The organism is Streptomyces sp. NPDC002911 (assembly GCF_053591835.1).
On record NZ_JBSFUO010000008.1, the window covers coordinates 1 to 114400 of the forward strand.

At 69.6% G+C, this 114400-nt stretch carries 102 protein-coding genes and 7 pseudogenes (1 of these 109 cut by a window edge); 55 read left to right on the plus strand and 54 right to left on the minus strand.

What is annotated here, in order from left to right; genetic code table 11:
• Nucleotides 1-542, plus strand: a 542-nt coding sequence (locus ACWD04_RS14550; protein WP_451131699.1) for an IS3 family transposase, incomplete at its 5' end; no start/stop codon positions are given.
• A gap of 57 nt (nt 543-599) precedes the next feature.
• On the opposite strand, the gene ACWD04_RS14555 is transcribed toward ACWD04_RS14550, so the two are convergent.
• Nucleotides 600-1499, minus strand: a complete 900-nt coding sequence (locus tag ACWD04_RS14555; protein ID WP_451131701.1) for a LysR family transcriptional regulator — start codon at nt 1497-1499, stop codon at nt 600-602.
• Nucleotides 1500-1623: 124 nt separating this feature from the next.
• Between ACWD04_RS14555 and ACWD04_RS14560 the strand changes: the two genes are divergently transcribed.
• On the plus strand, nt 1624-2832 hold the full coding sequence (locus ACWD04_RS14560) for an MFS transporter (protein ID WP_451131703.1): 1209 nt from the start codon (nt 1624-1626) through the stop codon (nt 2830-2832).
• A 120-nt stretch (nt 2833-2952) separates the two neighbouring features.
• Here the strand turns inward: ACWD04_RS14560 and ACWD04_RS14565 are convergent, their stop codons facing one another.
• A complete protein-coding gene (locus ACWD04_RS14565) occupies nt 2953-3768 on the minus strand; it encodes an alpha/beta fold hydrolase (protein WP_451131705.1) in 816 nt (271 codons plus the stop codon).
• Nucleotides 3769-3946: 178 nt separating this feature from the next.
• Here ACWD04_RS14565 and ACWD04_RS14570 point away from each other — a divergent pair.
• The 7 genes and pseudogenes from ACWD04_RS14570 to ACWD04_RS14600 all read left to right on the plus strand — a co-directional run bounded on the left by ACWD04_RS14570 (nt 3947) and on the right by ACWD04_RS14600 (nt 18373).
• Nucleotides 3947-11177: pseudogene (locus ACWD04_RS14570) on the plus strand (amino acid adenylation domain-containing protein).
• 1 nt (nt 11178) lies between these two features.
• The gene (locus ACWD04_RS14575; RefSeq protein ID WP_451131707.1) at nt 11179-12393 is read left to right on the plus strand and encodes an FAD-dependent monooxygenase; all 1215 of its coding nucleotides are present in this window, start codon (nt 11179-11181) and stop codon (nt 12391-12393) included.
• A gap of 20 nt (nt 12394-12413) precedes the next feature.
• Nucleotides 12414-13292 (plus strand): SDR family oxidoreductase, encoded by an 879-nt coding sequence (locus ACWD04_RS14580; RefSeq protein WP_451131709.1) that lies wholly within the window; start codon nt 12414-12416, stop codon nt 13290-13292.
• Nucleotides 13293-13382: 90 nt separating this feature from the next.
• On the plus strand, nt 13383-15119 hold the full coding sequence (gene paaN, locus ACWD04_RS14585) for a phenylacetic acid degradation protein PaaN (protein WP_451131711.1): 1737 nt from the start codon (nt 13383-13385) through the stop codon (nt 15117-15119).
• 99 nt (nt 15120-15218) lie between these two features.
• Nucleotides 15219-16370: a LuxR C-terminal-related transcriptional regulator gene (locus tag ACWD04_RS14590; RefSeq protein WP_451132244.1), complete on the plus strand. Its 1152-nt coding sequence runs from the start codon at nt 15219-15221 to the stop codon at nt 16368-16370.
• Nucleotides 16371-16426: 56 nt separating this feature from the next.
• Nucleotides 16427-17884, plus strand: coding sequence for an NAD(P)/FAD-dependent oxidoreductase (locus tag ACWD04_RS14595; RefSeq protein ID WP_451131713.1), 1458 nt, complete (start codon nt 16427-16429; stop codon nt 17882-17884).
• Between the two features lie 321 nt (nt 17885-18205).
• On the plus strand, nt 18206-18373 hold the full coding sequence (locus ACWD04_RS14600) for a hypothetical protein (protein ID WP_451131715.1): 168 nt from the start codon (nt 18206-18208) through the stop codon (nt 18371-18373).
• Between the two features lie 849 nt (nt 18374-19222).
• Here the strand turns inward: ACWD04_RS14600 and ACWD04_RS14605 are convergent.
• Together ACWD04_RS14605 and ACWD04_RS14610 are read right to left on the minus strand one after the other, a co-directional pair.
• A complete protein-coding gene (locus tag ACWD04_RS14605; RefSeq protein WP_451131717.1) occupies nt 19223-19906 on the minus strand; it encodes a response regulator in 684 nt (227 codons plus the stop codon).
• Complete coding sequence (locus ACWD04_RS14610) at nt 19903-21201, minus strand: sensor histidine kinase (protein ID WP_451131719.1); 1299 nt, start codon at nt 21199-21201, stop codon at nt 19903-19905. Before ACWD04_RS14610 ends, ACWD04_RS14605 begins: the two co-directional genes overlap by 4 nt.
• Before the next feature lie 300 nt (nt 21202-21501).
• On the opposite strand from ACWD04_RS14610, the gene ACWD04_RS14615 reads away from it, so the two are divergent.
• Entirely contained in the window at nt 21502-22683 is a 1182-nt protein-coding gene (locus ACWD04_RS14615; protein WP_451131721.1) for an alpha/beta hydrolase family protein, read from the plus strand.
• An 887-nt stretch (nt 22684-23570) separates the two neighbouring features.
• On the opposite strand, the gene ACWD04_RS14620 is transcribed toward ACWD04_RS14615, so the two are convergent.
• Nucleotides 23571-24047, minus strand: coding sequence for a peroxiredoxin (locus ACWD04_RS14620; RefSeq protein ID WP_451131723.1), 477 nt, complete (start codon nt 24045-24047; stop codon nt 23571-23573).
• Between the two features lie 55 nt (nt 24048-24102).
• Nucleotides 24103-24978: an alpha/beta fold hydrolase gene (locus ACWD04_RS14625; RefSeq protein ID WP_451131725.1), complete on the minus strand. Its 876-nt coding sequence runs from the start codon at nt 24976-24978 to the stop codon at nt 24103-24105.
• 241 nt (nt 24979-25219) lie between these two features.
• Between ACWD04_RS14625 and ACWD04_RS14630 the strand changes: the two genes are divergently transcribed.
• From ACWD04_RS14630 to ACWD04_RS14690, 13 genes are all read left to right on the plus strand, one after another.
• On the plus strand, nt 25220-25813 hold the full coding sequence (locus ACWD04_RS14630; protein WP_451131727.1) for a TetR/AcrR family transcriptional regulator: 594 nt from the start codon (nt 25220-25222) through the stop codon (nt 25811-25813).
• A gap of 68 nt (nt 25814-25881) precedes the next feature.
• Nucleotides 25882-26721 carry a helix-turn-helix transcriptional regulator gene (locus tag ACWD04_RS14635; RefSeq protein ID WP_451131729.1) on the plus strand — a complete coding sequence of 280 codons (840 nt, stop codon included), beginning with the start codon at nt 25882-25884 and terminating at the stop codon, nt 26719-26721.
• Between the two features lie 86 nt (nt 26722-26807).
• Nucleotides 26808-27788: a helix-turn-helix transcriptional regulator gene (locus tag ACWD04_RS14640; protein WP_451131731.1), complete on the plus strand. Its 981-nt coding sequence runs from the start codon at nt 26808-26810 to the stop codon at nt 27786-27788.
• A 175-nt stretch (nt 27789-27963) separates the two neighbouring features.
• Nucleotides 27964-28992, plus strand: a complete 1029-nt coding sequence (locus ACWD04_RS14645; RefSeq protein WP_451131733.1) for a saccharopine dehydrogenase family protein — start codon at nt 27964-27966, stop codon at nt 28990-28992.
• Nucleotides 28993-29150: 158 nt separating this feature from the next.
• Nucleotides 29151-29612 carry a nuclear transport factor 2 family protein gene (locus tag ACWD04_RS14650; RefSeq protein WP_451131735.1) on the plus strand — a complete coding sequence of 154 codons (462 nt, stop codon included), beginning with the start codon at nt 29151-29153 and terminating at the stop codon, nt 29610-29612.
• 74 nt (nt 29613-29686) lie between these two features.
• The gene (locus ACWD04_RS14655; RefSeq protein WP_451131737.1) at nt 29687-30577 is read left to right on the plus strand and encodes a helix-turn-helix transcriptional regulator; all 891 of its coding nucleotides are present in this window, start codon (nt 29687-29689) and stop codon (nt 30575-30577) included.
• Nucleotides 30578-30632: 55 nt separating this feature from the next.
• Complete coding sequence (gene gndA / locus ACWD04_RS14660) at nt 30633-32072, plus strand: NADP-dependent phosphogluconate dehydrogenase (RefSeq protein WP_451131739.1); 1440 nt, start codon at nt 30633-30635, stop codon at nt 32070-32072.
• A gap of 169 nt (nt 32073-32241) precedes the next feature.
• Nucleotides 32242-33297: an aldo/keto reductase gene (locus ACWD04_RS14665; protein WP_451131741.1), complete on the plus strand. Its 1056-nt coding sequence runs from the start codon at nt 32242-32244 to the stop codon at nt 33295-33297.
• Nucleotides 33298-33335: 38 nt separating this feature from the next.
• Nucleotides 33336-33638 carry a hypothetical protein gene (locus ACWD04_RS14670; protein WP_451131743.1) on the plus strand — a complete coding sequence of 101 codons (303 nt, stop codon included), beginning with the start codon at nt 33336-33338 and terminating at the stop codon, nt 33636-33638.
• 13 nt (nt 33639-33651) lie between these two features.
• The gene (locus ACWD04_RS14675; RefSeq protein WP_451131745.1) at nt 33652-34767 is read left to right on the plus strand and encodes a DNA alkylation repair protein; all 1116 of its coding nucleotides are present in this window, start codon (nt 33652-33654) and stop codon (nt 34765-34767) included.
• Between the two features lie 198 nt (nt 34768-34965).
• Entirely contained in the window at nt 34966-35334 is a 369-nt protein-coding gene (locus ACWD04_RS14680; protein WP_451131747.1) for a hypothetical protein, read from the plus strand.
• A 229-nt stretch (nt 35335-35563) separates the two neighbouring features.
• Complete coding sequence (locus tag ACWD04_RS14685; protein ID WP_451131749.1) at nt 35564-35971, plus strand: cupin domain-containing protein; 408 nt, start codon at nt 35564-35566, stop codon at nt 35969-35971.
• A gap of 200 nt (nt 35972-36171) precedes the next feature.
• Nucleotides 36172-36552: a VOC family protein gene (locus ACWD04_RS14690; RefSeq protein WP_451131751.1), complete on the plus strand. Its 381-nt coding sequence runs from the start codon at nt 36172-36174 to the stop codon at nt 36550-36552.
• A gap of 89 nt (nt 36553-36641) precedes the next feature.
• Here the strand turns inward: ACWD04_RS14690 and ACWD04_RS14695 are convergent, their stop codons facing one another.
• The 3 genes from ACWD04_RS14695 to ACWD04_RS14705 form a co-directional block, all read right to left on the minus strand.
• On the minus strand, nt 36642-37016 hold the full coding sequence (locus tag ACWD04_RS14695; RefSeq protein ID WP_451131753.1) for a nuclear transport factor 2 family protein: 375 nt from the start codon (nt 37014-37016) through the stop codon (nt 36642-36644).
• 174 nt (nt 37017-37190) lie between these two features.
• Nucleotides 37191-37655, minus strand: a complete 465-nt coding sequence (locus tag ACWD04_RS14700; protein ID WP_451131755.1) for a cupin domain-containing protein — start codon at nt 37653-37655, stop codon at nt 37191-37193.
• 209 nt (nt 37656-37864) lie between these two features.
• Nucleotides 37865-38476 (minus strand): hypothetical protein, encoded by a 612-nt coding sequence (locus tag ACWD04_RS14705; protein WP_451131757.1) that lies wholly within the window; start codon nt 38474-38476, stop codon nt 37865-37867.
• 338 nt (nt 38477-38814) lie between these two features.
• Here ACWD04_RS14705 and ACWD04_RS14710 point away from each other — a divergent pair, with 338 nt between their 5' ends.
• From ACWD04_RS14710 to ACWD04_RS14735, 6 genes are all read left to right on the plus strand, one after another.
• Nucleotides 38815-39291, plus strand: coding sequence for a nuclear transport factor 2 family protein (locus tag ACWD04_RS14710; RefSeq protein WP_451131759.1), 477 nt, complete (start codon nt 38815-38817; stop codon nt 39289-39291).
• Nucleotides 39292-39511: 220 nt separating this feature from the next.
• Nucleotides 39512-39976, plus strand: coding sequence for a nuclear transport factor 2 family protein (locus ACWD04_RS14715; RefSeq protein ID WP_451131761.1), 465 nt, complete (start codon nt 39512-39514; stop codon nt 39974-39976).
• A 236-nt stretch (nt 39977-40212) separates the two neighbouring features.
• On the plus strand, nt 40213-41202 hold the full coding sequence (locus ACWD04_RS14720) for an aldo/keto reductase (protein ID WP_451131763.1): 990 nt from the start codon (nt 40213-40215) through the stop codon (nt 41200-41202).
• A gap of 213 nt (nt 41203-41415) precedes the next feature.
• The gene (locus ACWD04_RS14725) at nt 41416-42549 is read left to right on the plus strand and encodes an alkene reductase (RefSeq protein ID WP_451131765.1); all 1134 of its coding nucleotides are present in this window, start codon (nt 41416-41418) and stop codon (nt 42547-42549) included.
• Between the two features lie 353 nt (nt 42550-42902).
• Nucleotides 42903-43799, plus strand: a complete 897-nt coding sequence (locus tag ACWD04_RS14730; RefSeq protein WP_451131767.1) for a helix-turn-helix transcriptional regulator — start codon at nt 42903-42905, stop codon at nt 43797-43799.
• Complete coding sequence (locus tag ACWD04_RS14735) at nt 43796-44593, plus strand: SDR family NAD(P)-dependent oxidoreductase (RefSeq protein WP_451131769.1); 798 nt, start codon at nt 43796-43798, stop codon at nt 44591-44593. Before ACWD04_RS14730 ends, ACWD04_RS14735 begins: the two co-directional genes overlap by 4 nt.
• 83 nt (nt 44594-44676) lie before the next feature.
• Here ACWD04_RS14735 and ACWD04_RS14740 read toward each other — a convergent pair whose 3' ends face one another.
• The gene (locus ACWD04_RS14740; protein WP_451131771.1) at nt 44677-44853 is read right to left on the minus strand and encodes a hypothetical protein; all 177 of its coding nucleotides are present in this window, start codon (nt 44851-44853) and stop codon (nt 44677-44679) included.
• Between the two features lie 1556 nt (nt 44854-46409).
• Here ACWD04_RS14740 and ACWD04_RS14745 point away from each other — a divergent pair.
• Nucleotides 46410-47807 (plus strand): MFS transporter, encoded by a 1398-nt coding sequence (locus ACWD04_RS14745; RefSeq protein ID WP_451131773.1) that lies wholly within the window; start codon nt 46410-46412, stop codon nt 47805-47807.
• A complete protein-coding gene (locus tag ACWD04_RS14750) occupies nt 47804-49069 on the plus strand; it encodes an FAD-dependent monooxygenase (RefSeq protein ID WP_451131775.1) in 1266 nt (421 codons plus the stop codon). The genes ACWD04_RS14745 and ACWD04_RS14750 overlap by 4 nt, the downstream gene beginning before the upstream one ends.
• On the opposite strand, the pseudogene ACWD04_RS14755 reads toward ACWD04_RS14750, so the two are convergent.
• Nucleotides 49041-49127 (minus strand): annotated as a pseudogene (locus ACWD04_RS14755) (IS5/IS1182 family transposase); the annotation flags it as partial. The gene ACWD04_RS14750 and the pseudogene ACWD04_RS14755 sit on opposite strands and share 29 nt — an antisense overlap.
• Here ACWD04_RS14755 and ACWD04_RS14760 point away from each other — a divergent pair.
• Complete coding sequence (locus tag ACWD04_RS14760) at nt 49128-49268, plus strand: hypothetical protein (protein WP_451132276.1); 141 nt, start codon at nt 49128-49130, stop codon at nt 49266-49268.
• 311 nt (nt 49269-49579) lie between these two features.
• On the opposite strand, the gene ACWD04_RS14765 is transcribed toward ACWD04_RS14760, so the two are convergent.
• From ACWD04_RS14765 to ACWD04_RS14795, 7 genes are all read right to left on the minus strand, one after another.
• Nucleotides 49580-49726, minus strand: a complete 147-nt coding sequence (locus ACWD04_RS14765) for a hypothetical protein (protein ID WP_451131777.1) — start codon at nt 49724-49726, stop codon at nt 49580-49582.
• Nucleotides 49727-49795: 69 nt separating this feature from the next.
• Complete coding sequence (locus tag ACWD04_RS14770) at nt 49796-50938, minus strand: FAD-dependent oxidoreductase (RefSeq protein WP_451131779.1); 1143 nt, start codon at nt 50936-50938, stop codon at nt 49796-49798.
• A gap of 5 nt (nt 50939-50943) precedes the next feature.
• Nucleotides 50944-52347 carry a peptide MFS transporter gene (locus ACWD04_RS14775; RefSeq protein WP_451131781.1) on the minus strand — a complete coding sequence of 468 codons (1404 nt, stop codon included), beginning with the start codon at nt 52345-52347 and terminating at the stop codon, nt 50944-50946.
• A 338-nt stretch (nt 52348-52685) separates the two neighbouring features.
• Complete coding sequence (locus tag ACWD04_RS14780) at nt 52686-53255, minus strand: helix-turn-helix domain-containing protein (RefSeq protein ID WP_451131783.1); 570 nt, start codon at nt 53253-53255, stop codon at nt 52686-52688.
• Nucleotides 53256-53628: 373 nt separating this feature from the next.
• Nucleotides 53629-54231: a DUF742 domain-containing protein gene (locus tag ACWD04_RS14785; RefSeq protein WP_451131785.1), complete on the minus strand. Its 603-nt coding sequence runs from the start codon at nt 54229-54231 to the stop codon at nt 53629-53631.
• Between the two features lie 15 nt (nt 54232-54246).
• The gene (locus ACWD04_RS14790; protein ID WP_451131787.1) at nt 54247-54681 is read right to left on the minus strand and encodes a roadblock/LC7 domain-containing protein; all 435 of its coding nucleotides are present in this window, start codon (nt 54679-54681) and stop codon (nt 54247-54249) included.
• On the minus strand, nt 54678-57203 hold the full coding sequence (locus ACWD04_RS14795) for a nitrate- and nitrite sensing domain-containing protein (protein WP_451131789.1): 2526 nt from the start codon (nt 57201-57203) through the stop codon (nt 54678-54680). The genes ACWD04_RS14790 and ACWD04_RS14795 overlap by 4 nt, the downstream gene beginning before the upstream one ends.
• Nucleotides 57204-58004: 801 nt before the next feature.
• Between ACWD04_RS14795 and ACWD04_RS14800 the strand changes: the two genes are divergently transcribed.
• The 8 genes and pseudogenes from ACWD04_RS14800 to ACWD04_RS14835 all read left to right on the plus strand — a co-directional run bounded on the left by ACWD04_RS14800 (nt 58005) and on the right by ACWD04_RS14835 (nt 65368).
• A complete protein-coding gene (locus ACWD04_RS14800) occupies nt 58005-58397 on the plus strand; it encodes a DUF485 domain-containing protein (protein WP_451131791.1) in 393 nt (130 codons plus the stop codon).
• Nucleotides 58394-59989: a solute symporter family protein gene (locus ACWD04_RS14805; protein ID WP_451131793.1), complete on the plus strand. Its 1596-nt coding sequence runs from the start codon at nt 58394-58396 to the stop codon at nt 59987-59989. The genes ACWD04_RS14800 and ACWD04_RS14805 overlap by 4 nt, the downstream gene beginning before the upstream one ends.
• Before the next feature lie 1238 nt (nt 59990-61227).
• On the plus strand, nt 61228-61563 hold the full coding sequence (locus tag ACWD04_RS14810) for a MerR family transcriptional regulator (RefSeq protein WP_451131795.1): 336 nt from the start codon (nt 61228-61230) through the stop codon (nt 61561-61563).
• A 115-nt stretch (nt 61564-61678) separates the two neighbouring features.
• Nucleotides 61679-62077, plus strand: a pseudogene (locus tag ACWD04_RS14815) (hemolysin III family protein); the annotation flags it as partial.
• A 420-nt stretch (nt 62078-62497) separates the two neighbouring features.
• Entirely contained in the window at nt 62498-62701 is a 204-nt protein-coding gene (locus ACWD04_RS14820; RefSeq protein ID WP_451131797.1) for a cold-shock protein, read from the plus strand.
• Between the two features lie 341 nt (nt 62702-63042).
• A complete protein-coding gene (locus tag ACWD04_RS14825) occupies nt 63043-64554 on the plus strand; it encodes a DEAD/DEAH box helicase (protein ID WP_451131799.1) in 1512 nt (503 codons plus the stop codon).
• A 46-nt stretch (nt 64555-64600) separates the two neighbouring features.
• Nucleotides 64601-65005: a CBS domain-containing protein gene (locus ACWD04_RS14830; protein WP_451131801.1), complete on the plus strand. Its 405-nt coding sequence runs from the start codon at nt 64601-64603 to the stop codon at nt 65003-65005.
• Between the two features lie 51 nt (nt 65006-65056).
• Complete coding sequence (locus tag ACWD04_RS14835; RefSeq protein ID WP_451131803.1) at nt 65057-65368, plus strand: SCO5918 family protein; 312 nt, start codon at nt 65057-65059, stop codon at nt 65366-65368.
• Nucleotides 65369-65395: 27 nt separating this feature from the next.
• On the opposite strand, the gene ACWD04_RS14840 is transcribed toward ACWD04_RS14835, so the two are convergent.
• Nucleotides 65396-66925 (minus strand): PQQ-dependent sugar dehydrogenase, encoded by a 1530-nt coding sequence (locus ACWD04_RS14840; RefSeq protein ID WP_451131805.1) that lies wholly within the window; start codon nt 66923-66925, stop codon nt 65396-65398.
• A 249-nt stretch (nt 66926-67174) separates the two neighbouring features.
• Between ACWD04_RS14840 and ACWD04_RS14845 the strand changes: the two genes are divergently transcribed.
• Nucleotides 67175-68476 (plus strand): MFS transporter, encoded by a 1302-nt coding sequence (locus tag ACWD04_RS14845; RefSeq protein WP_451131807.1) that lies wholly within the window; start codon nt 67175-67177, stop codon nt 68474-68476.
• Nucleotides 68477-68501: 25 nt separating this feature from the next.
• On the opposite strand, the gene ACWD04_RS14850 is transcribed toward ACWD04_RS14845, so the two are convergent.
• The 4 genes and pseudogenes from ACWD04_RS14850 to ACWD04_RS14865 all read right to left on the minus strand — a co-directional run.
• Nucleotides 68502-69299, minus strand: a complete 798-nt coding sequence (locus ACWD04_RS14850; RefSeq protein WP_451131809.1) for a VOC family protein — start codon at nt 69297-69299, stop codon at nt 68502-68504.
• 81 nt (nt 69300-69380) lie between these two features.
• The gene (locus ACWD04_RS14855; RefSeq protein WP_451132246.1) at nt 69381-70724 is read right to left on the minus strand and encodes a carboxyl transferase domain-containing protein; all 1344 of its coding nucleotides are present in this window, start codon (nt 70722-70724) and stop codon (nt 69381-69383) included.
• Between the two features lie 16 nt (nt 70725-70740).
• Entirely contained in the window at nt 70741-72204 is a 1464-nt protein-coding gene (locus ACWD04_RS14860; protein WP_451131811.1) for an acyl-CoA synthetase, read from the minus strand.
• A 57-nt stretch (nt 72205-72261) separates the two neighbouring features.
• Nucleotides 72262-72507, minus strand: a pseudogene (locus ACWD04_RS14865) (MFS transporter); the annotation flags it as partial.
• Nucleotides 72508-72644: 137 nt separating this feature from the next.
• Between ACWD04_RS14865 and ACWD04_RS14870 the strand changes: the two are divergent.
• Nucleotides 72645-73076: an Lrp/AsnC family transcriptional regulator gene (locus ACWD04_RS14870; RefSeq protein WP_451131813.1), complete on the plus strand. Its 432-nt coding sequence runs from the start codon at nt 72645-72647 to the stop codon at nt 73074-73076.
• Here the strand turns inward: ACWD04_RS14870 and ACWD04_RS14875 are convergent.
• From ACWD04_RS14875 to ACWD04_RS14885, 3 genes and pseudogenes are all read right to left on the minus strand, one after another.
• Nucleotides 73054-73523 (minus strand): annotated as a pseudogene (locus tag ACWD04_RS14875) (histidine kinase); the annotation flags it as partial. The gene ACWD04_RS14870 and the pseudogene ACWD04_RS14875 overlap by 23 nt on opposite strands.
• A 121-nt stretch (nt 73524-73644) precedes the next feature.
• On the minus strand, nt 73645-74682 hold the full coding sequence (locus ACWD04_RS14880; protein WP_451131815.1) for a rod shape-determining protein: 1038 nt from the start codon (nt 74680-74682) through the stop codon (nt 73645-73647).
• 132 nt (nt 74683-74814) lie between these two features.
• Entirely contained in the window at nt 74815-75387 is a 573-nt protein-coding gene (locus ACWD04_RS14885; protein WP_451131817.1) for a hypothetical protein, read from the minus strand.
• A gap of 99 nt (nt 75388-75486) precedes the next feature.
• Here ACWD04_RS14885 and ACWD04_RS14890 point away from each other — a divergent pair, with 99 nt between their 5' ends.
• A complete protein-coding gene (locus ACWD04_RS14890) occupies nt 75487-76239 on the plus strand; it encodes an SCO2400 family protein (protein ID WP_451131819.1) in 753 nt (250 codons plus the stop codon).
• A 65-nt stretch (nt 76240-76304) separates the two neighbouring features.
• Here ACWD04_RS14890 and ACWD04_RS14895 read toward each other — a convergent pair whose 3' ends face one another.
• Entirely contained in the window at nt 76305-76649 is a 345-nt protein-coding gene (locus tag ACWD04_RS14895; RefSeq protein ID WP_451131821.1) for a hypothetical protein, read from the minus strand.
• Nucleotides 76650-76658: 9 nt separating this feature from the next.
• Nucleotides 76659-77144: a MarR family winged helix-turn-helix transcriptional regulator gene (locus tag ACWD04_RS14900; RefSeq protein ID WP_451131823.1), complete on the minus strand. Its 486-nt coding sequence runs from the start codon at nt 77142-77144 to the stop codon at nt 76659-76661.
• Between the two features lie 112 nt (nt 77145-77256).
• Between ACWD04_RS14900 and ACWD04_RS14905 the strand changes: the two genes are divergently transcribed.
• The gene (locus ACWD04_RS14905; protein WP_451131824.1) at nt 77257-78276 is read left to right on the plus strand and encodes an NADP-dependent oxidoreductase; all 1020 of its coding nucleotides are present in this window, start codon (nt 77257-77259) and stop codon (nt 78274-78276) included.
• Between the two features lie 53 nt (nt 78277-78329).
• Here ACWD04_RS14905 and ACWD04_RS14910 read toward each other — a convergent pair whose 3' ends face one another.
• Entirely contained in the window at nt 78330-78800 is a 471-nt protein-coding gene (locus tag ACWD04_RS14910) for an MSMEG_6728 family protein (RefSeq protein ID WP_451131826.1), read from the minus strand.
• Nucleotides 78801-78932: 132 nt separating this feature from the next.
• On the opposite strand from ACWD04_RS14910, the pseudogene ACWD04_RS14915 reads away from it, so the two are divergent.
• Nucleotides 78933-79298, plus strand: a pseudogene (locus ACWD04_RS14915) (Ohr family peroxiredoxin); the annotation flags it as partial.
• 186 nt (nt 79299-79484) lie between these two features.
• Nucleotides 79485-81002 (plus strand): arabinosylfuranosidase ArfA, encoded by a 1518-nt coding sequence (gene arfA, locus ACWD04_RS14920; RefSeq protein ID WP_451132248.1) that lies wholly within the window; start codon nt 79485-79487, stop codon nt 81000-81002.
• 106 nt (nt 81003-81108) lie between these two features.
• Here arfA and mmsB read toward each other — a convergent pair whose 3' ends face one another.
• The 6 genes from mmsB to ACWD04_RS14950 all read right to left on the minus strand — a co-directional run bounded on the left by mmsB (nt 81109) and on the right by ACWD04_RS14950 (nt 88438).
• The gene (gene mmsB / locus ACWD04_RS14925; RefSeq protein WP_451131828.1) at nt 81109-82353 is read right to left on the minus strand and encodes a multiple monosaccharide ABC transporter permease; all 1245 of its coding nucleotides are present in this window, start codon (nt 82351-82353) and stop codon (nt 81109-81111) included.
• A complete protein-coding gene (gene mmsA, locus ACWD04_RS14930; RefSeq protein ID WP_451131830.1) occupies nt 82350-83900 on the minus strand; it encodes a multiple monosaccharide ABC transporter ATP-binding protein in 1551 nt (516 codons plus the stop codon). Before mmsA ends, mmsB begins: the two co-directional genes overlap by 4 nt.
• A 32-nt stretch (nt 83901-83932) precedes the next feature.
• Nucleotides 83933-85042, minus strand: a complete 1110-nt coding sequence (gene chvE, locus ACWD04_RS14935; protein ID WP_451131832.1) for a multiple monosaccharide ABC transporter substrate-binding protein — start codon at nt 85040-85042, stop codon at nt 83933-83935.
• Nucleotides 85043-85172: 130 nt separating this feature from the next.
• Nucleotides 85173-86156 carry a hypothetical protein gene (locus tag ACWD04_RS14940; RefSeq protein WP_451131834.1) on the minus strand — a complete coding sequence of 328 codons (984 nt, stop codon included), beginning with the start codon at nt 86154-86156 and terminating at the stop codon, nt 85173-85175.
• Between the two features lie 111 nt (nt 86157-86267).
• Nucleotides 86268-87287, minus strand: coding sequence for a zinc-dependent alcohol dehydrogenase (locus tag ACWD04_RS14945; RefSeq protein ID WP_451131836.1), 1020 nt, complete (start codon nt 87285-87287; stop codon nt 86268-86270).
• The gene (locus tag ACWD04_RS14950; protein WP_451131838.1) at nt 87284-88438 is read right to left on the minus strand and encodes a mandelate racemase/muconate lactonizing enzyme family protein; all 1155 of its coding nucleotides are present in this window, start codon (nt 88436-88438) and stop codon (nt 87284-87286) included. The genes ACWD04_RS14945 and ACWD04_RS14950 overlap by 4 nt, the downstream gene beginning before the upstream one ends.
• A 111-nt stretch (nt 88439-88549) precedes the next feature.
• On the opposite strand from ACWD04_RS14950, the gene ACWD04_RS14955 reads away from it, so the two are divergent.
• Nucleotides 88550-89344, plus strand: a complete 795-nt coding sequence (locus ACWD04_RS14955) for an EI24 domain-containing protein (protein ID WP_451131840.1) — start codon at nt 88550-88552, stop codon at nt 89342-89344.
• A 34-nt stretch (nt 89345-89378) separates the two neighbouring features.
• On the opposite strand, the gene ACWD04_RS14960 is transcribed toward ACWD04_RS14955, so the two are convergent.
• The 3 genes from ACWD04_RS14960 to ACWD04_RS14970 all read right to left on the minus strand — a co-directional run bounded on the left by ACWD04_RS14960 (nt 89379) and on the right by ACWD04_RS14970 (nt 93311).
• Complete coding sequence (locus ACWD04_RS14960; protein ID WP_451131842.1) at nt 89379-91301, minus strand: flavin monoamine oxidase family protein; 1923 nt, start codon at nt 91299-91301, stop codon at nt 89379-89381.
• A gap of 109 nt (nt 91302-91410) precedes the next feature.
• Nucleotides 91411-92403, minus strand: coding sequence for an aldose epimerase family protein (locus ACWD04_RS14965; RefSeq protein ID WP_451131844.1), 993 nt, complete (start codon nt 92401-92403; stop codon nt 91411-91413).
• Nucleotides 92404-92414: 11 nt separating this feature from the next.
• Nucleotides 92415-93311, minus strand: coding sequence for an SGNH/GDSL hydrolase family protein (locus ACWD04_RS14970; RefSeq protein ID WP_451131846.1), 897 nt, complete (start codon nt 93309-93311; stop codon nt 92415-92417).
• A 361-nt stretch (nt 93312-93672) separates the two neighbouring features.
• Here ACWD04_RS14970 and ACWD04_RS14975 point away from each other — a divergent pair, with 361 nt between their 5' ends.
• Complete coding sequence (locus ACWD04_RS14975; protein WP_451131848.1) at nt 93673-94167, plus strand: DUF3145 domain-containing protein; 495 nt, start codon at nt 93673-93675, stop codon at nt 94165-94167.
• 102 nt (nt 94168-94269) lie between these two features.
• On the opposite strand, the gene ACWD04_RS14980 is transcribed toward ACWD04_RS14975, so the two are convergent.
• The 6 genes from ACWD04_RS14980 to ACWD04_RS15005 all read right to left on the minus strand — a co-directional run bounded on the left by ACWD04_RS14980 (nt 94270) and on the right by ACWD04_RS15005 (nt 99893).
• A complete protein-coding gene (locus ACWD04_RS14980; RefSeq protein WP_451131850.1) occupies nt 94270-94881 on the minus strand; it encodes a hypothetical protein in 612 nt (203 codons plus the stop codon).
• A gap of 111 nt (nt 94882-94992) precedes the next feature.
• On the minus strand, nt 94993-96255 hold the full coding sequence (gene fabF, locus ACWD04_RS14985) for a beta-ketoacyl-ACP synthase II (protein ID WP_451131852.1): 1263 nt from the start codon (nt 96253-96255) through the stop codon (nt 94993-94995).
• A 79-nt stretch (nt 96256-96334) separates the two neighbouring features.
• The gene (locus ACWD04_RS14990; RefSeq protein ID WP_451131854.1) at nt 96335-96583 is read right to left on the minus strand and encodes an acyl carrier protein; all 249 of its coding nucleotides are present in this window, start codon (nt 96581-96583) and stop codon (nt 96335-96337) included.
• A gap of 61 nt (nt 96584-96644) precedes the next feature.
• Entirely contained in the window at nt 96645-97676 is a 1032-nt protein-coding gene (locus tag ACWD04_RS14995; protein WP_451131856.1) for a beta-ketoacyl-ACP synthase 3, read from the minus strand.
• A 13-nt stretch (nt 97677-97689) separates the two neighbouring features.
• A complete protein-coding gene (locus ACWD04_RS15000) occupies nt 97690-98604 on the minus strand; it encodes an ACP S-malonyltransferase (protein ID WP_451132250.1) in 915 nt (304 codons plus the stop codon).
• Between the two features lie 89 nt (nt 98605-98693).
• The gene (locus ACWD04_RS15005; protein WP_451131858.1) at nt 98694-99893 is read right to left on the minus strand and encodes a PucR family transcriptional regulator; all 1200 of its coding nucleotides are present in this window, start codon (nt 99891-99893) and stop codon (nt 98694-98696) included.
• Nucleotides 99894-99971: 78 nt separating this feature from the next.
• Here ACWD04_RS15005 and ACWD04_RS15010 point away from each other — a divergent pair, with 78 nt between their 5' ends.
• The gene (locus ACWD04_RS15010) at nt 99972-100643 is read left to right on the plus strand and encodes a pirin family protein (RefSeq protein WP_451131860.1); all 672 of its coding nucleotides are present in this window, start codon (nt 99972-99974) and stop codon (nt 100641-100643) included.
• A gap of 4 nt (nt 100644-100647) precedes the next feature.
• Here the strand turns inward: ACWD04_RS15010 and ACWD04_RS15015 are convergent.
• A pseudogene (locus tag ACWD04_RS15015) lies at nt 100648-101232 on the minus strand (response regulator); the annotation flags it as partial.
• 118 nt (nt 101233-101350) lie between these two features.
• Entirely contained in the window at nt 101351-101824 is a 474-nt protein-coding gene (locus tag ACWD04_RS15020; RefSeq protein ID WP_451131862.1) for a hypothetical protein, read from the minus strand.
• An 87-nt stretch (nt 101825-101911) separates the two neighbouring features.
• On the opposite strand from ACWD04_RS15020, the gene ACWD04_RS15025 reads away from it, so the two are divergent.
• Nucleotides 101912-102253: a PadR family transcriptional regulator gene (locus tag ACWD04_RS15025; protein WP_451131864.1), complete on the plus strand. Its 342-nt coding sequence runs from the start codon at nt 101912-101914 to the stop codon at nt 102251-102253.
• On the plus strand, nt 102250-102924 hold the full coding sequence (locus ACWD04_RS15030) for a permease prefix domain 1-containing protein (protein ID WP_451131866.1): 675 nt from the start codon (nt 102250-102252) through the stop codon (nt 102922-102924). Before ACWD04_RS15025 ends, ACWD04_RS15030 begins: the two co-directional genes overlap by 4 nt.
• 144 nt (nt 102925-103068) lie before the next feature.
• Here the strand turns inward: ACWD04_RS15030 and ACWD04_RS15035 are convergent, their stop codons facing one another.
• The 3 genes from ACWD04_RS15035 to ACWD04_RS15045 form a co-directional block, all read right to left on the minus strand.
• Nucleotides 103069-103734 carry a DedA family protein gene (locus tag ACWD04_RS15035; protein ID WP_451131868.1) on the minus strand — a complete coding sequence of 222 codons (666 nt, stop codon included), beginning with the start codon at nt 103732-103734 and terminating at the stop codon, nt 103069-103071.
• 159 nt (nt 103735-103893) lie between these two features.
• Complete coding sequence (locus ACWD04_RS15040) at nt 103894-104298, minus strand: hypothetical protein (RefSeq protein ID WP_451131870.1); 405 nt, start codon at nt 104296-104298, stop codon at nt 103894-103896.
• Between the two features lie 369 nt (nt 104299-104667).
• A complete protein-coding gene (locus ACWD04_RS15045) occupies nt 104668-105489 on the minus strand; it encodes a serine hydrolase domain-containing protein (protein WP_451131872.1) in 822 nt (273 codons plus the stop codon).
• Nucleotides 105490-105576: 87 nt separating this feature from the next.
• Between ACWD04_RS15045 and ACWD04_RS15050 the strand changes: the two genes are divergently transcribed.
• Together ACWD04_RS15050 and ACWD04_RS15055 are read left to right on the plus strand one after the other, a co-directional pair.
• On the plus strand, nt 105577-106038 hold the full coding sequence (locus tag ACWD04_RS15050; protein ID WP_451131874.1) for a MerR family transcriptional regulator: 462 nt from the start codon (nt 105577-105579) through the stop codon (nt 106036-106038).
• 4 nt (nt 106039-106042) lie between these two features.
• Nucleotides 106043-107059, plus strand: coding sequence for an aldo/keto reductase (locus ACWD04_RS15055; protein WP_451131876.1), 1017 nt, complete (start codon nt 106043-106045; stop codon nt 107057-107059).
• Nucleotides 107060-107129: 70 nt separating this feature from the next.
• Here ACWD04_RS15055 and ACWD04_RS15060 read toward each other — a convergent pair whose 3' ends face one another.
• Together ACWD04_RS15060 and ACWD04_RS15065 are read right to left on the minus strand one after the other, a co-directional pair.
• Nucleotides 107130-108152 (minus strand): ABC transporter permease, encoded by a 1023-nt coding sequence (locus tag ACWD04_RS15060; RefSeq protein ID WP_451131878.1) that lies wholly within the window; start codon nt 108150-108152, stop codon nt 107130-107132.
• Complete coding sequence (locus ACWD04_RS15065; RefSeq protein ID WP_451131880.1) at nt 108149-109135, minus strand: ABC transporter ATP-binding protein; 987 nt, start codon at nt 109133-109135, stop codon at nt 108149-108151. Before ACWD04_RS15065 ends, ACWD04_RS15060 begins: the two co-directional genes overlap by 4 nt.
• Nucleotides 109136-109415: 280 nt before the next feature.
• On the opposite strand from ACWD04_RS15065, the gene ACWD04_RS15070 reads away from it, so the two are divergent.
• Together ACWD04_RS15070 and ACWD04_RS15075 are read left to right on the plus strand one after the other, a co-directional pair.
• Nucleotides 109416-110630, plus strand: a complete 1215-nt coding sequence (locus ACWD04_RS15070) for a histidine kinase (RefSeq protein ID WP_451131882.1) — start codon at nt 109416-109418, stop codon at nt 110628-110630.
• Complete coding sequence (locus ACWD04_RS15075) at nt 110627-111283, plus strand: response regulator (RefSeq protein ID WP_451131884.1); 657 nt, start codon at nt 110627-110629, stop codon at nt 111281-111283. The genes ACWD04_RS15070 and ACWD04_RS15075 overlap by 4 nt, the downstream gene beginning before the upstream one ends.
• Before the next feature lie 23 nt (nt 111284-111306).
• Here the strand turns inward: ACWD04_RS15075 and ACWD04_RS15080 are convergent, their stop codons facing one another.
• From ACWD04_RS15080 to ACWD04_RS15090, 3 genes are all read right to left on the minus strand, one after another.
• Nucleotides 111307-112518 (minus strand): acyltransferase family protein, encoded by a 1212-nt coding sequence (locus ACWD04_RS15080; protein ID WP_451131886.1) that lies wholly within the window; start codon nt 112516-112518, stop codon nt 111307-111309.
• Nucleotides 112515-113558: an alpha/beta hydrolase gene (locus tag ACWD04_RS15085; protein ID WP_451131888.1), complete on the minus strand. Its 1044-nt coding sequence runs from the start codon at nt 113556-113558 to the stop codon at nt 112515-112517. The genes ACWD04_RS15080 and ACWD04_RS15085 overlap by 4 nt, the downstream gene beginning before the upstream one ends.
• A 166-nt stretch (nt 113559-113724) precedes the next feature.
• Nucleotides 113725-114400, minus strand: partial view of a response regulator gene (locus ACWD04_RS15090; protein WP_451131890.1) — the 3' portion only. The gene runs 5 nt beyond the window's last position; only the last 676 of its 681 coding nucleotides appear in the window; its start codon lies beyond the right edge, outside the window; its stop codon occupies nt 113725-113727.

Below are 114400 nucleotides of genomic sequence, written 5' to 3' on the forward strand. Positions count from 1 at the left end.
ACCTCGTCCAGCGCGACTTCTCCGCCGGGCATTTGGACGAGAAGTGGTGCGGCGACATCACATACGTGCAGGTCGGCGGCGCGTGGATGTATCTCGCCTGTGTCCTGGACATCTACTCACGCCGGGTGCTCGGCTACTCGATGGCCTCACACATGCGGGCCGAGCTGGTCATCGACGCGCTGAAAATGGCAGTCACGGCCCGCGGCGGCAACGTCGGCGGAGTGATTTTCCACGCGGACAGGGGCGCCCAGTACACATCGGCCGCGTTCGCGCAGGTCTGCGAGGGTTTCGGGATCCGCCGGAGCATGGGTCGGGTCGGCTCGAGCTATGACAACGCCCTCGCCGAGTCGTTCTGGCAGGGGTTCAAGAGGGAGACGATGCACCGGAGGTTGTTCTCCACGATGCTTCAGGCGAGGCTGGAAATCTTCCAGTGGCTCACCTACTACAACGCCCGCAGGCGCCACAGTGCTCTCAACTACCTCTCACCCGTGGAGTTCGAACAGCAGCATCTGCGAGCAGTTAAACTCTCAATCGCGGCATGAGCCCCTGTGTCCACACTCCGGGGGACGCCTCAGTGTGCCGGGTCCCCGCCGGGCCGCTCACCCGGCAGCGTTGGCGACGGCCGCGAGGGCCTGGGAGAAGGCGCGGGTGCGGGCGGTCTCGTAGTTGCGGTGCCACACGAGGCCGAGAAAGGAGTCCTGGAGGCCGGTGAGGGGAACGAAGGTGACCGCGCGGCGGCCGTAGTAGTTGGCGGTGGGGTGACACAGCAGCATCGAGCCTCGGTCCGCCTGTACCAGCGCCAGGCCCTCCTGAAGGGTGCCTACCGAGGGGCCGGCGGGGATGGGGCGGCCCCCGGGAGTGACGGCCGGGGCCTGGGCGCGGCGCCAGTACTCCGGGGCCGCGCCGTGGACGGCGATGAGTGAACAGGCTGCAAGGTCCTCGGCGCCGAGGGCGTCGCGCTTCGCGAAGGGGTGCCGGGTGGACACGGCGAGCGACTGCGGCTGCTTGGAGAAGACCTGGCCCAGCACCAACTCGCTCTCGCGGACCGGCATCAGCACCACGGCCGTGTCGACCTCCCGTCGGTGCACCGGGCCGAAGGGATCGGAGAAGGGTATCTCCACGATCTCTGTGGCGCAGTCCGGATACCGACTCTGGAAGAGTGCGATGGCGTTCATGACCTGGTCGTTGGCCGTGCCCTGGAAGCCGATGCGGAGCAGCCCCCCGACCCCCCGCGCCACGTCCCGGACCTCGTCGATCGTCTTCACGATGGCGTCGAAGGCCGGGCGCAGTCCCGCGAGGAGCTGCTCGCCGAGCGGCGTGAGCCTGACCCGGCGGCTGGTGCGCTCGACGAGTCGGGCGCCGATCTTGCTCTCCAGGGACCGCAGCAGTTGGCTGATGCGGCTCTGCGAGAGGTACAGGCGTTCCCCTGCTCGCCCGAAGTGGAGTTCTTCGGCCAGCGCGAGAAAGGCCTCCAGCTCGCGGGCGTCCAGACTGCTCACAGCGGTTTCTCCCCTCACCGCGGCACCGGTGCTCGCGGACGGCCAATCTATCGATGAGCCCAGCTCATAGAAGGATGAGCGGTTGACCGTTGTTCCCTGGCCCCGCCGTCTGTTGGCTGGAGGCATGACGCAGGTTGAGGAATCCACAGGCACTCCACCCACCCGGCAGAGGTCGCCGCTCAGCGGCTGGCTGGGCGTGGTGGCCCTGGCGCTGGGCACGTTCACGGTGGTCACGTCCGAAATGCTGCCCGTCGGGCTGCTGACGCCGATGGGCGAGTCGCTCAGGGTCTCCGAAGGGGTAGCCGGCCTCACGCTGACGATCACCGGACTGGTCGCGGCGGTCTCGTCCCCGGTGCTCGTCTCGATGCTGGGCAGGACCGACCGCCGGATGGCGCTCTGTGCGCTGGTCGCCGTGCTGGTGATCGGCAACCTGGGCGCGGCCTGGGCTCCGAACTTCGGGGTCATGATCGTGGCCCGCGTCCTGGTCGGCATCGGCATGGGTGGCGTCTGGGCCATCGCAGCCGGCCTCGCCGTGCGGCTGGTGCCGGCGAAATCGGTCGGCCCCGCCACCTCGCTGGTCTTCAGCGGCATCGCTGTGGCGTCCGTGCTGGGCGTTCCGGCCGGAACATACCTGGGAGCGGCGGCAGGCTGGCGGTCCGCGTTCCTCGCGGCCGCCGGGCTCGGACTGGTGGTCCTGGTCGCGGCGGCGGTCCTGCTGCCCCGGCTGCCCGCGGAGCGTGCGATTCCGCTCAGCGGGGTGATGGGACTGTTCGGCAATGCCCAGGTGCGTACGGGCCTCATCGTCGTCGGCTTCGTGGTGACCGGTCACTTCGCCGCGTACACCTACATCAGGCCGGTACTGGAGGAGGTCTCCGGCGTCGGCGCGGGAATGATCGGCACGCTGCTCCTGGTGTACGGGGTCGCCGGTGTGGCCGGGAACTTCCTGGCCGGGGCCGGAGCGGCCCGCTCGCCGCGCAAAACACTGCTGGTGATCAGCGCGGTCATGGCGGCCACCGTGATCGCCCTGCCGTGGCTGGGCGGGTCGGTGGCTCTCGCCGCCGTGCTGATGGTGGTCTGGGGCCTGAGCTACGGAGGTGTCTCGGTCAGCACGCAGACCTGGATCCTGCTCGCCTCCCCTGACGCCCGCGAGGCGGCATCCTCGCTGTTCGTCGGGGTGTTCAACGGAGCCATCGCGCTTGGCGCGCTGATCGGCGGGCTCGCGGCGGACGGCGTCGGCATCACGGCGGTGATGTGGGTGGGCGGAGCGCTCGCGGTGGGCGCGTTGGTGACCACGGCGGTCGGCCGGTCCCCCGCGTCGGCCGTCGGAGCCTGACCGCCCGGGTGCACGGGAGCAACCGAGCCTCTGTACGCGACCGGTGCCCGGGGGAGCGTCCCCCGGGCACCGGCGTGGACGTGTCCGGCCCGGTGGCGGGGCGCGGGTGTCCGATCCGGGTTACGGCCCCTCGCCCGGCCCCCCGGCGAGGGGCAGGGCGGCGAGGAACTTCGTCATCGCGTCGGCCCACGCCTCCGGGCGTTCCGAGGCGATGGCGTGGCCGCAGTCCAGCGTGACCAGCTCGGCGTGCGGGATGCCGTCGGCGAGTTCCCGTGAGTGAAGAGGAGTGGTGATCAGGTCGGCCAGGGGGGAGATCACGAGGGTGGGAACGGTGATCGAGCGGAGATCCTCCCGCACGTCGATGTGGTCGAACATCGCCAGCTGCGCGTCCGCTCCGGCCGGCATTCCGGCGGAGAACAGGGCCACCTGCTCCTCGACTTCTTCCGGGGTGCGCTCGTCGAGCCACTGGGGTCCGCCCACGACGAGTGAGAGATAGGAAGCGAGGGTCCTGGGATTCCCGGTGTCCCGGGCGAGCGCACGCCAGGTGTCGATGACGAGGCGGAGCCGGGAATTCGGATAGGCGAGACCGGAGGACAGAATGAGTCCGGTCACCCGCTCGGGATGGCGGGTGGCTGCTCGCACGGCCACGGCCGTCCCCATGGAAAATCCGGATATCGCGAAGGATTCGATGCCTGCGCGCACTGCGCTCGCCACAAGGTAATCCGCTGTTCCGTCCAGTGTGAGCGGGCCCTGAGGCAAGGGGCAGTTTCCGGACCCGGGGAAATCGGGGCCGACCACGGTGCTGACTGCGGCAAGCCGCTCGATCACTGGTCCATAACTGTCTTGAATGTCACTCCCCGCGCCATGTGCAAGGAGAAGACCTGGCCCTTTGCCGAGTTTCAGGGGGTCAGGTATCGAGGATGCGTGAATGTCCATGTCGAGATCCTAAGTGATGCCCCGTACATATTGCTGCCTCTAGATGAAAACTGTGCGAGTTTTAAATAAACTACTCGAACGAGTAGCCGTATTGACCAGATCGGTCAGTAGAGTGCTCGGCGGAGCACGGACGGTTCCGAGCTTCGGTAGCGGCCGAAAATAGTTGGCTAGAATTCCTATGGAAGGTGTTGCGGTGACGCCCGATCATGGCTTTGCGCTTACTTCTTACCAACGGGACATCTGGGTGTCCGATTCCGCCGAATATCTGGATCCCCAGTTCAACGTCGTTTTCGAGGAGGAGATCGGGTCCGACGTGGACACCGAAATCCTGAGAGGGTGCATGGAGCGGGTCCTCCAGAGTAACGACGCCTTCTCCCTGCGCTTCGACGAACTGGACGGCATACCCGTCCAGTGGTTCCACGACGGCACCGACGACGAGGAGGGCGGCACCTCCCCGGTGGCGGTCGTCGACTTCTCCGGCGCGAGCGACCCGGCCGCGGCGCGCGCCGCCTGGCAGGCCCGCTCGCTGACCCGGCCCTTCGTCCTGCACCGCTCACGGATGTTCGCGGTCGCGATATTAACGACCGGTCAGGGGCCCGCGCTGCTGCACCTCAAGGCCCATCACCTCATAGCCGACGCCTGGGCGCTCAACCAGGTCAGCCTCCAGCTGTGGGCGGAGTACGACCGCGTCCAGGCCGCCGGAGACAATCCCGGCGCCTCCACCGACGGTTCATTGCGACCGCCGTCCTTCCACCGTCTCGCCGAGGCGGACGCCGCCTACCGCAGGTCCATTGCCTACGAACGCGACCGCTCCTTCCACCGCACAGCGCTGGAGGGTGTCGCCCCCGCCCTGTTCACGCGGAACCTCCTGAGGCCGGCCGACGCCGAACGGCCCCGGGTCCGCCACTCCTTCACTGTGGGCGCCGAGCTGGCCACTCGCATCCGTCGGCAGGGCAGCTCCCCCTTCGCCTTCCTCTCCGCAGCCCTCGGGACGTATCTGGCGCGGATCCACCGCACCGAGGAGGTCGTCCTCGGTGTCCCCTTCCGTAACCGGTCCACCGACGCCGAGCTCACCGCCGTCGGACAGCGCGCGAACAGCCTGCCGGTACGGGTCGCTCCGCGCCCCGGCGCCACCTTGCACCATCTCGCGCAGCAGGTCCGGGTCAGCGCCGCCGCTCTGCGAGGCCACGAGCGGCTCGCCCTCGGCGACGTACTGCGCGATCTCCCGGCTGCCGCGGACGGTTCCCGCAGGCTCTTCGACGTCACGCTCTCGTACATGCGCCATCCCCGCCCGGACGGCCGGCCCCGTGCTGCCGTACTCGCCCCGGTCCATGTCCAGGACGCGCTGTCCGTCATGGTCAACGTGTCCCATGACGACGGGGACCTGCACATCGACCTCGACGGCGCTCCCGACGTCTTCGACGACGACTTCCCCCTCGACGCCGTCGCCGGGCACCTGCTCACCCTGCTGGAGAACGGCGTCGCCGACCCGGAGCGCCCGGCGGAGGCGCTGCCCCTGACGCCCGTGGACGAGCGGCTCAGGCTCCTGGAGCAGAGCGGGGGCCCCGTCGTCCCCTACGCCCGGGACCGCACGCTGCACGACCTGATCGCCGAGCAGGCCGCACGGACACCGGACCGGATCGCCGTCCGGCCCACGGACGGCTCCGCCCCGCTCACCTACCGCGCCCTGGACACCCTCGCGAACCGGATGGCGCAGGGACTGCGGGCCCGGGGCATCGGCGCCGAGGACCGGATCGCCGTGATGATGGAGCGCAGCCCTCAGCTTCTGGCCGTCCTGCTGGGGGTGCTCAAGGCTGGCGGCGCGTACGTGCCGGTGGACCCCGGCTACCCCGCCGAACGCATCGCCCTGCTGCTTCGCGACAGCCGCGCCCGCGCGGTGCTCGTGGACGCGGGCTCCCCGACCCCGCCTGCCGAGGAGGGTGTGCTGGTGATCGGCGCCGACGAACTGGCCGACGGCCCGGACACGCCGCTCGAACCTGCCACGGACGCGCGTGGCCTCGCCTACGTCATCTACACCTCGGGCTCCACCGGCAGGCCCAAAGGCGTCATGGTCGAGCACCACTCGGTTATCAACCGGCTGGCCTGGATGCAGAGCCGCTACCCGATCGGCGACGACGACGTCCTGCTGCAGAAGACGCCGATCTCGTTCGACGTCTCGGTGTGGGAGCTGTTCTGGTGGGCCGTCGAGGGTGCGAGCCTGTCGCTGCTGCCGCCGGACGGCCAGAAGGACCCGCGCACCATTCTTGACACCTTGGCCCGGCACGGTCACCACGGCGCACTTCGTCCCCTCCATGCTCGGGCCGTTCCTGGACCTCCTGGAGGTCCGCCCCGACCTGCGCCAGGAAACGGCTTCGCTGCGCCGGGTCTTCTGCAGCGGAGAGGCCCTGCCTGCCGCACTTGTCGAGCAGTTCAACCGGGTCTTCGACGGGCCGGGGGAGCCGCCGCAGCTGGTGAATCTGTACGGGCCGACCGAAGCCACCGTCGACGTGTCCTACTACGACTGCCCCACCGGTCCCGCGGCCGCTGCGACCCGGGTACCCATCGGCCGGCCCGTCGACAACACCCAGCTGTACGTGCTGGACACGCACGGAAACCTCCAGCCCGGTGGCATACCCGGCGAACTGTGCATCGGCGGCGTCCAGGTGGCCCGGGGCTACCTGGACCACCCCGAACTGACCGCGGAGAAGTTCACCGACGATCCGTTCACGCCCGGAGGCCGCATCTACCGCACCGGCGACCTGGCCCGGTGGTTGGCGGACGGCACCGTCGAGTACCTCGGCCGGATGGACGGGCAGGTGAAGATCCGCGGCAACCGGGTGGAGCTGGGCGAAGTGCAGCACCAGCTCGCCCAGGTGGCCGGCGTGCGCACCGCCCTGGTCGTGGACCACCATTCCGCCGCACGGGGCACCTACCTCGTCGCCTACTACGTCTCCGACGCGGAGCTGGACGCGCGACGGCTGGACGCCGAACTCCGCGCCCTGCTGCCCGCCTTCATGGTTCCCGCCCACTTCGTCCGGATCGACCGGGTACCGCTGACGCCCAACGGCAAGGCCGACCGGCGTGCCCTGCCCGCACCGGTGACCGCACCCGCGCCCGAGAGCGCCCCGGCCGCCGCGCGCAACGCCACCGAGGAGGCGATCGCCGCGATCTGGGCCGACGTACTCGACCGGGACGTCGTCGGCGTCCACGACGACTACTTCGCGCTCGGCGGCGACTCCATTACCGTGCTCCGGGTCCGCGCGCTGGCCGAGAAGCAGGGCATCCACTTCACGCTCGACGACGTGGTGCGCCACCCCACGGTGGCGGGGCTGGCCGAACGGGCCACCACCGGAGCGCCCGGCGGGTCCCCGCGGCTGGAGCCGTTCGAGCTGGTCTCCGGGGTGGACCGGGCCCGCCTGGCGGGCCGGGAGGACGCCTATCCGCTCACCCGCCTCCAGCTCGGCCTGATCTACCACAGCCGGGCCCAGGAGAACTCCGCCGTCTATCACGACGTCTTCCGGTACAGCTTCACCTTCGGATGGGACACGGAAAGGTTTGAGCAGGCGTTCGCGCGACTGATCGCCCGGCACCCCGTCCTGCGCTCCGCCTTCGACCTCGGCGGCTTCTCCGAACCGCTGCAGATCGTGGACCGCACAGCCCCCGGCGGGCTGCGGATCGTCGACCTCCGCGACCACGACGAGGCGGAGGCGGAGGCGCAGATCGGCGCCCATATCGACGAACGCCGCTACTGGCATTACGACATGGAGCAGGCTCCCCTCTACCACTTCCGGGTACACGTGCGACCGGAGACCGTGGAGCTGGTGCTGAGCTTCCACCACGCGATCCTCGACGGCGGCAGCGTCGCCAACCTGGTGCGGGAGCTGCTCCAGGACTACCTCCACAGCCTGGGCCTGGACATCCCGGCCGTCCCCGTACGGGAGCTGCCCTCGCCGGCCCACCACGTGCTCGCCGAGCGCAACGCGCTGGAGTCCGCTCTCAACAAGGAGTTCTGGACCCGCTACCTCAAGGACGCCGAACTGCTCCGCCTGGAATCCTTCCGGCAGCACGAGGCTCCCGGCCCGTACGACCTGATCACCCGGGTCGTTGACTTGCCGGACGAACTCACCGCCGAGGTCCGCGCTTTCGCCCGCGACCGCCAACTGCCTATGAAGTCAGTGCTGTTCGCGGTGCACGTCCTGGCACTGCGCCTGTACTCCGGCACCGAGGACGTCACCACCGGCCTGGTCACCCACGGACGCCCCGAGTACGAGGACGCCGAGCGCATCACCGGCCTGTTCCTCAACACACTCCCGGTCCGCGTCGACACCGCCCGGCCCACCTGGTCCGACGTGGTCGAGGAAGCGCTGCGCCAGGAACGGGCCACCTACCCACACCGCCGCTACCCGCTCAGCGCCGTCCAGGAGGACCTGGGCGTCACGGTCCTGGAGACGGCCTTCAACTACATCCACTTCCGGCAACTGACCGAGGTGTTCACGCTGCCCGGCGTCGCCATGCACTCCTTCCGGGCCTGGGAGGAAACCAACTTCCAGCTCCTGGTCAATGCCATGACCGACCCGGTCGACGGCCGGATCCGGCTGCGAATCGACTGCCACGGACTCACCTTCACTCCGGCCCAGGCCGACCTGTACGCCGAGGGCTTCACCGCGGTCCTGACGCACCTGGTCCGCCACCCCGACGAACCGGCCGACCCCGGACTGCTGGAGCTTCCGGCTGCCGCTCCCGCACCTGTCCGCGCCGCCGCCGAGCCCTTCACGGACGTGGTCGGCGCCGTACGGGAGCAGACGCTGCGCACCCCCGGCGCAAGGGCCGTGGTCTTCGGCCGGGAGAGCCGTACCTACGCCGAACTCGGCGAGGCCTCCGACCGGGTGGCGCGCCGACTGGTCGCCCTCGGCGCCCGCCCCGGCGACCGGATCGGCATCGCCATGGACCGCTCACCGGACACCGTCACCGTGATCCTCGGGGTGATGAAGGCGGGCGCCGCGACCGTACCGTTGGACCTCGCCTATCCGGTCGAGCGGCTCCTGGACATGGTGGAACAGGCCCGCCCCTTCCGGATCATCACCGGGGCCGAGCAGCCGGACGGCCTGGGGAGCGTCTCGCCCCTGGTCCCGGCCGCCGAACTGCTCGCCGCCGGACCCGCCGACGGCGACGGCACCTCCGCGGAACCGCGCCGGATCGCCCCGGAGGACACCGCGTACATCCTCTTCACCTCCGGATCCACGGGGCGGCCCAAGGGCGTCATCCAGTCCCACCGGACCCTCGGCCGTCTGATCGCCTGGCAGAACAGCATCCCCAGCGGCGTCATGGGAGGCGTCACCGCGCAGTACGCGCCGATGAGCTTCGATGTCTCCTTCCAGGAGATCTTCTCCACGCTCTGCGGCGGCGGCACCCTGCTCGTCCTGGCCGAGGAGCAGCGCCGCGACATGCCGGCCCTCCTGCGGTTGCTCGACGAGGAGAGAGTCCAACGAGTGTGCCTGCCCTACGTGACGCTCCAGCAGCTCGCCGAGACCTCCCAGGGACTGGGTCTGGTGCCTCGCCACCTCAAGGCACTGCTCTCCTCCGGGGAGCAGCTGCGGGTCACCGAGGAGATCCGCCGGCTGTGCGCCGAAGTGCCCGGGATCATCCTGGAGAACCAGTACGGGCCGACCGAGTCGCACGTCGTCACCAGCCACACCATGACGGGCGATCCCGCCGCTTTCCCGGCGATGCCTCCCATCGGCACCGCGATCGACGGGAGCCGGGCCCACGTCCTGGACGCCAGGCTGCGACCGGTGCCCGCCGGGGTGAAGGGCGAGATCCACCTTGCCGGATCGTGCCTGGCCGACGGCTATGTGGGGCTGCCCGAACTGACCGAGGAACGCTTCCTGCCGCATCCCTTCGGTGCCCCTGGAGAGCGGCTCTACCGGACGGGCGACCTCGGCTTCACCCTCCCGGGCGGCGAGATCGTGTGCCTGGGCCGGGCGGACTCCCAGGTCAAGGTACGCGGCTACCGGGTCGAGCCCTCAGAAGTGGAGCTCGCGATCACCGGCTTCCTCGGCGACCACCCGGGCCTGACCGAAGCGGCCGTCGTCGCCCGTCGGCGCGGGGACAACGAGTCGTTCCTGGCCGCCTTCCTGGTCGGGCGGCTCTCCGACACCGGGAGGGACCTGCTCGACAAGCAACTGCGCAACGTGCTACCCGAGTACATGGTGCCCTCGACCTACCAGGTCCTGGACACCCTGCCCCTCACCCCGAGCGGGAAGCGGGACGACTCGGCGCTGCGGCAGGTTCCGCTCGCCACGAGCACCGCGCACGACGTCACACCGCCGCGCGACGCCTACGAACGCACACTCGGCGAGATCGTCCGCGACCACCTCCAGCTGTCCGAACTCGGAGTCCACCAGAACTTTTTCGACCTGGGCGGAACCTCGCTCACCGCCATGCGCCTGGTGGTCGTGATCGAGCAGCGCTACGGCATCAACGTCCCCATGTCGGAGTTCGTCGCCGCGCCGACCGTCGCGGCCCTCGCCGCCACGCTGCGCTCCGGCGGGGCCAAGAGCGCTTTCGACCCGCTCGTCCCGATCCGCGCGAAGGGCGCCAATCGGCCGATGTTCTTCGTCCACCCCATGGGCGGCAACGTGCTCTGCTATCTCCGGTACGCCGCTCATCTCCCCGACGACCAGCCGTTCTACGCGCTCCAGGCGGCCGGTGTCGACGCCGGCACCGAACCGCTCCGTACGGTCGAGGAGATCGCCGCCCGCTACATCGAGTCGATCCGGCGCGTCCAGCCCACCGGCCCCTACACCATCGGCGGCTGGTCCTTCGGCGGGTTCGTCGCCTTCGAGATCGCCCGTCAGCTGCGGGCGGCGGGGGAGCGGCTCCAGCGCCTGGTCCTGCTGGACACGACGGCGCTCAATCCGGGCCGCCGACTCACCACCGACGACGACGCGCTGCTCGGCTGGTTCTTCTGGGAGCTGCTGTGGCTCCAGCGGGGAGGGAACTCGCCCCTGGAGCTTATACCCGCCGAACTCACCACGCTGGAAGCGAAGTTCGACTTCATCGCTCAGCTCGCCATCGACGAAGGCGTGCTTCCTGCCGACAGTTCGGGCACGATCGTGCGGCGGCTGTTCCACGTGTACGAGGCGAACTGGAGGGCGGCGTTCGACTACCGCCCCGACCCGGTCGAGCAGGACATGGTGCTCATCCGGGCCACCGAGCCGCTGCCTGCGGTCCTCGACTCCATGCACACCGCGATCGACAGCATGCACAGGGACCCGTCCAACGGGTGGCGGGAGCGCACGAGCGGCAAGCTCTCCGTCGTCCTCGTCCCCGGCGACCACCTGACCATCATGGAGGAGCCGTACATCGGCCACATGGTCAGGACCGTCAACGAGCTGATCGGGCACTGAGATGACAACACTGCGAACCGACCATGGGGCAACGCGCGGATCCGGCCGGGGCCCGCGGCGCAAGGCCCTCGTCATCGGCGCGGGGATCGGCGGACTCACCGCCGCCGTCGCGCTGCGCGCGGCGGGCCTCGACGTCGAGGTCTACGAGCGGGCGGGCGAACTGCGGGCCGCCGGATCAGGGCTCTCCGTGATGAGCAACGCCATCGCCGCCCTGGACTCGCTCGGCCTCGGCATCGACCTGGCCAAGCGCGGCAGCGTGCTGGAGTCGTACCACGTCCGCACCGCCACGGGCCGCCTCATCCGCGAGTTCCCCTTCCCGGAGATCATCGGCAGGCTGGGCGTACCCAGTGTGCTGATCACCCGCTCAGACCTCCAGCAGACCCTGCTCGACGCCGCGTCGGGTGTCCCGATCACCCTCGGCGCCCAGGCCACCGGATACGAGAGCGAGGCCGACGGAGGCGTACGGGTCCGCTTCGCGGACGGTACCGAAGCGCGCGGGGACGTCCTCATCGGCGCGGACGGCTTCAACTCGGTGGTCCGCCGCCAGCTGACCGGCCCCGAGGAGTCCATGGACAGTGGATACATCTGCTGGCTGGCCGTCGTCCCCTTCTCCCACCCCCACTTCGCACCCGGGTCCGTCACCCACTACTGGGGCAGCGGCAGTCGCTTCGGCCTCGTCGACATGGGAGGCGGGCGCCTGTACTGGTGGGGCACCAAGAACATGCCCACCGAGGAGTCCCACGACTGGAAGGGCGGCAAGGCCGACGTACAACGGGCCTACGCGGGTTGGGCCGACGTCGTCCAGGAAGCCGTCCGGGCCACCCCCGAGGAGGACATCCTCGCCGTGCCCTCCCGGGACCGGGTCTTCCTGGAGAGCTGGGGCGAGGGTCCCGTCACACTCCTCGGCGACGCCGCGCACCCGATGCTCACCAGCCTGGGCCAGGGCTCGTGCATGGCAATCGAGGACGCCGTCGTGCTCGGCCGAAGGCTGGCGGAGGCCACCGACCTGCCGACGGCGCTGCGCCGCTACGAGGACGAGCGCCGTGAGCGCACCCGCGCCCTGGTCGCCGCCTCCCGCGCCATCAGCACCTTCGAACAGTCCGAGAACCCCGTCCGCAGGCCGGTCCGGGACGCCTACTTCAAGTTCCTGCCGAAGCGACGGCTGGTCCGCACCCTGGAGAGCGCCCTCACCTACCCCGCCGTCCCGTCCGGCTGATCCGAACCGAAGGAGCGACCATGACCTACCGCTCAGCGAAGTTTCTCCCTCCCGGGGACAAGCACGTTCTGGTGACGGGTGCTTCCTCGGGCCTCGGGCACACCTGCGCACTGCAGCTGGCCCGGGTCGGCTTCCAGGTCTTCGCCGGCGTCCGCAGGACGCGCGACGGCGAAGACCTGGCGGCCCTGTCCCCGTCCGGACGCATCCGGCCCGTCCGCATCGACGTCACGGACGAGGAGTCGGTGGCCGCAGCCGTCAAGGAAGTCACCGCGGACACCGGCGGCTCCGGGCTCTGGGGCCTCGTCAACAACGCGGGCATCGCGGTGTCCGCCCCGCTGGAGTGCGTCACCCCGCAGCGGATGCGGCAGCAGCTCGATACCAACGTCATCGGTCAACTGGCCGTGACCCAGGGTTTCCTGCCGCAGCTGCGCCGCTCCCGGGGCCGTATCGTCAACGTGACCTCCGGTCTGGGCAGCGTCGCGCTGCCCTTCCTCGGTGCCTACGCGGCGGCCCAGTTCGCCAAGGAGGCGATGTCGGACGTGCTGCGGCGGGAACTGCACCGGACCGGTGTCGGCGTCTGCGTCGTCCAGCCCGGGGCGATCATGACACCGATCTGGGACAAGCTCACGGTCGGCGCCCGGAGGGACTTCGACGATCTCCCCCCGGCGGTCACCGAGCCCTACCGCACCGCGTTCGGACACTTCCTCGACGCGAACGAGCAGCAGACCGGTACGGGCACCAGCCCCGAGGACTTCGCCCGCACGGTCTATGGGGCACTGACGGCCTCCAAGCCCCGTACCCGGTATCAGGTGGGTAAGGATGCCCGTTCCTTCCACGTCCTCAAGCGAGTGCTCCCAGACCGGGCGCTGGACCGGCGTTACCGGATCCGCGCCGACTGACCGCCCCCGATGCCGGGCCGGCGGGACCACCGCGTCCCGCCGGCCCGGCGCACCGACGTCCCAGCCGTTCCGGCCCCAGGAGGCAACCGCATGACCATCGCCCGGTCCCAGACAGCAGCCGCCGAACCGGCACAGGGCCTGCTGGAGCGTCACCGAATACCACTTGAACGCGCCGTCACGGCGATCCGCACCAGGGAGTACTGGTCCCCCTACCCGGACGAGGCCGCCGCCTACGGGGAGCTCGCCCGGACGGCGGGGAGCGATACCTTCCAACGGTTACTGGGCCAGGAGTTCACCTCGGACCAGCCGGGCCGGGACGGTTCGGTCGGGCCCGGCCTCGAGGACGGCGGCGAGCGCTCTCCGTACGGATTCGGGCTGGGCATCACCTACGCTCACGCCGACCCCGACGTCCTGCTGCCGGCCATGGAGGCCGCGATGACGGGGTGGCGGGAGGCCGGCCCGTGGGGACGCGCCGCAGTGTGCGCCGAAATCCTCGAACGGATCAATGCCCACTCCTTCGAGCTCGCCCACGCGGCCGTGCACACCAGCGGCCACAACTTCCTGATGGCCTTCCACGCTGGAGCCGTGCACGCCCAGGACCGGGGGCTGGAAGCGGTCGCCTACGCACTCTTCGAGCAAACCCGGATGCCCACCGAGGTGACCTGGAACAAACCTATGCCGGACGGCCGGATGTTCTCCCTGGCCAAGACCTTCACCGTGGTGCCGCGCGGGGTGAGCCTGGTGATCGCCAACCGGGTCTTCCCCACCTGGAACGGCTACCCAGGCCTCTTCGCCTCGCTGGCCACCGGCAACGCCGTGCTCGTCAAGCCGCACCCAGGGGCCGTCCTCCCGCTCGCGCTGACCGTCCGCATCGCCCGCGAGGTGTTGGGGGAGTCCGGCTTCGACCCGAATCTCGTCGCGCTGGCCCCCGAGCGTCCGGGCGAACGGCTGGCCGCTACCCTGGCGCTCCGTCCCGAGGTGCGCATCGTCGACTACGCCGGAACATCGGAGTTCGGCGACTGGTTGGAAACCAACGCCCGGCAGGCCCGGGTCTTCACCGCCAAGTCCGCGGTCAACTCCCTCCTCGTCGAGTCCACCGCCGACTACCGGGGCATGCTGCACAACCTCGCCTTCTCGCTCGCCCTGTACAGCGGCCAGCTGTGCACCAGCCCGCAGAACCTGCTCGTGCCCCGCGACGGGATCACGACGGACGAAGGCCACCGGACGTACGCCGAGGTGGTAGGGGACCTCGCGGCCACCGTCACCGCCCTGCTCGCCGACGACCTGTCCGCGATCGCGGTGCTCGGGGCGCTGGTGGGCCTCGACGTCCTGGAGGACGTCGAGCACGCGGCCTCCGGCGCCATCGGGCCGGTAGCTCTGGCGCCGCGTGCCGTGGCGCACCCCGGTCACCCGGGGGCGACCCTGCGCACCCCGGTCCTGGTCACGCTGGATGCCTCCCGGGACGAGGACCGCAAGACCCTCGGGCGGGAGTGGTTCGGGCCGGTCGGCTTCGTGGTGGCCGTGGACTCGGCCGCGCACGGGGCCGAGCTGCTGGGCGCCGTGACCCGGCGGGCCGGTGCGCTGTCCGTCGGCGTCCACACCACGTCTCCGGAGGTGGAGGCCCTTGTCGCCGAGGTGTGCGAACGCGCCGGAGTGATGCTGTCGGTGAATCTGATGGGCGACTGGTTCATCACTCAGTCCGCCGTCTACTCCGACCTGCACAGCACCGGCCTCAACCCCTCCGGCAACTCCGTCTACTGCGACGGCGCCTACGTGGCCGAACGCTTCCGCACCGTAGGGGTCCGCCGCTACGGCGACTCCCGCTGACCGCCGCCCCGGAGGGGCTTTGACCCCGACCGCACGGACCGCGCCGGCACCACCCGGCCCCGACGAGGAGAGAGCCCCCTGTCCAGCACTCTGCCCGCTCTGCCCCAGCGCGGAAGGGAATCCGAGACCCGTCGTGTGTACGAAGCGCTCGACTGCGCCTGCACAGGCGGCAACGCCCTGATGTACGTGGTCGGCCCCCGGGGAATGGGTAAGACCAGGATGCTCCAGGAAGCGGCGGAGACCGCGCGCAGGCGGGGATTCCGCCTGCTGCGCGGGGAGATTCCGGCAGCCACGTCCGGTGACTCCGTGCCCACTCTCGTCGTTGTCGACGAACCCTTCCGCCCCGGCAGCGGGCTGGGCCGGGAAGGTCCCGGCCCCCGCCCGTCCAGCCACACGGTGTGGATGACGGCCTCCCCGGCGGGCACGCCTCCGCGCCGGGCCGACGGCATCGACGTGTCGCCCTTCCTCTGCACGACGCGCCTGGTGCTGGGCCCGCTGTCCCGGGGCGCCGCCCGCGACCTGGCGTCCGACCTCCTCGACGCGCGGCTCGACGGACCGCTGCTGCGGCTGCTGGAACAGGTCGGCGGGCACCCCGGACTGCTGATCGAATTTGTGCGCGGGCTGCAGGAGGAGGGCAGCGTGCGGACCGTGTCCGGGGTGGCCGAACTGGTCACCTCCCGCGTTTCGGAACAGGCCGGCTTCTACGTCCGGGACACCCTCGCCGTTTCCTCCGGCCTCTGCCGTCAGTTGCTGTGCCTGATGGCAGTGCTGGACGACGGGTGCGGCCCCAAGACGCTGGGCCGACTCCTGGGCACCTCCACCGCCGCCCTCATCCCGGTACTGGAGGAGGCGTACGCGACCGGCCTGCTCCATGACCAGGGCGGTGCCCCCGCCTTCGTCAGCCTGCTCGCGCGCTGCCTGGTTGCGGAAACGGTCCCCCAGGTGCTGCGGACCGCGTTGCGCCGCGAGCGGGCTGCCCTGGGCGAGCCGACGGCGCCCCCGCCGCCCCTCGACGAATGGGCGGGCCCCGAGCTCGATGAGCGGCAGCGCCTGCTACTGCGGCTGGTGGCCGAGGGGCTGACCAACCAGGAGATGGCCGGACGCCTCCAGCTGTCCCCCCACACGGTCAACTACCACCTCCGCAAACTGTTCCGGACGTTCGGCGTGGGCTCCAGGATCGACCTGCTCAACGCCGCCGTGCGGGCAGGCGTCCCCGTCGCTCCGGACCTGCGGGACCCGGACCCGCGCTGATCGCATCGCACCCGCCCGATTCCGTAGCCCGTATCCCTGCCCGACGGAGAGACGCTGTGACCGATCTGGTTCTGCCCCGTACCTGGCCGCACTACGACGCCCCCGCCCCCCAACACCGGTCCGGATGGCTGCACGAAGCCCTGGCGCACGAGCCGGACGACGGCCGTTCACCGATGCTGGAGGATGAACTGCGCTGCGACGTCTGCATCGTGGGCGGCGGTTTCACCGGCCTCTGGACGGCTCTGGAGATCGCCCGCAGGGCTCCCGGCACCGACGTGGTGCTGATCGATGCGGACCTTTGCGGCAGCGGCGCGAGCGGCGCCAACGCCGGCTTCCTGATGCCGATGTGGGCACGGTTCAGCAGCCTCGTCGCCCTCAGCGGCCCGGAGGAGGCCCGCTGGATAGCGGAGGCCTCGGCCCGGGCGGTCGACGAGATCATCGACTTCGCCGACGAGCACGCCATCGACATCGGGCACCGGCGCGGACCGTGGCTGCTCGCGGCGTCGTCCCCGGCGCAGCGCGGCTCATGGCGGCAGACCCTGGAGGACCTGTACCGCGCCGGCGTCGAGCCACTGCACCAGGTCTCCGCGACCGAGGCACGCGAAGCCGTCGGCGTCGAGAGCCACTACGGCGGATTGATCGACCCGGGCTGCGCCACACTGCAGCCCGCCGAGCTCGCCCGCGGGCTGCGCCGGGTCGCCCTGGACGCCGGGGTGCGCATCCACGAGCGCACCCCCCTGCTCGCCCTGCGCCCGGGCCCGCGGACCCGGGCGGTCACCCCGTACGGGAGCGTCCTCGCCGACAAGGTGGTGCTGGCCATCAACGCCTGGGCGTCCTCCCTGGAAGACCTGGGCCGCACCATGGTGACCATAGCCAGCGACACCCTGCTGACCGCGCCGATCGCCGACGAGCTGGACGCCCTGGGATGGGACGACGGAACCTCGGTCTGCGACGCCCGGCGGCGGCTGAACTATTACCGCAGGACACCGGACGGCCGACTGCTGTTCGGCAAGGGCGGTGCCGGGATGGCCTACGGTGGCTCCGCGCCGAGTACCCAGTGGGGGCCGCCCCTGCGGATGGCCGAGATGCGCCGCCACCTCGTTCGGCTCTTCCCCTCCCTCGCCGACGCGCCCGTGGCCTCGTCATGGACCGCCCCCGTCGAGTACTCCGTCACCTCACTGCCCTTCGCGGGCTGGCTTCGCTCCGTCCCGAACGCCTGCTACGCGACCGGCTACTCCGGCGACGGGGTGGGGCCCTCGCGGCTGATGGCCCGAATCCTCGCCTCGTTCGCCCTCGGCGTTACCGACGAGTGGAGCCGCTCGGCCCTGGCCCGCACCCCGGGGGGCTGGATACCGCCGGACCCGCTGCGGTCCGCCGGAGCGGGCATCCTGCTGCCCGCGCTCCGCGCCGTAGAGAACCATGAGGATCGAGGCGGGCGGACTCCCGCCCTGCTCAAGCGGCTCGTCTCGACCGATCCCTCCGCCTTCCGTACCGGCCGGGGCGGCAAGCGCTGACCGGGGCCGCCGATCGGCAGCACACCCCTCAGCGCGGCAGCGTCGCCGGGGAGCCGCCGTTCGTCTGGTACCGCGCGACCGCCAGCGCCTGGTAGACCGGTCTCGACCGCCCGGTCCCACCACTCCCCGCCTCATCTGATCGCCTCTAGCTTGACTCTGTCGGGGATCTTGGAGTTTCCCGGTGCGGCAGCTCGATCGACGGGCATGCTCGGGTAGTTCCGCCGACCGATGCAGCTGTCGAGGTGCCCATTGTCCCTTGGCCCCGTTCCGGTGAGCACGTTCCGCCTGTGACCGCGCGGATCGCGCGGGTGAGCAACCCGGGTGGCACGACAGCACATCCTGACAGCCATCGCCGTCAACATCGAGCGCCTCAGCAAACTGCCACCGGACGAGGAAATCCCCGCACCCCGCCGACCGACCACCTTCCAGGACTACCTCGACCAGCGCGAAATTCCCCGGCTGAAGTCCTGGCGAACCCTGGGCAGCTGACCTCGGCGATTCCAAGATCCCCGACAGAGTCAAGCTAGTAGCGGTTCGACACGACCACGCAGCAGTCTCCGCCGGGCTCCCTCATTCTCACAGCTCCGGTGCTGTGGAGAGCACCGTCAAAAAGATCAAGGTCATCAGCGCCGACGCCCGAGTAAGCTCCTGTACCGCTGCAGAAAGTGACTGCCCACCGGGGCAGTGAGAGGTCGGAGGGGAGAAGTCCCCAGGGGCGATCTGGTGATACGCGAGAGGAACCCGAATCCTCCGCTCCTCGGGAGCGGCGGTGCGGGCACTGGGGGAGGATGCGGTGCAGCGAACGCTGCACCGCATCCGCTGGAGCCGGATCGAGCGGGATGCAGCCGGACGGAAACGGGCCGTTATGTCCCGCTCTCCGAGAAAACCGCAGGTGAGGCGCGTCACCGGTTTGGGTTCGAGTCCCACCCGCCCCACCCAGCATCCCCAGGCAGAATCGTTCTGACCTGAGGAAACGCGTTTTTCGGGGGCGTTTTCCGTGCAGCGGACGCGGCACGGAGGTGCAGCGAACGTGGCGCTCGGGGGCAGGTACGACGATCCTTGCGATGTTGTGACCTGGCCTTTTCTGGTGCCGTGCTCGTGGGAGGTTATGAGAGACGCCAGCACTCCACCTAACCGCACCGCATCGACGCGGCATAGCCCCTCTGCACGTCGCCTTCCCGAGTGGCGGGCGAACCGGCCATGGAGGCCCCAGGTCTTGGCCGACTGATCACCGGCCGACAATCCACCGGCAGGAAAGTCGGAACGGTGCAAACAGCCATGCTGATCTACAGGGACAGGCGCGGGTCCTGGCTGCTGATCCCAGGGCTCGGCCTAGGGCTACGTCTGCTCGGCGGCCGCGCCGGCGCTGACCAGCCCTGTCTCGTAAGCGACGATGACGGCTTGGACACGGTCGCGGAGTCCGAGCTTGGCGAGGATGCGGGCCACATGGGTCTTGACGGTCGTCTCGGCCAGGTGGAGGCGAGTGGCGAGTTCGGCGTTGCTCAGTCCTCGGGCCAGCAGGCCGAGCACCTCCAGTTCGCGCGGGGTGAGCGAGGCGAGGTCGCGGTGGAGGGAGGCGGTATCGCTGCCACGCTGGGCGAACCGCTGCACGAGACGGCGGGTGATGGCCGGCGCCAGGAGGACGTCGCCGGTACGGACGGCGCGGACGGCCGCGACCAGGTACTCGGGGGTGACGTCCTTGAGGAGGAAGCCGCTGGCCCCGGCAGAGAGCGCCGCGTAGACGTACCGGTCCAGGTCGAAAGTGGTCAGGATGATCACACGGGGTCCACCGGCCTGGGGAGCGGTGAGAATACGGCGGGTGGCTTCCAGGCCGTCCATCTCGGGCATTCGGATGTCCAGCAGGACCACGTCGGGCCGGGTGCGGCGGGCCGCTTCGACGGCTTCGGCCCCGTTCGTCGCCTCGGCGACGACGTCGATGCCGTCGGCGCCGAGGATCATGCGGAATCCGGTACGGACCAGTGTCTGGTCATCGGCGAGAAGCACACGCGGCGGCTCGGTCACTGTGCCTCCAGGGGCATCAACGCTTCCACACGGTAGCCGCCGGTCAGGCGTCGGCCGGTGTCCAGGGTCCCGTCGTAGACGGCGAGGCGCTCGCGCAGCCCGATCAGGCCCCGGCCGTTCCCGTCGGCTGCGCCCGCACCCGCGTGCCCTCCGGTATCGGTGACCTCTACCCGGAGCCGGTCCGAACCGTATTCGACGGTCACGGCGGCGGTGGCACCAGCGGCGTGCTTCACCGTGTTGGTCAGAGCTTCCTGTACTACGCGGTAGGCGGCGAGTTCGACGCCGGGCGGGAGGGGGAATGGCGGGCCGGCCACGGTCAGTTCGACCAGCAGCCCGGTGTCCCGGACCCGCCCGACCAGCGTTTCCAGCTGGTCCAGGCCGGGTTGCGGGGCCGGCACCGCGGTCGGGCCGTCCACGCCTGTCACCCCGCCCTCGTCAGCCATGGTGAGCAGTCCCATGACGTGGCGCAGTTCAGTCATGGCCGCTCGCCCGCCTGCCTCGACGGCGAGCAGTGCCTCCCCGGCCTGCTCGGGGGAGGTTTTCATGATCTTGCGGGCGGCGCCCGCCTGGATGATCATCACGCTGACGTTGTGCGTGACGACGTCGTGCAGTTCGCGGGCGATCCTGGCCCGCTCGTGCTCGACGGCCCGGCGCAGCGCCTCGGCCTGTTCACGTTCCAGAGCGGAGAGCCGGGTGCGCCCCTCGTCGGTGCGGAGTTTCCAGGTACGCAGGCCGACGGAGGCCACGGCCATCGGGACCAGGATCAGCAGCGCGATGTATTCGTTGGGGACGATTGGGGTAACCGAGTTCCCCGAGGTGCTGACCAGGAGGACCGACACCGGCAGTGCCGCCAGGGTCGCCACCCGGTACGGGCTGTACACGGCGGCGCTGTAGACGGCGATGACGTACGCGTAGAAGGTCAGCCGCAGGACGCTCTGCGGTGTCGCCAGTGTCGCGGCCGTCACGACGCACAGCACGGCGAGCGGATAGCGGCGCCGCAGCACCAGGGCAACCGAGGCGATGAACGCGAGGGTCACCATGAAGGCCATGCCGCCGGGCCCGTTCGGGCGCGTGATGACGCGCTCCACGCCGGGCGCGATCTCCCGCACCACGACGTTGCTGGCGTTGTCGATGCCGTAGTAGACGGTGGCGATACCGATCGTCAGTGCCACCAACACGTCGAACTGCCAGGCGCGCCTGGTGGGCCGCAAAGGTGGACCACTGGCGAGCCAGACCTCGCGGACCGTCTGACGCGCGGCTTCCTGAAGCCGCTTCAGCCCCGTACGTACGTTCATCACCGGTTCATTGTTGCTGCCGCGCGGACCCGCGGAGTCCGCCTTGGCGGTCATCTCCGTCGCACCGGCTACATCACCCGTCTACATCCCAGGGATGACGCTTCCGGGGCTCATCCCAGCGCGGTACCGCAATGGGTTCGGGCGGCTGACGCGTGACAGCCGGTCTCGCTCCTAACGTTCAGGCATCCAACTGCCGTACCCGAGGAGCCGTTTCATGACCATGCCGGTGATCGAACTGCGTGAGGTGAGCCGCCCGTACGACGACGGCCCGCCCGCCCCGAGTGGAGAACGGACGAACCTGTGAACCCTGCGCTCTTCCGCCGTGGCCTCACCGTCGCCACCGCACTGCTCACGCTCGCCGTCGGCCTTGGCGGACCTCCCGCCGCGGCCGCCGACGGCCCGGGCAGCGCACCGTATCTGCCCAGGCCGACCGGGCCCCGTGCGGTCGGTACCACTTCCCTGCACCTCACGGACGACTCCCGCCCCGATCCCTGGGCTTCCGGGGTCGACGCCCGCGAACTCATGGTCTCCCTGTGGTATCCGACGGCCTCGCCGAACGGGCGTCGGGCGCAGTACATGACCCCGACGGAGTCCGAACTGCTCCTCGAGGAAGGGGGTATCACCGGTGTGCCGTCGGACGTGCTGAGCACGACACGGACCAACGCCTTCGCCGACGCCCGACCGGCAGGGCACACGCGAAGTCTGCCACTGGTCGTGCTCTCTCCCGGCTTCACCAAGCCGCGCACCACGCTGACCACTCTCGCCGAGGACCTCGCGAGCCACGGCTATGTAGTGGCCGCGATCGACCACACCTACGAAAGTGTTGCCACTACCTTCCCGGACGGCCGGGTCGCCACCTGCACCGCCTGCGAGGTACCGCATGACGAAGCGTTCTGGAACCGGCTGGTCACGAACCGGGCCGCCGATGTCTCCTTCGTACTGGATGAACTGACCGAGGCGCACGCGGAATGGGACGGCTCCCGGCTCATCGACCCATCACGGATCGCGATGGCGGGCCACTCCGTCGGCGGTGCGAGCGCCGTCACGTCCATGCTGGCCGACCCCCGGGTACGCGCGGGCATCGACATCGACGGCACGACCCAGGTCCCGATCCCGGACAGCGGTCTGTCCCGGCCGTTTCTCTTCCTCGGCAGGGAGGCCCAGTACAGCCCGGGCAGCGGTGACGGCGCCGTCGCCACCTGGGAACGCGACTGGCAACGCCTGACCGGGTGGAAGCGATGGCTCGTGGTGGCCGGAGCCGAACACGCCTCCTTCACCGACATCGGACTGCTGGCCGAGCAGCTGGGGATCGACATCGGCGCCGAATTGCCGGCTGCCCGCGCCTCGGAGATCGTCCGCAAGTACTCCCGCGCGTTCCTCGACTCGCACCTTCGCAACCGGCCGCAGCCCCTACTGGACAAGCCGTCCATGCGCTACCCGCAGGTCCATTTCTGCACTCCGGAGACGAGCACCTGCGTCTGAGATCTGTCGGCGGTTCATGTGTCAAGCGAGAGTCAGGCCGCCGCGACAGCGACAGTACCGAGGAGAGGTGGTACAGACGCTCTCAGCCGACAACGTGGCAGACGTGCAGCGTCTGAAAAGGCTCGGACGGTCAAGACGGGCATCAACACAGGCTCTATACCCTCCTCGGCGGTGCGGCTGCACGAGTTCATCTATGCGCCGGCCTGGGAGAGGAGACACCTTTGCAGATCGGCACCGTGACTGAAGGTGACGATCCTCCTGTTCCGCGCGGGCGGTCGTAGGCCGGATGTGCGCTCAGCGTTCGTCGAAGCAGGAGTGTTCTCTCCGTGCCGACTGAGCGAGACGTGGACCGTGCAGGGTCCGGCTGATCGGTCTTGCGTCCCAGCGGATGCGGTGCAGCGAACGCTGCACCGCATCCGCTGGAGCCGGATCGAGCGGGATGCAGCCGGATGGAAACAGGGTGATATGCCTGCTTCTCCAAGAAACCGCAGGTGAGACGCGTCACCGGTTTGGGTTCGAGTCCCCACCCGCCCCACCCAGCATCCCCAGGCAGAATCGTTCTGACCTGGGGAAACGCGTTTTCTGGGGGCCTGCGGGCTCCGCAGTGGTGCAGCGAACGTGCAGCGTTCTGCGCCCTCGTGACCTTCCGGGCATCCGTGACCTGGGGTTTTGACACCTTCTCGGTGAGATGAGTGGTCTACGGTGCCACGCGTCCAGCCGCGAGAGTTCGGCGGAGACTCGCACCCGCGCCAGGCGGAGGACGCCGCTGAATTCGATGCGAGGCTCTTTCCGCCGGCAACTGGAGGGAAGGCTCCGCAGCGCTGCTGCTGCGGCGGTGGCGCTGTCGGATGCCCAGGCGGCGAGTGCCTGGGCATCGGCCCCGAGGCTCAGAGCAGGGCGAGTTCCGTCGTGAGTTTCTCAACAGGTTGCCAGGTCAGGCCGACGAGCGCCGTGTGCTTCCACGCGATCCGTCCTCCGGGGGCGATGAGGAGCACCGAGCGCCGCAGACCGACGCCGGGGGCGGCGATGCCGAAGAGCTTGGCCACGGTGCGGTCCGGATCGCTGAGCAGAGGCATGCGGAGGTTGTTCTTGCGGGCGAACTCCTCGTGGCTGTCGATGTCCTGCGGGCTGATGGCCCAGACCTCGGCACCCAGCTCCGTGAACTGCTCCAGACCGTTCGAGTAGGAGCACAACTGCTTGGTGCAGACGCTTGAGTTGTCCTGTGGGTAGAAGGCGAGGACCAGGGGGCGCACGCGTTCGGTGTCGAGCCTGTAGGTCCCCCGGGTGAAGTCACCGTCTCGCAGCACGCCTCCGGGGAGGACGAACTCCGGCGCCGTGCTTCCTGTTTCTATCGGGCCTGCCATTGCGTCTCCTTGTATGCCGTCTGTGCTGGGTGGACCGGTTCGAACGTCGTGCCGTTCATCGGGTGACCGTCGCTGCCTGCCGGATCAGACCGGTCACGGTGTCCGGACGGGTCAGCATGACGGCGTGGGGCGCGTTGACCTCGGTGGTGTGCGCGTGTGCGCGCTCGGCCATGAAGCGCTGGGTGGCCGGGGGCAGAGCCTGGTCCCGGCGCGTGACCAGGTACCAGGAGGGAATGCCTCGCCAAGCGGCGTTCGTCGCGGTCTCCTCGAGGGCCGTGGCGCTGATCGGCCGCTGTACGGCGGCGAGGCCGTCGGCCTTGCGTGCGGACAGGGACGCGGCGAACACGTCACGGTACTTGTCGGGCTTGATGGAGAGGTCCACGCCGCTCACGCCGTTACCCATGTCGAAGGGGGCGGGGTTCAGGGCGTCCGGTGTGGCGTGCGAGCCGGGATTCTTGGCGACCAGTGCGCTGAGTGACTCGCCCTTGTCCGGCGCAAAGGCCGCGACGTAGACGAGAGCCTTCACGTTGGGCTCCTCCGTGGCAGCCTCCCCGATGACCGCGCCGCCGTAGGAGTGCCCGACCAGGACGACCGGACCCCCGATGCTCTCGATCCGGCTCTTCACGTAGGCCGCGTCCGAGGCGAGCCCGCGCAGGGGGTTGGCGATCGCCTGTACGGGATATCCCTGGGCCTGCAACCGGTCGATCACCGGGCTCCAGCTGGAGGAGTCGGCCCAGGCGCCGTGCACGAGCAGGACGGTCGGCTTCTGCGCCGAGTGCGAGGTGGCAGCTGCGGCCGCGATGGTCTTCCCGTCGCCGGAAGGGCTGCTGGCGAGGGCGGGGACTGCGACGGCGGCCAGAGCTGCCGCGCCGGCGACCGCGAGTACGGCGCGACGGGTACGGCGTGCGGGCTGGGTGTGATGTCGGGACATGGTGTGCCTTCTCTGCTGGTGGCATGAGGAGACCCGGAGGGCTCCATGGGTAGATGGAACGTTCTATCTACGTCGCTGACCGTACTGCTCGCTCTCGTGATCGTCAATCGACGACTGAATCGCTGAAAGTTGGGATAAGTGCAAGGAGTTAGCTGGCGGTGAGTCATCTGACCCCGTGGGGTCGGGGGTGCGGCCGCCTCGCCGTTCTGCTGAAGAACGGTCGTTCCGGTAGAGTGGTGCAATGACTCCGCCGCCCCAAGCCCCCGCGACAGCGTCTCCGGCCCGAGCCCGGCTCCTGGAGACGGCCTCCGCCATTTTCTACGCCGACGGCATCCGTCACGTCGGCGTGGACCGCATCATCGCTGAGGCTCAGGTCACCCGGGTCACCTTCTACCGCCATTTCCCCAGCAAGGAAGACCTCGTGCTCGCCCATGTCGAGCAACGCGACCAGCAGATCAGGTCGGTGGTGACGGAGGCGTTCCGGACGAGTACCGATCCCGAGGCCCTGCTGCTCATGATGATGGCGGGCATCGGTGCGGAGATCTGCGGGCCGGGCTTCCGTGGCTGTCCGTTCATCAACGCCGCCGCCGAGTACCCGGGCCCCGAGCATCCTGTCCGGCAGGCGGTCCAGGCCCACCGGACCTGGTTCCGGCAGACGGTCCTGAACCTCGTGACCGCTGCGGGCTGCACCGACAGCGAGCACACCACCGCGGTGCTGATCCTCCTGCGGGACGGTGCGATGACTGGGGGAGATCTGGACGATCCGCAATCGGTGCGTGAGCACTTGATGCGGACTGTCTCCGCCGTTCTTGAGGACGGGCGGAAAGCCCGGTAGAGAGGGCCGTGTCCGCCCGGCCGATCCCTGCATCATGCTCCCGTTCACCCCAACCGACAGGTCGGAAAGTGCAGCAGCCACAGAACGAACTCGGCGCCTTCCTGCGCGCGAACCGCGCCCGCACCGAGCCCACCGACGTGGGTCTGCCCGCCGGTGGGGGCAGCCGGAGAGTCAAGGGTCTGCGGCGGGAAGAGGTGGCTGTGCTCGCCGGCGTGAGCGTCGACTACTACGCGCGCCTGGAACAGGGGCGCGAGCGTCACCCCTCGCCGCAGGTGGTCGATGCGGTGGGGCGGGCGATGCGCCTGACACCGGACGCGCGGACCCATCTCTTCCGGCTGGCGGGCCTTCACCCCGCGCTCACCTCGGCCGCGGGCCGTGACCTGGTTCACCCCTCCCTGCTGCACCTCCTGGACGCCTTTCCCGCGGCTGCCGCCTACGTGCTGAGCCCCGCCTTCGACGTCCTCGCGAAGAACGCGATCGCCACCGCGCTCCTCGCACCCTTCGAGGGCACCTCGAACATGGTCCGGGTGCTGTTCCAGCACCCGCGTGCGCGAGAGGTCTTCGTCGAGTGGCCCGTCGTGACGCGCGCCACGGTGCACGCGCTGCGGCTGCACGCGGGACGGTTCCCCGACGACCCCGGCATCAGCGGGCTCGTGGCCGAGATGTCGCAGGAATCACGGGACTTCCGAGGGCTGTGGCAGGAGAACGAGGTCGAGAGCATGACCCGCGCGTACAAGGTCTTCGTGCTGCCCGGCCCCGGTCGTATCGAGCTGACGTACCAGACCTTCGACGTCCACGACGCTCCAGGACAGCAGCTTCTGGTCGGTGTGCCCGAGCCCGGCAGTGCGAGCGCCGCTGCGATCGCGTCCCTCCTGGCACCGGCCGAGCGCGGCGTGACCACAGCGTGATGCCGTGCCGGCGCACGTGGCAGTTTCTGTGCCGCCCCGATCCAGCCGGGACCACGCCCGCCGTGGGACCCGGATAGGTTCGGTCCGTGATCGCTACCTCTGCCCGGCTGCTTCGGTTGGTGTCCTTGCTGTCGAGCAGGCCCACCTGGTCCAACGCGGAACTCGCACAGCAACTGGACGTCACCGAGCGCACGGTGCGCCGGGACGTCGACAAGCTGCGTGAGCTCGGCTACGGCGTGGAGTCCGTACCGGGGCCGGGTGGCGGCTACCGCTTCGGTGCGGGCAACCGCATGCCGCCGCTGAGCCTGGACGACGACGAGGTGTTCGCCGTAGCAGTGGCGCTCCGGGAAGCCGCACACGGTGCGGCACTCGGCGCCGACCCGGCAGCACTGTCGGCCCTGCTGAAGCTCCGGCAGATCCTTCCGGCTCGGATGGCGAGGCGCCTGGCGGGCCTGGACGCCACCGTAGAACACACCCCGCGCTGCGAGACCCCGAGGGCGTCCGCCGACGTGCTGTTGCTGCTGGCCTCCGTCTGCCGGGCATCCGAGCGCACCACACTCACCTACCGCGACATGCACGGCACTACCACGGTCCGGTGCGTCGATCCGCACCGCCTCGTGTACACCGGCGCCCACTGGTACTTCGTGGCCCGCGACGTCGAACGATCGGCCTGGCGGACGTTCCGGGCCGACCGGGTGGTGGGGGTCGAGTCCACCGGGGAAGTGATCGAGGTCCCGGACGCCCCGGACGCCGCGCAACTGGTCGCCGACACCATCACTCGCACCGGATACCCCTTCTTCGCCCGAGTCCGGATCCCGCTGCCCTACGACGATGCCCGACGCCTGGTAGCACCCATCGTCGCCACCCACGAACCCGACGGGCCGGACGCGACGGTCATCAGCATCGGCGGGTCCGACCCCGACCAGCTCGCCGGTTACCTCCTCAGCCTGCGCACACCGCTGGAAATTCTGTCCCCCGACTCCGTTCGCGAGGCACTGCTCGCCCGGCTCGACGCCCTGTACCAAGGCAACGAAACGGGCCGGCAGGGAACCGGTCGGCAGCAGTGACGATCTGCTCGTGGCGACCGGGCGGGCCCCCAAGCAGACCGGTGAGAGATCAGGACCGGAGGTGTCCGGATCTGCTCCTAGCCTGGATGCAACGCACACAGCGCCGAGCGTGTCACCGCGCTCAGGACCGGCCTTTCCGCAGTCCCCACCTCTTACCGATTCATGGGAGCGCAGCATGTCAGCCACCCCCCGCCTGCTGGTCTACGGAGCCACCGGTTACACCGGGCGTCTCGTCGCGGAGCACGCCAAGGAGTCCGGCCTCGACATCGTCGTGGCCGGACGCAACCAGGAGCGTGTCAAGGCACTCGGTGAGGAACTCGGTGTGGAGAGCCGCGCCTTCCCGGTCGACGACCCCGCACTCCTGCGCGACGCGCTCGACGGCATCACCGTCGTCCTGAACGTCGCCGGCCCCTTCCACCGCACCGCGGGCCCGCTGATGGACGCCTGCATCGACAAGGGTGTGCACTACCTCGACACCACCGCCGAATACGACGTGTTCGCCGCCGCGCGCTCCCGGCACGCCGAGGCCGCGGCCGCCGGCGTGATGGTCATGTCCGGCGCCGGCTGGGACGTCGTGCCCAGCGACTGCGTTGCCGCTCACGCCGTGGCGCGTGTCGCCGAGCCCGTCGGTCTGCGCCTGGCGCTCAAGCTCCTCAGCGCAACCCCCGAGGAGTCGGAGGGGCTAAACCTTTTCTCGCGCGGGTCCATCGTCAGCGCCACAGAGGGCATCGGTGACCTGGGCGTGCTGGTCCGCCAGGACGGGGACATCGTCGCGCTGCCGGAGCCCAAGGCTGCCGCGTTCGACTTCGGTGACGACGGGCTCGAAGAGTGCGTCTCCGTGTCCATGGGCGACCTGATCACCAGTCACTACGCCACCGGCGTCCCCTCGATCGAGGTCTATGTGCAGCTCGGCCAGCCGCTCCCCATCGACCTGGACCTCTCGACGCTGCCCGACGGTCCTACCGCCCAGGAGCGGGAGGTGGGGCGCAGCAAGGTCGTAGCCGAGGTCACCGGCCGGGACGGCAGCGTGGTCCGTTCCCTGATCGACACACCGACCGGTTACCGGTTCACCCAGCTGTCGTCCGTGGAGATCGCCCGCCGCGTGTTGGCCGGTGCCTTCACGCCCGGCTTCCAGTCGCCTTCCTCCGCCTACGGCCCCGAACTGGCGCTCGCCGTAGGCGACTCGCAGATCAAGGACCTGTAGGGAGCACCGCGGATGGGCAGGCCCACCCGCGGAGCCGAGTGGAACATGGGTGTGTGGCACCCAGGAAGACAGGTCCTTCCTGGCCGGTCGCCGCGCGAACAGACTGAGGGTGTTCGCCCGCCGGGGCGAGCGAATACCCCTGTCGAAAGGCCACTGCCATGCCTGCTTCCACCCCTTCGATCTCCAGCGCCCGACAGATCGAGAACCTCATCGCCCGCTACTCGCACCTCGTCGACGAGGGCGACTTCGCGGAGTTCGGCGCACTCTTCGAGACTGCGGAGTTCGTGTCGGGTGAGGTGAGCCTCCGCGGCGGGAAGGCCATCGAGGACCTGATCAGCTCGATGCTGGTCGTGCACGACGACGGGACCCTGCGTACCCGGCACATCACGACGAACATCCTCATTGAGGTGAACGAGGACGACGACAGCGCCGAAGCGCGGTCGTACTACAACATCCTCCAGGCAGTGCCCGGCCTCCTGCCGCTGCAGATGGTGGCGGGCGGGCGCTACCGCGACCGCTTCGAGCGGCGTGAGGGTACGTGGACCTTCGCCCGGCGGGAGGTCACCATCGACTTCACCGGCGATACCCGCTACCACCTCAAGACGCAACAGGACGCCTGAAGTGCGCCGATGGGCTCGCTCGCGTGTCGCATTCCCACTCCAGGTGCGCCGGCAGGGAAGGAGTGCGGATGCGGATGAGCATCCACGTGCCGTCCATGGGCCCTTCGGGCTCGGCACGAAGCGGGAGCGCCGAGGAGCCACGGGACAACTCCCTGGGAGAGTTCCTCCGGGCCTGCAGGTCCCGGCTGTCTCCCGCGGACGTCGGCCTGGGCGCCGGTGGTTGTCGCCGTCGGGTGGATGGACTGCGCCGGCAGGAGGTGGCGGTCCTCGCACATGTCAGCGTCGACCACTACAGCCGACTGGAGCAAGGCCGGGAGCGACACCCTTCGCCCCGGATCGCCGAATCCCTCACCCAGGCCCTTCGTCTGAGCCCGGATGCGCGAAGCCACCTTTTCCGTCTCGCCGGACTCAACCCGAACCTGCGTCCCGACACCGCCCGCGGACAGGTGCACCCGGAACTGCTGCACATCCTGGACGCTTCTGACCAGGCCGCGGCCTACGGGCTGAGCCCCTGCTTCGACATCCTGGCGGCCAACGCACACGCCCAGGCACTGCTGTCCCCCTTCGTCGGTAGCGAGCAGAACCTGATCCGGATCCTCTTCACGCACCCCAGGGCACGGAGCTACTTCCCCGAATGGCCTGTGGCCGCCGCCGGCTCGCTGCACACGCTGCGTCTCAACGCCGCCCGGCTGCCTCGGGACGCCGACATCATGGACCTCGTCACCGGCCTGTCCGCCGGGTCGGCCGACTTCGCAAGAAGGTGGGAGGACGGTGCGGCAATCGGACTCGACCGCGCGTACAGAAGCGTGGTGCACCCGGCAGCCGGACAAATCGAGCTCTCGTACCGCGTCCATGACGTGGCGGCCGTCCCGGGACAGCACCTGCTGGTCGGAGCTCCCGCCCCGGGAAGTCGCAGCGCCGAGGCCTTCACCTACCTCGCGGCCATGGGCGGACAGCAGCCATGACAACCACGACCACCTACTCGTACTCCCCGTACAGGTGGCAGAGAAAGAGATCATCATGAACACACGTGCGCACATCGGAGTCACCGGGCTCGCGGTGATGGGCCGCAATCTGGCCCGCAACTTCGCCCGCCACGGCTACACGGTCGCCGTCCACAACCGGACCGCGTCGCGTACCAGGGCCCTCATGGAAGAGTTCGGTCACGAGGGCACCTTCGTGCCGGCCGAAACCGCCCGGGATCTCGTCGATGCCCTGCAGCGTCCCCGCCGCCTCATGATCATGGTGCAGGCTGGGGCGGCCACGGACGCGGTCATCGATGAGTTCGCCCCGCTCCTGGAGTCCGGGGACATGATCATCGACGGTGGGAACGCCCACTTCGCCGACACCCGGCGTCGTGAGACGGCTCTGCGGGCACGCGGTATCCACTTCGTCGGAGCAGGCGTCTCCGGCGGTGAGGAGGGTGCCCTGAACGGGCCGTCCATCATGGTGGGCGGTTCGAAAGAGGCCTACGCCGTCCTGGGTCCCATGTTCGAGAGCATCAGTGCTCATGTCCACGGGGAGGCCTGCAGCACGCACATCGGGTCCGACGGTGCCGGTCATTTCGTGAAGATGGTCCACAACGGCATCGAGTACGCCGACATGCAGCTCATCGCCGAAGCCTACGACCTGCTCCGTCAGGTGGCCCACTACAGTCCGGCCGAGATCGCCGAGATCTTCCGCACCTGGGACAAGGGCCGACTGAACTCCTATCTGATCGAGATCACCGCCGAGGTGCTCTCGCACACGGATGCCGACACCGGCAGGCCCTTCGTCGACGTGGTCGCCGATGCCGCCGGACAGAAAGGCACCGGCCGCTGGACCGTACAGACCGCTCTCGACCTCGCCTCCCCGGTCACCAGCATTGCTCAGGCGACCTTCGCACGCGCAGCGTCCGGACAGTCCGCCCTGCGTACTGCCTACCGTCCGCTGCCCGGCGGCATGCACATACCGAAGAGCCGCTCCGAGGCAGAACGCTTCACGTCACAGGTTGAGCAGGCGCTGTACGCCTCCAAGGTCATCGCATACGACCAGGGCTTCACGATGATCCAGGACGCCGCGCTCGCATACGGGTGGGACATCGACTTCGGAGCGGTGGCCGGCATCTGGCGAGGTGGCTGCATCATCCGCGCCGCCTTCCTCGATCGCATCCGCACTGCGCACAAGGCCGCCCCCGACCTCGTCAGCCTGCTTGCTGAGCCCGGGTTCGCCGAGGAGATCACCGCAGCCCAGGTCCCCTGGCGCGAGGTCGTCGCCACCGCTGCCCGACGTGGTGTCCCCGCTCCCGTGTTCGCCGCGGCACTGTCGTACTACGACACGCTGCGGGCCGACCGGCTGCCCGCCGCGCTGCTGCAGGGCCAGCGGGACTATTTCGGCGCTCACACCTACCGGCGTATCGACCGGCAGGGCGCCTTCCACACGCACTGGGCGCACCCCGACCGCCCTGAGACAGACGTCTGATCCGGACCGTCACGTCCACGGTCACCGGCGGTCTGCCTGGGTGTGGCACACCCACCCTCGTGCAACCTCCCTCTTCGGGGCCCTGTCGGCGAGTGTGGAGTCCACACCCCACCGCGGACCATGTCCGCATCCGCAGTTCTGAGACTCCGAGAACCCAGAAGGAAACACCATGTCGCTCACCTCGTACCGCACCCTCGGCCGCTCCGGGCTCCGCGTGAGCCCTCTCGCCTTCGGCGCGATGAACTTCGACGACGGCAGCTGGGGCTCCGGCCCCGGAACCTCGTTCGGGCTGCTGGACCACTACCTCGACGCCGGTGGCAACTTCGTGGACACCGCGAACATGTACAACGGCGGCGCCTCCGAAGAAACTTTGGGCCGCTACTTCGCCCAGCGTCCCGGCCGCCGTGACCGCGTCGTCCTGGCGACGAAGTTCGGCGGCAGCATGGCGGCCGACGATCCCAACTCCGGCGGTGCCGGCCGCAAGGCGATCCGCGCCCAACTGGACGCATCTCTGCGGCGGCTGAACACCGACTACGTCGACCTCTACTGGATGCATCAGTGGGACCGGCACACTCCCTTCGAGGAGACCCTGTCCACCCTCACCGATCTGGTCCGCGCGGGGAAGATCAACGCCATCGGCCTGTCCAACGTGCCCGCATGGTGGGTCGCCGAAGCCGCCACCACCGCCCGGCTGCGGGAGTGGGAGCCCGTCGCCGCACTCCAGGTCGAGTACTCCCTGCTCGCCCGCAGCGTCGAGGGCGAGACCTTCGGAGCCGCCCGCCGCTTCGGACTCGGCATCACACCGTGGAGTCCGCTGGCCAGCGGCGTCCTGTCAGGCAAGTACTCGCGCACCACCACCGAGGTGGCCGGTTCCGGGCGCACCGCGTACGCCGCCTCCTACCTGAGCGAACCGACCTACGTCCTCCTCGACGCCCTGCGGGAGATCGCCGACAGCCTCGGTACGACCGTGGCAGCGGTGGCGCTGGCCTGGGTGCGGCAGCGCTCCGAGGTTACGTCCACCCTGGTCGGCGCCCGGACGCAGGAGCAGCTGGCCGCCAATCTCGCCTCGCTCGACGTCACGCTCACCGACACGCAGATCACCGAACTGAACAGCCTCACGGCGCCCACCCTCGACTACCCGCACAGCATGATCGGGTCCATGGTCGGCTTCCAGCAGGGTGACACCACGGTCAACGGCCTGTCCTCCAAGGCGTTCGTCCGCTGACCGCATCAACAGCGCTACGGACGAGAACGGAACACACCATGGTCGAGACACTTGAGATCACCACCTTGCGCCCGGCCCCGGGCCTCTCAGCCGACGACTTCGTGCAGGCGAACGCGGACATCGACGCCTATCTGAAGCGACAGCCCGGCTTCCTGTGGCGACGCATCGTCGAGACCGACGACGGACGTGTCATCGACATCGTCGCCTACGACAGCCTGCCGCACGCCCGCGCCGGTGCCGCCGGAATCACCGGCGAAATGGCGGACTCTCCCGTCCACTCCACGATCGACCACGACAGCGTGGACTGGCAGCTCACCACTGCACTGCACCACGTCACATGACGGAGAGACCAGCATGCCGTTCGCCGACGAACTCATCAGCCGCCACACCGTGCGAAGCCTCACGCACGCCATTCGGGCCGCCGCTCCGGACACCACCCTCACGGCACTGCACGCGGCAGCACGGCAGATCGGCCCGCTGCCTCTCAGGCAGCGCGTCGACCTGCTGCGCGACGCACTGCTGACCGACCTGCCGGGCGATTACGCCACACTCGCCCGGACCGTACGCACCGCCCGCGACACCGCGCCGCAGTTCACCGGATGGCTGATCTGGCCGGTCACCAGCGCGGTCGCCACCCGCGCAGTCCAGGAAGGCGAGGCCGCCGCCTTCGACGACGCGATGACGCTCCTCGCCGAGCTCACCGGGCGGCTCTCCTCAGAGTTCGCGCTCAGGACGCTGCTGCGACACGATCTCGACCGGGCGCTCGGCCCCATCGTGGGCGACTGGACCGGATCGGCGGACCCCGACGTGCGCAGGCTCGCTTCCGAAGGCACCCGTCCCTACCTGCCCTGGGCGGTACGGGTCCCGCAGATCCTGGCCCGTCCCGGCGTGACCGTCCCCATCCTGGAAGCCCTCTACCGGGACGAGAGCGCATACGTACGCCGCTCGGTCGCCAACCACCTCAACGACCTCAGCCGCGACCACCCCGAGGTCGTCGTCGACACGGCACGCCGCTGGCTGGACAGTCCTGACGCCACCACGGAACGCCTGGTACGGCACGGGCTGCGCACCCTTCTCAAGCGCGGCCACCCCGGTGCGCTGGAACTGCTCGGCTTCGCTCCCGCGGTCCTGGACGTGGTCGGGCCCCGACTGGACCGGGACGTCGTCCCTCTTGGCGCGAGCGTCCAGCTCACCGCCTCGATCCGCAACGTCGGTGCTTCCGTGGCGCGGCTGACGATCGACTACATCGTGCATCACCGCAAGGCCAACGGAACCCGGACTGGCAAGACCTTCAAACTCACCACCCGAACCCTCGCACCGGGCGAACAGACGGAGGTGATGCGGGAGCACTCGTTCCGGCCGATCACGACACGCCGCTACTACCCCGGGCGGCATGCGATCTCCCTCCAGATCAACGGAGTCGAGTCCGACCGCACCGAATTCGAACTGGTCCCCACGGACGCACCGTGACGCGCGGCCAGGGAGGAAGCAGGGCGGTCTCAGGAACCCGGCATGCGATCACCCCCACGTCCGCCAGCGCATCGGTCGCAGGCATCACCCGTATGCCGAAAGACCGAATCACCCGACCCGGCAACCTGCACCAGAACCATTGATATCTGCGTCCAGCGTCGCCAATGACACCGGCCAGCTCTCCGGAAGGACACCCAGATGAACGAGACACCGCACGACGAGAAGGCCGGCCTCGTCGAGGCCGACGACAGGGCGCTGAAGGTCCGGGCCCGGTACGAGGAGATCGAGCAGCGCGTACTGGGCCGGACATGGACTCTGCCGGAGCTCGCGCTCGGCTTCACCAACGATGCCGCCTACGTCGGGCGCCTGGTGCTCGCCGCCGAGCGCACCTGGGGCATCGACGGCGACGTGGACGCCGAACTGCGGCACAAGCTGGCCGAGTGCCTGTGGTGGGTCTTCGTGCTCGCCGACCGACTCGACGTCGACATGCCGGAAGCCTACGAGGCCACTATGGACCGCATCAGCGACGGCCTGCGGCGGACCCTGGAAAGCATGCCCAAGGGCTGACATACCACGGTCGTCAGCGTCGTAGCCGCCGATTTCCACGAGGGTGCCGTCGGGCCCGTCCGGGCGGTGGACGCCCATCGTGGTGGGGATGAGCCGCACTGCTCGGTCCTGGGGCAGAGGCACGCGAACCGTCGTGTCGCAACAGACGGGCAGAGGTACTGATCACAGGCGGAGGTCTTCCCCATGACCAGGACTGAAGCTGTCCTGATCTCGCCGTAGCGTCTTCTCCATGACCACAGAACACACCACCGCACGCGAACTCGGCCGCCCGCAGCACCGGATCTGGAGTGAGATCGAGCCGACGCCTCTGGGGGACTTCGGCAACCGGATCATGATCAAAGCGCTGACCGCCGACAAGGCACAGGTACTGCACGTGGCGATCGCGGCGGACACGGTAATCCCCAATCCCGCGGATCCGAGCGAGCAGGAAGTCCACCCGATGGAGCAGATCGACGTCATCCTGACCGGTCGCATGGCGTACGTGGTCGACGGAAAGGAGCGTGTCCTGGGGCCGGGCGAGGCACTTGGCATCCCGGGTGGAGTGCCCCACTCCGCGGTCGCGCTCGAGGACACCACCATGATCGAGGTCTTCACACCGATCCCGGACTTCCCGACCGGTGAAGTGCGCACACCGTGAGCGCGGTGTCGCGCAGATTCACATGCGACGGCGCCTCAGCGCGGGCGCGCCGGCGCTTCGTCAGGTCCGGCACGCGCTGAAACGGAACACGTGTACAACCGCACAGGAACGTGAACGTTCGGCGGTGCCGGGCATAGCCCGGCACCGCCGAACGACAGTCAGCACCGTGCGGGGCCGGCCCCGCCAGCAAGGAGCCTCTGATGAGCGCCCATACCGATACCGATCCTGCGATCCGCTACCTGGCCGTCACCTTCGACTGTCCCGACCCCGCCGAGCTGGCCCGCTTCTACGGTGAGGCACTCGCCCTGCCTGTCACTCTTTCCACCGACGGTTTCGTGCTGCTGGGCCGTGACGGGTCACCCGGGCTGGGCTTCTACCGCGTCGAGGACTACCAGCCCCCCAGCTGGCCGGACTCCTCCGTACCGAAGCAGGCTCACCTCGAACTGGGCGTGGATGACCTGGACACCGCCCAGGCCAGGCTCATCGCGCTGGGAGCCGTCGAAGCGGAGGTGCAACCGCTTCCCGAGCGGCGGCGAATACTGTTGGACCCCGCGGGGCACCCTTTCTGCATCATCCTGTGAGGCCACGCTCACGTTTCTGCGGACGCAGGCCGCGGGCTTCGGGGTCCGAGTGTTGTCGTTCGCCGGTGCGGTGAGCACGCGCCGGCGCCTCAGCTGTGCTGACTGACGGGGATGTAGTTGGCGTACGCCTCGATGCGGGTGATCAGGCCGGCGCCGTCGAAGCCGAAGTGGACCGCGGCGTGCACCTCACCACGGCTGCCGTCGTTCGTTGTCACGCGCACGACGTGCTGCTGGAGGACCTCGCCCGGCTGGGAGAGCTGGCGGAGAATTTCGTAGCGGATCGATTCGTAGGAGCCGATCTGCCGTCTCAACCCCTCAAAGTACTCGTCGAGCGTCTCATCACCCTTGCCGTCGTTGTGCCAGACGGTGGCCTCCTCGGAGCACAGCGCACGCGCGGTCTCCCAGTCGGACTTCTCCAGTGAGCGAAGGTAGGTGATGACCTTGTCTTTGAGGTTTTGGCTCATGGAAGTCCCTTTTCTGATGGAAGCTGCGGGGCGCCGGCAGGGCAGGGGGCGTTCCGGTCGGACCGGACGCTCGGTGCGGCCGACGTGAGGAGCGGCGACCGGAGTCGGTGGCCGATTCCCTCGTTTCTCGGGGCGCTGGTCTCTCGGTGACGATGACCGGGCGCCGCCCGGGGTTCATGCGGGCGGCGGGCCGTCGTGGTTCACGATCCCGTACTCCGACGCGAGGTCGGTGTGCTCGGAGTCCGCACGCGCGTCGGCGGCTCCGACCGTGTGGAAGAGCCCCTCGACGGCTCCGGGGTTGTTGATGACGAGGACCTCCGCGGTCGGTGTGATCGTCTGAAAAGTGTGCGGGACCAGCCGGGACACGTAGATGTAGGCCCCTGCTTCGGCGTCGTGCACCTCGCACTCGTCCAGCGAGGTCGACCCGACCCAGAACCGGACGCGGCCGGACAGGACCACCCAGCTCTCGTCCTCCCGGCTGTGAGTGTGCAAGGGCGGCGCATCCTCGCGGCCGACGGTGAGACGCATGACGCTGACCGCCCCGCTCGTCTCGGCGTTGGTCGCCACCTGCTCGATGACGTTGTCGTAGTAGGGGAAGTCCTGGCCGTCGCCTGGGTTTCGTACGAGGGCGATGCTCATGCTGCTGTCTCCTTCCGACGAGCGGCGGCAATGAGGCGGCCGGTTCGTCGAAGCCGATGTGGTTGGCGCTGCGGCGCACGGGCGGAATTCGGCGGTGCGGTCCGTACGGCGGGTATGCCCGCGCGCCATGGTGATGAGGGCACACCGGCGCCAGAGCGCACGGTGATGCTTTGAGGCTGCTCGGTGTCACGGCCGGCCGAGCCGTCGGCTCAGGTCGTCGGCGACTGCGGTGGCTGACGGATCCAGTCGGGGAGGAGGGCGTACAGACGGACAGCGATCTCTTCCGGGTCGCAGTCGGTGTTGCCACCGACGGCGGCAGAGAAGACTCCGTGCACGCCGGAGGCGGTGAATACGTCCTCGACCGAGTTGTGCGGGCCGGATTCCCGCTCGTCGACACCGAGGTCGCGCCGAAGAGCGCGGAGCTGCTCCAGGAGAAGGTCGCCGATCCCCATCAGGCCGCTCGACGATCGCCAGGTCGAAGCCAGCAGGAAAAGGCTCCTGCGCTGCCTGAGGGAGTCGAGCATGGCGTTCAGCGTCGCCACTGCCACGGCGGTCGGGTCCGCGCCCATCTGTCGATCGCCGATGTTCAGGACGTGGAGGGCGCGGAAATCGTCTGCGATCACGTACACCGCTGCCTCTTCGACGGAGTCGAAGTGGTTGTAGAAGGTGGCGCGGTGGATGCCGGCGGCTTCCGAGAGGGCGGAGACCGACGGGCACGACTGCGTCTGCTGCATGAGGTCGGCAAGTGCATCGGCGATCGCCCGTCGCGAGCGCGTGAAGCGCGGGTCCGCGTCGTTTGCCGGGGGCTGATCACTCACCATGGACGCACTTTACTTCGCGGGTGATCGCAGCGCTTCACCCCCCTGAGCCCCGAGGGCAGCCGTCGCGGACCGGCCATCGGCAGGTACGCCAAGGGCGCCTCGCAGGCGCCGACGAAAAGACTCAGGTGTCGCCTCCGTGCGGCGCGCGGCCGGCAGGGCGGCACGGGAAGGTCCAATCCTCTGCCGCCTCCGGTGACGGCCGTCATTCGAATACTGGGATTCATGTCGGACATGACGCTCCTTCTGTCGGGGTCGCTCTCGAAGCTACCACTATTCGACACCTGTCGCTTAGTGGTCTACGGTGGATCGTGTACCGACCCGCCGAGTAAGGAAGCACCATGTCGACAACAGGTAGCAGCACCTCCACCACGGCAATCGCGGACAAGTTCGCAGTGGTGGAGACCATCTACCGATATGCAGCCGGCCTCGATCTGCGTGACAAGGACCTTCTCGTGTCCGCTTTCACAGAGGACGCGGTAGCCGATTTCGGTCCGGCCACGAAGAAGGCGGGCCAGGAGTACCCCCCGGTGGAAGGCCGCGAGACCATCGCCGCAGCCCTGTTGGCCTCGCTCAGTTACTTGGACACCACGCACTCCGTGAGTAACCCGCGCGTGAGCCTGGACGGCGACAGGGCGAACCTCGAAGCGATCGTGGCGTGCCAGCATCTGCCCCGAGAGGACCACTCCCGCAACGTCCTCATGACCAACCGCTACGACGTCGAACTTGTCAGGAGCGGCGACGTCTGGCTCATCCAGCACGTCACCGTCGACAACGCCTGGACCCAAGGGGACCCCACCGTTCTCGCTGGAATCTAGGAAGCTGCCTGGCGGCAGGCCGTCTCCGCATCGTTTCGGTCCCAGAGGGTCAAAGCCTGCGCGCTTCAGCCGACACGTTGCGGCAGTAGGCCCGGCCCCGACGCACTCCATGCCTGCGGCGCATGCCCTGATCATTTCGTCGTCGACAGGCGGCAGCGGCCGAGAGGCGCCGCAGGCAGCCGGGACTCCCTGTCACTCTCCCCACCACGATCGGAATCCCATGAGCGAAACCCCCGGTCCGGACGGCTCGGACCGCAGCGCGATCCTCGGCCTGCTCACGGCCTACGTCTTCGGCCTCGACCACCGCGACTTCACTCGCGTTGCCTCTGTCTTCACCGAGGACGCTCAGGTGGAGAACGTCTTCGACGCCTACCTTGCGGAGGGGACGCAGTTCAGCGGCCTGACCACCGGTGGCAGCGCGGTCGCGGACGGCGCCCGCCAATTGTTCAGGAGCCTCGACGCGACGCAGCACTTGCTGGGTGCCCAGACCGTCGAGATCACGGATGCGGGAGCGCACGCGTCCACGCAGATCGTTGCCCATCACCACCGGGGCAAGGCCCACTACCACACCGGCGGCACCTACGAGGACGACCTCGTGCGAACCGCCGATGGCTGGCGCATCTCACGCCGTTCTCTGCGCATCCACTGGACAACCGGCAGCCCTGACGTATTTCTCACGTCATGAAGCCCAGGAGTGGCCCCAACCACTCCGGCGGCCGGTGAGCCCAGCACACAGCTGCCGGCGCCGGTCCGCGCCGCAGACCGCGCGTGGCGCTTCATCTGTGGTGTTCACACCCCACGACACCCCCGGCCTCGACGACCGGCACCACAAGCCCGGAGCCGACAGCCTGTCCCGGCGAGCATCCGGGAAGCGTGGCCGGGGACCGAACCCAACCGGCTCATTCGACCAGAGGAGACGTCATGCAGCGCAGGACACTCGGCAGCCAAGGCCTTGAGGTCTCGGCGATCGGCTACGGAACGATGGGCCTGACGATGTCCTACGGCCCCGGGGACACCGAGCAGGGCATCGCCGCCATCCAGCGCGCCCATGACCTGGGTGTCACCTTCTTCGATACCGCCGAGTTCTACGGTTGGGGCACCGGCTCCAACGAGAAGCTGCTCGGTCAGGCCGTCAAGAACTTCCGCGAGGAGGTCGTCCTGGCCACGAAATTCGGCTTCGACATGTCGCTGCCCCCCGAAGAGATCGGGGTCGCCCTCGACAGCCGCCCGGAAAACATTTGCAAGGTCGCCGACAACAGCCTGCGCTACCTCGGCGTGGACCACATCGATGTCTTCTATCAGCATCGCGTCGACCCGGAGGTGCCCATCGAGGACGTCGCCGGCACAGTGAAGGAGCTCATCGACGCGGGCAAGGTGAAGTACTTCGGCCTGAGCGAGGCCGGTCCCGAGACCGTCCGTAGGGCGCACGCCGTGCAGCCGGTCTCCGTCCTGCAGACCGAATACTCCCTGTTCGAGCGGGACATCGAGCAGGTCTTCCCCACGCTCGACGAATTGGGCATCGGCTTCGTCGCCTACGCCCCGCTGGGACGCGGCTTCATCACCGGGGGTGCCAAACCGGCCGGGCAGTACGACGCCACCGACATGCGCAACGTCGATGCCCGCTGGCAGCCGGGCAACTTCGAGAAGAACGTCGAGGCCGTGCGGCGACTCGCCGACCTCGCAGCCGCCAAGGGGGCCTCGGTCTCCCAGCTGGCCCTGGCCTGGCTCCTTGCGCAGGGTGGGCACAAGGTGCCCATCCCCGGCACCCGCAGCCCGAAGCGTGTCGAGGAGAACACACGTGCCGCCAATCTCACGCTGAGCGACGCCGATTTGGCAGCGATCAACGAAATCCTGCCGCACGGCGGTTACGGCGCCCGCTACGGCGAGGACTACACGCCCACCTGGGTCTGACCCCGTTCCGCGAGCACACCGCGCCCCCTGAACGCTGCGGCGCCCTCGCCAGGAGAGCGCCGCAGCGCAGCACACCCGCGCCTCCCGCACTGTACGGACCGGCGAGCGCCGCCGTTTCGGTGAGCACTCGTTCGCAGTTCGGTACTGCCGCAGCGCTTCAGCAGGCGGGCCCCACGCCGCTTCTCGCACCCACCTCAGAACGGAGTCAGATCAGTGACGTCAGCATCGACATCCGAGGGAAGATCTCTCTTCACGCCTGTTTCTCTCGGCGACATCCTGCTTGCGAACCGCGTCGTCATGGCCCCCCTGACTCGGATGCGCTCGGGTCCCTCCGGTGCACCAGGTGACCTGGTGGTCGAGCACTACAGGCAGCGAGCGAGCCTCGGACTGATTGTCACCGAGGGCGTCTACCCCAGCCACGAGTCACAGGCCTTCGTGGGGCAGCCGGGCATCGTCACTGATGAGCAGGTGGCCGGCTGGCGGCGGGTGGCCGAGACAGTGCACGCTCAAGGCGGCCGTATCGTGGTGCAGATCGTGCACGCCGGCCGCGTCACCCACCCTGACGTCAACGGCGGCCGGCGCATCCTGGCTCCCAGCGCGATCGCGGTCAGCGGCGAGGGACACACAGAGAGGGGCAAGCAGCCCTACCCGGTGCCGCAAGCACTGACCGTCGCTGAGGCCCGAACAGCCCTTGAGGACTTCGTCGCCGCCTCCCGCCGCGCGATCGAGGCCGGTATGGACGGCGTGGAGATCCACGCCGCCAACGGATACCTGCTGCACGAGTTCCTAGCCTCGGCGTCCAACCGGCGCACCGACAGGTACGGGGGCACGCCGGCGAACCGGGCCCGCTTCGCCCTCGAAGTGGTGACGGCGGTCGCGGCGGCCATCGGCGCCGGACGAGTCGGGCTCCGGATCTCACCTGAACGCAACATCAATGACGTCCTGGAACCTGACAGGGACGAGGTCCTGGCTACGTATGGCCATCTGCTGGACCACCTGCGCCCGCTGGGTCTGGCGTACCTCTCCGTCCTGCACGAGGAGTTGCAGGGAGGCCTGGTCCAGGAGTTGCGCCGACGCTTCGGTGGCAGGTTGATGGCCAACAGCGGCTCCCTCTCGATCACTTCGCGCGAGGAAGCAGTGGGGCTGATCGACTCCGCCCACGCCGATGCCGTGGCCGTGGGCCGAGCGGCTCTTGCCAATCCCGACCTGGTGGAGCGTTGGCGGGGCCGGCACCCGGAGAACGATCTGCGTCCGAAACTCTTCTACACATCCGGCGCGGAGGGATACACCGACTACCCGTTCCTCCCGTTGCTGTCGGACACCACCTGCCACAGTTCGGCAGGGTGAGCTGCTGTGGTCTGGGGAGCGACCGGTGCCTTGACATCGCCGCCGCACTCGACGAGCACGTCCTGCTGGACGAGGCCCGCCTGACCGGCAGCTTCCTGGGTATGACCGACTCCGCCCGATGCCTTCGCCGTGCGGTCTGGAGTGTCTCCGTAGGTGGCACAGCACCACGGGCGACGTGGGGCCGCCGGTCTGTGGTTCGCGTGGTGCCGGGGTGCTGTCTCCAGCAGATCACCGCAGGCAGGGCTCCCGGAGGCCGATGCCTGGGCCGGGCTTTCCCCGGTCGCGGCTTCCTGGGACGCGGCGACCCACCTTCCGCGCCGCACGGTCCGCCCGGGGCGGGCAACATGGAAGACATGGCCAGTAACGTCGACCTCAGCGAGTTCCTCCGCCGGTGCCGCGCCCGGATCACCCCCGAGTCCGTAGGGCTGCCGCAGCACGGGGCCTACCGGCGAGTGCCGGGGCTGCGCCGCGAGGAAGTCGCACAGCTCGCCGGGGTGAGCACGGACTACTACACGCGGCTGGAGCAGGGACGTAACATCACCCCGTCCGACAGCGTGCTGGACGCGGTCGGACAGGCGCTGCGGCTGGACGAAGCCGAGCGCACCCATTTGTTCGACCTCGTGAAACCCCAGCCCGCCCGGCAGCGCCGCCGCGCTCCGGGTGTGCAGAGGGCCCGCCCCGGGATGCGCCGGTTCCTGGACTCGTTCGAGGACCACGCCGGGTTCATCATCGGGCGGCGCGGGGACGTGCTGGCCACCAACCACCTGTGCCGGGTCCTGCTCACCGATTTCGACGCCATGCCCTACCGGGAGCGCAACCTCACCCGCTGGATCGTCCTGGCGCCCGAGGCCCGTGAGCTGTACGCGGACTGGGAAAAGGTCGCAGCCGAGATGACCGCGATCCTGCGGCTGGACGCGGGCCGGCACCCCGACGACACCCGCACCGCCGAGCTGGTGGGCGAGCTGACCATGAACAGCGAGCACTTTTGCCGCTGGTGGGACGACCACAAGGTCCTCAACCGCACCTTCGGCCAGAAGCGCTTCCGCCATCCCCTGGTCGGTCCCCTGACCATCGACTACGAGGCCTTTCCTCTGCCCGGCGACGACGACCAGACCCTCTTCCTCTACCTGCCCGCCCTTGACCAGACCTCGCAGGAGGCCTGGCGACTGCTGGCGAGCTGGAACGCAGGGGAACCCGCCGCACGCCCCCAGGCCACCACGTCCTCCCCGACCGAACGGAGCACCTCGTGAGCAACCCCGCCTCGTCCCGTCCGCTGGCCCTGGTGACCGGAGCCTCCTCCGGCATCGGTCACGAGCTGGCCTTGCTGTTCGCCATCAACGGGTTCGACCTGATCGCGAGCGGCCGCAGCGAGAAGACCGGCCAGGCCGCCGCCGACCTCGGCCGCCACGGCACCGACGTCATCCCGGTCCGCGCCGATCTCGCGACGCGCGAGGGCGTGAAAACCGTGTGGAACGCGGTGGAGAGGACCGGCCGGCCGCTGGAGGTGGCGGTCCTGAACGCCGGGCGGAGCATCGGCGGGGGCTTCCTGGACACCGACCTGGACGACGAGCTCAGTCTGATCGACCTGAACGTGACCTCCGTCGTCCACCTCGCCAAGCACGTGGCCCGCCACATGGCCGCGAACGGCAAGGGCCGCATCCTGATCACCTCGTCGCTGTCCGCGACGCTGCCCACCCCGTACGAGACCGTCTACGGTCCCTCGCGCGCCTTCACCCGCATGTTCGCCCTCGGCCTGCGCGAAGAACTCAAGGAACACGGCGTCAGCGTCACCACGCTCATGCCAGGCGCCACCGACAGCGACTTCCACGCCCGCGCAGGCATGAACAACACCGCCTTCGGCCCCGGCATGAAGAAGAACAGCCGCAAGGACGTCGCCCGCCAAGGCTTCCTCGCCCTGATGAACGGACAGGCAGAAGTTGTCGGCGGCGACGCCGCCACCCGCCGCACCGCATGGAAGAACCGCTTCCTGCCCGAAACCCTCAAGGCCGCCCGCCACGCCCGCAGCGCCAAACCGCGCGACTGAACCCGGCCCATCAGCGTCCCGCTCCGGAGAACTCGATGGGAGGCCCACCCGTCGGAAGGTGTGGGCCGCCCATCGTCGTGAGGTCAGGCACCGATGAAGTGCTCGGCCTGCTCGCGGTCGGTGTGCAGCCGCCATGAGCCCAGCGCGATCTCGGCGGGCGCCCGTAAGGGGACGCCCTCCGGCGCCGCGGTGCCGGTCATGAGGTTGAAGGCCACGTTCACCGCGTAGATCCCCTTTGTGACCAGGACGTCGATGCTCATGAACCGTACGGCCAGCGGTCTTCAGCGCCGAGGTGAGCTTCGCGGCATCGCCGACCTCGGCGGCGAAGCCCTCGGTCGTGATCCCGGCTCCGACGAGTCATGACATCCCAGGACGGATGGGTGTCCGGCTCGTTGGCGAACCACGGAATCAGTGTGTCTTCGCTTGCGGGCGCAGGTCGCCGTCGTTACCGAGGGTGACAAGTCGATATCTCGGTTAAGCCGCTGCCTTCCGTCCTTGTCGGCGCGCAGCATGTCGGCGCCCGCCTCCAGGGACACCTGGTTGCCGCCGCCCTGGTGCGAGCCATCGGCGAGGGAGCGGTAGCGGTCCAGGGTGAAGGCGAGGTGGTCGTTGTCGAGCGGCCGGAAGTCCCCGGCGTTCAGGGTCTCGTCGTCTACGATGCCGCCCGCAAGCGCCAGTTCCCTCGCGCTTCTGACGGCGTCGAAGGTGTTACCGACGGTGACCTGGCTACGGAAACGCATCCCCAGCCTCGCGGCCTACCGCTGAAGGGACAGGAGGTGCTGGTGGATGTAGGTACGTCAGCGGCCGGTGGAAGTCGCGACGGACGCGCTCGCCGGCTTCCTGCGGCAGGTCGAAGTCGGGACGCGGCAGCGGGTCGGGTATCCGGTAGCCGTCCCTGCGCTGGACGAACACCAGCGGTAGGTACGGCACGAGGTCGTAACCGCGACGCGTCCGTGACGTCGGTGAGCCCCCTCTTACGCTGGCGATAGCCAGGCCAAACCACCCCTACAAGGCCCGGGCGCGACCTGCTCCCATTCCGCCGCAGCCTGATCTGCAGACCGCGGGCCCCGAGCGATGGTGCTCGGCCCCAGGGCCGCCCTCCCTCCACCCCCTACCGCGGTAGTACATCCACATTGGCTCCCCGGTATGACGCCCTGTCCGCTGCCGAGCACGCACCCTCGCTTGTCGGCAGGAGACGACCGTGAAGGGGCAGGAGTTGTGACTACGCAACGGCAAGCGGCAGAGGGCGGGCCTCCGGCCGGAGGCTCCGGCTGTCACACCCGGTGTCGCCGACGAGCCCACCGCTGCCCTGGACACCGGCACCGCCGCCGAGGTCCTCGGCCTGCTCCGGCCACGCCGTATGTCCCCCTTCTGTACGGCGCTTCGCGGGCGCCGTCGGCAGCCTGGCGCTGCTCGCGATCATGCTGCCTGCTCGGGGGTCGCTGCGTCGCCGACCGTAGCCCGTACGCACAGCGCGACAGTCGGCATGACGTCGGCTTCCCTCGCACCGCCCGCAGAGAGCTGGACAACCCCGGCGGCGGGGCGCGGCCGTCTCGTTCATCAGCGTCGGAGTGCTCAGCGGTGCAGCGCTGTGCCAGGCACCCGAAGGTCTCGCGGGGGCGGTGGCGGCGTCCGCCGTTCCGGCTCCGGCCGGCCTCGGCCACCCATGGGATGACCAGACAGCGGCGGCCACGATCCGATCGTTCACGTCCCCGGTGAGCGGCTCCGCGATCGCGCCACCGACGGCCCACGCGGGGGCGGCGTGACGCGACTGAACGACCTCAACCAGCTCTGCAATGACGGAAAAAGGATAGGCATGACCACATCCCAGGCCCCTCCGGCCCCTGTCAGGAAGGTCGCTGTCGGAGCCCTCGGCATGCTGGCAGTGGCCACCGGCGCCTTGGAGTCGGTGGTGACACCGACACTCCCGCTCCTGCAACGCGAGCTGAACATGAGTCCCGCCGAAGGAGCGCTGCTCAGCATCGTGCTCCTGATCACCGGCGCACTCATCACCCCGGTGGCGGGCAAGTTCGGCGACCGCTACGGCGGGAAACGGGTCCTGATCCGGCTGATGGCGGTGGTCTCGGCCGGCGGCCTGGTGTCCGCCGTGGCACCGAACCTGCCCGTATTGCTGGTCGGCCAGATCCTCCAGGGGGCGATGGTCGGCGCGCTGCCCCTCTCGTTCATCCTGGTGCGCGAACACCTCCCCGAGGGAGAGTCCAAGGTCGCCATCGGCGTGGTCAGCGGCCTGTTCGTCGGCGGCGGGATGGCGGGCACGCTGGCCGCCGGGCCCGTGGCCGAAGGGCTGTCCCGACACTGGATGTTCGCGCTGCCCACGCTCGTCGTGATCGCGGCCACCATCCTGGTGAACAGGTTCATGCCGCAGGGCCAACCGGGCCGGCCCGATGACGCCGGGACCGACTGGTCAGGCCTGGCCCTCCTGAGCGGGATTTTGGTCACGCTGATGCTCGTCCTGTCGATGGCGCCCGACCTCGGCTCGCAGCCCCTCGTGCTCGCAGTCCTTCTCGTGCTCCTGGTCGCCCTCGTGACCGGGTGGACGGCCGTGGAGCGCCGAGTGGCGTCGCCGATGGTCGATCTGCGGATGCTGTCCCGGCCTGCGGTGTGGAAGCCGTGCGTGCTGACGTTCACGATCTGCGTCGGTACCTCGGCGGCGGTCTATCTCGTTCCGCAACTGTTCGCGGTGTCCGACGACGCATACGGCTTCGGGGCCAGCGCAACCACGATCGGCTTCTTCCTGCTGCCCGGCGCGGTCGCCGCGTCTCTGGCCGGACCGATCGGTGGGATCGGAGCGCGGCGTTTCGGCTCGCGTGCAGTAGTCGTCGCCGGGATCGTCATCCTGACTGCCTCCCTGATCGCCCTGGCGGCCGTGCACACCGAGGTCTGGCACCTCGTCATCGGCAAGATGCTGGTCGCGCTGGCCAACGGGCTGTGCGTGACAGCGCTGGTGACCGGCACCGCCACTTCCGTCGATCAGGGTGACACCGGCATCGCCACCAGCCTGGTCCTGGTGACCCGCGTCATCGGCTTCGCCGTGGGCGTGCAGGCCAGTGGCGCGCTCCTCACCGCTGCAACCCCGTCCGGATCCGACGTCCCGGACGAATCCGCCTTCGTCACCGGCTTCGTCATCGCCGCCACCGTCACGGCCCTGTCCCTGTTTGTCGCCCGCACCATGCGCAAAGGAAGCAAGGAATGACACTCCCGCACCAGTTGAGGAAAAGCCGTGCTGTGCCACAGCGCAAGGCCCTGATCTCTGGGGCCAGCATCGCCGGGCCTGCCCTCGCATTCTGGCTGAACCGCCTCGGATTCGAGGTCACGGTGATCGAGAAGGCCCCCACACTCCGCGGCGGCGGCTACCCTATCGACGTGCGTGGCACGGCACTCGAAGTCGTCCGGCGGATGGGAATCCTGCCCCGGCTGTGGGACGTACACATCGACCTGCGCCGACTCACCTTCCTCGCCGCGGACGGCGGTGAGGTGGCCTCGGTCCATCCCCACTCCGTCACCGGCGGCGTTGCGGGGCATGACCTGGAGGTGCGGCGCGGGGATCTGTCCGATGCCCTTTACGCGGCGACCCGTGACGACGTGGAGTTCTTGCTCAGCGACTCCATCGAGACCCTCGACGAGCACCAGCACGGCATCGACGTCACCTTCCGCAGAGGCAGCACGCGTACATTCGACATGGTGTTCGGCGCGGACGGTCTGCACTCGCACACCCGTCGGATGCTGTTCGGTCCCGAAGAACAGTTCCACCGGTACCTCGGTTACTGCTTCGCTGTGTTCACCATGCCCAATACGTTCGGACTCTCCCAAGAGACTGTGATGTGGAACGCGCCGGGCAAGGCTGCGGCACTCTACGCCGTGGGGGACCACGACGACGTGCACGCCTTCCTGAACTTCGCCCACCCGCAACCGCCATTCGACGCGTTCCCCGACCCGCAAGCCCAACGCGGCTTGGTGAACACGGTCTTCACCGACGCGGGGTGGGAGGTCCCGGGTATGCTGGCCGCGATGCGGGATGCGGATGATCTGTTCTTCGACGCGGTCAGCCAGATCCGCGTGCCCCGCTGGTCCGACGGCAGGGTCGCCCTGGTGGGCGACGCCGCGTGGGCGCCCTCGTTCCTCACCGGACAGGGCACCAGCCTTGCACTCGTCGGCGCGTACATGCTCGCTGCTTCCCTGGCCGACCGGGAACACCCCTCCGGCTTCGCCGCCTACGAACACAACACCCGTGGGTTCGTGACCATGAACCAGGCGCTGGTCGGCAAGGGCGGTGCCACACTTTTCCCGACCACTGCACAAGGGCTTGAACAACGCAACACCAGACTGCGCAAACTCGCCGCCATTCCCCGCGCGGAGGAGCGACCGGCTCATTCGGCCCTCACCCTGCCCGACTTCATGAGTACGCTGGGCCCACCGGCATCGACTTCGCGAGAGCGTCCCGGACGATCGCGGTGATGCGGTTGGTGCCGCAGCGGAGCTTCCGTAGGAGGCGCCACCCCTTCAGTGTGCTGTTGTGCCGACGCTGCCACCGCTCGACCTTCCGGACGGCGTCAACGTCTTCCAGGCTCTGGGGGAGCTGCTCCGGCACCAGCCCCAGGTGACCATAGTCAAGCTTGCCGGGATGGCGCGCGGCGGAGGATCACCGGTGTCCTGAAGAAAGCGACCACGTGCGGCTCGCCCACCTCATCGGACGCCAATGTGGCCGACCGTCACGTCACGTGGTGGGTACCGATGAGGTGGTGCGTGAACAGCATCCTTCAACATGAGCATCCCGATGCTGCCCTGGCAGGAGCCCAGCGGTGCCGGAACAACTATCCGCCCGGCTGTCGACGCTCAACCGGCAGATCTACAAGGTGCAAGGGCTTGACGGTCCCACCGACACGGTGTGGGCGCCCGCGCGCGCAGCCGAGCTCGAAGCTCACGGTGGTGGTCGCGCCTGCGGGGACCGCTACTCGCTCGAAGCCCTTAGTGGCTGCGCAGGCCGCCGCGGTCGTCGGCGAGGACCGGCCGCAGGCCGACGCACCGGGCCTCGGCCTGGTCGGCGATCCGGCGGACCGCGGCGTTGAGCTCGCGCACCTTCGCAGCCTTGCGCGGGCGGCGGGGAGAAGCCATGCCGCCTGAAAACGCAGAAACCGGCCGCTACGAAACTCAGGGCAGCTCAGTAACTCCTTACCGGGATGGTCAGGCGGATACTGGGCGGGAGGGGTGCTCGGCGTTGAGGATGAATGCCGTGCTGTCGTTCTTCGGTGGCAGGCCGAGGATCGCTCGGGCGGCGAGCTCGCCGAAGGCCGGTGCGTTCTTGAAGCCCTTGCCGGAGAAACCGGCACAGACGAAGACCGAGGGCATGCTCGGGTGTTCGCGCATGAACTCGATGCGTGAATGCGTGTAGGCCTCGAAGTACGCCTGGGCTCGCATCGGGTAGTCCTCCAGCATCGGGAAGAGGTCCCGCGCGACGGCGCGGATGGGCTCAAGGTCCCTGTCGGCGATGCGCAGGGGCGCGGTGTCCGGGGACTCGATGGGCAGGTGGTCGCGGAATCCGACGCCGAGCTTCATGGCCACCCCGTCCGCGGTCGGCAGCCCGTACGAGTAATCGGGTTCCGTGCGCAGATAGGGGAGCGTTCCGTCGAGCGTGCTTCCAGCTTTGGGCGGGTGCCACGAGGAGATGAGGCGCCGCGTCGCGAGGTACGGGGCCACGTCCGGCAAGAGGGTGGCGGTCCACGCGCCTGCCGCGACGACGACTCGGTCGTAGCGTTCCGTACCGTTGCCGGCCACGATGTCGACCTGGCTGCCGACTTGGTTGATGGCCGTGACACGGCATTCGCGCAGGACCCGTGCGCCGCGTGCGACGGCCGCGTCCGCGACGGCACGTACGGTGTGTTCGGGGAAGATGATGCCGGCGCCCTTGTCGAGGATCGCGATCTCGTCCTCGTGCAGCCGGTATTGCGGGAAACGCAGCTGCGCTTCCTCGCGAGTGAGCACCTCGGCGCGGCTGCCGAGAAGGGCTGCGCTCTCGAGTGCGGTGTGCGTTGCGGGGCTGGCGGTGCTGCCGATAGCGAGGGCACCGGTCAGGTTGCGCAGCGTGCGTCCGGACTCGCGTTCGAGCTCGTGCCAGATGAGGTCCGCCCGGTCGGTGATGGGCAGGTACCCCAGGTGTTCTACGTCGATGTGGCGGAACAGCCTGGTTTCGCCGCCGGCCGCTCCATGTGAGTGCCCCGGGCTGAAGAGTTCGTAGCCGGTTGCGTCGGCGCCTTGCTTGGCAAGCTGCCAGAGCGTCTGTGCTCCGATGGTTCCCGTTCCGATCACGGCGATGCGAGGAGTGGGCATGTGGATCAGATCTCGATTCCGGCGTACAGGCTGCGGTGGATGGGCCTGCGAAATGCGTACAGGGACAGGCCCGCGGCGACTGCTCCGAGCGCGACGGTCAGGAAGTAGGTGTTGTTCGAGACGACGGTGAAGTACTGCCCCAGCAGGCCCGAGAGAGAGGAACCGAGAGCCAGCGTGAGGAAGTTGATGGCGACCATCTGCGCGGTGAAGGCCTTCGGCGCGATCTGCGTGGCCAGGGAGAGGCCGATGGGCCCGACAAAGATCTCGGAGCTGCCCATGATGAACATGAACACGACGATGTAGGCGAACGGAATGGTGGTGCCTTCGAACAGCGCGGAGATCACCAGAATGAACGCGAAGCCCAGGCCTATCTGCACGAGACCGATGGCGAACTTGGTACCGGCTTTCGGCTGACGTGCACCCATCTTCTTCCAGATGGCGGCGCCGACCGGGAGCATGGCCACGCCGGACGCGGACGAGATCATGGTGATCCAGCCGACGGGGAACGACCAGTCGCCGATGCTGAGATCCACGCGGCTCTTGACCAGGAGGGAGATTGCGGTGAACTTCGCGAAGAGCAGCCCGAAGTACAGGGCGGCGCTGAGAAACAGTGGGATGTAGGAGCTCACGCGACGGCGCTCGAAGGAGGTCACGTTCTCTGAGCGCAGGATGAGCGTGAAATAGGCGGCGGCAGTGAAGAGGGTCCCCACCGTGACGATCATGGAGAGCCGCTCGGCCTTGAGGAGGCCGGACAGGGCCGCCAGGGTGATGACCGCGATCGCGGCGACAGTAATGCAGAGGACTTTGGGCAGTGCTGCCGCGGGCAGCGGGTTGATGACCTGGCTGGCACGCGAAGGCAGGAAGCGTGCCGATCGTACGTACTGGACGAGGGCGATGACCATGCCGACCGCGGCGAGCCCGAACCCTACGTGGAAGCCCCACTGATTCTGGGCCAGGCCCGTGGTCAACGGGCCGAGGACGGCGCCCATGTTGATCGCCATGTAGAAGTACGAGAAGCCGGCGTCCTTCTTGGCGGCGCTCTCGCTCGCGAGGATGAAGCCCACGATGGAGGTGATGTTGGTCTTCAACGCGCCCGTGCCGAGGACGATCAGGACGAGACCTGTGCCGAGCCCGAGCAGCCCCGGCGCGACGGCGAGCACGATGTGGCCCAGGGCGATGACGATGCCGCCACCGAGGACGAGCGTATGGGGGCTGACCAGGCGCTCGCCGGCCCAGGCGCCCAGCAGCTGGGCCAGGTAGACGGCACCGCCATAGGCGCCCGTGATGCCGACCGCTGCGGCGGCGGGAAGGGCGAGCCCTCCTTGGCTCAACGCGTCAAGAAGGTAGAACGCGAGGATGCTCTGCAGGCCATAGAAGGAGAAGCGTTCCCAGAGTTCCGTGAACGCCATTCCTCCGACGCCCCGGAGTTCGGACTTCGCATTCTGGGCGCTCCGTGGGGACGTAACAGACAAAACAACTCCTAGGCGTCTCGTCAGATGATCGCGGGCTGGTGCCGAGGGGTACGTCGCCATGAGGTGCCGGTGCCGGAACGGGAGTTCGTCCGCCCGGCGTCGTGTGGTCGCAGGCGGTTGGACGATCCGGCAGTCCTGAGCGGGATCGTGTGGATGGGCAGGCTCATGCGGCCCCGTGGGGCGCGCGTGAACGGGCGGCTCCTGGGCCACGCCGTACAGGCGGCTCCGGTTCGCGATGGGGCGTGGCCACGCCGGAGTGATATGAGGCGTGCTGGTCAGTACGTGGGGGGCGCCATGGCCCACATGACCTTGGCGGGGTGTGTACCCGTGCGTTCGGTGACCTTGTGGGGGTGACCACTGTTGTAGCTCACGGAATCGAGCGGGCCGAGGGTGTGGGTTGTGGTGCCGACCTGTAATTCAACCTGGCCTTCCAACACCACGAGGAGCTCTTCGGAAGCGCCGTGCGTGTACTGGTCCGTGCCGGTGTCGCCGCCGGGCTCAAAGGTGCCGAGGAGCACTTCGAGGTGGTCGAAGTGCGCCGGGGTCAGCTTGAACTTGGACGCCTTGTTGCCGAACTGTCGACTGGTGGCGTCCGCGAAACGCAGAACCGGCCGTGTCGGCGTATTGCTGGACGCGAAGAGATCGCCGACGTTGAGCTTCAGCGCACCGCAGATCTTCTGCAAGGTGCTGACGCTCCCGTTGGCGCGCCCGCGCTCAAGCTGCGACAGGTAACCGACAGTGATGCCGGTGGCTTCCGAAACCTGTTGCAGCGTCAGGTGGAGAGCTTTCCGACGACGACGAAGGCGGTCTCCGAGCGTGGCATCAGGCTCTGCAGTCTCGGACATGCCGGCGACGCTACACGAGACTTTGATTTTTGTCTCAAAAAATTATTCTCTCAGTGTGCTTGATCATGACTGTTCACCAAGGTGAGTTGTGGACCGCATTGGCCGGCCCCGGTTGTGCGCCGCAGTGGAAGCGGTCCACCGAGGGGCCCCTCCGGGTCCAGGCCTTGCCGGGCTGTGTCTCTGGGACCGGCGCGCCTGGAGAGTGTCCGTTCTCGGCCGGAAGTGCCCCAAGTGCTGGTGACGTCCCTCGGCGGGCGCGGTCCGCGATGAAACGGGCCCGCGCGGCCTGGATGCGCTCGTGGGCGCGGTGCGCGTCTTGCCGGACCGCCGGCTCCGAGCGTTCTACCGCGAGGTGGGAGGTACACGGCGTCCGTCACAGCCGACGCAGTCCGGTCAGCACCCTCTCCATCAGCGCCTGGGTCGGGGCATCACCGGCGTCGGTCGCCGCCTCGTGGACGACGATCATGCCGCGATCCGCCATGTCACCGAGGAGAACCTTGACCACACCCAGGGGCACCGCGACGAGCGCCGCCACCTCGGCCACCGACCTCGGTTCCCGGCACAGATCGAGCACCGTGCGGTCCCACTGCGCGGCAGCGCCGGGGACGCCGCTCGAATCGGCGGCAGTGACCAGTGTCTCGACCTCGAAGTGGTGGCGCGAACTGGTGCGGCCGCCCGTCCACGCGTAGGCACGGACGAATGAGGCTGGTGCTCCTGGCTCCACGTTCCCGTCTTCCCAGGTGGACGGCTGGTAGTCCACCTGCGAAGACGGCCCGTACGACTCGGGGGCAGGCGGCCGCGAGGCTTCGTTGCTCCCGTCGTACGCCCTGTCCTGCGGCGTGTCACGAGTGCCGGAGGTTTTTCGCCTACGTCGTCCGGTGCCGAAACTGAACGCGTTGAGCACGTCGGCGAAGGTCTGTTCGTTCTCCGCTTCCTGATCTCTTCGAGGGCCGGACGGGCCTCCACCGGTGCTCATGTTCTCCCCGTCCGGCTATCGGGCAGCAGTCTGCTGGAACTGCTGCAACTCGGTCCGGAGTTCCGGAGTCAGCAGCTCGCCGACCTGGTCGACGAGCACGGCCATCGCATAGGCGATCTGGCCGATTTCGCAGTCCGGAGCCGCCAGGGCAACCAGACACGAGCCGTCTCGGATCGACATCATCAGCATGGTGCCGTGCTCCATCTGGATCACCGTGCGCAGCGCGTTCCCGGTGTCCATGCAGCGGGCGGCAGCCTGGATCAGGCTGATGGCACCTGCCGCGATGGTGGAGAGCTGCTCGGCGCGATCGACTGCCAGTTGGTCCGACGCGGTGAGCAGCAGTCCGTCGGCCGAGATCACGACGGCGTGCGCCACATGGGGCACTCGCTCCGTGAAGTTGGTGACCAGCCAGCCGAACTGGCTCACCTCCGGGGAGTGGGGTGATGTCATGGGTTCTTCCTGCCCGTCGCCGATGGATTGTGCGTCTGATCGGGCTGAGCCCGACTGATGCCCGACTGGTAGCTGCTGAGGAAGCTGTGGGCGCGGCTGGCGTACTGGCTCGCAGCTGCCCCGCCCCCGGTGGCGGACCGCTCGGTTCGGGCCGGAGCGGATCGCGTGCGCGGAACCCTTTTGGGCAACCCGGCCTGTGTGAGGGCGGCCGACCGGTCAGGCTCCTGTGCACCGCGCCCGGCCGGGCGTCGGACAGCAGGTGCGGGCGCCGGGCGGCCTGTCGGCTCCGGGGTGCCGGGCGCCTCCGTCGAGGACGAGGGGGCAGGTGCGGGCTCCTCCGCGTCGTCGCGCGGCACCGGTGCGTCCACGCTGTTCCCGGCGCTGCGGGCTGCCGTTGCCGAGGCGGCGAGGGAGAACCACGACGTGCCGGCGGACTCTTGAGGCGCGTCCTTGTCGGCCGGGACGGGCCTTGTCCTAACGGCAGCGACGGCGAAGGGCCGCTGCGGCGGGCGCGACGCTGCGCTACCACCGTCCGTCCGGCTGCCGCGCGTCCGCGTCGGAAGCGCGGCAGCAGGGCGTTCGGCCATGGTGCCCGGCTGGTCCGTGCGGGCCGGCGCCTGTGCGGTGACCAGCTTGGCCGGTACCAGAACACGGGCCCGCAGTCCCCTGACGCCCGGCTGCGAGCTCAGGTTGACGGCGATGCCGTGCCGACCGGCCAAGCGACCGACCACGAACAGTCCCAACTGCCGGGACGCGGGCGTATCCGTGGCGGCGTCCGTCGCCACGCGCCGGTTGGCCCTGGCCAGGTCGCTCTCGCTCATCCCGATGCCCCCGTCCTGGATCTCGATCAGCAGTGAGCCGTCGGGCTGTCGGGTACCGCCGATGACCACCTGGGTGTGCGGCGGGGAGAAGACGGTGGCGTTGTCGAGCAGTTCGGCGACAAGCCTCCCCAGGTCACCGGCTACGTACCCGATCACGTCGACGGGAGGACCGGACTGAACGAGCACGCGCTGGTAGTGCTCGATCTCGGAGACAGCACCCCTCAGCACGGTGTCCAGCGCCGCACCATGGGAAGAGCGCACCAGAGTGCTGCCGCACAGGACCATCATGTTCTCGTTGTTGCGCCGCATACGCGTCGCCAGGTGATCAAGCGTGAAGAGACTGGCCAGTTGCTCCGAGTCCTCTTCGTGCCGCTCGAGCTGTTCCATCATCAGCAGCAGACGGTCCACCAGGCTCTGGCTGCGTCGGGAGAGGTTGACCAGGGTGTTCCTGAGGTCACCGCGCAGTGCGGCCTGCTCCGCCGCCAGGCGCACGGCCTGAGAGTGCACCGTGTCGAAGGCCCTGGCGAGCTGACCGAACTCCTCTGTGGTGTGGACCGGCACGACGTCGACCACGGCGTCCGTCTTCTGCCCCTCGCGCATGCTCTCGACCGAGGCGGGCAGCTGGCGTTCCGCCACATCGAGTGCCGTCGAGCGCAGGACGGCCAGCGACCGCAGCAGATGCCTGCCGATCCCGAGACCGATGGCCAGGGCGAGCAGGAGCACGGCGAAGAGGATGACGGACGCCGTGCCCGCGCGGTTGCTCGTCCGGTCCTGCAGCTCGGCCGACGATGTCCGCAGCTTGTCGAGGAAGTCGTCTGACACCTTGTCGACGAGCGCCCCGGTGGCCTCCGAGTCGCGGTTCCAGCTGTCGACCGAGACAGGCAGCGACGTGGTGGCGTTCTGTTGAGCGTCCGACGCGAAGGGCTCAGCCAGCACGGCACTCACCACGTGCGCACGCCGGCTGACGGCGGGGCCGGTGACCGTCCGCTGGTATGTGCTCAGCTCCGTGGGGGTGGCCAGGGCCCGGAAGTCACCGAGCCTGTCCTGCAGGCGTACGTCGGCCTCCTGCAGCGCCTCGATGAGTGCCGGGGTCATCGGATGGCTTCGGTCGGCTGCCTGCAGCAGAATCGCGTGCTCGACGTGGATCTGCTCCTCGACAGCCTCCAGGTCGTACAACGCGGTCGCTGACCTGGTGAGTTGGGGGCTGGCGAATCCGAGGACGAGTGCGTGGTCCAGATTGAGCAGCCCCGTGATGACCGTGCCGTAGTCATTGAGCGTGGTCCAGGAACCGATGCTGCCGGACGCCACCTGCGCGCGTAGGGCGGGGAGGCGGTCCAGAAGGCCGACGGCGTCCTGATAGCGATTCGCCGTGACGCCCGTGAGGGAGACTTCCTGCTTCCTGCTGTTGGTGACGGCGGTCCGGGCGCTGTCGACACTTCGCTTCTGCCGTCGCAGACCGGCGGCGTCGTCGGCAGCGTCGGCACTCAGCCGTTCGACGGACATCGTGCGTTCCATCTGCAGGGCTTTCAGCAAAGTCCGCAGCTCACCACGCATTGCGACCAGGCGTTGCATGTCCGCGAACGAGTTGGCGCGTCTGACGTCGTCATGGATCTGCACGACACCCAGACCGACAGCGAGCAGGGCGGGTACGACCAGCACCGCCGCCAGCTTCACCAGCAGCCGCCAGTTCCGCCACTGCACGAGTGAAGCCCACCACGACGGCCGTACCGGACGCGTGGCCGCATGCCTGGCCGCGGTCACGGTATGAGTTCCGTACTCGGAACAGCTTGCTCGCAGGTACCTGTCACGATGCTGTTTTCTCCCGGGTTTTCACCTGAGCAGGACGGGGGCGCCCGGCAGCACAGGGTAGTGCCGGAGGGATGGCGCGACTGCCTGCGGTCACGCCACGGTGTGCGAACCCAGGAACGGGCGTATGTCCCGGGCAGTGGAGGATCGCGTTTCAAGAACTAAGGGTGGGTTCGGCCAAGGGCCCTCAAACGACCCGGCGGCGTCGGGGGTGCGCCCAAGGAAATCCATTGTTCCGTCTCCCAGTTCTCGGATGCGAACCGATCTCCGCACGCTGTGTGCCGGCCTGTCAAGCGCCGGGGAACCCAGGCGAGTTTAGGTCAGCCGGACGAACGGCAACAATGCGGCTCCCACCTTGGGCACCCGCGACCAAACCGTTACGCACATGTTCTCCACATTCGGTGGGGCCGGTCGGCGGCACGGTACGGGTTCGGTAAATGCTCGGCAAAAATAAGATCAAGCCGCCTTCAGTTTGCGACCACTGAGGGCATTGAATGGTCGGACGGTTCCCAGGGGTGCGTCAGGATGCCCATGCAAGGTTCGGTACTCACCGCGTGGGTCGTGGAGTGTCGGTTGACGGTGTGTGGCGTCTCACCGCACTCTCCACCGCGCAGGGGGCTGCGGGCCTGCTCCTTCCCGTCGCTCGCCGCAGGAGCACCCATGCGTCCTCCTGCCCGAATCCACAGAAAGAAGAACGTGACCAGACCGGCAGGGTCGCCCACCGTCGAAGTGCCCGAGCGGCCTGCCGGACGGGGGAGCAGCGACCCCCGTCATGAAGGTGAGCCCAACTACCCCGCGATTCAGCAGAGTGAGGAATTCATTCAGCTGCGCAGACGGCTTCGGCTGTTCGTCTTCCCGATGAGCGCGCTCTTCCTCTGCTGGTACATGACGTTCGCTCTGCTTTCCGCCTATGCCCACGACTTCATGAGCCACAAGGTCGCAGGCGAAATCAACACAGGCACCATCCTCGGTCTGATGCAGTTCGTGTCCACGATCATGATCGTCCTGGCGTACCGGCGCTTCGCGCGGAAGAAGCTTGATCCGGAAGTGGACAGGATCCGCGAACTGGCAGGAGTCGACAAGGAATGAAACGGCAGATCGCTGCCGGTGCGACCGGTAGCCCCATGCTCAATCTGAGCGTGTTCCTGATATTTGTCGTCATCACTCTGCTCATCGTCTACAAGGTCACCAACAGAAACCAGACGGCATCCGACTACTACACCGCGGGCAGCGCCTTTACCGGTGCGCAGAACGGCATCGCCATGTCCGGCGACTTCCTCTCCGCGGCTTCCTTCCTGGGGATTTCCGGAGCGATCGCCGTCCATGGTTACGACGGATTCCTCTACTCCGTCGGATGGCTCGTCGCCTGGCTGGTCGCCCTCCTGCTCATCGGTGAGAGACTACGCAACACCGGGCGATTCACCGTGGGTGACGTGATGGCCTTCCGTATGAGGCAGCGCCCGGTGCGGGCCGCGGCGGCCAACGCCACCCTGGTGATCACGTTCTTCTACATGCTCGCCCAGATGGCCGGCGCCGGTGGACTGATCGCCCTGCTGCTGGATGTGCACACCAGGGGCGGGCGGGCGCTGCTCATCAGCGGCGTGGGCGTCGTCATGCTCCTCTATGTGCTGGTGGGCGGGATGAAGGGCACGACCTGGGTGCAGATCATCAAAGCCGGCCTGCTCCTGGTGTGCGTCACCTTCATCAGCGTGTTCATCATCGGCAAGTTCGGATTCAGCTTCTCTGCGCTCCTGCAACAGGCCACGGCTAACAGCCCGTTGGGCGAGCGACTGCTCGAACCGGGCAGCTTGTACGGCCGGGACGCGACGAGCAAACTCGAGCTCGTCTCGCTGGCCCTGTCGTTGGTCCTCGGAATCTCCAGCCTGCCGCATGTGCTGATGCGCTTCTACACCGTGCCAAATGCCAAGGAGGCACGCAGGTCGGTGGTGTGGTGCACCTGGTCGATGTTCACGTTCTACCTGAGCATCCTGGTCGTCGGTTACGGTGCCACCGCGCTGGTCGGCTCCGACGCGATTGTTCACGCCCCAGGCGGGGAGAACTCCGCAGCGCCTCTGCTCGCCTTCCATATCGGTGGAGTTGTGCTCCTGGGAGTCGTCTCGGCGGTGGCCTTCGCGACGATCCTGGCGGTTGTGGCCGGTCTGACCCTGGCCGCTTCGGCTTCGTTCGCCCATGACGTCTACGCCAACGTGATACGGCGCGGTAAGGCCGATCCCCGCTCCGAGATACGGGTGGCGCGACTGACAGCGATCGTGATCGGTTTCCTGGCCATCATCGGAGGCATCGTGGCCGACGGTCAGAACGTCGCCTTCCTCGTGTCGCTGGCCCTGGCGCTCGCCGCCTCCGCCAACCTGCCGACGATGCTCTACACGCTGTACTGGAAACGCTTCAACACCTCAGGGACGCTGTGGAGCATTTACGGCGGTCTGGTGTCCTGCCTGGTGCTCATCGTCTTCTCACCGGCGGTCTCGGGCACCTCCACGTCGATCATCAAGAGCGTCGACTTCCACTACTTCCCGCTCACGAATCCCGGCATCGTGTCGATTCCGCTCTCGTTCCTGTGTGGATACCTCGGCACCGTGTTCAGCCGGCGCCCCGCAGATCCGGACAAGCATGCGGAGATGGAGGTCCGGGCGCTGACCGGAATCGGTGCCCAGCTGTAGGCAGTCGTTCGCGGTAGGGCCGGCAGGGCTGGGCCCGGATGGCTTTCGGGTCCCGACACGACGAGAACACGTGCCTCCTGTGACGAGGCACGCTCGTCAGGGTGGGCAGCCATGGAAGCTGGTGATTGGTCGGACCCGCGGCAGGTGCTTGGTGCCGCGATTTCCGTACTCGAAGTTCCACCGGAAGACACCTCGGAGCAGCTGTCCGCGGTTCTGTCCACGTCCGCAACGTCCTGGAGAACCTGAAAGCCGGCTCGCGCGGCGAGGCCGCCGCCCTCGCCCGCGGGGCGCAGTGCCCCCTGGTGCGACCCGGTGCGAGGGCGAGGGCCGAGCGGGTCCGCTCTCCATGCGTGTCCGGCCGACGGTCCGCGTAGTCGGATGGGGAAGCTGCGGTGTTCGCGGCATCGAGTCCGCGTATCGGCGCCGTCCGGAGCGGGTGTCCTCGGCTCGAGAGGAGCGCCACGCACCTCTGGTGCGACCAGGGCCGGCCATCTCTCTCCTGGGCCACCAAAAATCTATGTCGGAGGGAGTAGACATTGGATGGTGGTGTGGTTATGGTTTCTCTCGTAGCCGAGATCGAGCAGGGCCCGGCAGAGATGAACTGCCGGGCAGCAGTACAGGCGGTAAAGGCAGTTCGCACGACGGTGCGGTGGTGGAGTCTCGAAGCCGGAGCGGTTGCAGGAAGGCGACGGGGCTGACGGCCGGACCGGGCGGCCCGCAGTGATCAGGGGCCGCCGTGAGTGGTACAGCAAGTGCAGTTCGCGGGACCAGCAGTGCGTTTTCCAGTAGCACCTCGGTAAAGGCGTCGGCTGCGGGCGCGCGTATCGGGAAGTTCGGCAGTGGGGTTCTGAGCCAGGGCAGATGCAGGACGGGCGACGGGGCTGGCTGCCGGAGGGTGGCGCTGTTCGAGGTCACCAGCAGTTCGCAGTATCAGAAGTAGGCGGTACCAGCAGTACGCAGTTCCTGTTCAGCAAGATCAGAGGGAAAGAACGGAGGAGCCAGGCGCCATCAGGATCGCCCGGGCGGAAGTCTGAGCCCGGGTACCGCAGGACATCGATAGCGAGGTGGTCTCCGGTCAAGCAACCGCGATCCCCGTACCCCCGACAGCATCTCGGTCGGGTCAGCGGAAACAGAAGGCCGACGCAGTAATAGGGTCGGCAGATGGTGTAGCAGTTCCTTCGGGGCCCTGGTGCCACATAGCACCAGGGCCCCTCCATGCGTTCCACAGAGAGGTGCAAGTGACAGCAGACGACTCGTTCGGGCGTCTCGATGACGACGACTACCCCGCGTACACCATGGGCCGGGCCGCCGAGATGATCGGCGCCACCCAGGGCTTCCTCCGTGCCATCGGCGAAGCCCGCCTGATCACCCCGCTGCGCTCCGAGGGCGGCCACCGACGCTACTCCCGCTACCAGCTGCGCATCGCCGCACGCGCCCGCGAACTTGTCGACCAGGGCACCCCCATCGAAGCCGCCTGCCGCATCGTCATCCTCGAGGACCAGCTCGAAGAAGCCCAGCGCATCCACACCGAATACCGGCGCGCCGCCGAAGCGGCGGGGCCGGTCGTGGCCTGAGGCAGTAGGCCCGCCGGGTACGGAGGGCCCCGCACCTACGTGTCGGGTGTGACGCAAAGTCCTCGCTCATAGTGACAGGGTGTGCGGAGGTGCACTGCTCGGGCCGGCTGCATAGTTGATCATTGCCGGCCCCTGCACCGCCCTGGCCGTGTTTCTCCTGTTGCCGGAGCGGAGGTCCGTACTGCTGTGGATCGTGTGGGTGGGCGCGTCGGCCGGTATCGCGTTTCGGGTCCTGCGGGTCGGAGCCCCGCGCTGGTGGTCCACCCCGTGCTGCCTGGCGCCGGGGTGGGCACCGGTGTGCTACCTGCCCGACCTGGTGCACACCGGCGGAGCGGTCGTCCTCAATTTGATCGTCCTCGGCGGTCTCCTCTGCAGCGTGGGCGACGCATCGTCCACGCACTGAAGCACCCCTGGCCCCTCGCCCCGCTCGTTCGCCTTCCACGAGGTGTTTCACGCGCTGACTGTGGCAGTCTTCACCGCGCATCACACCGCCATCCTCCTGGCCACCTGCTGACCGCGTCCCACATCTGTGTCCCGAGCGGCTCCAGGCCGATGGGGCCGACGCAGCGCGGGACGGTGCCAACGCAATAGGTGCGCCGTCCGAGTCGGAAAGAGCGACCGCTTTTTTTGAAACGCTCCGCTCCGGGTGAGGCAATATCTATGACCGCGAGATGAGGGTTTGGCGCGCAGCGCTGGGAGCGTTTTTATGGCACCCAGCGGTGCGAGGTTATTTACCGCGCACGGGTCGTTACCTCATGCTACTGTCGATCTCAGTTGCAGTTGTGGTTCCCAAAACTTCAAGCTCCTTCGCCGGAATTCACCGGCCGCTGGAAGCTTTTATGGATTGCCGGTATTTTCCGGACGGGGCATCATCGCGGCGACCCGGTAGCTGTGCATCGCGGCTTCCGGCGTACTGCCCCAAAGGAGATGTGACGTGGCATCAGGCACTGTGAAGTGGTTCAACGCGGCCAAGGGTTTCGGTTTCATCGAGCAGGACGGCGGGGGTGAGGACGTGTTCGCCCACTTCTCGAACATCGCTGCCCAGGGCTTCCGTGAGCTGCTCGAAGGCCAGAAGGTCACCTTCGACATCGCGGCGGGCCAGAAGGGCCCGACGGCAGAGAACATCGTTCTCGCCTGACGCTGACGCGTACTTCGTAGCTGGGGCCCGCATCCCTCGGGGTGTGGGCCCCAGCTACGGACATTTCCCACAGTGGTGTCACCTGTGGGGTAGCACCGCCCCGTAGCGCCGCCCCGTAGCACCGTCCTCGGGGGCGTGTGCCTTTTTTCGGGGCTGTACCGGTCGACGTCCGGGATTTACGTCCGCGTGACGCCATCTATTTCATGGCTTGCATTCCGCACCGGATCCACTGTAAGTCACATCCGTTTTCTCATTCCATTCGGTTCGTTCTTGTGATTCCCCGCGCTGTCCTTTCTGCTGCGGGAATTCCTTGATGCGTGCCGTATCAAGGAAGGTTCTCGATGAACCCCACACGTACGAACGGCCGTTCCTCCAGCCCTCGCCGGACCGAGAACCCCGATCTCGGGTCCGGCGCCGGTCCGAGGCGAGGCGCCCGCTTCGGCTCGCCTGCCCCGAGCCGTTCCGGCGGTCCGGGCCGTTCGAGCGGCCACGGTCGGCGGCCCGCAGTGGTTCAGGGCGAGTTCGCCCTGCCGAAGACGATCACTCCCGCGCTGCCCGCGGTCGAGGCGTTCGCCGACCTCGAGATGCCCGCGCAGCTGCTGGCCGCGCTGACCGCGCAAGGTGTGAGCGTCCCGTTCCCGATCCAGGGTGCGACCCTGCCCAACACCCTTGCGGGACGCGATGCCCTGGGACGCGGGCGCACCGGCTCCGGCAAGACCCTCGCCTTCGGCCTGGCCCTGCTGGCCCGCACCGCCGGACAGCGCGCCGAGCCCCGCCAGCCGCTTGCGCTGGTCCTCGTACCGACGCGTGAGCTGGCCCAGCAGGTGACCGACGCGCTCACCCCCTATGCCCGCTCGGTGAAGCTGCGCCTGGCCACCGTCGTCGGCGGGATGTCGATCGGCAGGCAGGCCAACGCGCTGCGGGGTGGTGCCGAGGTCGTCGTCGCGACCCCGGGCCGGCTCAAGGACCTCATCGACCGAGGTGAGTGTCGCCTAAACCAGGTCGCGATCACCGTGCTGGACGAGGCCGATCAGATGGCCGACATGGGATTCATGCCCCAGGTCACCGCGCTCCTGGACCAGGTCCGCCCCGAGGGCCAGCGGATGCTGTTCTCCGCCACTCTCGACCGTAACGTCGACCGCCTGGTCCGCCGCTACCTCACCGACCCGGTCGTCCACTCCGTCGACCCCTCCGCCGGTGCCGTCACCACGATGGAGCACCACGTACTGCACGTCCACGGCGCTGACAAGCACCGCACGACGACGCAGATCGCGGCACGCGAGGGCCGGGTGATCATGTTCCTGGACACCAAGCACGCCGTCGACCGATTGACGCAGGACCTGTTGAACAGTGGTGTCCGGGCCGCCGGCCTGCACGGCGGCAAGTCACAGCCGCAGCGCACCCGGACTCTGACCCAGTTCAAAACCGGGCACGTCACCGTGCTCGTGGCCACGAATGTCGCCGCTCGCGGTATCCACGTCGACAACCTCGACCTGGTCGTGAACGTCGACCCGCCCACCGATCACAAGGACTACCTGCACCGCGGCGGCCGTACCGCGCGGGCCGGCGAGTCCGGCAGTGTCGTCACCCTCGTCACTCCCCACCAGCGCCGCGACATGACCCGCCTCATGACCGCCGCCGGCATCGTGCCCCGGACCACCCAAGTCCGCTCCGGCGAGGAGGCACTCAGCCGGATCACCGGTGCCCGGACCCCCTCGGGTGTCCCTGTGACGATCACCGCGCCGGCAGCCGAGCGACGCAAGCGCAGTGCGTCCTCACGTGGCCGGCGCAGCCCCGCTTCGGCGGCCCGGCGCGTGACCGCGCATCAGTCCTCCTTCGACGCGGCGGCCTAGGAACTTCGTGATCAGGAAGCTGACCCACCACTGCAGGAGGCACCTTTTGACGCTGGTTCAGATGCAGCCCCGCTCGGCACATGCCACCCCCGTACACAGGACGGTGGCCGATGCCACGGACACCGGCGGACCTCAGGTCTGCGAGGACATGACCGTCGAGGTCGCCCTGTCCGTCATGTTCAGCGCCCGCACCGGGCACCTGCTCGTCTGCGACAACGACGGCCTGTGCACCGGCCTGGTCACCCAGGCCCAGCTCACCGCAGCCCGTTGCAGCTCCGCGTACACGGACCGGGTCCAGCTGCGCGACATCCTCGGTGACCGAGGAGCGTTGACCTCGCCCGTGACCAGCATGGCCGAAGCCCAGTGCGCGACGCCTCACAGCCGCCTCGATGCCCTGCCCGTGGTCGGCGAACACGGCAGCGCTCCGGGCGTACTCGCCCTTGCCCGCTGAAACTGCCGCAACCGCGGCAGGACCCCTTCGGACTTCTCCTTGTGAGGCATCATGCGCTGTGTCATCGCCCGCTTCCCGTTCGACCTCACCAGGAGCGGCGTCCTGGAGTCGATGAAGGGTGTCAAGCCCGAGCAGGTCCGCGGCGAGTCCGTGATCATCGGCCGCCGCACCTACCCCGTCAAGCAGGTCGGACAGGTCCTGACAGGTCAGGACCGTCGCGACTTCAGCGCCGGCGAAGTCCAGCGGGCCATGAGCCAGCTCGGCTTCACCTGCCGCGGCCTTCCCTCGGCCGCCGCACCGGTGCGCGTGCTCAACCCGGTGCAACAGGCTTCCGCGATGCTCGGCGCCCCTTCGGCAGCCTGACCGACGGGCAGGGGCGCCGCTGCGCCCTCAGCCGACGGCGCAGGCGTCCCCGTTGAGCATGAAACGCGGAGGCGACGACGCGTCACCGGTGTGGTCGGCGAGATAGCCGAGGGTGATGCTGGCGCCCGGAGCGATCATGGCGTTGTGCGAGGCGTCGACCGCTTTGATCGTGTTGCTTCCCTGGGTCAGGTCCGTGTTCCAGTCGGAGACGACGGTCTGCCCGAGGGGCAGCGGGAATTCGAGCGTCCAGCCGTTCACGGGGGTGCTGCCCGTGTTGGTGACGGTGAGGTCGACCGTCGTGCCCGTACCCCAGGCCTTCACGGTGCGGTCCACCCGGCACGTGGGCTCCTCCCGCGCGAACGACACGCGGTGCAGGCCACCAGGCAGATCGTTGACCACGTAGAACTCCCCGTCGGCGGTCGCTCCGATCGACGTCACCTGGGTGGGCATCTCCCCGATCTCGGCCTGCTCGTAGCCGCCCTCGCCGTCAGGGCGCAGCGCCCAGACCGTGGACGAGCAGTAGTCGGTCGCGATGTACGTGCCGCCGACCAGGTCGGCGTATTTCCGGCCCCGGTAGACGTGCCCGCCGATGACCGAGCAGCCGCCGGTGTACGGGGAGTACGTGAAGACCGGTTCGGTGTACGTCTCGCCGGGCACGCAGTCGCCGCCGTCGAACTTCTCCATGCCCTCGTAGCAGGACCAGCCGAGGTTCATCCCTCCCTGCCCGGGGGCGAGGTGGTCGACCTCCTCCCAACGGCCCTGCCCCACGTCGCCGATCCACATCGAGCCGTCGGCGCTGTCGAAGGAGAAGCGCCACGGGTTGCGCAGCCCGTACAGCCAGATCTCCTCGCGGGCGCCGGGGGAGCCCACGAAGGGGTTGTCGCCGGGAACGCAGTAGGCGAGCTCTCCGCAGCTTCGGGTTACGTCGATGCGCATGATCTTGCCGAGCAGGGTGTCCAGTCGCTGCGCGGAGCGGAAGGGGTCCGCGGAGCCGCCACCGTCGCCGATGCTCCAGTACAGATGGCCGTCCGGGCCGAACGCGAGCTGGCCGCCGTTGTGATTGCTGTACTCGGCGTGCTCCTGCGAGAGCAGGACCTCCAGGCGGGACTCGTCGAGCCGGTAGCGGGCGAGAGTGACCGCGCCGTCGGGCAGCGCGGTGTACGCCAGGTACAGGTCCTGGCTCTCGGCGAAGTCGGGCGGGAGGGCGATGCCGAGCAGGCCGCGCTCGTTGCCCGATTCGTCAACGGCCGAGGTGATGTCGACGATCGGGGCCGGGGCCAGGCCGGTGTCCGGATGATAGACGCGGACGGTGCCGGACTTCTGGGTGATGAACAGCCGGTCCGTGCCGTCGTCGGCGGCGGCGATCGCGGTGGGCCGTCTCAGCCCGGAGGCGACCTGGGTGGTGGTCGCGCTGAGCGAAGGCAGCGGCACGAGTGAGGTGTCCTCCACCGCTTCCGCCCGGGGCGGCTCGGTGTCCGCTGCGGTGGCGGGTAACGACAGGGGCGCGGTGAACAGGAGGGCCAGCAGAAGGGGCCCGGCCCAGCGGCGTCTCGGCATATCGGCTCCAGGGAAGAGGACGCTTGCACGGCGGTACTTGCACGCGGTGGCGCGGTTCCATGGAAAACAGGCGAGGCCAGGCCGCGGTAGGGCATGGGAGCGCTCCCGTGCTCCAGGCTGCGCGTCGCGGAACGAGGCGGCAACGTGTGATTGCGTCACGTTCGCATCGTGTGGCGCAAACGTTGCGGTGGCCGGGCCGCGGCGGCCACCGCCCTTCGGTACGGGCCCGGCCAGGCCCAAGGCGTGGTCATGCCAGGCGGGGCGGGGTCGTTATCATCCCGTGTGACCGAAACAGCCAAACAAGGTGTACGCCGCACACGCATACTCGCCGACCTGACCCCGCTGCGCTCCTCCCCGGACTACCGGCGGCTCTGGTTCGGGAACACCGTTTCCTGGATCGGGCAGGGCATGACGGCGCTGGCCGTCTCCCTCCAGGTCTACGACATCACCGGGTCCGCGTTCTCCGTCGGGCTGATCGGTCTCTGTTCGCTCGTGCCGCTGGTGCTCCTCGGGCTGTACAGCGGGGCCGTCGCCGACACCCTCGACCGGCGCAAGCTGGGGCTCTTCAGTGCGGCCGGGTCGTTCCTGCTGTCCGTCGTGCTGGCCGTGGTGACCTTCGCCGGAGTCGAGCACGTGGGGCTGCTCTACGCGGTCGTCGCCCTCCAGGCCGTGTGCTTCGCGCTCAACTCCCCGGCCCGCACCTCGATGATCGCCCGGCTGCTCCCGGCCGGACAACTGCCCGCCGCGAACGCGCTCAACGCCATGACGTCCACCACCGGAGGGCTGGTCGGGCCGATGCTCGGTGGCCTCATCGTCGGCTGGTGGGGCTACCGGGCGGCGTACACCGTCGACGCCATCACCTTCACCGCCTCGCTGTACGCGATGTGGCGCCTGCCCTCGATGCTGCCCGACCGGGCGGAGGGGGCGAAGGGTGCCGAGCGGGCGTCCGTCCTGGACGGGCTGCGTTTCCTCGGCACCCGGCCCAACCTGCGGATGACTTTCTTCACCGACCTGTGCGCCATGGTGCTGGCCCACCCGCGCGCCCTGTTCCCCGTGGTCGCCGTGGTCTGGTTCGGCGGCGACGCCGGAACCACCGGACTGCTGGTCGCCGCCCCGGCGCTGGGGTCCCTGCTCGGCAGCGTGTTCTCCGGATGGCTGGCCCGCGTCCGGCGGCAGGGACTCGCGGTGCTGATCGCCGTCGCCTGCTGGGGCGGGGCCATCGCCGTGTTCGGGCTCACCCGGCAGCTCTGGCTCGGGCTGATCCTGCTCGCGATCGCCGGGTGCGCGGACTCCATCTCGATGGTCTTCCGCAACACCATGCTCCAGGCGGCGGTACCGGACGACATGCGCGGCCGGCTGCAGGGCGTGTTCATCGTCGTCGTGGCGGGCGGCCCACGGCTCGGCGATCTCGTGGCCGGCTCGGTCGCCGACCTGACGTCCCCGGCCGTGGCGGTGACCGGCGGAGGCCTCGTCTGCGTGCTGTCGGTGTGCCTGCTGGGCCTGCGCCGGCGCGGCTTCGCCCGGTACGACGCGCACGATCCGCAGCCCTAGCGGGGAGGACGGGGTCCGGGACCCGTCAGGAGGCGTCCGTGACGCTCGGCATGTCGCCCCCGGTCGTCGTGGGGTCGATCAGAGAGAACACCGCGCCCTGCGGGTCCGTCAGGGACGCGAACCGGCCGAACGGAATGGTCATCGGGCCGAACCGCAGTTCCGCCCCCAGCGACTTCGCCTTCTCCACCGCCGCGTCGCAGTCCCCGACGGTGAAGTACACGTCCAGATGGGCCGGTACCTCGGCGGGGACCTCCTCCCCCATCTTCATCCGGCCGAGCACCGGGTCCGCGCCCAGGTCATAGAGCGAGAAGTCGATCGCGTCGTCGTCCAGGTGCTTCACCCCGTACCCGAAGACGGCTGCGAAGAAGGCGTCCGCCTTCGCCGGCTCCCGGGTGCAGACCTCGGCCCAGGTGTAAGCGCCGGGCACCGCCTGTGCCTGGAACCCCTTGTGGCTGCCCGCCTGCCACACCCCGAAAGGCGTCCCGCCGGGGTCGGCGGCCAGCACCATCGTCCCGAAGTCACCGACCCGCATCGGCTCCACCAGCACCTCGCCCCCGTGCTCGCGGACCTTCGCGGTGGTGGCGGCTGCGTCCGGCGACGCGAGGTAGAGACGCCAGACGGCCGGAGCCTCCTGGCCGGGCATGGGAGGCGACAGCGCGGCGACCGCCTTGCCGTTCACATGAGCCTGCGTGTAGTTGCCGTACTCCGGCATCGATTCGTCGTACGTCCAGCCCAGGAGCTCACCGTAGAAGCGCTTCGCCCCCTCGAGGTCGCCGAACGTACCGTCGGCCCAGCACGGAGTGCCCTCGGATTCTGTGGCCATGACTCCGACCTTTCTCCACTCTTCGGATGGTCCTCTCGTCACGCTAGCCAATCCCCGCCCGAGCGGCGCGCCGAGCGCGTCTCAGCGCGTCGGCGCCGACGGCCCGGCGGGGCCGACGACCGAGCGCGCCACTCCCAGCTCCACCAGGTCCTGGGGGCGCAGCCGGAGCTGGTCGGCGGTGGACCGTACCTCGTCCGGACCGCGCTTCAGGATGGCCGCCGCCAGTTCCGGCGCGATCACCGAGAAGTAACTGTCCGCTGTGACATGGGTGTTGTCCGGTGCGGCCAGCGCCAGCGCACCGCCGGAGCCGCCCTCGCCGATCACGAGCGTCGTCACGGGGACCCGGGCGGAGGCGACCGCCGCGAAGGCGTCGGCGATGGCGGCGCCCGCGCCCGCCCGTTCCGCCGCCGCGTCGTTGGCCGCGCCGGGGGTGTCGATCAGGGTGAGCACGGGGAGGCCGAGCCGGTCCGCGAGCCGGATCACCCGGGCCGCCGTGCGGTAGCCCGCCGGGCGGGTCGCGGTGCCGCACTGGGCGGCGTACGCCACGGGCCGCCCGGCGTGCAGGCCCACTCCGCAGAGCAGCCCCGGGTCCCTGCCGCCGCAGCGGTCGCCGTTCAGCGGCAGCCGGTGCTCGAAGTACGCGTCCAGATAGGCCTCGGCGCGTGGCCGCGCCGCCGCCCGGGCCTGCTCCACGGCGTCCCAGCCCGTCGCCGGCAGCCCCGTGTCCGACAGCGCGCCCGGCACCGGGGCGGACTGTGCCGGGCCCGTGACCGTCAGCGCCGTCAGCCAGCGGCCCAGCGCGCCGGGCAGTTCGTCCGGCGTGAGGACCGCGTCGATCTGGCCGGCCGCCAGCTGTCCTTCGGCCGTGTACGCGTACGGATCCGCGTCGGCGGGCCGCACCCGGGAACCCGCGAACCCGATCTGCGCCCCGGGGAGCGCCAGCACCACGTCGGCGCCCGCCCCCACGGTGGCCCAGCCGCCCCCGGCCGCCGGATCCCGCAGGACCGAGATCTGTGCCTGCCCCGCGGCCCTCAGCCGTGCGGACGCGCGGGCCACCCGCTGGAGCTGTATCAGCGCGATCATGCCCTCCTGCATCCGGCTGCCCCCGGTGGCGACGAGGGAGACGAGCGGCAGCCGGCGCTCTCCCGCCAGCGCGTAGGCGGCTTCCAGGCGGTCCCCGGTGTGTCCGCCCAGAGAGCCGCCCAGGAAGCCGAATTCGAAGGCGACCAGGACGCACTCGCTGTCGCCGACGACGGCGGCCCCGTACACGACGGACTCCTCCTCGCCGGTCCTCTCCGAGGCGCGCGCCCTGGATTCCGCGTAACCGCTCCAGCCGAGCGGGCCGTCCGGGAGGACGGGGCGCGCGGCCGGACGGTGTTCGGTGAAGCTCGTGGTGACGGCGGCGATCGCCTCCCGCGCCGACATGCGGTCGCGCCGGATGTCAGACACCGAGCGACCTCTTCATGATCTTGCCCAGCTCGTTGCGGGGCAGCGCGTCGAGGTAACGGACGACCCGCGGGCGCTTGTGCGGTGCCAGGAGGTCCGCCACATGGTCCGCCAACTCCCTCTCGCCGGGCGGCGATCCGGGGTCGGCCGGCACCACCCAGGCGACGATCCGTTCGCCGAGGTCCGCGTCGGGCTCGCCGGTGACGGCCGCCTCGCGCACGGCCGGATGGTCCAGCAGGGCGTTCTCGATCTCGCCCGCGCCGATCTTGTAGCCGCCGCTCTTGATGAGGTCGGTGGCCTTGCGCCCGACGATACGCACATAGCCGTCGGGGTCGATGGTGGCCATGTCGCCCGTACGGAAGAAGCCGTCCTCGGTGAAGGCGGCGGCCGTGGCGTCCGGCCGGTTCAGGTAGCCGGTGAAGAGGTTCGCTCCACGCACCTGGATCTCGCCGATCGACGCGTTGTCCTGGAGCACGGTGCCGTCCTCCTCGACGAGCCTGAGCTCCACGCCCGACAGCGGCGGGCCGACCGTCCCGGCGCGCGGAACGCCGTCGGCCCGTACGCCGGTGTTCATCAGGGTCTCCGTCATCCCGTACCGCTCGATGACCCGGCGGCCGGTGGCCGCGGCGATCCGCTCGTGGTCATGGACCGGCAGCGCCGCCGAGCCGGAGACCAGCAGCCGGGCGCCCGCCAGCGCCTCGGTGAGGCTGTCGGAGGCGGCCGGACCGGCCAGCGCGCCGGCCAGCCGGTGGTACATCGTGGGCACCCCGAAGAGCATGGTGGCCCCGGAGAGCAGTTCCCGGGCCACGCCCTGTGGGGAGAACCGGCCGAGGTGACGCACGGAACCGCCCCGGCGCAGCGGGCCCAGGATGCCCAGGATCAGCCCGTGCACATGGAACAGCGGCAGGGCGTGTACGAGAACGTCCGCACCGGTCCACTGCCAGGCGTCCTCCAGCGCGTCCAGCGACGCGGCGATCGCCCGGCGGGGGAGAACCGCACCCTTGGGCGGGCCCGTCGTGCCGGAGGTGTAGACGACGAGGGCGGGGGACCGGTCGGAGGGCTCGGGGAAGTCCGTCTCCGGGGGCCGGCCGGTGGTGCCGGTGTGGACGTCCAGCCGCTCCAGGCCGTCGAGGGCGGGCGGAAGCGTGTCCTGCGCCCCGGCCAGCACCATCGAGGGCTCGCTGTCGGCGACGATGTGCGCGAGTTCACGCCCGCCGGTCTTCGGGTTGAGCGGTACGGCGGGCACCCCCGCCCGCAGTGCCGCGACGACGGCGACCACCGTCTCGGGGGTGGACGTCGCCCAGACGGCGACACGTCCCGCCCCCGCGATCCGGGCGGCGAGGGAGGCGGATGCCTCGTCCAACTGGGCATAGGTCAGCACGTGTTCGCCGAACCGGACGGCCTCCGGGGAGTCCGTCCGGCGCGACGCTCCGCTCAGCGCGGGCAGAAGAGAGGTCACCCGATGAACCCTAGTGCCGTGACAGGCCCTGCCCCCAGGGCCCCACCCGGCGGACGGTCAGCCGTCGCGCAGGACGTTCCGCATCCGGCCGTACGCGTACACAGACCCCGTCGGCGCCAGGTCGGAGAGCGGCGTGAAGCCGATCCGGTACGACTCCCTCGCGCTGTGGGTCGGGCCCCTCACCAGTGGCGGTACGAGGCCGCCCATGGCGCCGACGATGCCGGTCACGCTGCCCACCTCGGCCTGCGGTGTCACGTGCGACACCCGGGCTGGGACCCTGCCGCTCGCGGTGCCGAGCCCGGCCGGTCCGGGCACGGCGGGCTGAGCCATCCGGGTGAGGCCCTCGCGCGGTAGACGCCCCTTGGGCAGGGGCGTCTCCAGGGCCCCTGGAGACGCCGCTCGCCCGCCCTTTCCGGCCCCGGGCTGCGACAATCGCCGGTATGGACCGGCTGGACAGAGAGATCCTGGGCATCCTCCAGGAGGACGCCCGGATCTCGTACCGCGATCTGGGCGTACGCGTGGGGCTCAGCGCCAACGCGGCGGGTGACCGTGTACGCCGCATGCGCCGCGACGGGGTGATCCGCGGCTTCACGGTCATCGTCGACCCGGCCGCCGACACCCGGTCGGGCCTCGTCGTCTTCATCGATGTGTCGCTGCGTCTCGACACGACGAACGAGGAGTTCGAACGCTCGGTGCTCACCCTGCCGGGCATCACCGAGGTGGTGCATGTGACGGGCAGCCATGACTACCTCGTACGCGCCACGGCGGCCGACCCCGGCTCCCTGGACGCGCTGCTGCGCCGGCTGAAGAAGGACGCGGGCGTCGCCCACTCCAACACCCGCATCGCGCTCAGAGCGGCGCCTGCCAGATGACCGTCGGCGACCGGGCGCCGTCCTCGGCGCGCCCGTCGTCCGCGACCGCCCAGCCGCCCAGCCGCACCGCCGTACGGCGGCCAGGGCGCCGCGCAGCACGTCGGGCAGCGCGCCGTCCACCGGGTCCGTCACCAGGGCGTCCACCGCACCGGTGAACTGCACCGACGGCTGGAAGCCGAGCGCCGCCGCCGCGCCGCCCGTCTCGCGCAGGACCCGGCCGCGGAACGTCGTGGGGGCGTCGGCGGGCGGCTGCTGCAGGGCGAAGATCGCGGTCCTGTCCTCCTGGATGGTGGAGTCCAGCTCGTCGACCGCCTGGCCGAGCAGTTCGGCGGTTGCGGTGTCACCCGCCAGGCCCCTGCGGCGGGTCGATTCCAGCATCATCGCCGTCGCGAACAGCCGCTGTACGACGAGGTCGTGCAGGTCGCGGGCGATGCGGTCGCGGTCCTCGGGGCTGGAGGGCCAGGGTGCCGTAGCGCGCCCCGGCCAGCGCCGTGGCGGTGTCCACGACGTGCTGGAGGGTGGTCCTCGGGTCGAGATCCGTAGCGGCCACCGGTGAGCCCGACGGCTCTCAGCCGGCGAGCGGGGCGAGGACCAGCGGCTGGACCGTGCCGTCCAGCATCGCGCCGAGCCCCAGCACCGAGCACACGTCGGGCCGCTCGGCGATCTGTACCGGCACGCCCGTGGCGTCGCGCAGCATCTGGTCGAGACCCGGCAGCAGGGCACTGCCGCCGACCATCATGATCCCGGACTCCGCGATGTCGGCCACCAGGTCGGGCGGGCATTCGCGCAGCACCTTGCCCAGCCCGTCGAGCACCGCGGTGAGCGGGGTGTGGATCGCCTGGCGTACGGCGGCGGTGTCGACCTGCACCGAGCGGGCCAGGCCGGTGGCCACGTCACGGCCGTGGATCTCCGTCACCGCCGGTCCGTTGAGCGTGATGCCGTTGCCCCGGAGCGCGAGCTGCAGGGGGCGCACGGACTGGCTCGGCAGCATCAGTTCGTGGTGCTGGCGCAGATGCTGGATGACCGCGTGGTCGATGGCCTCGCCGCCGATCGGGATGCGTACGGCCGTCACGATCGACCCGAGCGAGAGCACGGCGATCTGGGTGGTGGCGGCCCCGCACACCATGATCATGGTGGCGGTCGGCTGCTCGACCGGGAGCCCGCAGCCGACGGCTGCGGCGATCAGGGTGTCGACCAGCTCCACCCGCCGGGCGCCGAGCCCCACGAGGGTCTCGACGGTCGCCCGCTGGGCCAGCGGATCGGCGTCGTGCGGGGTGCAGGCGGCGGCCCGCAGCCGGGGCTTGCGGCGCAGTTGGCGGCGCAGCTTCTCACCGAGCAGATGGCGCAGCATGCGCTGCGCCATGTCGATGTCGACGACGCTTCCGCCGGAGACCGGGCGGGCCACCCGGATGTACGCGGGCGTACGGCCCGTCATCTGTTCGGCGAGCGCGCCGACGGCGATGAGCGAGCCGGTGCGCATGTTCACGGCGGCGACACTGGGCTCGTCGACGACGAGCCCCACTCCCTTGATGTAGACACGGGTCCTCGCGGCCCCGAGATCGACGGCGACATGGCAACGGCGCAACTGATCGAGACTGACGGTCACGGCAGGTTCTCCCGAGAGCGCTGGCGGGGGGTACCGGCGGCAGCCGGCTCTCCTGGCATCGTCGCGCCGCTGCGGGGGTGGCGCGCGCTGGGTGAGCCGTAAGGGGGAACCGGAACTGACGGCCTGACAGTCTCAGTCGCTGCCGGGGAGCAGCCGCTGGAACAGTCCCCAGGTGAATTCGGCGACCTGCGGCCGGCCGTCGGCCGGGTCGGTGAAGGCCAGGGCCCAGCGGCTCGGCGCGCTGCCCTCCATGGGGCGCGCCGGGTCGAACGCCCTGGCCACCTCGTCCACGGTGCAGGACCACGGGCGCAGGTCGGCGGCCGTACGCAGCTCGGGACCCTGCGCACCCGGGGCGCGGACCAGCCATTCGTTCCATACGGCTCCGCCGGGGCCCGCCATCACCTCGAACCGCAGGTCCGGCCAGAGCGGCAGCGGCCACAGCAGCGCGTCGCACTCCAGGTCGCCGACCGTGCGGCGTACGGACGACTCGGGCTCGCCCAGGACCGAGCAGTAGCGGCGCAGCGGGCCCCGGCCGCGCGGGGCGCGCAGCATCGCCTGCCAGCGGCGGTTCGCCTCGCGCATCCCGGCCAGGGAGGCGCTCAGTTCATGACGCGCGTCCTCGACGAGGTCCGGCTGGTGGTCGGCCATCCGGCGCAGCAGGACGAGCTGGAACTCGAGTGGACCGAACGGGGCGGGAGGGGTCATGAGGCCCATCCTGCCGCTTATCGCACGTATCGGGCGACGTACCCCGGAGTCCCGGATTCCACACAGGATCCTCACCCGTGCGGCTTCCAGTGTCGTTCGGTGCGCGTTTACTCTTCGGGCGCCATGGATTACTGCCACCCGTGCCAACGGCACCTCAACGGGGCGCTGGCGTGCGCCGGTTGCGGGACCCCCGCTGACGCACTGGCCCTCTATGCCGTCGCGGACCGCCCGGGCCGTCACGCCGAGTCGGCCGATGAGATCCCGCAGGCCTCCGGGGCCGCCGGTCACCGTCGTCGTGCTCGCGGCGCCACCGAGCGGCGCGGCCGTCGTGCGCACCGGCGGCGCGGCCGTGCGCTGCTGCTGACGGTGGCGGGTGTGGTGCTGGCGCTGGGCGCGCTGAGCCTGGCGGAGCTGGCGATGGAGCCCGAGGGTGACAGCGGCGCATCGGACTACGTGAGTGAGGCGACGTCCTCCGCCGCCGGAGCCGTCCGGTCCGCCTCGTCGAGCGGGGAGCCCGACGGCCCCGGACCGGTGGACGCGTCCACCGTCGTACCGGTCACCGATTCCCACTCCGCGACGGCCACGGACGGACCCGCCGCGACCACCGCGGCGCCGGAGGTGGCCCCGTCGGCTTCCGCTTCCGCCTCTGCCTCCGCCCCCGCCGACGCCGACGCCTCACCGTCCGCCTCCGGGCCCACGGACCCGGACGGCACCGCTGCGCCGGCCGAGCCCTCGGGCTCCGGTGGACCCACCGCGGACCCGACGTCGCCGGAGCCCTCGGGCGATCCCGTTCCCGACCCCGCCCCGTCGCGGACGGAGACCTGCGAGTGGTGGCAGTTCTTCTGCGGCTGACGCGGAGATGACCGCTGTCCGCGCAGGCGCCGGAGCGAGCACGTCGTCCCGGAGCCGAGGCCGGATCAGCCCTCTGTCAAGGCGTCGGCCCGCTTCATCAGGCCGACTGCGATCTCGTCCCGGTCCGGACCGTGCATCCACAGGTTCCGGGCAGCCTCCCGCATCAGTGCCGGCTCCTCCGGCCGCTGCAGAAGCACCAGCCGACAGGCCAGGTTCCGGACCCAGACCGGCAGGTGACCGTCAACGGTGTGCGGGCAGAGCTCACGCAGCATGGCGAGGATCGAATCAGCGTCAGCGAACGTCAGGTCCTCGACGAAGTAGTGCTCCCGATGTTCGAGGCTGCATTCCGGCGTGGGTCTGTACTCGTCTCCGTGGAGACACCGGGCGTGCTCCGTCAGAGTGCTGTGCATGGACAGAGGCTACGACGCCACGATCCCGCCGGACGGAACCTGGCCCTGCCCCCCGTCCTCGTCCGCGTCCTCGCCGAGCATCCTGCGCAGCAGGTCGCGCAGCACCGTCCGCTCCGCGACGGACAGCTCGGCGAGCGGCTCGCGGGCGAAGTCCAGGGCGTCACGCAGCTGCCGGGCCGTCCGCATGCCCTCCTCGGTCGGGGCGGCCAGCTTCACCCGCCGGTCGGCCGGGTCCGGGCGGCGTTCCACCAGGCCCCGGAGCTCCAGCCGGTCGACTATGCCGGTGATGTTGGACGGTTCGCATTTCAGTTTTCGGGCTACCTTGCGCATGGGCATGGGCTCCAGGGAGAGCAGCCCCAGCACCCTGGCCTGCGCGCCGGTCAGCGTGTGGGTGGCCGCGGCCCGGTCGTACTCCTCGTGGTAGCGCGCCACGACTCCGCCGATGAGCTGGATGACGTCGAGGGTGAGCGGGTCGGTGCGCGAGTGGGTGGCCATGACACCCAGGGTACCGAATTACTTGACAAGGTGAAATATCTGGACGCATGGTTGTTTCATGTCCTGAAGCTTTGCGCTTCCCTCCGTACGACATCGAGGAGAACCCGAGCCCATGTCTGCACTTCCCACGTCCAGCCGCGAATGGCACCTCGTCGCCCGCCCGCACGGCTGGCCCGAGGCCTCGGATTTCGCGCTGCGCGAGGCGCCGGTGACCGCCCCCGGTGAGGGCCGCGTCCTCGTCCGCAACCTCCACTTCTCGGTCGACCCCTACATGCGCGGCCGGATGAACGACGTGAAGTCGTACACCCCGCCCTTCAAGCTCGACCACCCCATGGACGGTGGCGCGGTCGGCGAGGTCATCGCGTCGAACGCCGAGGGCTTCGCCGTGGGCGACCACGTCCTGCACGGCCTCGGCTGGCGAGAGTACGCCGACGTCCCCGCCAAGCACGCGGTCAAGGTCGACGGTTCGATCGCCCCGCTCTCCGCCTACCTCGGCGTGCTCGGCATGCCCGGGCTCACGGCCTACGCCGGCCTCTTCGAGGTCGCCTCCTTCAAGGAGGGCGACGCCGTCTTCGTCTCCGGCGCGGCCGGTGCCGTCGGCAGCCAGGTCGGCCAGATGGCCAGGATCAAGGGCGCCTCCCGCGTCATCGGCTCGGCCGGCTCCGACGAGAAGGTCAAGCTCCTCGTCGAGGAGTACGGCTTCGACGCGGCCTTCAACTACAAGAACGGCCCCGTCCGGGACCAACTCTCCGAGGCCGCCCCCGACGGCATCGACGTCTACTTCGACAACGTCGGCGGTGAGCACCTGGAGGCCGCGATCTCCTCGCTCAAGGTCCACGGCCGCGCCACCATCTGCGGGATGATCGCCCAGTACAACGCCACGGAGCCCACGCCCGGCCCGCGCAACCTGGCGCTCGTCATCGGCAAGCGGCTGCGCCTGCAGGGCATCCTGGTCGGCGATCACGCCGCGCTCCAGCCGCAGTTCGTCCAGGAAGTGGCCGGCTGGCTGGCCTCCGGTGAGCTCAAGTACCGCGAGACGGCGGTCCAGGGCATCGAGAACGGCTACGACGCCTTCGTCGGCCTGCTGCGCGGCGAGAACACCGGCAAGATGATCGTCTCGCTGGACGCCTGACCGGCCGCGGCCGTCGGTGAAGCCGCCCGTGAATCCGTCCGTGCAGCCGCACCTCACCGCCCTTCGCGGTCCGAGGGAGGCCACACGTACGGCAGATCGGGCGGCACATCCGGAAAAAGCGGGCGATAGTAGGTCGGGTCCTTGCGTACGAGCGCGGAACGGTGGCTCTCGTGCAGCGGCTCGTCACCCAGCCACGGTGGCAGCTCGCCCGCCGCCGAGAGTTCCGGGTCCGTCCGGACGACGGAGAGCCCGAGCGACGCGGCGAGGTCCTTGCGCAGGGTCGCCGCGCAGGTGTCGGCTCTGCCCTCGGCGGTCCACGCGGCGCACATGTCCAGGCCGTAGCGCACCAGTGCCTCCTCGTACCCGGTCCACATGCGGACCGCGGGGTGGTGGCGCCAGCCGTAGCCGGGGACAGTGAGCCCGCGCAGGACCTGGATCGCCTCGACCCGCTGTTTGCCCAGCCGTCGCGGGTCCAGCGCGAGGGCGCTCCGGCGGAAATCGGCGTACGGCAGGAAAGTCTGCATGGTTCATGCCTATCGCATGGGGCCCCACGGGAGTCCCGCCCACGCGCCGTCACCCGCTGGGCTCCGCTCAGGCCGCCGCCGCCGCGGCCGCAGGCGCGAGTCGCGGCGTATCAGCGGGACGGAATCACCGTTATGACCATCCAGCACACAGACGTGGCCTACACCGTCGTGAACGGCCGTGACGGCCGTTGCTTTCCGGCGACGGTCAGCTCGATGTCGTCGTCAACCCGCCGAAGGCGATGCGCGGCACCCCGAACAGCTCTTCGCGGCCGGCTGCAGCGCTCGCTTCCAGGGCGCGCTCGGCGTGGTCGTCCGTCAGGAGGAGGCGGACATCCCCGGTTCGACGGTGACCGCTTCGGTCTCCATCGGCAGGACCGAGGCGGGCGGCTTCGGCCCGGAGGTCGCGACAGAGCCTCCGTCCCGAACGTCGGCACGGCCACCGCCCAGGCGCTCATCGAGAAGGCGCAGGTGTGTCCGTACTCGAACGCCCCCCGGGGCACCACCGCGTATGTCCGAGGGTCGCATCCCGTCTTGGCGGTTTCCAGGGGCGCGGCCCTCGGGCGTGTGTCACCGCCCGTATCCCGAGAAGCGCGCGCAGAGGCATTGACGGCCACCGAGGTTGAACTCTACGGTCCCGTTCGAGGTCACGAGCAGCATTCGATATATCGAACGAGTAAGGAAGCCATGACCCGCACCGCGCGCTTCACCCTCGACCCGGCCTTCACCGTCGGCGACGTCGACCCCCGTCTCTTCGGCTCCTTCGTCGAGCACCTCGGCCGCTGCGTCTACGACGGCATCTTCGAGCCCGGTCACCCCTCGGCGGACGAGGCCGGACTGCGCACCGACGTCCTGGATCTCGTCCGTGAACTCGGTGTCACCGCCATTCGCTACCCCGGTGGCAACTTCGTCTCCGGCTACCGCTGGGAGGACAGCGTCGGCCCCGCCGACGAGCGCCCCCGCCGTCTCGACCTCGCCTGGCGCTCCACCGAGACGAATCGTTTCGGCCTCTCCGAGTACATCGACTTCCTCAGGAAGATAGGCCCGCAGGCCGAACCGATGCTCGCGGTCAACCTCGGCACCCGAGGCGTCCAGGAAGCCATCCAGCTCCAGGAGTACGCCAACCACCCGTCCGGCACCGAACTCTCCGACCGCCGTGCCGGCCACGGCGACAAGGACCCCTTCGGGATCAAGCTGTGGTGTCTGGGCAACGAGATGGACGGCCCCTGGCAGACCGGCCACAAGACCGCCGAGGAGTACGGGCGGCTCGCGGCCGAGACCGCGCGTGCGATGCGCCAGATCGACCCGTCCGTCCAGCTCGTCGCGTGCGGGTCCTCCAGTCGTGCCATGCCGACCTTCGCGGCCTGGGAGGCGACGGTCCTCGCCGAGACCTACGACCTCGTCGACTACGTCTCACTGCACGCCTACTACGAGGAGACCGACGGCGACCGTGACTCCTTCCTCGCCTCGGCCGTGGACATGGAGTCCTTCATCGAGAGCGTCGTCGCGACCTGCGACCACGTGGGGGCGCGCCTGAAGTCCACGAAGAAGATCAATCTTTCCTTCGACGAGTGGAACGTCTGGTACCTGAGCCGCTACCAGAAGGAGGCGGAGGAGAACCCCCTCGACTGGCCCGAGGCGCCGCGGCTGCTGGAGGACAACTACAGCGTCACCGACGCCGTCGTCTTCGGCAGCCTGCTCATCGCGCTGCTGCGCCACGCGGACCGGGTGACCGTGGCCTGTCTCGCCCAGCTGGTCAATGTGATCGCGCCGATCATGACCGAGCCGGGCGGGCCCGCCTGGCGGCAGACCACCTTCTTCCCCTTCGCCCAGGCGGCGCGGTACGGGCAGGGCCAGGTCCTGGACGTACGGGTGGACTCGCCCACGTACGGGACGGCGAAGTACGGCGAGACGGACCTGCTGCACGCCACCGCCGTACGGGACCCGGAGACGGGTGCCGTCACGGTCTTCGCCGTCAACCGCAGCCAGGACGCCGTGCTGCCGCTCGAAGTCGCCCTGGCGGGGCTGGACCTGCAGCGGGTCGCCGAGCACCAGGTCATCGCGGACGCCGACCCGGAGGCCCGTAACACCCTCGCCGAGCCCGAGCGGGTCGTCCCGCACGCCGCCGAAGGCACCGTGCTCGCCGACGGCACGCTGAAGGCCGTGCTGGTTCCGTTGTCCTGGAACATGATCCGTCTCGTGTGAAGAAAGCGGACGGCGCCCTTCCCCGCGGGGGGAAGGGCGCCGTCCGTTGCGGCTGTTCAGCGTGCCGAGAAGGCGTGCACCGTCGTCGGCCCGACATCACCGAGTGTCACGAGCCGACCTTGCGCTTGTTCCAGACGTCGAATCCGACCGCGGCCAACAGGACGAAGCCCTTGATGACCTGCTGGTAGTCGGTGCCGATGCCGACGAGGTTCATACCGTTGTTCAGCACGCCCAGGACCAGACCACCGATGATCGCGCCGAGGACCGTGCCGACGCCGCCGCTCATCGACGCGCCGCCGATGAACGAGGCGGCGATGGCCTCCAGCTCGAAGTTGAGCCCCGCCTTGGGTGAGGCCGCGTTGAAGCGGGCGGCGAAGACCAGACCCGCCAGGGCCGCGAGCATGCCCATGTTCAGGAAGACCAGGAAGGTGACCTTCTTGTCCTTCACACCCGACAGCTTGGCCGCGGGCAGGTTGCCGCCGATGGCGTAGATGTGGCGGCCGATGATCGCGTTGCGCATCAGGTAGCCGAACCCGACGACCAGCACGCCGAGGATGAGCAGCACGACCGGGGCGCCCTTGTAGCTGGCGAGCAGCAGCGTGACGACGAGGACGGCCGAGACCAGAGCGACCAGCTTCAGCAGGAACATCTTGGCCGGCAGCACCTCGAGGGCGAACTCCTGCTGCCGCTTGCGGTCGCGGACCTCCTGGATCACCACGAAAGCGATCAGTGCGAAGCCCAGCAGCAGCGTGAGGTTGTGGTAATTGGTGTCCGGGCCGACCTCGGGCAGGAAGCCGTTGGCTATCTTCTGCAGGTCCTTCGGGAAGGGGCCGAGGGTCTGGCCCTTCAGGAAGATCTCCGTCAGACCGCGGAAGAGCAGCATGCCCGCGAGGGTCACGATGAACGACGGTATGCCGAGATAGGCGATGAAGAAGCCCTGTACCGCGCCCGCGACGGCGCCGATGGCCAGGCACAGCACCACCGCGAGCGGCCACGGGAGGTCGTGTTCGACCATCAGCACGGCGGCCATCGCGCCGATGAACGCGGTCAGTGAGCCGACCGAGAGGTCGATGTGGCCCGCGATGATGACGAGCATCATGCCGATCGCGAGGATCAGGATGTAGCTGTTCTGCAGCACCAGGTTGGAGACGTTGCGCGGCAGCAGCAGGTCGCCTTCCGACCAGACCGCGAACAGCACCACGATCAGGCCGAGGGCCATCAGCATGCCGTACTGGCGCATGTTGCGGCGCATGCCGCCGAGCATCAGCTGCAGCATGCTGTCGCCGGAGGCCGATCCGCCTTTGCCGGATGGCGTGGGGGCCGGGGTCTTGGCGGTCACATCCGTGCTCATCGTGTTACCTCTTTGTCCTTCGTCATCTGACGCATCAGCGCTTCCTGCGAGGCCTCGGCCCGCGAGAACTCACCCGTCAGCCGTCCCGCGGCCATCGTGTAGATGCGGTCGCACATGCCGAGCAGCTCCGGCAGTTCGGAGGAAATGAAGACGACCGCCTTGCCCTGGGCGGCCAGCTGGTCGATGACCGTGTAGATCTCGTACTTGGCGCCCACGTCGATGCCGCGTGTGGGCTCGTCCAGGATCAGCACCTCGGGACCCGCGAAGATCCACTTGCTGAGGACGACCTTCTGCTGGTTGCCGCCGGACAGCTTGCCCACCGGCTCGAAGACGGTCGGCGCCTTGATGTTCATGGACTTCCGGAAGTCCTCGGCGACCTGCCGTTCCCCGTGCTCGTCGACCACACCCCGCTTGGCGACCTTGCCCAGCGCGGTCAGCGAGATGTTCCGGTTGATGGTGTCGATCAGGTTGAGGCCGTAGTGCTTGCGGTCCTCCGTGGCGTACGCGATGCCGTGCTTGATCGCCTCAGGGACGGACTTCGTACGGATCTCGGTGCCGTCCCTGAGGACGGTGCCGCCCGCGTACCGGCCGTAGGAGCGGCCGAAGACGCTCATCGCCAGCTCGGTGCGGCCCGCGCCCATGAGCCCGGCGATACCGACGATCTCGCCGCGCCGCACCTCGACGGAGACGTCATCGACGACCTTGCGCTGCTGGTCGATGGGGTGGTGCACGGTCCAGTTGCGGATCTCCAGAGCAGGCGCGGCCCCCTCCTCCGGGTGGTGCGGGGTCCGCTCCGGGAAGCGGTGTTCCAGGTCGCGGCCGACCATCCCGCTGATGATCCGGTCCTCGGTCGTCTCCGCCGCCTTCACGTCGAGCGTCTCGATGGAGTGCCCGTCGCGGATGATCGTGACCGAGTCGGCGACCCGGCGGATCTCGTTCAGCTTGTGCGAGATGATGATCGAGGTCATGCCCTGTTCCTTCAACGAGAGGATCAGGTCGAGGAGCTTGCCGCTGTCCTCGTCGTTGAGCGCCGCCGTCGGCTCGTCGAGGATGAGCAGCTTCACCTTCTTCGACAGCGCCTTGGCGATCTCCACCAACTGCTGCTTGCCCACGCCGATGTCGGCGACGCGGGTCTCCGGGTGCTCGTCGAGACCGACCCGGCGCAGCAGTTCACCGGCGTGCCTGAGGGTGTCGTTCCAGTTGATCAGTCCGCGCTTGGCGTGTTCGTTGCCGAGGAAGATGTTCTCCGCGATGGAGAGGTACGGCACCAGCGCAAGCTCCTGGTGGATGATCACGATGCCGTGCTGTTCGCTCGCCCGGATGTCCTTGAACCGGCAGGTCTCGCTCTCGAAGAGGACGTCCCCGCCGTAGCTGCCGTGCGGATGGACGCCGGAGAGCACCTTCATCAGGGTCGACTTGCCGGCGCCGTTCTCTCCGCAGATGGCGTGGACCTCGCCCTGACGGACGGTCAGTGTGACGTCCGAAAGCGCTTTGACACCGGGAAAGGTCTTGACGATCGAGCGCATTTCCAGGACGGGTCCCGCCATGGTCTTGCCTTCCAATCCTTGAGGGAGCCCGGTTACTTGAGGTCGTTCTCGGTGTAGTAGCCCCCGTCGACGAGGACTTCCTTGTAGTTGGCCTTGTCGACGCTGACCGGCTGCAGCAGGAAGGCGGGGACGACCTTGGCGCCGTTGTCGTAGGACTTGCTGTCGTTGATCTCGGGCTTCTTGTCGTTCAGGACCGCTTCGACCATGTTCGAGGCGGTCTTGGCGAGCTGGCGCAGGTCCTTGTAGACGGTCTGCGTCTGCTCGCCCGTGACGATCGACTTCACCGATGCGACCTCGGCGTCCTGGCCCGTGACGATCGGCATCGGCTTGGCCTCGGAGCCGTAGCCGTCCGACTTCAGGGCGGAGAGGATGCCGATGGAGATGCCGTCGTACGGCGAGAGCACGGCGTCGACCCGGGTGCTGCGGTAGCTGGACGTCAGCAGGTCGTCCATGCGCTTCTGGGCGGTGCCGCCGTCCCAGCGCAGGGTGGTGACCTGGTTGAGGTCGGTCTGCTTGGACCTGACGACCAGCTCGCCCTTGTCCACGTACGGCTTGAGGACGTTCATCGCGCCCTGGAAGAAGTACTTGGTGTTGTTGTCGTCGTTGGAACCGGCGAACAGCTCGATGCTGAAGGGGCCCTTCTTGCCGTCCTCCAGGCCGAGCTTGTTGACGATGTACGTGCCCTGCAGCTCGCCGACCTTCTCGTTGTCGAACGAGGCGTAGTAGTCGACGTTCTCCGTGCCGAGGATCAGCCGGTCGTAGGAGATCACCGGAATGTCGGCGTCCTTGGCCTGCTGCAGCACGTTGTCGAGGGACTTGTTGTCGATCGCGGCGACGATCAGGGCGTCCACGCCCTGCGTGATCATGTTCTCGATCTGCGAGACCTGCTGGTCCGGGTCGTCCTCGCCGTAGGCGAGCTTGGTCTCGTAGCCCTTGGCCTTCAGTTCCTTCACGACGTTGGCGCCGTCGGAGATCCAGCGCTCGGAGGACTTGGTCGGCATCGCGATGCCGATGGTGGCGCCGTCGGTGCCACCCTTGTCCTCCTCGCTGCCGCCCTCGGCGCTCTGGCCGCAGGCGGTCAGAGTGAGAGCGAGGGAGGCGGCGGAGGCTATGGCGGCGAGTGCGGCTCTGCGGTTGCGCATAGTCATCATCCTTGATGTGGGGCAGGGCTCGGTCCGGTCGTGCCGGAACGCTGTGGGCGGATCGATCGACAACAGGTGTGTTGGATTGTGCGCGTCTGTGTCTTCTTTTGCGGACTGCGTTTCCGGAACGTTATGACGAGATTCCGAACCGGTTGAGCGGGCCCGGCAGCCGGCTGCCGAGCTGAGCCATGCCCCCGTCCGCCCCGTGCCGTGCGAGCAGGTCCAGCGCGAGCCGGCCGCGCCGCACCCGCTCCTTGGCGGTGGCCAGCGCCAGGTCGCGCATGTGCCGGCCGTACGGATAGATCCCGGGCGACTTGGAGAGACCGAACTTCAGGTACAGCGGGGCGCCACGCCGGATCAGTTCGGTGACCTCGTACATCCGCACATACCCGCCGAGGTCGTCCGGGGCCTCGATGTAGAGGTCCATCGGGGCGCGGGAGACCCGGCGTATCTCAGTGAACTGGGCGAGCGTCAGGTCGGACGGGACATTGATCGAGTCGGCGCCGAGCTGCTCGAACACGGCGTACGAGGCCGGGTTCACCGGCCCGATGAGCGCCGACACCTTGAAGGTGGTGTCCGCGGGCAGCGCACCCTGCTCACGTAGCCGGTGCAGGGTCCACAGCACGCCCTCGTCTGCCACGAGCAGGCACTTCACGCCCAGCCCGGTGGCGCGCAGGGCGTCCTCGACGCAGCCGGCCAGGGCGTCGTGGCCACGGGAGCGCAGCCCGGCCCCGCCGGAGTCCGTACGGACCGACGCGCCGGTGTCCCAGGTGCCGCGCGGCCCGGTGAACAGGCAGAGCTCGATGTCGCGTTCGGCACAGCCCTCCACCATCTCGGTGATCTCCGCGTCGGTCAGCATCCATATGCCGCTGCCCTGGCTGATGCGGTGGACCGGAACGTCGAGCCTCGCGGACTCCTCGAGTACGACGCCGAGAACCTCCGGGCCCTCCACGGACGGCACCTCGGTGCGCCAGCTCCCGCCGTCGGGGAAGGAGTGCGGGGAGGCGTCAGCCGGGGACAGGGGCGCCGGGCCGAGGCCCAGCGCCGTGAGTTCGGCGTCACCGGGGCGTCGGGCGCCGGCGGCACCGGGGGGACAGACAGGGGCGTCGTTCACGACTGGTCCTTCATGTTCGGTATTTCGGACGGCATTCGGATCTTTGGGGGTGCGCCGGTACGGAGGCGGTCAGAACGCCGCCGTACCGGCGCACGGCTCAGGGCGGGCCCGTCACGGCCGCAGCAGCACCTTCCCGGTCCCCGGGTCCCCGGACCCCACCAGCGCCACGGCCTCGGCGAACCGTTCCAGCGGGAACTCGTGGGTGATCAGGGGTGCCGGGTCGAGCAGGCCGGCCGTGAACGCCCGCACCGCGTAGGACCAGGCCGACGACGGCGCCCCGAAGACGCTGCGCACGGTGAGCTGGCTCAACGACAGGTGCACCGGGTCGATGCCCACGGCGCCCGGGGTGAACATCCCGGTCAGCACGACCCGCCCGCCGCGCCGCGCCAGCAGACACGCGTCGGCCGCGGTGGACGGCGCTCCGGCCGTCTCCACGACCAGGTCGTACCGGCCTCGCACCTCCTCGGCCTCCTTGGGCACCCGTGCCTCGCTCGCCCCGAAGTCCAGGGCCTGGGCGGCCCGTGCCTCCCTCGGGTCGATCACGGTGAGCTCCGCCGGCGACACCGCCGCCAGCAGCTGCACCGCGAGCAGGCCGAGCGTGCCCGCGCCCAGCACGGCGATCCGCTCACCCGGCTCGGGCGCCCCGGCCCGCACCGCCGCCGCGATCACCGCGGCCGGCTCCAGCAGGGCCGCGGCCCTGAGATCGGCGTCGTCGGCCAGCGGGTGCAGCAGACGCGCCGGGACCACCAGGTGGTCGGCGAACGCGCCGGGGCGGGTGAAGCCCGTCTCGTCGTAACCCGCCGTGCACAGGGAGGTCTCTCCGTGCCGGCACCGCTCGCAGCGCCCGCACGCCCGGAAGCCCTCGGCGACCGTACGCCGTCCGGTCAGCGCGGGGTCGACACCTTCGCCCACCGCGTCCACGGTCCCCGACCATTCATGACCCGGCACCACGGGATAGCGCACGTAGGCCGGGTCGCGGTGGCCGTCGTACACCTCGCGGTCGCTCATGCAGATCCCGGCCGCGGCGACCCGCACCCTGACCTCACCGGGGCCCGGCTCCGGGAGCGGCCCCTCGGCCAGCCGGTGGCTGCCGGGCCGCTCCACGGTCAACGAGCGGGATGCGGCGGTCACTTGGGCTGCCTCTTCTCCCAGCCGTCCGCCCACAGGTCGAACCGCGCCTGCTGCTGCGGGAATTCGGCCGCCGCGTCCACGTCCAGCTCCACGCCGAGCCCGGGCGCGTCGGAGAGCTCGAAGCAGCCGGTGGCGGGGTCGACGGCCGGGGCACCCTTGACGACCTTCTTGATGTCCGCGTCCGCGAAGTCGTTGAAGTGCTCGAGGATCTTGAAGTTGGGCGTGCAGCCGGCGACCTGGAGGCTGGCCGCCGTGAGCACCGAACCACCCACGTTGTGCGGGGCGATCAGCGTGTAGTGGGTCTCCGCGGTCGCCGCGAGCTTGCGGGTCTCCAGGATGCCGCCGATGTGGCCGACGTCCGGCTGGATGATGTCAACTGCCTGCGACTCGAAGAGCTCACGGAACTCGATCCGGTCGTGGATACGTTCACCCGTCGCGATCGGTACGTCGACCTTCTCCGCGACCTTGCTCAGCGCCTTCAGGTTCTCCGGCGGCACCGGCTCCTCCAGCCAGGCCGGCGTGAACGGCGCCATTTCGCGGGCGATCCGCACCGCCGTCGACGGGCTGAACCGCCCGTGCATCTCCAGCATCAGCTCGGTGTCGGGGCCGATGGCGTCCCGCACGGCCTCGATGAGGGACACGGCGTACCGGGTCTCCTCCTGGCCCAGCTCGAAGTGCCCCGTACCGAAGGGGTCGATCTTCAGCGCCCGGTAACCGCGCTCGACGACGCCCTGCGCCGCCTTGTGGTACGCCTCCGGGGTGCGCTCGGTGGTGTACCAGCCGTTGGCGTACGCCTTCACCCGGTCGGTGACCTTCCCGCCGAGCAGCTGCCAGACGGGCACGCCCAGCGCCTTGCCCTTGATGTCCCAGCAGGCCATCTCGATGACCGCGATACCGGACATCACGATCTCCCCGGCACGCCCGTAGTCGCCGTACTTCATGCGCCGGACGAGGTCCTCGATCGCGAACGGGTCGGATCCGGTGACGTGATTGGCCGATGCCTCGCGCAGGTAGCCGAGCAGCGCGTCCGTGCGTCCCAGCATCCGGGTCTCGCCGACCCCCGTGAGTCCCTCATCGGTGTGAACCTGGACATAGGTGAGGTTGCGCCACGGCGTGCCGACTACATGCGTGCTGATTCCGGTGATGCGCACGTGTGTTGCCTCTCAACGTGTTCGGTATTTCGTCGCTCGTTCGAAATGCTGGCGTGACCGTAATGACGGGCCAGGGGAAGTGTCAATGGTTCACGCAAGTACGCTGACGCCATGAGTGATCTCGGGGCGGGTTTCGGTTACTTGATCAAGGGCCAGCGCTGGGCCTTCGGGCACGGCCGGTGGTTCGGCTTCGGCCTGCTGCCCGCGCTGATCACTTTGGTCGTCTACGCGGGCGCGCTGGTCGGACTGGGCTACGGCGCCGACGACTTCGTCGGGTGGGCCACCCCGTTCGCCGACGACTGGTCCTCGCCCTGGCTGGGGCTCCTGCGCAACACCCTGGTCGTCCTGGTCTTCGTCTTCGGGGCGTTTCTCGCGGTCATCACCTTCACCGCGGTGACCCTGCTGGTCGGCCAGCCGTTCTACGAGTCGCTCTCCGAGGAGGTCGACCGCAGCGAGGGCGGCGAGGTGCCCGTGTCGGACCTGCCGCTCTGGCGCGAACTGTGGATCTCCGCCCGCGACTCCGTCCGCATCCTGCTGCGCGTCGCGCTGTACGGGGTGGTGCTCTTCGCCCTCGGGTTCATCCCCGTCATCGGGCAGACCGTGATCCCCGTCCTCGGCTTCTGCGTCTCCGGCTACTTCCTCTCCGAGGAGCTCACCGCCGTCGCCCTCCAGCGCCGCGGCATGCTCCTCAAGGACCGGCTCGCACTGCTGCGCGGCCGCCGCATGCTGGTGCTCGGCTTCGGTGTCCCGCTCGCGCTCGCCTTCCTCGTCCCCTTCGTCGCGGTGCTGCTGATGCCGGGCGCCGTCGCCGGGGCCACGCTGCTGGCCCGCGATCTCACCGCGACGCCCGAGGCCGGCCCGGCTCCGGCCCCGGTGTCCGAGCCGCACGCGCTGCGCAAGGACTGAGGCCGCCGCCGGCCCGGCGGCGGCCTCCCTCCGGTCAGCCGCTGTGGACCTCCAGCGCGGTCCTGACCGCCGACTCCAGGGCGCCCTCGATCCAGGCCGGCTTGACGGACGTGTGGCAGCCGGCGAAGTGCAGCGGCCCCTCCGGGGTGCGGACGTCGGGGAACAGCTCGGTGTGCTGGCCGGGCAGCAGCACCGACGCCTCGCCGTACGCGTACGGGTCACGCATCCAGGACTGGGTGCGGCCCACACCCGTGTAGAACACCTCGATGCGCTGTCCGTACACGTCCTGCACCCCGCCCAGGGTGCGCGGGTAGCGCTCGTCGTCGTCCAGCGAATCCCACTTCAGGGCGTCGTCGGCCCAGCTGTAGGAGGCCAGCAGGACCCCGCCCGCGCTGCCCTCGACGGGGTGCGAGGGCTGGTACATGAACCGGTTGGCGTTGTCCGTCACCGAGCCGCCGCCGATCACGTGGGCCGCCTCCGGCTGATTACGGGCGGTGGCCCTGCAGGCCGCGTAGTGCACACGCTGGTTGGGCGGGATGTGGCCGCGCGGCACGGAGGGGTGCGCTCCCAGCAGCGAACCGTCGGCCGGAGCCTTGCCCAGCCGGTAGGCGTCGTACAGGCCGGGGCGTACGGCCTCCAGCTCCCGCTTCCAGTCCGCCTCGTCGAACTCCCACCAGCGGCGGCTGAATTCGAGCAGCACCTTGGTCGCCGCGTCGTAGTGGACCTCCGTGATCGCCCGCCGCTTGCCGTACGAGAGCGCGGGGGTCACCGGGATGTGCCGCAGCCCGGAGAAGGGCACGGTGATGATCGCCCGGTCGCCGGTGAACGTCTCGCGGACGACGGGGCCGCCCCGGCCCTCGGAGACGGTCTCGACGCTCACGCCGTTTTCGGTGTGGCTGATCCGGGTGGCCCGGCGGTCCAGGTGCACCAGGTCCTTCACCTGTGCGTACATCGCGTCTGCCAGGGTCGCGGTGCCGTCGGGCAGCTCGAAGAACGAAGTGGCCGGGCTGATCAGAGACGCGCCGATGAAGCTGTGAAGGAACGCGAGGTGGAGCCGCGAGGTCATGTTCTCGACGGTGCCGATGAGATCGATGGTGCGCTCGTCGAGCTTGGCCGCCTCGGTCAGGTACCGGTACATCGACCAGTGCCCGTACCGCTGGAGCACCGTCGCCCAGCCTTCGACCAGGGCGCTTCCCTCTTTGCCCTCGATCTCCTTGCGTACCGGGGCGAAGGCGTCCCGCACGATCTGCGAGGCGGGGGTGTCCTCGTAGGCTGCGGGCACACGGAAGGAGCGGTTGACGGCCTGCGGCTTCGCTGCGTAGTCGGCGCGACGGACGCGGACGCCGTTGACGTGGATCCAGGTGCGGTTGGCGGGGCGCCCCTCGGCGTCCACGTCGACCAGGTGGAAACGGCGGGTCTTCAGCCCGAGGTGGGCCATCAGCCCGGTGACCAGCGGATGGCTGTCGGGGATGCGCATCGCGCCGGCCTCGGCGTACTGCTTCGGATCGGCGAAGGGCGGGGCCGACTTCTCGTGCCCGCCGGCCCGGAAGGTCTTGATACGGCCGCCGACACGGTTGCCGTTGGCCTCGATCACGGTGACCTTGTGACCGGCTTCGTGCAGGAGCCGCGCCACGGTGAGCCCGGCCGGCCCCGCGCCGACGACCAGTACCTTCTTGCGCGCGGCCCGGGTGCGGGGCAGGCCCTTGCCCAGCAGGACCTCGCGGTAGCCGGGAACCAGGTCCCGGTCGTTCTCGTCGCGTACGAGGATGGCGCGGGCGACCATGAGGCAGGCGTCCCGGTCGGATCCGGGTGCCGCTCCGGGCGCGGCGGCGGCCCGGGGCGCCGCCGCGGACCTGGGGGCGCCGGTCACGGCGAGGGCAGCGGCACCCGCGGTGGCTCCCGCGATCACGGTTCGGCGGGACGTGAGGACGGGTGACGGCTCATCAGGAGATCTCATGACGGTCACCCTGGTGTACCGCACCCTGCGGACGCGCCGAATCGGCGTCGAATCACCCACCTGTGATCTCGGTGAGGGCGTGTTGACGCAGGTCGAGCAGAAGGAGATTTCAGCGCACCGAGAAGCCGTACACCGTCGTGGACGCGAACTCCTCGCCCGGCAGCAGCACCGTGCTCGGGAATTCCGGGTGGTTCGGCGAGTCGGGGAAGTGCTGGGTCTCCAGCGCGATCCCGGCGCAGGCGCCGAACGGACTCCCGCCGAGGTGGTCGGCGGTGTACAACTGGAGCCCCGGTTCCGTCGTACGAACCGTCAGCAGGCGTCCCGACGCGGGGTCGAACAGCTCGGCGACCGGCTCCCCGCCGGTCTGCTCCAGGACGTAGTTGGTGTCGTAGCCAGGACCCACCGGCTTCGCCTCCCGGAAGTCGAAGCGTGTCCCGTCCACCGGCGCGAACGCGCCCGTCGGGATCGACTCCTCGTCCGACGGGGTGATGTGCCCGGCCGCGAGCCGCAGTTCGTGCCCGAGCGCGCTCCCGCTGTCCGCTCCGGCCAGATTCCAGTACGTGTGATTCGTCAGGTTCACCACGGTCGGCGCGTCCGTCGTCGCCCGGTAGACGATCCGCAGCGCGCCGTCCCCGTCCAGGGTGTACGTCACCGACACCGCCAGCCGCCCCGGGAAGCCCTCCTCGCCGTCCTCGGCGACCCGGGAGAGCCGCACGCCGTCCGGCACCTCCTCGGCGTCCCACACCCGCTTGTCGAAGCCGCGCTCACCGCCGTGCAGGGTGTTGCGGACCTCGTTCCGCGTCAGCCGGTGCGTACGCCCGTCCAGGACGAAGCACCCGCCCGCGATCCGGTTCGCGTACCGGCCGACCACGGCGCCGAAGTAGGGGCCGGTGTGCGTCTCGTACCCCTTGACGTCCGGCAGCCCCAGGGCCACCTCCGCCGGACTGCCGTCCCTCCCGGGCACCACGACGGACTGCACCACGGCGCCGTACGTCAGGACCCGCACCCGGATGCCCTCGCGCTCCAAGGTCCAGCGCCGGACCGGCGTACCGTCCGTGAGCGTGGAGAAGTCTTCGCCGTGTACCGCCGCGCCCGTCGTCATGATCAAGAACTTTACGCGGGGGGCCCGGACGCAGTGACATTGCGGTAGGCGATCTCCGCCAGCCTGGCCTGGCCGTTACGGCCCGGATGGAACCAGTCCCACTCGCTGAGCTGCTCACCGGTGAACCGGTAGTCGAACACCGCCCCGCCGTCGTAGCGGCAGCGCTCGTCCCGCGCACAGACGTCCCGCAGCACCCCGTTGTACGCGACGACCCGCTCCCGCACCGCGTCGCGCCGTGCGACGGCCGCTGCCCCCATGTCGTCGGCGTCACCCAGCATCGACCGGCAGATCCCCAGCTTCCAGATCTGCTTGCCCAGCGGATTCTCCCGCCCTGTCGACCAGAGCCGCTTGAGATCCGGCACGCTCGACACGTACACCTGGGCCTTCGGGGCCGCGGCGCGCAACTGCCGCATCGACGCCTCGAAGGAGGCCTGGAAGTCTGCCTCCGGTGTCATGAGCTCCACCGAGTCACGGCAGGCGTCGTTCGCGCCGATCATCACCGTGACCAGCTCCGGCTTCTCCTTCGCCGCGAGCGCGATCTGATCCGGCAGCTGCGCCATCCTGGCGCCCGACACGGCGTGGTTCCAGCTGTGCGAGGCAGCCTTCGACGCCCCCAGGATGCGTACGGCGAGGCTCCGTACCCCGCTGTCGGTCCCGGTCGCCCAGGACACCTCGGGGCAGTCGGCCAGTACCGAGCAGGCGTCGAAGCCCCGGGTGACGGAGTCCCCGACGGCGGCGATGGACGCGGGGCTCGCGTCCCACGACGGCGTCGGCGAGGGGGAGGGGCTCCGGGCGGCCGCGCCCCCGTCGGAGGTGCAGCTCGTGAGTGCGGCGGTACCGACGACCGCGACCGCCGCCAGGGTGGCTGCGGCTCCCCGGACACGGCGACGTGACGAACGCTCGGACATCCCTGTTTCCCCTCCGGCCACACGGGTGACTGCGCCCCTGGCACAACCGGACAGCCCCAGGCGGCGGGCCGCCACGCCCTCGCGGGTGAATGCTCTGCGAATCATGGGCCCAGGACCGACCGTACGTCACACACCCGGCCCCGGGGCGCGGTAGCTTTTCCCCGTCGAACCAGTGGCGCTCGTCCGGTCGGCGACGGCTCAGCGGGTCCGGTAAGTTATCTCACGTCACATACTGTCCCTTTTCAGGAGATTCCCTCCCGATGCTGTTTACTGATGACAACCTCGGGAGCCGGCCGGAAAGAGGCGGTACGGGCGCGAGGCCGCTGGGGAAGGCGAACCTCGTCCCACACTGGAGGTCCCGGTGACGACACGTGGAGTTCTGTACGTTCACTCCGCACCGCGCGCGCTGTGCCCGCATGTCGAATGGGCGGTAGCGGGTGTACTCGGTGTGCGGGTCCAGCTGGACTGGACCGGGCAGCCGGCCGCCCCTGGCACCTGGCGGTCCGAATTCTCCTGGAAGGGCCGTTGCGGTACGGCTTCGGAGCTGGCCTCGGCCCTCCGTGGCTGGGACCTGCTGCGCTTCGAGGTGACGGCGGAGCCGTGCCCCACTGCGGAGGGCGAGCGCTACAGCTCCACGCCGGGGCTCGGCATCTTCCACGCCGTCACCGGCATGCACGGCGACATCCTGGTCCCGGAGGACCGGCTGCGGGCGGCGCTGGCCCGGTCCCTGAACGGCGAGACGGACCTGGAGGCCGAGGTCGCCAAGCTCCTGGGCAAGCCGTGGGACGACGAGCTGGAGTCCTTCCGCCACGCGGGCGAGGGCGCGCCTGTGCGGTGGCTGCACCAGGTGGTGTGACGGGGCCGGCCCGGGCCTGAGTCTCGGTCGTCGGCCGGGCGGAAACGGCTGCCCTCGGCCGTCCCCCGGACGTGGCCCGGGGAGCAGCCACCTGGTTGGGACTCAGGCCTGTGATTCGGCCCAGAAGTTGAAGATCCGCGAGAAGCCCGCCCGTACGGCGCCACGCCGGGTGAGCACGGACCGGTCGACCCCGGTGAAGAGGACCGCGAGGGAGACGTCGGCGGGCAGGACCCGGCCCGCGGCCCGCACGGTCATCCTCCTGCCGCTTCCGAGGCCCGACTGCCGCACCGTGATGACGGAACCGGGGTCCTCGGAGTCGGGCTGCCGGGACAGCTCGTAGGACCGGCGGTCGATCGCCTTGAGCTGGTACACGTCTCCCAGGTACGACATCCGCAGGGAGCGCCCCCGGTGTGTCGGGGCCCACCGGTTCCGGCTCATCCGCACCAGGCCGTCTCCCACGCGGAGCGTCGAGCGGTTGAGGGTCGGCATCGAAACGACCTCCGCGTGCACGCCACGCGTCTCGAGCACGGCTGTGGGAATCAGGCCACCGCGCACCTCCGTCACGATCGCGTGGGTCACGTCCCGACCCGCCGGGTACACCACCCGGACGTCTCCGAACTCCGCGGACGTCCCCTGCCAGCCGGACTTCTTGAGCCCGACCGGCTGTTTCTCCTTCCAGTACGCGAGCGTGAACGGGCTGATGGTCGCGTGCATGTCTTTCCCTCGCTGGTCGAACGGGTTGACGGCGCCGGCCCGCAACGGCGCGCACATGCGCGAAGCCCGCCTCCCGATACGGGAAGCGGGCCTAGCGGCAGGATCAGCGGGTCAGACCGAACGGAACGCCAGCACCACGTTGTGGCCACCGAAGCCGAACGAGTTGTTGATCGCGGAGATCGGCCCCTCCGGCAGCGCCCGAGGCTCACCGCGCACGATGTCCGCGGTGACCGCCTCGTCGAGGTCGTCGATGTTGGTGGTGGGCGGCGCCATCCGGTTGCGCAGCGCCAGGACCGTCGCGACGGTCTCGATACCGCCCGCGCCACCCAGCAGGTGACCCGTCATGGACTTCGTGGCGGAGATGGCGACATGGTCCAGGTCGTCGCCCAGCACCGCACGCAGCGCCTTGATCTCCGCGAGGTCACCCTGCGGCGTCGACGTGGCGTGTGCGTTCAGGTGCACGACCTCCGACGGCTTCAGGTCCGTCGAGTCCAGCAGGTTCTGCATCGCGGCGGCGATCCCGCGCCCGGTGGGCTCGGGCTGCGCGATGTGGTGGGCGTCGGCGGACAGGCCCTGGCCGAGTACCTCGCAGTAGACCTTGGCGCCACGTGCGGCGGCGTGCTCCGCGGACTCCAGGATCACGACGCCGGCGCCCTCGCCGAGGACGAAGCCGTCACGAGCCGTGTCGTAGGGACGCGAGGCCTTCTCGGGCTCGTCGTTGCTCTTGGACATCGCCATCATGTTGGCGAACGCCGCGATCGGCAGCGGGTGGATGGCCGCCTCGGTACCGCCGGCGACGACCACATCGGCGCGGCCGGTGCGGATCATCTCGACGGCGTAACCGATGGCCTCGGCACCCGACGCGCAGGCGGAGACCGGGGTGTGGACACCGGCCTGGGCGTTGACCTCCAGGCCGACGTTGGCCGCCGGGCCGTTGGGCATGAGCATGGGAACGGTGTGCGGGGAGACGCGTCGTACGCCCCTCTCCTTCAGCACGTCGTACTGGTCGAGCAGGGTGATCACGCCGCCGATACCGGAGGCGATGACCGAACCCAGACGCTCGGGCTGGATCTTCTCGTCCTCGCCGGCCTTGCCGGTGAAGCCGGCGTCGGCCCACGCCTCGCGGGCGGCGATCAGCGCGAACTGCGCCGAGCGGTCCAGCTTGCGGGCGAGCGGACGGGGCAGGACGTCACCGGGGTCGACCGCAGCGAGGGCGGCGATCCTGACGGGCAGTTCGGCGAAACGTTCGCCCTCGAGAGGCTTGACGCCGGACCGGCCGGCCATCAGACCTTCCCAGGTCGATGCGGAGTCGCCACCCAGCGGAGTGGTTGCGCCGATACCGGTGACGACCACGGTGCGATTGGTCGGGCTCACTGGAAAATCTTCTCCACGTGTAGAGGGTCGTGAATCAGCGGCGCCACCGCCGGGTGGCGACACACAGAACGGGCTGGGATCAGCCCTGGTGCTTCTGGATGTAGTCAGCGGCGTCGCCGACCGTCTTGAGGTTCTTGACGTCCTCGTCGGGAATCTTGACGTCGAAGCGCTCTTCGGCGGCGACGACGACCTCGACCATGGACAGCGAGTCGACGTCCAGGTCGTCGGTGAAGGACTTGTCCAGCTGGACGTCCTCGACCGGGATACCGGCGATCTCGTTGACGATCTCGGCGAGACCGGTGACGATCTCTTCCTGAGTGGCGGCCATGTGGCGCTCCTTCGATGTGTTTCTGCAGGGTTCGGGCGGGCGGACCGAAGGTCCGGTGTGCCTAGGGGAGGGTAACGACCGTCGCGGCGTAGACGAGACCCGCCCCGAAGCCGATGATGAGCGCCGTGTCGCCGCTCTTGGCCTGACCGGTCGCCAGGAGCCGCTCCATTGCGAGCGGAATCGAGGCGGCCGACGTGTTGCCGGTGGTTTCCACGTCACGGGCGACCGTGACGTGCTCCGGCAGCTTGAGTGTCTTCACCATCGAGTCGATGATCCGCATGTTTGCCTGGTGCGGGATGAAGACGTCCAGGTCCTCCGGAGAGATCCCGGCCGCTTCCAGCGCCTGCTGGGCGACCTTCGCCATCTCGAAGACGGCCCAGCGGAAGACCGCCTGGCCCTCCTGCGTGATGGCCGGGAACTTGACCTCGCCCCGTTCGTTGAGCGGGAGTTTCGAGACGTCGCCGATGTGCAAGTCGTTCCACGAGACGGTCTGCTTGATCGTCTCGGACTTGTCGCCCTCGGAACCCCAGACCGTGGGGCCGATGGCCGGCTCCTGGGACGGGCCGACGACGACCGCGCCCGCGCCGTCGCCGAACAGGAAGGCCGTCGCGCGGTCCTCCAGGTCGGTGAGGTCGCTGAGCCGCTCGACGCCGATGACGAGTACGTATTCCGCCGAGCCTTCGACGATCATGCCCTTGGCGAGCGTGAGGCCGTAGCCGAAGCCCGCGCAGCCGGCTGAGATGTCGAAGGCGGCGGGCTTGCCCGCGCCGATCTTGTGCGCGATGTCGGTCGCGACGGCGGGGGTCTGCTTGAAGTGCGAAACGGTGGAGACGATGACTCCGCCGATCTGCTCCGGGGTGACACCGGCGTCCGCGATCGCCTTGCCGGAGGCCTCCACGGACATCATCGACACGGTCTCCTCGTCGGAGGCCCAGTGGCGGGTGGCGATACCGGACCGGGAGCGGATCCACTCGTCGGACGAGTCGATCGTCTCGAGGATCACCTCGTTGGGCACGACACGGGTCGGGCGGTAGCCGCCCACACCCATGATCCGTGCGTACGGGGCGCCCTTGCTGGGCTTGATCTTCGACATGCTCTCGGGCTCCTTAGGCGCCTGCGTGCTCGGAGATGAGCGCGCGGGCCGCGTCGAGGTCGTCGGGGGTCTTGAGCGCCAGGGTCCGCACACCGGGCAGCGCGCGCTTGGCGAGCCCGGCCAGGGTCCCACCGGGCGCGGCCTCGATGAGGGCCGTGACACCGAGCGCGGCGAAGGTCTCCATGCACAGGTCCCAGCGGACCGGGCTGGCGACCTGGCCGACGAGCCGCGAGATGACCTCGGCGCCGGTGGCGACCGTCTTCCCGTCGGCGTTCGACACGTACGTCACCTTCGGGTCGGTGACCGTCAGGGCGGTGGCGGCGGCACGCAGCGTGTCCACGGCCGGAGCCATGTGGTGCGTGTGGAACGCGCCGGCCACCTTGAGCGGCACCACGCGGCGTACGCCCTCGGGCTTGTCCTCGGCCAGCGCGGCGATCTGGGCCGTGGTGCCGGCGGCGACGATCTGCCCGGCGCCGTTGACGTTGGCCGGGGTGAGCCCCAGCTTCTCCAGGTGCGGGACCGTGACGTCCGGGTCCCCGCCGAGGAGAGCGGCCATGCCGGTCTCCGTGACCGCGGCGGCCTCGGCCATGCCGAGTCCCCGGGTGCGTACGAAGCGGAGCGCGGCCTCGTCGTCGATGACGCCTGCGAGCGCGGCGGCGGTGATCTCGCCGACGCTGTGGCCTGCGACGACGCCGGGCGAGGCGTCAAGGGCGGCCGCCGAGAGGAGACCCGCGGCGACCAGCAGCGGCTGAGCCACCGCCGTGTCGCGGATCTCGTCCGCGTCGGCCTTCGTGCCGTAGTGGGCAAGGTCGAGCCCGATGGCGTCGGACCATCCCGCGATGCGGTCGGAGGCACCGGGGAGGTCGAGCCAGGGAGTCAGGAAGCCGGGCGTCTGAGCGCCTTGGCCGGGAGCGACGAGTACGAGCACCCTCACACTCTCTCTTGTGGACGGCCCCTGACGCCGGTGGGGACAGGGACGAAGAACCGTCAGGGGAATTGTTGAAGTTCGACAAAAGTCTAGGACTGAGAGTCTCCGGCGGCCAAGCGCCCCAGGATCAGGGCGATCCGCAGCGTGAACGCGGAACGGACGTCGGAGGGTGACCAGCCGGTGACGTCGGTCACACGTCGCAGCCGGTAGCGCACGGTATTGGGGTGCACGAAGAGCATCCGTGCCGCGCCCTCCAGACTGCTCGCCTGCTCCAGATACACACTCAGCGTCTCCAGAAGTGCTGAACCCGCTTCTTCCAGCGGTCTGTAGATCTCCTCCACCAGCTGATCGCGCGCGCCAGGGTCACCGGCCATCGCACGCTCAGGAAGGAGATCGTCCGACAGGACGGGCCTCGGAGCGTCCTGCCACGCCGAGCAGGCCTTGAGACCGGCTGCGGCGGCCTGCGCGGACCTGGTGGCCGCGAGGAGGTCGGGCACCACGGGACCGGCGACGACGGGCCCGGCCGCATACGGGCCGATCAGCGACTTCGCGACGTTCAGGGGGTTGTCGCTGCCGCCGGCGATCACGACCAGGCGGTGGCCGAGGACCCCGGTCAGGACCTGGAGCTTGGCATGCCTGGCGGCCCGCCGGATCGCCTCCACGGTGAGCTCGCTGTCCCCGTCGGGAGCGGTGCCGAGGACCACGCACACATGCTCGGGGGAGTTCCAGCCGAGCGCGGCGGCCCGGGACACGGCGCCCTCGTCCGCCTCGCCGGACAGCACCGCGTTCACCACCAGCGACTCCAGCCGGGCGTCCCACGCGCCACGGGCCTCGGCGGCCTGCGCGTACACCTGGGCCGTCGCGAAGGCGATCTCGCGCGCGTAGACGAGCAGCGCCTCGCGCAGCAGCGACTCGTCGCCGGGCGCCGCGACCTCCTCGATCGCGGTCTCCATGACCTCGATCGTCGTACGCACCATCTCGACGGTCTGCCGCAGGGTGATGGCCCGCGTCAGCTCGCGCGGAGCCGTGCCGAACACATCGGTGGAGATCGCCTGCGGTGTTTCCGGATGCCGGAACCACTCGGTGAACGCGGCGATACCGGCCTGGGCGACCAGGCCGATCCAGGACCGGTTCTCCGGTGGCATCGCCCGGTACCACGGCAGCGTCTCGTCCATGCGGGCGATGGCGTTGGCGGCCAGCCGCCCGGAGGACTGCTCCAGCCGTTTCAGGGTCGCGGCGTGGAGATGGGCGTCATGCGTGGCGGGCTGCTCAGGATCGGGTCGGGGCACGCACACAAGACTGCCTTATCGGGACAGGCGCCCGGAGGGGAGGGGCGGAACGCGGACGGGCGGGGATACCGTGGGGGTGTGATGGACGTACGCCGGTCCGGGGACCGCTTCCGAGGCGGGGACCCCGCGACGGGCGACTCCGCGGGCATCGAGACGCTGCACGCATTCTCCTTCGGGCGGTTCTACGACCCGGACAACCTGCGCTTCGGGCCCGTCCTGGCCTGCAACGAGGAGCGTCTCGCCCCGGGCGCCGGCTTCGCCGAGCATCCGCACAGCCACACCGAGATCGTCACCTGGGTGGTGGAGGGCGAGCTCACCCACCGCGACCCGGCCTCGCACGCCACCGTCGTACGGCCCGGCGACGTCCAGCACCTCAGCTCGGCCGCCGGGGTGCGGCACGTCGAACGCAACGACGGGCAGCACCCGCTGACGTTCATCCAGATGTGGCTGTCCCCCCTGGAACCCGGCGGGAAGCCCTCCTACACGCACGTCGCGGGCATCGCCGACTCCACCCCCTACGCCCTCCCGGAGGCGGGCGCGAGGCTCCACGTGCGCCGGCAGTCCGAGGGCGAGCGCACCGCAGTGCCGGACGCGGCGGGCCTCTACGTCCACGTCGTACGGGGCGAGGTGAGCCTCGGCGGCGAGCTGCTGGGGGAGGGCGACTCGGCGCGGATCACGGAGTCCCGGGGCCTGGAACTGGTGGCGCTGCGGGACGCCGAGGTGCTGGTGTGGGAGCTCGGCGCGGTGTGAGGCGTCACGGTTGCCTCTTCAGCAGCCCGAGTTCGAGCGCCCTGACCACCGCGTGCGTACGGTCGCTGACGTCGAGCTTCGCGAAGACCCGCAGCAGGTGCGTCTTCACCGTGGCCTCCGTGATGACCAGGCGGCGGCCGATCTCCACGTTGGACAGCCCGTCGGCCACCGCGCCCAGCACATCCACCTCTCTCCTGGTCAGCGTCACCGGAGCCGGCTTCCGCATCCGGGCCACCAGCCGCGCCGCGACGCGCGGAGCCAGGACGGTCTCGCCGCGGGACGCGGAGTGGATGGCTTCCACCAGCTGCTCGCGGGTGGCGTCCTTGAGCAGGTAGCCGATGGCGCCGGCCTCGACGGCGCGCTCGATCTCCGCGTCGGTGTCGTACGTGGTCAGGATCAGCACCCGGGTCCGGGTGCGGCCGGCGACGATCTCCTTGGTGGCGCTCGTCCCGTCCAGGACGGGCATCCGCAGGTCCATCAGCGCCACATCGGGCTCCAGCCGCTCGACGAGCCCGACGACGGCCCGGCCGTCCTCGGCCTCGCCGACGATGTCGATGGTGGGTTCGCCGGTCAGCAGGGCGATGACCCCGGGGCATGGTCCTGACGGGCCAGGTCGGTGCGCGGAAAGGGGTGATTCGCGGTAGCTGTCGGGGTCATCGGTGTGACCTCTTGGACGTCGCTGACGGCGAGGGACGCGGGCAGGCGGGTCACGCGCTCGTGGTGGAGCCGGGGCGGATGATCATCAGGACGACGACCACGGCCCAGATGAGGTTGAAGATGCCGGTGAGCATCGTCAGCCGGGCCGCCATGGGACGCGCGGCCTCCTCGGTGGGCGCGTCCTCGTCCCCGGCGAGCAGACGCCGCTGCCCGGGCAGGATGGCGAGGCCGAGCACGGCCGCGGCGATCAGGGTGAGGACGAGCGAGACGATCAGCCAGGCGTCGGTGAGGACCCCGAGCGCGGCGCCGGTCGCTATTCCGAACACCGGCACGAAGACGCCCGCGAGCGAGTAGCCGTAACAGACACGGTGCAGGAGCGCGGCGACCCCTGCGGACCTGCCGTCCCCTTCCGTGCCGTCCAGCGCCCGCAGCGCGTAGCGCGGAAACATCGAGGCGGCGACGGTGATCGACCCGACGGCCACGATCGCGGCGATGACATGGATGGATAGCAGCAGCTTGGTCACTGCGGGTGCCTCCTGCTCGGAACACGCGTATATGTTGGCTGCCAATACATACACTGCCTACGGCTCTTTTGGGTAGGCTGCCTACCTATGAAAGCGGATGCGGTGCGAGGGCACCTCGACGGACTGCTGCTGGCCGTGCTGGAACCGGGCCCGCTGCACGGGTACGCGATCATCGCGGCCGTGCAGCGCCGCAGCGGGGGAGTCGTCGAGCTGCGCACGGGCACGATTTATCCGGCCCTGAACCGGCTGGAGCGGATCGGGCTGCTGAGCAGCAGCTGGGAGTCCGTCGGTGAACGGCGCCGGCGCTGTTACGAGCTCACCGAGGAGGGGCGGCGAACCCTGGCGGGGGAACGGACGGCGTGGGACGAATTCACCACGGCGATCGGCTCGGTCCTCAACCCTCCCACCGCGCCCGGGCTGACCACGTGAACGCCGAAGGCGGACCGGCCGACCCCGTCGCGGACTACGAGGCGGCCCTGACGGCCGCCCTGCACGGACCCGGTGGGGACAAGGCCCGCATGATCGAGGAGCTGCGCGACGGCTTCGCGGACACGGTCGAGGCCCATGTCGACGAGGGGAAGCCCTACGAGCAGGCCGCCCGCCTGGCGGTGCGGGAGTTCGGGACCGTCGAGGAGATTGCGCCGGTCTGCCAGCGCGAACTGACCATCGCCCAGGCCCGGCACACGGCCCGTGCGGCCGTACTCGCCGCGCCCTTCCTGATCGCCTGCTGGTACCTGGCCCGGAGGTCCGGCCTCGCCGACACGGCGTGGCAACTGGCGGGCACAGCCCAGACGCTGGCGGTGTACCTGGCCGGCATCGCGATCGTCGCCGCGTTGCTCGCCGCGTCCACGGCCGCCGCCACGGGTGCACTCGCCCGTCGGCTGCCGACCCCGCACCGGCTGCCCCTGGTGGTCGCCTGGGCCGGCACCACGACCAGCATCGCCATGGCGGTCGCGACGCCCGCGCTCGTCGTCGCCGCGGCGCTCGCCACGGACTGGCCGCTGCTCGCCCTGGCCGGCGTCCTCTCGGCCGCCTCGCACGCCGTGGTGGCGGCTTCGGCCCGCGCCAGCCGCCGTTGCGCCCGACTGGCCCCGGCGTAGCGGGTCACTGATTCCCGGCTCGACCGCCCAGCGGGGGAGTGCCGGAGCGCGTGGATGAGGGTCCGCACGGGAGTCGGCCCTCATGCGGCGGCGCAGCCCCGGACAAGATCGTCCGGGGCTGCGCCGGAGGACGCGTGGCCTCGGTCAAGAGGTGCGGCGGTGCTGCGCCTTCGTGTTGCGGCCCTTGATCCGTACGGTCAGATAGGCGACCAGAGCCACCACGACGACGACCAGGACCACCTTGCTCAGGAGGCCGACGTAGGTCTCCACCACGTCCCATTGACTGCCCAGCCAGTAGCCGGCCATCACCAGGACGCTGTTCCAGACGAGGCTGCCGAGTGTCGTCAGTATGACGAACTGGGGCATCGGCATCCGCTCCAGGCCCGCCGGGACCGAGATGAGGCTGCGGAAGATGGGCACCATCCTGCCGAAGAACACCGCCTTGGTGCCGTGCTTGGCGAACCACGCCTCGGTCCGCTCCAGGTCGGAGGTCTTCACCAGCGGCAGCTTGGCCCACAGCGCGAACAGCCGGTCGCGGCCTATGAGTACGCCGATCCAGTAGAGGGCCACCGCGCCGACCAGAGAACCCAGGGTCGTCCAGAACAGCGCCGAGGTGAGGCTCAGCACTCCCTGGCCCGCCGCGAAGCCGGTGAGCGGGAGGATGATCTCGCTGGGCAGGGGAGGGAAGAGGTTCTCCAGAGCGATGGCCAGTCCGGCGCCGGGGCCGCCCAGGGTGTCGACCAGGTCGGCGGCCCAGCCCGCGATGCCGCCCGTGGGCTCCTGCGGCGCTGCAAGGGTCGAGAGATGCATGGGGGCCTCCAAGGCGGCGGATCGAACGCCCGGGGCCGGCGCCCCGATACCTCTGCATTTTAGAAAGCCTTTACTCGGTGATGGTATGCGGGTTGCCGTTCGATCGACTGCGGGGCCCCGCAGGGCCCGATGTACGGGAGACCGCAGGCCCGTCCACGACTAATCGGCCGGTGTGCCCACGGACAGTTTGTCCAGTTCGCGCATGGCCTGGCTGTGGGAGCTCATCCGGCGTGACACGGTGCCGATGGTGAAGAGCCCGACGCCGGCTGTCGACACCGGCAGGGACAGGCCGAGCAGGGCCACGGCCTCCGGCCAGTCGCGTTCGTCCTGGCAGTAGTCCCCCCGGAACGAGCCTTCGTTGGCCGTGCCGCGATCGGTGAACAGCCGGGATTCGCACTCCCGGGGGTAGTCGTCGTCGGGCTCCTCGTCGACCGAGTACGGCATGAGCAGCAGCACGGCGCACCAGGCCCACAGCAGTGCGGCCAGGGACAGCAGAGCCAGGCCCCACATGCGTGTCTTCCCGGCTCGGTCCCGGAAGTCGAGGTCGTAATCGCGTGATCGCATAGCGGTCGAACCTATCGGAGCCCGAGTACGTCCGGCCCGCCGGGCGTGGGCAGCGGGATCAGCCCAGGAATCGCCGCAGCCACGCGTCCGGTGCGGCGAAGTCCGCCTCGGACGCCGGGGTCTTGCTGTCGCGGACGGGGACGGACGCGGCGCAGCCGTTTGCGGCCTTGCCGCAGTCGCCGCCGTTGGGGGCTCCGTAGTGCCAGGCCGACCAGCCGCGAGAGCCCCCCTCCGTGCCCGGGGCCGTGTCCAGGCGCTCCGAGAAGCCGCGGGTCGGGACCTTCTCCGTCGTCTCGATAAGTCGCCGACGCCTGCCCCCCGTTGCCCCGCGCCGTCGCGGGGGTTCGAGTGTCTCGGCCGCAGGGCCTCTCAGCGGGAGGTGGCGAGCTCCGCCAGTACCGCGTCGGTGAACGGCGTCCAGACCTCGGCTGCCCACGGTCCGAAGGCCCGGTCCGTCAGTGCGACGCAGGCCGCGCCCGCCGTCGGGTCGATCCAGAGGAACGTGCCGGACTGGCCGAAGTGGCCGAAGGCGGCGGGGGAGGAGGAAAGCCCGGTCCAGTGCGGTGACTTGGAGTCGCGGATCTCGAAGCCTAGTCCCCAGTCGTTGGGATTCTGGTGGCCGTAGCCGGGGAGTACGCCCTTGAGGCCGGGGTGCACCACACCTTGCGCCTCCAGGACCGTACGCGGGTCGAGGAGGCGCGGGGCCTGGACCTCCGCCGCGAAGTGGACCAGGTCGTCCACGGTCGAGACGCCGTCCTTGGCCGGGGAGCCGTCCACCGTCGTGGAGGTCATGCCCAGGGGCTCCAGAACCGCCTGGCGCACGTATTCCGGGAACGGGATGTCCGTGGCCTTCGCGATGTGGTCGCCGAGCACCTCGAAGCCCGCGTTGGAATACAGCCGACGGGTGCCGGGAGGTGCCGTGACCCGGTGCTCGTCGAAGGCGAGGCCGCTGGTGTGCGCGAGGAGGTGGCGGACGGTCGAGCCCTCCGGGCCCGCGGGCTCGTCCAGCTCGACGGCGCCCTCCTCGTACGCCACCAGCGCGGCGTAGGCCGCGAGCGGCTTGGTCACCGAGGCCAGCGGGAATCGGTGCGCGGTGGGACCATGGGTACCCAGGAGCGTGCCGTCCGAGGTGACGACGGCGGCTGCCGCAGTGGGGACGGGCCAGTTCTCGATCATCGCCAGGCTCTGCATGGGTACGAGCGTAACGGGAGCCCGAATCCGGGTTCGCCCCCTACGTCGCTTGCCTGGAGTGCACTCCAGGGTTCTAGCGTGGAGGTCATGACGGTGATGGAAAGCATTTCCGCACGCACGGACACCTGCGCTTCGGCTCCGACGGCGCATCCGCGCCCTGCGGGCCAGGACCGCTACACCATCAGCGAGGTCGTCGCCTTCAGCGGGCTCACCGCGCACACCCTGCGCTGGTACGAGCGGATCGGGCTGATGCCGCATGTGGACCGCTCGCACACGGGCCAGCGCCGCTTCAGCAACCGCGACCTGGACTGGCTGTCGTTCGTCGGCAAGCTCAGACTGACCGGCATGCCGGTCGCCGACATGGTCAGGTACGCGGAGCTGATCCGGGAGGGCGAGCACACCTTCGCCGAACGGCAGGAACTGCTGGAGTCGACCCGGCGCGACGTGCGGACCCGGATCGCGGAACTCCAGGGGACCCTCGCCGTGCTCGACTTCAAGATCGACTTTTATGACGGCGCCCGTACGGCGCCGGAATCGGAAAGGGTCTGACCTGATGAGCGAGACCGGAAAGATCGCGACCGTACCGCTGGGCGACGGAGGCCCGCAGGTCGGTGTGCAGGGGCTCGGCTGCATGGGGATCAGCGAGTTCTACGGCGACACGGACGAGGCGGCGGCCCGGGACACCCTGGAAGCCGCGCTGGAAGCGGGCGTCACGCTGTTCGACACGGCGGACGTCTACGGACGCGGGGCCAACGAAACGTTCCTCGCGCCGTTCGTCGGGGCGCACCGGGACGAGATCACGCTGGCCACGAAGTTCGCCATCGAGCGGACCGACGACCCGCACTACCGGGGCGTGCGCAACGATCCCGCGTACATCCGCGAGGCCGTCGAGGGCAGTCTGCGCCGGCTGAACACCGACGTCATCGACGTGTACTACATGCACCGCCGTGACCCGCTCGTCCCGCTCGCCGAGTCGGTGGGCGCGATGGCCGAGCTGGTGCGGCAGGGCAAGGTGAAGCAGCTCGGGCTGAGTGAGGTGACCGGGGACGAGCTCCGGGAGGCGCACGCCGTGCACCCGATCGCGGCCCTCCAGTCCGAGTGGTCGCTCTTCAGCCGGGACGTGGAACGCAGCGCCGCGCCCGCGGCCGTCGAGCTCGGCGTGACCCTCGTGCCGTACTCGCCGCTCGGCCGCGGATTCCTGACCGGGGCGTTCGCGGACGCGGTCAAGGACCTGACGCCCGACGACTTCCGTGCGCACCAGCCGCGCTTCACCGGCGAGAACGCGAAGACGAACGCCGCACTGCTGGAGCCCGTGCACAAGATCGCGGCGGCCCACGGGGCGACGGCCGCGCAGGTGGCTCTGGCCTGGGTGCACCAGCGGGCAGAGGTCCACGGTCTGACCGTGGTGCCCATCCCCGGCACCCGTAAGCGCAGCCGTCTGCTGGAGAACCTCGGGGCGACCCGGCTGACCCTGGCCCCGCAGGAGCTGGAGCTGCTGGAGCCCATCGCGGGCCAGGTGGCGGGGGACCGGTATCCGGACATGAGTAACACGGCCACCGCGCGCGAGTAGGCCGGCGCTCGGCAGCCTGGCCCGGTCGAGGAGCGCCAGTGGTCCTGGCGCTCCTCGACCGGGCCACGCGTCACAGAAGCCGCTTGCGGCCCCAGAGGATGACGAAGGTGGCGACGGCCGCGGTGACGGCGAGCATGATGGCGGCTCCGAGCCACTGCATCGTCTGCATCTGGGAGACGGGGAGATAGTCGAGGGACCAGCCGATGACGTGCTTCGACTCCAGGCAGGCGGTGTGCGCCCGGTCGTTCTCCATCTGATCGAGACAGGTGGTCCAGTCCAGGCGGTCTCCGGATCCGGTGAGGAAGTAGGTGCCCTGTCCCTGCTGCTCCGCCTGGTCAGGCAGCTCCGGCGGTACCAGACCGTGCCCGACGCCCTTGTCGGTGTTGATCGACATGACGTGCCCCAGGCTCCGCCAGACCTCGCTCCAGGCGAACTCGATCGCCACGGCGATGCCGAGCGTGACCACCATCGACACCAGCGTGCGGCGCAGGAGCAGGCCGACCGCCACGCCCACGGTGAACGTGAGCAGGGCGTAGGCCACCGGTACGACCCCCGTGACGCTGAAGAAGGAGGTCCAGATGAGGGCGTCGGAAAGCCCCTTGAGCGGGCTCCACCACCAGGTGAGCACGGCGGTGAGCATGCCGGTCGACAGAGCGAGCACCGCGGCGGGAACGGCGAGTTTCGTGATGAGCCACCGCAGTCGGCTGACGGACTGCGAGGTCACCAGCTTGGCGGTCCCGGTCTCCAGGTCGCCCGCGATGAGCGGAGCCCCGAGGAAGACACCGGCCAGGACGGGGATGTAGCTGAGGTAGCCCCCGATGCTGTGCAGACGGTCGACGTGGGTCTCGAACTCGGGCGGCAGGCCGCCCAGCCTCCGCGAGTTCGGGTCCTGGGTGGCCAGGAAGTCCATCGTCTGCCCGCGCAGGTGGACCATGACGGACACGCCGACGACCATGACGGCGATGAGCGTCCAGAACGCGGCGCGGTGCTGGCGCCAGACGAGCCAGACCGGACCGCCGAGCCGGGGGATCCAGCTGTTCCGCAGGGATCCGGCGGGCGCCGCAGGGGCCGGGTCACGGGTGAGGGTGGTCATGCGGTCACAGCCTTCTGCCGGTCGCGGGTGATGATGTCCTGGATGTCGCCGACCTGGGCGCTGGGAGCGATCAGCGGCGGTGCGTCGGGTGACCGCAGATACGCCAGCAGAAGTTCCTCCAGGGTGGGAGGCTCGGCCTGCCCGCCGTACTCGACCGGTCCCCCGAGACGCACCAGGACGCCCGGCCGGCCCTCGTTGCGGGGCTCGATGACCCTGTGCGGCGCGAGTGCGGGGGACGAGCCGTCCCCGGAAACGGCGAACAGCGCGTGTGCGGCGCGCAGCTCGTTCACCTCGCCCGCGAGACGAAGACCGCCGTTCGCGATGACGAGGAGGTAGTCGCAGATGTGCTCCAGCTCGGCGAGCATGTGCGAGGAGACCAGCACCGTGGTGCCGTGTTCCGCGGCCTCCTTCGTCAGGGTGGCCATGAGCTCGCGGCGGACCAGCGGGTCCAGATCGGCCATCGGCTCGTCGAGAATGAGCAGATCAGGGCGCTTCCCGAAGGCCAGGGCGAAGGCGACGCGGGTGCGCTGCCCCCCGGACAGTGTTCCGACCTTCGCGTCCAGCGGCACCTGGCCCGCGCGGACGATGCCCTCGGCGACCTCCTGGTCCCAGCGAGGGTTGAACTCGCGGCCCAGCCGCAGGGTTTCCGCCACGGTGAAGCGCCGGAACAGCGGCTTCTCCTGGGTCAGGAACGCGGTCCGCAGGACGGCCTCGGTCGACCCCGGCGCCGCGCCGAACACCCGCAGGGCGCCGGTCGTCGGCCGGATCATGTTCGTGGCCAGGCCCATCAGGGTGCTCTTCCCGGCGCCGTTGGGGCCGACAAGGCCGCACACCCGCCCGGCCGGCAGCCGGAAGGAAACGTCCTGCAGGGCCCAGCCGCGCCGGTACTTCTTCCCGAGCTCATGGGCCTCGATCGCCGCCGCGCCGAGCGGCGGCCGCACGAACTCCGTTCCGCTTCCGTGTTGCGACTCTGCGTGATCCATCCGTGGCTCCTGTGCGTGGGGGAGGGGCGGGCCCTGTATGTGCGGGGAGGGGCCGGCCGTGTGCGTGGTCGACCGCTGGGTCGCGATATCGCCTGCGCGGGGTTCCGCTTCGAGGCGAGGCCGGCCGCGATCGTGACATCCTCACTCGTGTGATGAACGGCGAACGCCGCCCGGTGGAGACAACTCTCGTCCGTCGCGCCTCGTGGCGGATCGGGCGAAAGACAGATCATGCGCGGCCGACTCCGACTTTCGGCCGGTCGGCGGGAGGACGGTGAGAGAGATGCCGGAGAGGTTGGCCGCACCCACAGCCACACGAGGGAAGGCCCATCCGCAGCTACTTGTCACGGTCCGGATGATGCTGGTCGTGGGCTTGCTCGGCCTTGTCGTGCTGGACTGGGTGGGCGGCGGCTTCTACACGATCTGGGACGCCGGCCCCTCAGCGCTGGGCCCCGCCAAGCTGGGTGGCGCCCTGCTCGCCATCGCTCTCGTCGTAGCATCTCCCCGGCTCGGCAGCCGGGCGCTGCCGGCAGCCGGCTGCACACTCGCGGTCGGGTCGCTGTGCCTCTCGGTGCTGCTGCACTTGGAGTTGTCGATCGGCTCGCAGGCGCTGGGATACGCCGAACCGGCGGCTCTGGTGTGGCTCCTGCTGGTCGTCGCCCGGCGCGGGGTGCCGTCGTGGGCGGCGGTGGCCGTCCCCGTGCTGTTCATGGCGATCGTGCTGCGGCCGGTGTCGATCTCGGCGCGGCAGTCCACCACCATCATGGCGCTGCTCTTCGCCCTGGCAGCGGTCACGGCGTTGGGCGTCGGCCTGGGGATGCGCCTGCTGCTGGTGGACCGGCGGCGGCAGGCGGCCGCGCTCAGGCTGGAGCAGCGGACGGAGTTCGCCAGGGACCTGCACGACTTCGTCGCCCACCATGTGACCGGCATCGTCGTACAGGCGCAGGGAGCCCATGCGATCGCGGACCGGCGGCCCGAACTGGTGCCGCCCGCGCTGCAGCGGATCGAACAGGCGGGCTCGGAGGCGCTGACGTCCATGCGGCACATGGTGGGGATGCTGCGCGACGCCGACGGAGAAGTGGCACTGACGCCACTGGCGGGCATCGGCGAAGTACGTTTGCTCGTCGAGGAGTTCTCGGCCGTCGGCGGTGCCCGGGCCCGGCTCGATCTGGAAGGGACCTTCGACGACCTGCCGGTGGAGGTGACCACCACCGCACACCGGGTGGTGATGGAGGCCCTCACCAACGTACGCAAGCACGCCCATGGATGTACTGAGGTGCGGGTCCGCGTGGACCGTTCGGGAAACCGGGTCACCGTACGGGTCGGCGACGACGGACGGCCGCGCCACGTCTCGCAGAGCGGCTTCGGGCTGAAGGGCCTGTCCGAGCGGGTGGGCCTGATCGGCGGAAGCGTCCAGGCGGGCCCGGTGACGGCCGGCGGCTGGGCCGTCGAGGCGACGCTCCCGGTGGTCACGACGGCAGGAAGGGTGGCTTCATGACGATCCGTGTGCTGATCGCCGACGACCAGGCCATGGTCCGCGCGGGGTTCGCGATGATCCTCGCCGCGGAGGACGACATCGACGTCGTCGCGGAGGCCCCGGACGGGGCGCACGCGGTGGAACTCGCCGAGCGCCACCGGCCGGACGTGGTGCTGATGGACATCCGCATGCCCCGCATGGACGGGCTGGAGGCACTGCGCAGACTGACTCGGCCCGGCACCGTGAACCCGCCGAAGGTCGTCGTGGTGACGACGTTCGACGACGACGAGTACGTCGAACGCGCCCTGAGCGAAGGCGCCTCCGGTTTCCTGATCAAGGACTCCGGCCCGGCCCTGCTGGTCGAGGCCATCAGGGCGGCCGCCTCCGGTGAGGCGCTGGTGAGCCCGGCCGTCACCGTCCGGCTGCTACGGCGCCTCAACAGCGCCCGTCCGGCACCTCGGAAGCCGCACACCGCGCTCTCCGCACGGGAGGAGGACCTGGTACGTCTGGTGGCCAGAGGGCTGACCAATGCCGAGATCGCCACCGAACTGTCCATCACGGTGGGCACGGTGAAGACGCATCTCAGCAACGTGCAGATCAAGGTGTCCGCCCGTAACCGTGTGGAGATCGCCGCGTGGGCCTGGGAATCCGGTCTGGTCGACGGGCGCCGGTAGGCCGGGGCACGGTCCCGGTGCCCTCAGGCCGGCCGAAGCGCGAAGACCGCGAAGCCCGCCGCGAGCAGTCCCGCCGCCGCCCGGCGGGCGTTCCCGGCGCGGCTGCCCCTGGTGTCCCAGGGTGCCTCGAACCGGCGGGCGTACCGGGAGATGAGGACGAGCAGAGCGGCGAACAGCGGCATCCAGGCCAGTCGGGCCAGGATCCAGCCGATCGAGTCCGGATCCGTCGTCAGCCCCGGCACCACACCGGCGAACGACGCGGGGACGGCCGCGGCCAGCATCGCCGTCTGGTGCCAGCACAGGATCGTCATCGCCGACAGGTTGATCACGACCACGGGCGCCCAGAGGACGGGACGGTGCAGTGCCCGGCCGATCCGGCCGTGCAGCAGGACCGCCGCGCCGCTCTGCGCCGACGCCAGCGCGAGGACCAGCAGCGACGGTGGATGCGAATTGGTCCGCGCCTCGCCCGGTACGCCGACCATCGACGCCGGGTAGTGGAAGGCGAGCAGCAGCACGGCGAACAGCACCGTACCGCCGACGAGCAGGATCCGGGCCCCGCGCCGGCTGAGGCGGCCCTCCCCCCAGGAGACACCGAGCTGGTAGGCGAAGAGCCAGCCGGGCAGGATGTTCAGCAGGCTCAGCCAGGACGGCACGGCGTCCGCGTACGGCCCGTAGCGCAGGAAGTCGACGACGGCGACCGAGCAGATCAGCGGGGCCGCCGCCCACCCGCCGAGCCGCCTGGCCAGGCCTACGCAGTACGGCGTGAGCGCCGTGACGACGGCGTACACCCCGACGAACCAGAGCGGCTGGATCACCAGCTTCGCGCCCGTACGCAAGGTGGCCTCAGGCACCCCCGCCGCGTACAGCACCGGGATCATCAGCGCCCACACGGCGGTCACGCCGAGCACCGGCCTGCCCAGCCTGACCATCCGGGCGCGCAGCCAGACGCCGGTGGTGGACGGCCTGCGGTGGTAGGAGTGGACGGAGGCGTAGCCACCGACCAGGAAGAAGACGCCCAGCATCTGGAGCACCCAGCTCACCGGCGAGAACACGGCGAGTGTGGAGAGCGGGCTGGCGTTGTGCAGGGCGCCGTCGCCGTCCACGGATAATCCGCCGAGCAGCCAGTGACCGGCCGGGACGGCCAGCAGCGCGAGGGCGCGCAGACCGTCGACCGCGCGGTCGCGATGCGCGGGGGTCCGCTCGTCGATCCGGGAGGCCAGCTGCCGCACGCTCATCGGGAGGCCCCCTCGGCGATGGCGGCGAAGGCGCGGAGCGAGTCCGTTCCGGGGACGAAGTAGCCGGTGTGGCCCTCGGCGTCGTACGCCGGCACCCGGTGGGCCCCGAAGTCCTCGGCGGACGGGTCGGGGCCGTGTCCGAGGCCCGCCACCTCGACATGCGGTACGCCGTCGATCCAGTCGGTGTCGTTCTTGGCCGCCCAGACTTGGGCGGTGGTGTGCAGACCGGCCACGTCGTCGGCGCGCATCCCGGGGGAGCCGAGGACGACCACGTCCGTGGCACCGAGCCCGGAGGCCGCGAGTCCGCACACCACCGAGCCGTAGCTGTGGCAGAACACGACGGGTGCGGGCAGCCCGTCGGCGGCCAGTCCCGCCGTGAACCGGGTCAGCCGCTCCGCCCCTGCCTCGGCCAGCGTGCCGGTCGCCGCGTCCAGGCCGAGGCCGACCGGGGTGGTGTAACCGGCCCAGGCGATCACCGCGTTGCCGGGGCCCGTCTCGGCGTACAGCGACTTCGCCATGCCCGCCGGGGTGCCGTACCCGTTGCCGCTCCGGTCGAAGGTTCCGGCGTCGATGTCCGAGCCGGGCACCACGACGGACACATGACGCGCGGAGCGCAGGTCCCCGAACACCTCGGCGACCTGGCCCCGTCCGCGCGGGTCGAACGCGAGGATCTGCCGTCCGGGAGTGGCGAGGCGGGCGTACCGGGGATCGTGGGAGGCCCGCAGTGCACGGGCGTTGGCGCGGTAACGGAGCTCCAGCGGCGCCCCGTCCAGATTGCCGACCACCAACGGGTGCCGCTCCAGCAGCTCCTGCTGCTCCGCCGCGCTCAACCCCCGTATGAACCGCTGGACTTGTTGCGAAGTTGCGCGGGCCGGGTCGGGCAGCTCCCGTCCCGGCACCCCGTCGGCACGCCATGAGGCACTGCCGGGCGGCGGCCCCGTCACCGCCCGCTGGCTGCTCCCGGACGCCCAGCCGGCGGTGCCCGCCACCACTGTGGCCGCCAGTGCCACCGCGGCCAGGGTCCTCGTGAATCGGCGCATCGTGCCCTCCCCGTACTGCTTGCGCACACCGTTCGGTGTGCAGGGGAGGAAGGTAGGAGGACGACGGGTGACAGGGCGTCACCCCACGGAGCCGACTGGCCGGTGCTACCGGGGTAGGGGGCGTACGGGGGGACAGCCCTACGCCGCACCGGGGGATGCCGGGAAGCTACGCCTCCCCCGGAGCCACCAGCCCCGACTCGTACGCGAAGATCACGGCCTGCGCCCGGTCCCGGAGGCCGAGCTTGGCCAGCACCCTGCCGATGTGGGTCTTCACCGTCTGCTCGGCCAGCACCAGCCGCGCCGCGATCTCCTGGTTCGACAGGCCCCGGGCGATGAGCTCCAGGACCTCCGTCTCACGTGGTGTCAGGCCGTTCAGTCGCAGTGCCGGTCCGCCGGTCGGTGCCGCCGGGCGCTGACGCGCGAAGTCGGCGATGAGCCGCCGGGTCACGGACGGCGCGAGCAGCGCGTCGCCCGCCGCCACCACCCGCACCGCCGAGATCAGGTCCGCCGGCGGGGCGTCCTTCAGCAGGAACCCGGACGCCCCGGCGCGCAACGCCTCGTAGACGTAGTCGTCGACGTCGAACGTGGTGAGCATCAGCACCTTCGGCCGGTGGACCACACCCACCGGAGGGCTCAACAGCTCGCGGGCGGCAGCCAGTCCGTCCATCTCCGGCATCCGGACATCCATCAGGACGACATCGGGATGCACCGTCCTGCTGACCTCGACGCCCCTGCGCCCGTCCGGGGCCTCGCCCACCACATCGATATCACTCTGCGCGGCCAGCAGCGCGGCGAACCCGGCCCGCACCATGGCCTGGTCGTCGACGATGATCACGCGGATG

Bases quoted from the DNA above. Each gene is read 5' to 3' on its own strand.
- ACWD04_RS14630 (WP_451131727.1), top strand. From the start codon at position 25,220: ATGACTCCGCCGCCCCAAGCCCCCGCGACAGCGTCTCCGGCCCGAGCC.
- ACWD04_RS15080 (WP_451131886.1), bottom strand. From the start codon at position 112,518: ATGAGCGTGCGGCAGCTGGCCTCCCGGATCGACGAGCGGACCCCCGCG.
- ACWD04_RS14990 (WP_451131854.1), bottom strand. From the start codon at position 96,583: ATGGCCGCCACTCAGGAAGAGATCGTCACCGGTCTCGCCGAGATCGTC.
- ACWD04_RS14705 (WP_451131757.1), bottom strand. From the start codon at position 38,476: ATGGTGAGTGATCAGCCCCCGGCAAACGACGCGGACCCGCGCTTCACG.
- ACWD04_RS15025 (WP_451131864.1), top strand. From the start codon at position 101,912: ATGAAAGCGGATGCGGTGCGAGGGCACCTCGACGGACTGCTGCTGGCC.
- ACWD04_RS14715 (WP_451131761.1), top strand. From the start codon at position 39,512: ATGAGCGAAACCCCCGGTCCGGACGGCTCGGACCGCAGCGCGATCCTC.
- ACWD04_RS14710 (WP_451131759.1), top strand. From the start codon at position 38,815: ATGTCGACAACAGGTAGCAGCACCTCCACCACGGCAATCGCGGACAAG.
- ACWD04_RS15060 (WP_451131878.1), bottom strand. From the start codon at position 108,152: ATGACCACCCTCACCCGTGACCCGGCCCCTGCGGCGCCCGCCGGATCC.
- ACWD04_RS14720 (WP_451131763.1), top strand. From the start codon at position 40,213: ATGCAGCGCAGGACACTCGGCAGCCAAGGCCTTGAGGTCTCGGCGATC.
- ACWD04_RS14745 (WP_451131773.1), top strand. From the start codon at position 46,410: ATGACCACATCCCAGGCCCCTCCGGCCCCTGTCAGGAAGGTCGCTGTC.
- ACWD04_RS14625 (WP_451131725.1), bottom strand. From the start codon at position 24,978: ATGTCCCGACATCACACCCAGCCCGCACGCCGTACCCGTCGCGCCGTA.
- ACWD04_RS15045 (WP_451131872.1), bottom strand. From the start codon at position 105,489: ATGCAGAGCCTGGCGATGATCGAGAACTGGCCCGTCCCCACTGCGGCA.
- ACWD04_RS14900 (WP_451131823.1), bottom strand. From the start codon at position 77,144: ATGGCCACCCACTCGCGCACCGACCCGCTCACCCTCGACGTCATCCAG.
- ACWD04_RS14785 (WP_451131785.1), bottom strand. From the start codon at position 54,231: ATGAGCACCGGTGGAGGCCCGTCCGGCCCTCGAAGAGATCAGGAAGCG.
- ACWD04_RS14835 (WP_451131803.1), top strand. From the start codon at position 65,057: ATGCGCTGTGTCATCGCCCGCTTCCCGTTCGACCTCACCAGGAGCGGC.
- ACWD04_RS14895 (WP_451131821.1), bottom strand. From the start codon at position 76,649: ATGCACAGCACTCTGACGGAGCACGCCCGGTGTCTCCACGGAGACGAG.
- ACWD04_RS14980 (WP_451131850.1), bottom strand. From the start codon at position 94,881: ATGCACGCGACCATCAGCCCGTTCACGCTCGCGTACTGGAAGGAGAAA.
- ACWD04_RS14670 (WP_451131743.1), top strand. From the start codon at position 33,336: ATGGTCGAGACACTTGAGATCACCACCTTGCGCCCGGCCCCGGGCCTC.
- ACWD04_RS14765 (WP_451131777.1), bottom strand. From the start codon at position 49,726: ATGGCTTCTCCCCGCCGCCCGCGCAAGGCTGCGAAGGTGCGCGAGCTC.
- ACWD04_RS14580 (WP_451131709.1), top strand. From the start codon at position 12,414: ATGACCTACCGCTCAGCGAAGTTTCTCCCTCCCGGGGACAAGCACGTT.
- ACWD04_RS14885 (WP_451131817.1), bottom strand. From the start codon at position 75,387: ATGACCCCTCCCGCCCCGTTCGGTCCACTCGAGTTCCAGCTCGTCCTG.
- ACWD04_RS15070 (WP_451131882.1), top strand. From the start codon at position 109,416: ATGCCGGAGAGGTTGGCCGCACCCACAGCCACACGAGGGAAGGCCCAT.
- ACWD04_RS14970 (WP_451131846.1), bottom strand. From the start codon at position 93,311: ATGTCCGAGCGTTCGTCACGTCGCCGTGTCCGGGGAGCCGCAGCCACC.
- gndA (WP_451131739.1), top strand. From the start codon at position 30,633: ATGAACACACGTGCGCACATCGGAGTCACCGGGCTCGCGGTGATGGGC.
- ACWD04_RS15040 (WP_451131870.1), bottom strand. From the start codon at position 104,298: ATGCGATCACGCGATTACGACCTCGACTTCCGGGACCGAGCCGGGAAG.
- ACWD04_RS14740 (WP_451131771.1), bottom strand. From the start codon at position 44,853: ATGAGCATCGACGTCCTGGTCACAAAGGGGATCTACGCGGTGAACGTG.
- arfA (WP_451132248.1), top strand. From the start codon at position 79,485: ATGACCCGCACCGCGCGCTTCACCCTCGACCCGGCCTTCACCGTCGGC.
- ACWD04_RS14700 (WP_451131755.1), bottom strand. From the start codon at position 37,655: ATGAGCATCGCCCTCGTACGAAACCCAGGCGACGGCCAGGACTTCCCC.
- ACWD04_RS14575 (WP_451131707.1), top strand. From the start codon at position 11,179: ATGACAACACTGCGAACCGACCATGGGGCAACGCGCGGATCCGGCCGG.
- ACWD04_RS14845 (WP_451131807.1), top strand. From the start codon at position 67,175: ATGCCAGGCGGGGCGGGGTCGTTATCATCCCGTGTGACCGAAACAGCC.
- ACWD04_RS14750 (WP_451131775.1), top strand. From the start codon at position 47,804: ATGACACTCCCGCACCAGTTGAGGAAAAGCCGTGCTGTGCCACAGCGC.
- ACWD04_RS14655 (WP_451131737.1), top strand. From the start codon at position 29,687: ATGAGCATCCACGTGCCGTCCATGGGCCCTTCGGGCTCGGCACGAAGC.
- ACWD04_RS14685 (WP_451131749.1), top strand. From the start codon at position 35,564: ATGACCACAGAACACACCACCGCACGCGAACTCGGCCGCCCGCAGCAC.
- ACWD04_RS14560 (WP_451131703.1), top strand. From the start codon at position 1,624: ATGACGCAGGTTGAGGAATCCACAGGCACTCCACCCACCCGGCAGAGG.
- ACWD04_RS14665 (WP_451131741.1), top strand. From the start codon at position 32,242: ATGTCGCTCACCTCGTACCGCACCCTCGGCCGCTCCGGGCTCCGCGTG.
- ACWD04_RS14870 (WP_451131813.1), top strand. From the start codon at position 72,645: ATGGACCGGCTGGACAGAGAGATCCTGGGCATCCTCCAGGAGGACGCC.
- ACWD04_RS14770 (WP_451131779.1), bottom strand. From the start codon at position 50,938: ATGCCCACTCCTCGCATCGCCGTGATCGGAACGGGAACCATCGGAGCA.
- ACWD04_RS14955 (WP_451131840.1), top strand. From the start codon at position 88,550: ATGAGTGATCTCGGGGCGGGTTTCGGTTACTTGATCAAGGGCCAGCGC.
- ACWD04_RS14775 (WP_451131781.1), bottom strand. From the start codon at position 52,347: ATGGCGTTCACGGAACTCTGGGAACGCTTCTCCTTCTATGGCCTGCAG.
- ACWD04_RS14690 (WP_451131751.1), top strand. From the start codon at position 36,172: ATGAGCGCCCATACCGATACCGATCCTGCGATCCGCTACCTGGCCGTC.
- ACWD04_RS15085 (WP_451131888.1), bottom strand. From the start codon at position 113,558: ATGCGCCGATTCACGAGGACCCTGGCCGCGGTGGCACTGGCGGCCACA.
- ACWD04_RS14965 (WP_451131844.1), bottom strand. From the start codon at position 92,403: ATGACGACGGGCGCGGCGGTACACGGCGAAGACTTCTCCACGCTCACG.
- ACWD04_RS14695 (WP_451131753.1), bottom strand. From the start codon at position 37,016: ATGAGCCAAAACCTCAAAGACAAGGTCATCACCTACCTTCGCTCACTG.
- ACWD04_RS14855 (WP_451132246.1), bottom strand. From the start codon at position 70,724: ATGTCGGCGCGGGAGGCGATCGCCGCCGTCACCACGAGCTTCACCGAA.
- ACWD04_RS14850 (WP_451131809.1), bottom strand. From the start codon at position 69,299: ATGGCCACAGAATCCGAGGGCACTCCGTGCTGGGCCGACGGTACGTTC.
- ACWD04_RS14565 (WP_451131705.1), bottom strand. From the start codon at position 3,768: ATGGACATTCACGCATCCTCGATACCTGACCCCCTGAAACTCGGCAAA.
- mmsA (WP_451131830.1), bottom strand. From the start codon at position 83,900: ATGGCGGGACCCGTCCTGGAAATGCGCTCGATCGTCAAGACCTTTCCC.
- ACWD04_RS14610 (WP_451131719.1), bottom strand. From the start codon at position 21,201: ATGAACGTACGTACGGGGCTGAAGCGGCTTCAGGAAGCCGCGCGTCAG.
- mmsB (WP_451131828.1), bottom strand. From the start codon at position 82,353: ATGAGCACGGATGTGACCGCCAAGACCCCGGCCCCCACGCCATCCGGC.
- paaN (WP_451131711.1), top strand. From the start codon at position 13,383: ATGACCATCGCCCGGTCCCAGACAGCAGCCGCCGAACCGGCACAGGGC.
- ACWD04_RS15050 (WP_451131874.1), top strand. From the start codon at position 105,577: ATGACGGTGATGGAAAGCATTTCCGCACGCACGGACACCTGCGCTTCG.
- ACWD04_RS14650 (WP_451131735.1), top strand. From the start codon at position 29,151: ATGCCTGCTTCCACCCCTTCGATCTCCAGCGCCCGACAGATCGAGAAC.
- ACWD04_RS14910 (WP_451131826.1), bottom strand. From the start codon at position 78,800: ATGCAGACTTTCCTGCCGTACGCCGATTTCCGCCGGAGCGCCCTCGCG.
- ACWD04_RS15075 (WP_451131884.1), top strand. From the start codon at position 110,627: ATGACGATCCGTGTGCTGATCGCCGACGACCAGGCCATGGTCCGCGCG.
- ACWD04_RS14805 (WP_451131793.1), top strand. From the start codon at position 58,394: ATGAAACGGCAGATCGCTGCCGGTGCGACCGGTAGCCCCATGCTCAAT.
- ACWD04_RS14790 (WP_451131787.1), bottom strand. From the start codon at position 54,681: ATGACATCACCCCACTCCCCGGAGGTGAGCCAGTTCGGCTGGCTGGTC.
- ACWD04_RS14680 (WP_451131747.1), top strand. From the start codon at position 34,966: ATGAACGAGACACCGCACGACGAGAAGGCCGGCCTCGTCGAGGCCGAC.
- ACWD04_RS15035 (WP_451131868.1), bottom strand. From the start codon at position 103,734: ATGCATCTCTCGACCCTTGCAGCGCCGCAGGAGCCCACGGGCGGCATC.
- ACWD04_RS14905 (WP_451131824.1), top strand. From the start codon at position 77,257: ATGTCTGCACTTCCCACGTCCAGCCGCGAATGGCACCTCGTCGCCCGC.
- ACWD04_RS15065 (WP_451131880.1), bottom strand. From the start codon at position 109,135: ATGGATCACGCAGAGTCGCAACACGGAAGCGGAACGGAGTTCGTGCGG.
- ACWD04_RS14780 (WP_451131783.1), bottom strand. From the start codon at position 53,255: ATGTCCGAGACTGCAGAGCCTGATGCCACGCTCGGAGACCGCCTTCGT.
- chvE (WP_451131832.1), bottom strand. From the start codon at position 85,042: ATGCGCAACCGCAGAGCCGCACTCGCCGCCATAGCCTCCGCCGCCTCC.
- ACWD04_RS14825 (WP_451131799.1), top strand. From the start codon at position 63,043: ATGAACCCCACACGTACGAACGGCCGTTCCTCCAGCCCTCGCCGGACC.
- ACWD04_RS14675 (WP_451131745.1), top strand. From the start codon at position 33,652: ATGCCGTTCGCCGACGAACTCATCAGCCGCCACACCGTGCGAAGCCTC.
- ACWD04_RS15055 (WP_451131876.1), top strand. From the start codon at position 106,043: ATGAGCGAGACCGGAAAGATCGCGACCGTACCGCTGGGCGACGGAGGC.
- ACWD04_RS14995 (WP_451131856.1), bottom strand. From the start codon at position 97,676: ATGTCGAAGATCAAGCCCAGCAAGGGCGCCCCGTACGCACGGATCATG.
- ACWD04_RS14620 (WP_451131723.1), bottom strand. From the start codon at position 24,047: ATGGCAGGCCCGATAGAAACAGGAAGCACGGCGCCGGAGTTCGTCCTC.
- ACWD04_RS14645 (WP_451131733.1), top strand. From the start codon at position 27,964: ATGTCAGCCACCCCCCGCCTGCTGGTCTACGGAGCCACCGGTTACACC.
- ACWD04_RS14960 (WP_451131842.1), bottom strand. From the start codon at position 91,301: ATGAGATCTCCTGATGAGCCGTCACCCGTCCTCACGTCCCGCCGAACC.
- ACWD04_RS14840 (WP_451131805.1), bottom strand. From the start codon at position 66,925: ATGCCGAGACGCCGCTGGGCCGGGCCCCTTCTGCTGGCCCTCCTGTTC.
- ACWD04_RS14730 (WP_451131767.1), top strand. From the start codon at position 42,903: ATGGCCAGTAACGTCGACCTCAGCGAGTTCCTCCGCCGGTGCCGCGCC.